The organism is Planococcus circulans (genome assembly GCF_020023385.1).
Taxonomy (GTDB): domain Bacteria; phylum Bacillota; class Bacilli; order Bacillales_A; family Planococcaceae; genus Planococcus.
Genome location: NZ_JAIQCL010000007.1, coordinates 1 through 115,343, shown reverse-complemented (window position 1 = coordinate 115,343; position 115,343 = coordinate 1). Strand labels below are relative to the sequence as shown.

Annotated in this window: 116 protein-coding genes and 2 riboswitches (1 of these 118 running past the window's edge); of the genes, 29 read left to right on the top strand and 87 right to left on the bottom strand. The window is 45.5% G+C overall.

Annotation, left to right across the window (positions count from 1 at the left end):
* Positions 1 to 677: the 5' portion of a metallophosphoesterase gene (locus K8U60_RS12670; protein WP_223639896.1), read on the bottom strand. 412 nt of this gene lie to the left of the window's left edge; 677 of the gene's 1,089 nt are visible here — the first part of the coding sequence; it begins with the start codon at positions 675 to 677; its stop codon lies off the left edge, out of view.
* A gap of 270 nt (positions 678 to 947) precedes the next feature.
* On the opposite strand from K8U60_RS12670, the gene K8U60_RS12665 reads away from it, so the two are divergent.
* The 5 genes from K8U60_RS12665 (at position 948) to K8U60_RS12645 (ending at position 4,363) form a co-directional block, all read left to right on the top strand.
* Entirely contained in the window at positions 948 to 1,295 is a 348-nt protein-coding gene (locus K8U60_RS12665; protein WP_223639878.1) for a lmo0954 family membrane protein, read from the top strand.
* Positions 1,296 to 1,308: 13 nt separating this feature from the next.
* Positions 1,309 to 1,947: a PspA/IM30 family protein gene (locus tag K8U60_RS12660; protein WP_223639875.1), complete on the top strand. Its 639-nt coding sequence runs from the start codon at positions 1,309 to 1,311 to the stop codon at positions 1,945 to 1,947.
* A 64-nt stretch (positions 1,948 to 2,011) separates the two neighbouring features.
* A complete protein-coding gene (liaF, locus tag K8U60_RS12655; protein ID WP_223639872.1) occupies positions 2,012 to 2,710 on the top strand; it encodes a cell wall-active antibiotics response protein LiaF in 699 nt (232 codons plus the stop codon).
* Positions 2,707 to 3,753, top strand: a complete 1,047-nt coding sequence (locus tag K8U60_RS12650; protein WP_223639855.1) for a sensor histidine kinase — start codon at positions 2,707 to 2,709, stop codon at positions 3,751 to 3,753. Before liaF ends, K8U60_RS12650 begins: the two co-directional genes overlap by 4 nt.
* Complete coding sequence (locus tag K8U60_RS12645) at positions 3,728 to 4,363, top strand: response regulator transcription factor (protein WP_223639852.1); 636 nt, start codon at positions 3,728 to 3,730, stop codon at positions 4,361 to 4,363. The genes K8U60_RS12650 and K8U60_RS12645 overlap by 26 nt, the downstream gene beginning before the upstream one ends.
* 202 nt (positions 4,364 to 4,565) lie before the next feature.
* Here K8U60_RS12645 and mbcS read toward each other — a convergent pair whose 3' ends face one another.
* The 6 genes from mbcS to K8U60_RS12615 form a co-directional block, all read right to left on the bottom strand.
* A complete protein-coding gene (mbcS, locus tag K8U60_RS12640; protein WP_223639849.1) occupies positions 4,566 to 6,143 on the bottom strand; it encodes an acyl-CoA synthetase MbcS in 1,578 nt (525 codons plus the stop codon).
* Between the two features lie 25 nt (positions 6,144 to 6,168).
* A complete protein-coding gene (locus K8U60_RS12635) occupies positions 6,169 to 6,735 on the bottom strand; it encodes a Yip1 family protein (protein ID WP_223639831.1) in 567 nt (188 codons plus the stop codon).
* A gap of 3 nt (positions 6,736 to 6,738) precedes the next feature.
* Positions 6,739 to 8,391: a solute symporter family protein gene (locus K8U60_RS12630; RefSeq protein ID WP_223639828.1), complete on the bottom strand. Its 1,653-nt coding sequence runs from the start codon at positions 8,389 to 8,391 to the stop codon at positions 6,739 to 6,741.
* The gene (locus K8U60_RS12625; protein WP_223639825.1) at positions 8,392 to 8,661 is read right to left on the bottom strand and encodes a hypothetical protein; all 270 of its coding nucleotides are present in this window, start codon (positions 8,659 to 8,661) and stop codon (positions 8,392 to 8,394) included.
* Between the two features lie 424 nt (positions 8,662 to 9,085).
* Positions 9,086 to 10,348, bottom strand: coding sequence for a mechanosensitive ion channel (locus tag K8U60_RS12620; protein ID WP_223639822.1), 1,263 nt, complete (start codon positions 10,346 to 10,348; stop codon positions 9,086 to 9,088).
* 94 nt (positions 10,349 to 10,442) lie between these two features.
* Positions 10,443 to 11,330, bottom strand: a complete 888-nt coding sequence (locus tag K8U60_RS12615; RefSeq protein ID WP_223639819.1) for a DMT family transporter — start codon at positions 11,328 to 11,330, stop codon at positions 10,443 to 10,445.
* A 109-nt stretch (positions 11,331 to 11,439) separates the two neighbouring features.
* Between K8U60_RS12615 and K8U60_RS12610 the strand changes: the two genes are divergently transcribed.
* The gene (locus K8U60_RS12610; RefSeq protein ID WP_215098966.1) at positions 11,440 to 11,670 is read left to right on the top strand and encodes a helix-turn-helix domain-containing protein; all 231 of its coding nucleotides are present in this window, start codon (positions 11,440 to 11,442) and stop codon (positions 11,668 to 11,670) included.
* A gap of 57 nt (positions 11,671 to 11,727) precedes the next feature.
* On the opposite strand, the gene metX is transcribed toward K8U60_RS12610, so the two are convergent.
* Positions 11,728 to 12,741: a homoserine O-acetyltransferase MetX gene (gene metX / locus K8U60_RS12605; RefSeq protein WP_223639816.1), complete on the bottom strand. Its 1,014-nt coding sequence runs from the start codon at positions 12,739 to 12,741 to the stop codon at positions 11,728 to 11,730.
* Positions 12,742 to 12,753: 12 nt separating this feature from the next.
* Positions 12,754 to 14,046, bottom strand: coding sequence for an O-acetylhomoserine aminocarboxypropyltransferase/cysteine synthase family protein (locus K8U60_RS12600; RefSeq protein WP_223639813.1), 1,293 nt, complete (start codon positions 14,044 to 14,046; stop codon positions 12,754 to 12,756).
* A 99-nt stretch (positions 14,047 to 14,145) separates the two neighbouring features.
* Positions 14,146 to 14,262: riboswitch (SAM riboswitch) on the bottom strand.
* A 132-nt stretch (positions 14,263 to 14,394) separates the two neighbouring features.
* Between K8U60_RS12600 and K8U60_RS12595 the strand changes: the two genes are divergently transcribed.
* The 6 genes from K8U60_RS12595 (at position 14,395) to pepT (ending at position 20,661) form a co-directional block, all read left to right on the top strand.
* Positions 14,395 to 15,039: a glycerol-3-phosphate acyltransferase gene (locus K8U60_RS12595; protein ID WP_223639811.1), complete on the top strand. Its 645-nt coding sequence runs from the start codon at positions 14,395 to 14,397 to the stop codon at positions 15,037 to 15,039.
* A gap of 121 nt (positions 15,040 to 15,160) precedes the next feature.
* Positions 15,161 to 15,276, top strand: a riboswitch (SAM riboswitch).
* Between the two features lie 138 nt (positions 15,277 to 15,414).
* Positions 15,415 to 16,446 (top strand): methionine ABC transporter ATP-binding protein, encoded by a 1,032-nt coding sequence (locus tag K8U60_RS12590; RefSeq protein WP_223639808.1) that lies wholly within the window; start codon positions 15,415 to 15,417, stop codon positions 16,444 to 16,446.
* Positions 16,436 to 17,086 carry a methionine ABC transporter permease gene (locus K8U60_RS12585; RefSeq protein ID WP_223639805.1) on the top strand — a complete coding sequence of 217 codons (651 nt, stop codon included), beginning with the start codon at positions 16,436 to 16,438 and terminating at the stop codon, positions 17,084 to 17,086. The genes K8U60_RS12590 and K8U60_RS12585 overlap by 11 nt, the downstream gene beginning before the upstream one ends.
* Positions 17,087 to 17,125: 39 nt before the next feature.
* On the top strand, positions 17,126 to 17,959 hold the full coding sequence (locus K8U60_RS12580) for a MetQ/NlpA family ABC transporter substrate-binding protein (protein ID WP_223639802.1): 834 nt from the start codon (positions 17,126 to 17,128) through the stop codon (positions 17,957 to 17,959).
* Between the two features lie 27 nt (positions 17,960 to 17,986).
* Positions 17,987 to 19,192, top strand: coding sequence for a M20 family metallopeptidase (locus K8U60_RS12575; protein ID WP_223639799.1), 1,206 nt, complete (start codon positions 17,987 to 17,989; stop codon positions 19,190 to 19,192).
* Positions 19,193 to 19,443: 251 nt separating this feature from the next.
* Positions 19,444 to 20,661, top strand: a complete 1,218-nt coding sequence (pepT, locus tag K8U60_RS12570) for a peptidase T (RefSeq protein ID WP_223639796.1) — start codon at positions 19,444 to 19,446, stop codon at positions 20,659 to 20,661.
* Between the two features lie 376 nt (positions 20,662 to 21,037).
* On the opposite strand, the gene K8U60_RS12565 is transcribed toward pepT, so the two are convergent.
* On the bottom strand, positions 21,038 to 22,057 hold the full coding sequence (locus tag K8U60_RS12565; protein WP_223639794.1) for an STAS domain-containing protein: 1,020 nt from the start codon (positions 22,055 to 22,057) through the stop codon (positions 21,038 to 21,040).
* 214 nt (positions 22,058 to 22,271) lie between these two features.
* Here K8U60_RS12565 and K8U60_RS12560 point away from each other — a divergent pair, with 214 nt between their 5' ends.
* The 3 genes from K8U60_RS12560 (at position 22,272) to K8U60_RS12550 (ending at position 24,010) form a co-directional block, all read left to right on the top strand.
* Positions 22,272 to 22,502 carry a hypothetical protein gene (locus tag K8U60_RS12560; protein ID WP_223639791.1) on the top strand — a complete coding sequence of 77 codons (231 nt, stop codon included), beginning with the start codon at positions 22,272 to 22,274 and terminating at the stop codon, positions 22,500 to 22,502.
* Positions 22,503 to 22,608: 106 nt separating this feature from the next.
* Positions 22,609 to 23,502: an EamA family transporter gene (locus K8U60_RS12555; RefSeq protein WP_223639788.1), complete on the top strand. Its 894-nt coding sequence runs from the start codon at positions 22,609 to 22,611 to the stop codon at positions 23,500 to 23,502.
* Positions 23,503 to 23,587: 85 nt separating this feature from the next.
* Positions 23,588 to 24,010 carry a pyridoxamine 5'-phosphate oxidase family protein gene (locus tag K8U60_RS12550; protein WP_223639785.1) on the top strand — a complete coding sequence of 141 codons (423 nt, stop codon included), beginning with the start codon at positions 23,588 to 23,590 and terminating at the stop codon, positions 24,008 to 24,010.
* Positions 24,011 to 24,041: 31 nt separating this feature from the next.
* Here K8U60_RS12550 and K8U60_RS12545 read toward each other — a convergent pair whose 3' ends face one another.
* Positions 24,042 to 24,476, bottom strand: a complete 435-nt coding sequence (locus K8U60_RS12545) for an RrF2 family transcriptional regulator (protein WP_223639782.1) — start codon at positions 24,474 to 24,476, stop codon at positions 24,042 to 24,044.
* A gap of 96 nt (positions 24,477 to 24,572) precedes the next feature.
* On the opposite strand from K8U60_RS12545, the gene hmpA (K8U60_RS12540) reads away from it, so the two are divergent.
* The gene (gene hmpA, locus K8U60_RS12540) at positions 24,573 to 25,757 is read left to right on the top strand and encodes an NO-inducible flavohemoprotein (protein WP_223639778.1); all 1,185 of its coding nucleotides are present in this window, start codon (positions 24,573 to 24,575) and stop codon (positions 25,755 to 25,757) included.
* 601 nt (positions 25,758 to 26,358) lie between these two features.
* A complete protein-coding gene (hmpA, locus tag K8U60_RS12535; protein WP_223639775.1) occupies positions 26,359 to 27,540 on the top strand; it encodes an NO-inducible flavohemoprotein in 1,182 nt (393 codons plus the stop codon).
* Between the two features lie 110 nt (positions 27,541 to 27,650).
* Here hmpA (K8U60_RS12535) and K8U60_RS12530 read toward each other — a convergent pair whose 3' ends face one another.
* Together K8U60_RS12530 and K8U60_RS12525 are read right to left on the bottom strand one after the other, a co-directional pair.
* Positions 27,651 to 29,612, bottom strand: a complete 1,962-nt coding sequence (locus K8U60_RS12530; protein ID WP_223639770.1) for an iron ABC transporter permease — start codon at positions 29,610 to 29,612, stop codon at positions 27,651 to 27,653.
* Positions 29,612 to 30,589 carry an ABC transporter substrate-binding protein gene (locus K8U60_RS12525; RefSeq protein WP_223639767.1) on the bottom strand — a complete coding sequence of 326 codons (978 nt, stop codon included), beginning with the start codon at positions 30,587 to 30,589 and terminating at the stop codon, positions 29,612 to 29,614. The genes K8U60_RS12530 and K8U60_RS12525 overlap by 1 nt, the downstream gene beginning before the upstream one ends.
* Before the next feature lie 193 nt (positions 30,590 to 30,782).
* Between K8U60_RS12525 and K8U60_RS12520 the strand changes: the two genes are divergently transcribed.
* Positions 30,783 to 31,613, top strand: coding sequence for an ABC transporter ATP-binding protein (locus K8U60_RS12520; RefSeq protein WP_223639764.1), 831 nt, complete (start codon positions 30,783 to 30,785; stop codon positions 31,611 to 31,613).
* A complete protein-coding gene (locus K8U60_RS12515; RefSeq protein ID WP_223639761.1) occupies positions 31,613 to 32,257 on the top strand; it encodes a hypothetical protein in 645 nt (214 codons plus the stop codon). Before K8U60_RS12520 ends, K8U60_RS12515 begins: the two co-directional genes overlap by 1 nt.
* Positions 32,258 to 32,313: 56 nt before the next feature.
* On the opposite strand, the gene K8U60_RS12510 is transcribed toward K8U60_RS12515, so the two are convergent.
* A complete protein-coding gene (locus K8U60_RS12510; RefSeq protein ID WP_223639758.1) occupies positions 32,314 to 32,676 on the bottom strand; it encodes a VOC family protein in 363 nt (120 codons plus the stop codon).
* Positions 32,677 to 32,819: 143 nt separating this feature from the next.
* Between K8U60_RS12510 and K8U60_RS12505 the strand changes: the two genes are divergently transcribed.
* On the top strand, positions 32,820 to 33,500 hold the full coding sequence (locus K8U60_RS12505; protein ID WP_223639755.1) for a hypothetical protein: 681 nt from the start codon (positions 32,820 to 32,822) through the stop codon (positions 33,498 to 33,500).
* A 34-nt stretch (positions 33,501 to 33,534) separates the two neighbouring features.
* Here the strand turns inward: K8U60_RS12505 and K8U60_RS12500 are convergent, their stop codons facing one another.
* Complete coding sequence (locus K8U60_RS12500) at positions 33,535 to 34,407, bottom strand: VLRF1 family aeRF1-type release factor (protein WP_223639752.1); 873 nt, start codon at positions 34,405 to 34,407, stop codon at positions 33,535 to 33,537.
* Positions 34,408 to 34,566: 159 nt separating this feature from the next.
* Here K8U60_RS12500 and K8U60_RS12495 point away from each other — a divergent pair, with 159 nt between their 5' ends.
* Positions 34,567 to 34,881 (top strand): DUF3243 domain-containing protein, encoded by a 315-nt coding sequence (locus K8U60_RS12495; protein ID WP_223639749.1) that lies wholly within the window; start codon positions 34,567 to 34,569, stop codon positions 34,879 to 34,881.
* Between the two features lie 16 nt (positions 34,882 to 34,897).
* On the opposite strand, the gene K8U60_RS12490 is transcribed toward K8U60_RS12495, so the two are convergent.
* The 18 genes from K8U60_RS12490 to K8U60_RS12405 all read right to left on the bottom strand — a co-directional run bounded on the left by K8U60_RS12490 (position 34,898) and on the right by K8U60_RS12405 (position 52,764).
* Positions 34,898 to 36,166 (bottom strand): MDR family MFS transporter, encoded by a 1,269-nt coding sequence (locus tag K8U60_RS12490; RefSeq protein ID WP_223639746.1) that lies wholly within the window; start codon positions 36,164 to 36,166, stop codon positions 34,898 to 34,900.
* Between the two features lie 50 nt (positions 36,167 to 36,216).
* Positions 36,217 to 38,343, bottom strand: a complete 2,127-nt coding sequence (locus K8U60_RS12485) for an ATP-dependent helicase (protein ID WP_223639743.1) — start codon at positions 38,341 to 38,343, stop codon at positions 36,217 to 36,219.
* A gap of 635 nt (positions 38,344 to 38,978) precedes the next feature.
* Complete coding sequence (locus K8U60_RS12480; RefSeq protein WP_223639740.1) at positions 38,979 to 39,506, bottom strand: YflT domain-containing protein; 528 nt, start codon at positions 39,504 to 39,506, stop codon at positions 38,979 to 38,981.
* Between the two features lie 63 nt (positions 39,507 to 39,569).
* A complete protein-coding gene (locus tag K8U60_RS12475; protein ID WP_223639735.1) occupies positions 39,570 to 39,770 on the bottom strand; it encodes a YwbE family protein in 201 nt (66 codons plus the stop codon).
* A 226-nt stretch (positions 39,771 to 39,996) separates the two neighbouring features.
* The gene (locus K8U60_RS12470; protein ID WP_223639732.1) at positions 39,997 to 41,127 is read right to left on the bottom strand and encodes a DUF2382 domain-containing protein; all 1,131 of its coding nucleotides are present in this window, start codon (positions 41,125 to 41,127) and stop codon (positions 39,997 to 39,999) included.
* 126 nt (positions 41,128 to 41,253) lie between these two features.
* Positions 41,254 to 43,302, bottom strand: a complete 2,049-nt coding sequence (locus K8U60_RS12465) for a catalase (protein WP_223639729.1) — start codon at positions 43,300 to 43,302, stop codon at positions 41,254 to 41,256.
* 123 nt (positions 43,303 to 43,425) lie between these two features.
* Positions 43,426 to 44,397: a glutaminase A gene (gene glsA, locus K8U60_RS12460; RefSeq protein ID WP_223639726.1), complete on the bottom strand. Its 972-nt coding sequence runs from the start codon at positions 44,395 to 44,397 to the stop codon at positions 43,426 to 43,428.
* A gap of 162 nt (positions 44,398 to 44,559) precedes the next feature.
* Positions 44,560 to 45,162, bottom strand: coding sequence for an alpha/beta hydrolase (locus tag K8U60_RS12455; RefSeq protein ID WP_223640354.1), 603 nt, complete (start codon positions 45,160 to 45,162; stop codon positions 44,560 to 44,562).
* 226 nt (positions 45,163 to 45,388) lie between these two features.
* Positions 45,389 to 46,270: an Hsp33 family molecular chaperone HslO gene (hslO, locus tag K8U60_RS12450; RefSeq protein WP_223639707.1), complete on the bottom strand. Its 882-nt coding sequence runs from the start codon at positions 46,268 to 46,270 to the stop codon at positions 45,389 to 45,391.
* A 28-nt stretch (positions 46,271 to 46,298) separates the two neighbouring features.
* Complete coding sequence (locus K8U60_RS12445) at positions 46,299 to 46,523, bottom strand: DUF896 domain-containing protein (protein WP_223639705.1); 225 nt, start codon at positions 46,521 to 46,523, stop codon at positions 46,299 to 46,301.
* A 19-nt stretch (positions 46,524 to 46,542) separates the two neighbouring features.
* Entirely contained in the window at positions 46,543 to 47,025 is a 483-nt protein-coding gene (locus tag K8U60_RS12440; protein WP_223639702.1) for an RrF2 family transcriptional regulator, read from the bottom strand.
* 182 nt (positions 47,026 to 47,207) lie between these two features.
* Positions 47,208 to 47,741, bottom strand: a complete 534-nt coding sequence (locus tag K8U60_RS12435) for a chromate transporter (RefSeq protein ID WP_223639699.1) — start codon at positions 47,739 to 47,741, stop codon at positions 47,208 to 47,210.
* Entirely contained in the window at positions 47,738 to 48,304 is a 567-nt protein-coding gene (locus K8U60_RS12430; protein WP_223640351.1) for a chromate transporter, read from the bottom strand. The genes K8U60_RS12435 and K8U60_RS12430 overlap by 4 nt, the downstream gene beginning before the upstream one ends.
* Positions 48,305 to 48,330: 26 nt before the next feature.
* Complete coding sequence (locus K8U60_RS12425) at positions 48,331 to 49,935, bottom strand: gamma-glutamyltransferase family protein (protein ID WP_223639696.1); 1,605 nt, start codon at positions 49,933 to 49,935, stop codon at positions 48,331 to 48,333.
* A 238-nt stretch (positions 49,936 to 50,173) separates the two neighbouring features.
* A complete protein-coding gene (locus K8U60_RS12420) occupies positions 50,174 to 50,623 on the bottom strand; it encodes an Lrp/AsnC family transcriptional regulator (protein ID WP_223639693.1) in 450 nt (149 codons plus the stop codon).
* Between the two features lie 70 nt (positions 50,624 to 50,693).
* A complete protein-coding gene (locus K8U60_RS12415; protein WP_223639675.1) occupies positions 50,694 to 51,140 on the bottom strand; it encodes a GNAT family N-acetyltransferase in 447 nt (148 codons plus the stop codon).
* A 51-nt stretch (positions 51,141 to 51,191) separates the two neighbouring features.
* On the bottom strand, positions 51,192 to 52,040 hold the full coding sequence (locus tag K8U60_RS12410) for a patatin-like phospholipase family protein (protein ID WP_223639671.1): 849 nt from the start codon (positions 52,038 to 52,040) through the stop codon (positions 51,192 to 51,194).
* Between the two features lie 46 nt (positions 52,041 to 52,086).
* Positions 52,087 to 52,764: an SOS response-associated peptidase gene (locus K8U60_RS12405; RefSeq protein WP_223639656.1), complete on the bottom strand. Its 678-nt coding sequence runs from the start codon at positions 52,762 to 52,764 to the stop codon at positions 52,087 to 52,089.
* Between the two features lie 316 nt (positions 52,765 to 53,080).
* On the opposite strand from K8U60_RS12405, the gene K8U60_RS12400 reads away from it, so the two are divergent.
* Positions 53,081 to 53,512 (top strand): hypothetical protein, encoded by a 432-nt coding sequence (locus K8U60_RS12400; protein ID WP_223639653.1) that lies wholly within the window; start codon positions 53,081 to 53,083, stop codon positions 53,510 to 53,512.
* Between the two features lie 191 nt (positions 53,513 to 53,703).
* Positions 53,704 to 54,903, top strand: coding sequence for an MFS transporter (locus K8U60_RS12395; RefSeq protein ID WP_223639650.1), 1,200 nt, complete (start codon positions 53,704 to 53,706; stop codon positions 54,901 to 54,903).
* Positions 54,904 to 54,929: 26 nt separating this feature from the next.
* Here the strand turns inward: K8U60_RS12395 and K8U60_RS12390 are convergent, their stop codons facing one another.
* Complete coding sequence (locus tag K8U60_RS12390) at positions 54,930 to 56,576, bottom strand: SLC13 family permease (protein WP_223639647.1); 1,647 nt, start codon at positions 56,574 to 56,576, stop codon at positions 54,930 to 54,932.
* A 131-nt stretch (positions 56,577 to 56,707) separates the two neighbouring features.
* Between K8U60_RS12390 and K8U60_RS12385 the strand changes: the two genes are divergently transcribed.
* Complete coding sequence (locus K8U60_RS12385) at positions 56,708 to 56,938, top strand: hypothetical protein (RefSeq protein WP_223639644.1); 231 nt, start codon at positions 56,708 to 56,710, stop codon at positions 56,936 to 56,938.
* Positions 56,939 to 57,193: 255 nt separating this feature from the next.
* Here the strand turns inward: K8U60_RS12385 and K8U60_RS12380 are convergent, their stop codons facing one another.
* Both K8U60_RS12380 and K8U60_RS12375 read right to left on the bottom strand, forming a co-directional pair.
* Positions 57,194 to 57,382, bottom strand: coding sequence for a hypothetical protein (locus tag K8U60_RS12380; RefSeq protein WP_223639641.1), 189 nt, complete (start codon positions 57,380 to 57,382; stop codon positions 57,194 to 57,196).
* Positions 57,383 to 57,444: 62 nt separating this feature from the next.
* On the bottom strand, positions 57,445 to 57,921 hold the full coding sequence (locus tag K8U60_RS12375; RefSeq protein WP_223639638.1) for a metal-dependent hydrolase: 477 nt from the start codon (positions 57,919 to 57,921) through the stop codon (positions 57,445 to 57,447).
* A gap of 251 nt (positions 57,922 to 58,172) precedes the next feature.
* Between K8U60_RS12375 and K8U60_RS12370 the strand changes: the two genes are divergently transcribed.
* The 3 genes from K8U60_RS12370 to K8U60_RS12360 all read left to right on the top strand — a co-directional run bounded on the left by K8U60_RS12370 (position 58,173) and on the right by K8U60_RS12360 (position 61,370).
* Positions 58,173 to 58,802, top strand: coding sequence for a YfbR-like 5'-deoxynucleotidase (locus K8U60_RS12370; RefSeq protein WP_223639635.1), 630 nt, complete (start codon positions 58,173 to 58,175; stop codon positions 58,800 to 58,802).
* Positions 58,803 to 58,890: 88 nt separating this feature from the next.
* Entirely contained in the window at positions 58,891 to 60,198 is a 1,308-nt protein-coding gene (locus K8U60_RS12365) for a hemolysin family protein (RefSeq protein ID WP_223639632.1), read from the top strand.
* A gap of 266 nt (positions 60,199 to 60,464) precedes the next feature.
* Positions 60,465 to 61,370, top strand: coding sequence for a YihY/virulence factor BrkB family protein (locus tag K8U60_RS12360; protein ID WP_223639629.1), 906 nt, complete (start codon positions 60,465 to 60,467; stop codon positions 61,368 to 61,370).
* Between the two features lie 49 nt (positions 61,371 to 61,419).
* Here K8U60_RS12360 and K8U60_RS12355 read toward each other — a convergent pair whose 3' ends face one another.
* The 49 genes from K8U60_RS12355 to K8U60_RS12115 form a co-directional block, all read right to left on the bottom strand.
* Positions 61,420 to 62,199: a class I SAM-dependent methyltransferase gene (locus K8U60_RS12355; RefSeq protein ID WP_223639625.1), complete on the bottom strand. Its 780-nt coding sequence runs from the start codon at positions 62,197 to 62,199 to the stop codon at positions 61,420 to 61,422.
* Positions 62,200 to 62,214: 15 nt separating this feature from the next.
* On the bottom strand, positions 62,215 to 63,168 hold the full coding sequence (locus K8U60_RS12350; RefSeq protein ID WP_223639622.1) for a dipeptidase: 954 nt from the start codon (positions 63,166 to 63,168) through the stop codon (positions 62,215 to 62,217).
* Entirely contained in the window at positions 63,169 to 63,891 is a 723-nt protein-coding gene (locus K8U60_RS12345) for a gamma-glutamyl-gamma-aminobutyrate hydrolase family protein (protein WP_223639609.1), read from the bottom strand.
* Positions 63,892 to 64,031: 140 nt separating this feature from the next.
* On the bottom strand, positions 64,032 to 65,534 hold the full coding sequence (dacB, locus tag K8U60_RS12340) for a D-alanyl-D-alanine carboxypeptidase/D-alanyl-D-alanine endopeptidase (RefSeq protein WP_223639607.1): 1,503 nt from the start codon (positions 65,532 to 65,534) through the stop codon (positions 64,032 to 64,034).
* Positions 65,535 to 65,796: 262 nt separating this feature from the next.
* Entirely contained in the window at positions 65,797 to 66,066 is a 270-nt protein-coding gene (locus tag K8U60_RS12335) for a hypothetical protein (RefSeq protein WP_223639604.1), read from the bottom strand.
* A 122-nt stretch (positions 66,067 to 66,188) separates the two neighbouring features.
* Positions 66,189 to 67,112 (bottom strand): ribose ABC transporter substrate-binding protein RbsB, encoded by a 924-nt coding sequence (gene rbsB / locus K8U60_RS12330; protein ID WP_223639601.1) that lies wholly within the window; start codon positions 67,110 to 67,112, stop codon positions 66,189 to 66,191.
* A gap of 13 nt (positions 67,113 to 67,125) precedes the next feature.
* Entirely contained in the window at positions 67,126 to 68,070 is a 945-nt protein-coding gene (locus tag K8U60_RS12325) for an ABC transporter permease subunit (RefSeq protein ID WP_263298662.1), read from the bottom strand.
* Positions 68,051 to 69,553 carry a sugar ABC transporter ATP-binding protein gene (locus tag K8U60_RS12320; protein ID WP_223639598.1) on the bottom strand — a complete coding sequence of 501 codons (1,503 nt, stop codon included), beginning with the start codon at positions 69,551 to 69,553 and terminating at the stop codon, positions 68,051 to 68,053. The genes K8U60_RS12325 and K8U60_RS12320 overlap by 20 nt, the downstream gene beginning before the upstream one ends.
* Positions 69,554 to 69,571: 18 nt before the next feature.
* Positions 69,572 to 69,958: a D-ribose pyranase gene (rbsD, locus tag K8U60_RS12315; protein WP_223639595.1), complete on the bottom strand. Its 387-nt coding sequence runs from the start codon at positions 69,956 to 69,958 to the stop codon at positions 69,572 to 69,574.
* A complete protein-coding gene (gene rbsK, locus K8U60_RS12310; RefSeq protein ID WP_223639592.1) occupies positions 69,955 to 70,836 on the bottom strand; it encodes a ribokinase in 882 nt (293 codons plus the stop codon). Before rbsK ends, rbsD begins: the two co-directional genes overlap by 4 nt.
* On the bottom strand, positions 70,833 to 71,816 hold the full coding sequence (locus K8U60_RS12305; RefSeq protein ID WP_223639589.1) for a LacI family DNA-binding transcriptional regulator: 984 nt from the start codon (positions 71,814 to 71,816) through the stop codon (positions 70,833 to 70,835). Before K8U60_RS12305 ends, rbsK begins: the two co-directional genes overlap by 4 nt.
* 180 nt (positions 71,817 to 71,996) lie before the next feature.
* Positions 71,997 to 73,241 carry a dicarboxylate/amino acid:cation symporter gene (locus K8U60_RS12300; protein ID WP_223639586.1) on the bottom strand — a complete coding sequence of 415 codons (1,245 nt, stop codon included), beginning with the start codon at positions 73,239 to 73,241 and terminating at the stop codon, positions 71,997 to 71,999.
* 166 nt (positions 73,242 to 73,407) lie between these two features.
* Positions 73,408 to 73,782, bottom strand: coding sequence for a rhodanese-like domain-containing protein (locus tag K8U60_RS12295; protein ID WP_223639583.1), 375 nt, complete (start codon positions 73,780 to 73,782; stop codon positions 73,408 to 73,410).
* Positions 73,783 to 73,867: 85 nt separating this feature from the next.
* A complete protein-coding gene (locus tag K8U60_RS12290) occupies positions 73,868 to 75,271 on the bottom strand; it encodes an MBL fold metallo-hydrolase (protein ID WP_223639580.1) in 1,404 nt (467 codons plus the stop codon).
* 165 nt (positions 75,272 to 75,436) lie between these two features.
* Entirely contained in the window at positions 75,437 to 76,255 is an 819-nt protein-coding gene (locus K8U60_RS12285; protein ID WP_223639578.1) for an enoyl-CoA hydratase-related protein, read from the bottom strand.
* On the bottom strand, positions 76,239 to 77,141 hold the full coding sequence (locus K8U60_RS12280) for an NAD(P)H-dependent flavin oxidoreductase (protein WP_223639575.1): 903 nt from the start codon (positions 77,139 to 77,141) through the stop codon (positions 76,239 to 76,241). Before K8U60_RS12280 ends, K8U60_RS12285 begins: the two co-directional genes overlap by 17 nt.
* Positions 77,134 to 78,315, bottom strand: coding sequence for an acetyl-CoA C-acetyltransferase (locus K8U60_RS12275; RefSeq protein ID WP_223639572.1), 1,182 nt, complete (start codon positions 78,313 to 78,315; stop codon positions 77,134 to 77,136). Before K8U60_RS12275 ends, K8U60_RS12280 begins: the two co-directional genes overlap by 8 nt.
* Positions 78,312 to 78,818, bottom strand: a complete 507-nt coding sequence (locus K8U60_RS12270) for a TRAP transporter small permease (protein ID WP_223639569.1) — start codon at positions 78,816 to 78,818, stop codon at positions 78,312 to 78,314. Before K8U60_RS12270 ends, K8U60_RS12275 begins: the two co-directional genes overlap by 4 nt.
* Positions 78,819 to 78,831: 13 nt before the next feature.
* On the bottom strand, positions 78,832 to 80,139 hold the full coding sequence (locus K8U60_RS12265) for a TRAP transporter large permease (protein ID WP_223639566.1): 1,308 nt from the start codon (positions 80,137 to 80,139) through the stop codon (positions 78,832 to 78,834).
* A gap of 51 nt (positions 80,140 to 80,190) precedes the next feature.
* On the bottom strand, positions 80,191 to 81,321 hold the full coding sequence (locus tag K8U60_RS12260; RefSeq protein WP_223639563.1) for a TRAP transporter substrate-binding protein: 1,131 nt from the start codon (positions 81,319 to 81,321) through the stop codon (positions 80,191 to 80,193).
* A gap of 131 nt (positions 81,322 to 81,452) precedes the next feature.
* On the bottom strand, positions 81,453 to 82,955 hold the full coding sequence (locus tag K8U60_RS12255) for a class I adenylate-forming enzyme family protein (protein WP_223639546.1): 1,503 nt from the start codon (positions 82,953 to 82,955) through the stop codon (positions 81,453 to 81,455).
* 13 nt (positions 82,956 to 82,968) lie between these two features.
* On the bottom strand, positions 82,969 to 83,553 hold the full coding sequence (locus K8U60_RS12250; protein ID WP_223639527.1) for a TetR/AcrR family transcriptional regulator: 585 nt from the start codon (positions 83,551 to 83,553) through the stop codon (positions 82,969 to 82,971).
* Positions 83,554 to 83,567: 14 nt separating this feature from the next.
* Positions 83,568 to 84,716, bottom strand: coding sequence for an acyl-CoA dehydrogenase family protein (locus K8U60_RS12245; protein ID WP_223639525.1), 1,149 nt, complete (start codon positions 84,714 to 84,716; stop codon positions 83,568 to 83,570).
* 221 nt (positions 84,717 to 84,937) lie between these two features.
* On the bottom strand, positions 84,938 to 86,845 hold the full coding sequence (locus K8U60_RS12240; protein WP_223639522.1) for a sigma-54-dependent Fis family transcriptional regulator: 1,908 nt from the start codon (positions 86,843 to 86,845) through the stop codon (positions 84,938 to 84,940).
* 148 nt (positions 86,846 to 86,993) lie between these two features.
* A complete protein-coding gene (locus K8U60_RS12235) occupies positions 86,994 to 87,761 on the bottom strand; it encodes an SDR family NAD(P)-dependent oxidoreductase (protein WP_223639519.1) in 768 nt (255 codons plus the stop codon).
* Between the two features lie 17 nt (positions 87,762 to 87,778).
* On the bottom strand, positions 87,779 to 88,948 hold the full coding sequence (locus K8U60_RS12230; RefSeq protein ID WP_223639516.1) for a dihydrolipoamide acetyltransferase family protein: 1,170 nt from the start codon (positions 88,946 to 88,948) through the stop codon (positions 87,779 to 87,781).
* Between the two features lie 83 nt (positions 88,949 to 89,031).
* A complete protein-coding gene (locus K8U60_RS12225; RefSeq protein ID WP_223639513.1) occupies positions 89,032 to 90,012 on the bottom strand; it encodes an alpha-ketoacid dehydrogenase subunit beta in 981 nt (326 codons plus the stop codon).
* Positions 90,013 to 90,026: 14 nt separating this feature from the next.
* Positions 90,027 to 91,031: a thiamine pyrophosphate-dependent dehydrogenase E1 component subunit alpha gene (locus K8U60_RS12220; protein WP_223639510.1), complete on the bottom strand. Its 1,005-nt coding sequence runs from the start codon at positions 91,029 to 91,031 to the stop codon at positions 90,027 to 90,029.
* 28 nt (positions 91,032 to 91,059) lie between these two features.
* Positions 91,060 to 91,698 (bottom strand): MBL fold metallo-hydrolase, encoded by a 639-nt coding sequence (locus tag K8U60_RS12215; protein ID WP_223639507.1) that lies wholly within the window; start codon positions 91,696 to 91,698, stop codon positions 91,060 to 91,062.
* A 285-nt stretch (positions 91,699 to 91,983) separates the two neighbouring features.
* Complete coding sequence (gene rpoN / locus K8U60_RS12210) at positions 91,984 to 93,288, bottom strand: RNA polymerase factor sigma-54 (protein WP_223639489.1); 1,305 nt, start codon at positions 93,286 to 93,288, stop codon at positions 91,984 to 91,986.
* Between the two features lie 126 nt (positions 93,289 to 93,414).
* Complete coding sequence (locus tag K8U60_RS12205; protein WP_223639486.1) at positions 93,415 to 94,401, bottom strand: quinone oxidoreductase family protein; 987 nt, start codon at positions 94,399 to 94,401, stop codon at positions 93,415 to 93,417.
* A gap of 20 nt (positions 94,402 to 94,421) precedes the next feature.
* On the bottom strand, positions 94,422 to 95,813 hold the full coding sequence (locus K8U60_RS12200; RefSeq protein ID WP_223639483.1) for a short-chain fatty acid transporter: 1,392 nt from the start codon (positions 95,811 to 95,813) through the stop codon (positions 94,422 to 94,424).
* A 12-nt stretch (positions 95,814 to 95,825) separates the two neighbouring features.
* The gene (locus K8U60_RS12195; RefSeq protein ID WP_223639480.1) at positions 95,826 to 97,349 is read right to left on the bottom strand and encodes a class I adenylate-forming enzyme family protein; all 1,524 of its coding nucleotides are present in this window, start codon (positions 97,347 to 97,349) and stop codon (positions 95,826 to 95,828) included.
* A gap of 30 nt (positions 97,350 to 97,379) precedes the next feature.
* Positions 97,380 to 98,153 carry an SDR family NAD(P)-dependent oxidoreductase gene (locus tag K8U60_RS12190; RefSeq protein WP_223639476.1) on the bottom strand — a complete coding sequence of 258 codons (774 nt, stop codon included), beginning with the start codon at positions 98,151 to 98,153 and terminating at the stop codon, positions 97,380 to 97,382.
* 47 nt (positions 98,154 to 98,200) lie between these two features.
* Complete coding sequence (locus K8U60_RS12185; RefSeq protein WP_223639473.1) at positions 98,201 to 98,569, bottom strand: MaoC/PaaZ C-terminal domain-containing protein; 369 nt, start codon at positions 98,567 to 98,569, stop codon at positions 98,201 to 98,203.
* Positions 98,569 to 99,009, bottom strand: coding sequence for an FAS1-like dehydratase domain-containing protein (locus tag K8U60_RS12180; RefSeq protein WP_223639470.1), 441 nt, complete (start codon positions 99,007 to 99,009; stop codon positions 98,569 to 98,571). Before K8U60_RS12180 ends, K8U60_RS12185 begins: the two co-directional genes overlap by 1 nt.
* Positions 99,010 to 99,037: 28 nt before the next feature.
* Entirely contained in the window at positions 99,038 to 100,108 is a 1,071-nt protein-coding gene (locus K8U60_RS12175) for a phosphotransferase family protein (RefSeq protein WP_223639467.1), read from the bottom strand.
* Positions 100,101 to 100,946: a 3-hydroxyacyl-CoA dehydrogenase NAD-binding domain-containing protein gene (locus K8U60_RS12170; RefSeq protein ID WP_223639462.1), complete on the bottom strand. Its 846-nt coding sequence runs from the start codon at positions 100,944 to 100,946 to the stop codon at positions 100,101 to 100,103. Before K8U60_RS12170 ends, K8U60_RS12175 begins: the two co-directional genes overlap by 8 nt.
* A gap of 21 nt (positions 100,947 to 100,967) precedes the next feature.
* Complete coding sequence (locus K8U60_RS12165; protein WP_223639455.1) at positions 100,968 to 101,753, bottom strand: enoyl-CoA hydratase/isomerase family protein; 786 nt, start codon at positions 101,751 to 101,753, stop codon at positions 100,968 to 100,970.
* Between the two features lie 13 nt (positions 101,754 to 101,766).
* Positions 101,767 to 102,513, bottom strand: coding sequence for a 2-phosphosulfolactate phosphatase (locus tag K8U60_RS12160; protein ID WP_223639454.1), 747 nt, complete (start codon positions 102,511 to 102,513; stop codon positions 101,767 to 101,769).
* 97 nt (positions 102,514 to 102,610) lie between these two features.
* Complete coding sequence (locus K8U60_RS12155; RefSeq protein WP_223639449.1) at positions 102,611 to 103,195, bottom strand: TetR/AcrR family transcriptional regulator; 585 nt, start codon at positions 103,193 to 103,195, stop codon at positions 102,611 to 102,613.
* A gap of 27 nt (positions 103,196 to 103,222) precedes the next feature.
* The gene (locus K8U60_RS12150) at positions 103,223 to 103,771 is read right to left on the bottom strand and encodes a TRAP transporter small permease (RefSeq protein ID WP_223639446.1); all 549 of its coding nucleotides are present in this window, start codon (positions 103,769 to 103,771) and stop codon (positions 103,223 to 103,225) included.
* A gap of 23 nt (positions 103,772 to 103,794) precedes the next feature.
* Positions 103,795 to 105,117, bottom strand: a complete 1,323-nt coding sequence (locus K8U60_RS12145) for a TRAP transporter large permease (RefSeq protein WP_223639443.1) — start codon at positions 105,115 to 105,117, stop codon at positions 103,795 to 103,797.
* A gap of 81 nt (positions 105,118 to 105,198) precedes the next feature.
* A complete protein-coding gene (dctP, locus tag K8U60_RS12140; protein WP_223639440.1) occupies positions 105,199 to 106,314 on the bottom strand; it encodes a TRAP transporter substrate-binding protein DctP in 1,116 nt (371 codons plus the stop codon).
* A 65-nt stretch (positions 106,315 to 106,379) separates the two neighbouring features.
* Positions 106,380 to 107,156: an enoyl-CoA hydratase/isomerase family protein gene (locus tag K8U60_RS12135; RefSeq protein ID WP_223639437.1), complete on the bottom strand. Its 777-nt coding sequence runs from the start codon at positions 107,154 to 107,156 to the stop codon at positions 106,380 to 106,382.
* 19 nt (positions 107,157 to 107,175) lie between these two features.
* Positions 107,176 to 108,156 (bottom strand): NADPH:quinone oxidoreductase family protein, encoded by a 981-nt coding sequence (locus K8U60_RS12130; protein ID WP_223639433.1) that lies wholly within the window; start codon positions 108,154 to 108,156, stop codon positions 107,176 to 107,178.
* 12 nt (positions 108,157 to 108,168) lie between these two features.
* Positions 108,169 to 109,395, bottom strand: coding sequence for an acyl-CoA dehydrogenase family protein (locus K8U60_RS12125; protein ID WP_223639430.1), 1,227 nt, complete (start codon positions 109,393 to 109,395; stop codon positions 108,169 to 108,171).
* The gene (locus K8U60_RS12120; RefSeq protein WP_223639414.1) at positions 109,388 to 110,968 is read right to left on the bottom strand and encodes a class I adenylate-forming enzyme family protein; all 1,581 of its coding nucleotides are present in this window, start codon (positions 110,966 to 110,968) and stop codon (positions 109,388 to 109,390) included. The genes K8U60_RS12125 and K8U60_RS12120 overlap by 8 nt, the downstream gene beginning before the upstream one ends.
* Positions 110,969 to 111,177: 209 nt before the next feature.
* Entirely contained in the window at positions 111,178 to 111,897 is a 720-nt protein-coding gene (locus tag K8U60_RS12115) for a YebC/PmpR family DNA-binding transcriptional regulator (RefSeq protein WP_223639411.1), read from the bottom strand.
* A 196-nt stretch (positions 111,898 to 112,093) separates the two neighbouring features.
* On the opposite strand from K8U60_RS12115, the gene K8U60_RS12110 reads away from it, so the two are divergent.
* Positions 112,094 to 112,837: an SDR family NAD(P)-dependent oxidoreductase gene (locus tag K8U60_RS12110; RefSeq protein ID WP_223639408.1), complete on the top strand. Its 744-nt coding sequence runs from the start codon at positions 112,094 to 112,096 to the stop codon at positions 112,835 to 112,837.
* Between the two features lie 86 nt (positions 112,838 to 112,923).
* Here K8U60_RS12110 and K8U60_RS12105 read toward each other — a convergent pair whose 3' ends face one another.
* Together K8U60_RS12105 and K8U60_RS12100 are read right to left on the bottom strand one after the other, a co-directional pair.
* The gene (locus K8U60_RS12105; protein ID WP_223639406.1) at positions 112,924 to 113,139 is read right to left on the bottom strand and encodes a hypothetical protein; all 216 of its coding nucleotides are present in this window, start codon (positions 113,137 to 113,139) and stop codon (positions 112,924 to 112,926) included.
* Positions 113,140 to 113,152: 13 nt separating this feature from the next.
* The gene (locus tag K8U60_RS12100; RefSeq protein WP_317851928.1) at positions 113,153 to 114,256 is read right to left on the bottom strand and encodes a nitric oxide synthase oxygenase; all 1,104 of its coding nucleotides are present in this window, start codon (positions 114,254 to 114,256) and stop codon (positions 113,153 to 113,155) included.
* A gap of 138 nt (positions 114,257 to 114,394) precedes the next feature.
* On the opposite strand from K8U60_RS12100, the gene K8U60_RS12095 reads away from it, so the two are divergent.
* Complete coding sequence (locus tag K8U60_RS12095) at positions 114,395 to 115,180, top strand: HAD family hydrolase (protein ID WP_223639403.1); 786 nt, start codon at positions 114,395 to 114,397, stop codon at positions 115,178 to 115,180.
* The last annotated feature ends 163 nt before the right edge of the window (positions 115,181 to 115,343 follow it).

The following is a 115,343-nucleotide window of genomic DNA, read 5'->3' as shown; positions in this document are numbered from 1 at the left end:
ATCCGCACCAATAACGGGATTTTTTTGCCGTAATACTCATGATTGCCCAAAACGCCATAGACGCCAAGAGATGGGTTCAACTGCTCCATCACTTCTGACATGCCATAACGCGCATACCAAATCGGATCGTCATCCACCAGGTCTCCTGCTAAAAACACAACATCCGGCTCAAGCGAGTTGGTTTTTTCAACAAAACGCCGCAAATGCCTTTTGCCTGATAAAACACCCAGATGGAAATCAGAACCGATAACCATATGCAGCGGCTCTGCCTCTTGCCCTTCCACTGTGAGCTCCAACTTACGGACAACCGGGCTATAGGCCAAATAAGTGCCGACAATGAAGATCGCAAGCAAAATGATGCCCGTTGCCGATCCGATGAAAAACACATCGTCTCTAAAATTTACCATCAGCACGATGAGATTCGCCACGGGTATCAGTAGAATCGCATACTGCAAAAAAGCGAACCAATACGAACCGAGAATCGTAAAGCCAAGCCATTTATGGCCGATCCGCCCGATGACATAACTGTAGGCGAAAATCAGCCAGAGAACCGCAAAGAACCAAGGATTGGCACCATCCACAAAACTGTTCATCCAGCTGTAGACTGCCCAGCCGAGATAAGCAATAAGCCCGGTATAGATTAATAAGGCACCGCCAATGCCCGTCAGTATTTTCATAGAAAAACGCCTCTTTCTTCTTTATAAGATGGACCATATACAAAGTTCATTGTTCTCAATGCATTAGTTAAAAGCCAGTTTCTTCAGTTCAACTTGTATCGTGAAAATTATTATAGCATTCCATCTGCCAATCTTTCGCAGCAGAACTCCTGAAAGTCGGATGTAGATGCTTCTACGCCTCAGGACCTAGTAAAAGATGCAGTCAGAGACCGTATTGGAAAATGCGCCCGCTTAGTATGATTAGGGTAGAAATTGAGAGGAGGAAACAAGATGAACAAATTTTGGTTAACCACCCTCGGCATCATCGCCGGAATCGTCGCACTTTCCAATTTGGGACCCATCATTGGATTGGCCGTATCCCTATTAGTCGTATACGCAGGGGTGCATTATTACTTAAGAAGCATCTCGGCCTTGGCTAAATTCTGGTGGGCTTTCGTCGGCGTACTTGGAGGACTTGCAGCCATCTCGAATGTGCCGGCATTGATCGGCGTTGCTGCAATCGCCGGATTGTGGATGATCTACCGCGCATGGAATGGCCAAAGCGTTTCAGTCGCAGCCGTAAAAGAAAGCGATCCATTCACGAACTTTGAACAGCAATGGAACAAATTGACCAAATAAGGAGGAAACGAATATGACAACTTTATGGGACCGTTTCAAATTTGCCGTCGCAACCGACCTGGATGCCGTCGTCGCTAAGAAAGAGGAAAAAAATCCACTTGCATTATTGAACCGCTATATCACAGAAGCAGAAAACCAGACGGCAGCTACAGGAAAATGGGTGGAGCGCCAGGCACAGCTGAATGGTAAACTGGAGAAGGAATTGGCTGAAGCTTCTGCTATGCTCGACAAGCGCCAAAACCAGCTGGAATTGGCACAGTCTTCAGGCGAAGCCGATCTCGCTGATTTTGCCGCCATGGAAGTCGAGGCTTATGCTGCCCGCGTTTCGGCGCTGCAGAACAACCTGGATGAAAATATTGCTGAACTGACTGGCCTGGAACACCGCTACGAGGAAATGAAGCACAAAGTGAAAGACATGAAAGTGAAGCAGCTGCAATTGATGGGCAAGGAAAATGCAACGCGCGCCCATCATCAGATGGATAAAATACTGAGCCCGGAACTTGTCGCTGAACGCATCGGCTCATTTGACGACATGGCGTCCTATATTACGACGCTTGGCGCTAAAGTCGAAGAACGCCATGAGCATTCAGCAATGGAACGCCGCTTGGAATCTTTAGAAAAAAATAGCGCAAACCAAAAAGAAATTGTTTAAACTGAAATGAGAAGAAGCTTTTCTTCTTCTCATTTTTTCTGATACAAAGAAGGAGGCAAAAGCCATGCAGCATTTTACAACAAACAGACAAGCGTTTTTTCTATTGAGCGCTTTATTATTGATCTTCGTGGAAGCTGCCTTTTTCGGAAACGGCAGTGTGTTTTTGATCCTTCTTGGTATCGGAACCATTTACTATGCGCTACGAAATAACGTAAAATACCGCCGTTCTTATTTTTGGACAGGCGCCTTCCTTATTGGGGTTTCCATTCTGTCGATGTGGAGCCTGCGGCTGATGGTCTTCGGGCTTGCCATCTACCTCCTGATCCGGTTGTGGAAAGGGGAAGAATGGCTGCAGACTGCACCGCTTCACGGCTCTACAGATAAGGGCCTGATCCAAAACAAAGTCATGGCCGCACAGAGCACACCCATTGAATCTTATGAGTGGAAAGACATTCATGTCCAGGGGTTTATCGGTGATATCCTGGTGGATACCACTCAAACCGTGTTGCCGAAAAAGACCTCATTGATTTCCATACGGCAAGGCTTTGGAAAAGTCCAAGTCGTTGTTCCCTATGAAATCCCTGTAAGGGTCTTCTATTCGACTTTGTTGGGAGAAGCCCGTTTTTTCAACGGGACCAACCAACGGATTCTTAACGGCACAGTCCACGCAGAAGATGGCTACCCAGCGGACACCGGCAATAAAGCCGAATTGATTATTTCCCTGACCACTTGGATGGGAGATGTCGAGGTGATCCGCAGATGAGACAGATTTTGCCGCGCAGCCTATTTTTCATTTCCCTTTTCGCCTTGATCGTGTTCAGCATCCTTTTTGCCTTACTCGGCTTGCCGACAGTCAACAGCTGGTCTGTCCTTTGGGAAGATTTCATCGCTGGCCTGCCCCTTGGTATTTGGCTGCTTGTTCTGATGCTTGCTTTGTCTGTCGGCATCTCCTGGTGGACCGAATCCTTGTCCCGTTCAAAGGTACAGGAAATTGAAGAGATTTTCCAGGCACTCTTGCGCAATGAAGACCAGACCGTTGTCCAGGCTGCCCAAATGAAAACCCTGCCGCGTAATTTATCCAGCTCCATCCTGAAATTGCAGAAGCTTCTGGAGTCACAGCGCAAAAGCTTGACCCGCATTGCCAATGAACGTGCGGAAACACAGGACCAAATCATCCAGGAGCGCTTGATCATGGAACGCCAGCGTCTGGCAAGAGAGCTCCACGACTCGGTTTCCCAGCAATTGTTCGCTGCTTCCATGCTGTTGTCTTCCATGACCGAAAGTGGAGACGCGCAGCCAGGACTGCTCCAGACCGAGAAGATGGTCCAGCAGGCCCAACTGGAGATGCGTGCACTGCTGCTGCATTTGCGTCCCGCTGCCCTGCACGATAAGAGCCTGCGTCAGGGATTGTTCGAGTTGGTCAGTGAACTGAAGGAAAAAGTCTATTTTACAATCGAGCATAAGTTGGAAGAGGTGCCATTGCAAAAAGGGGCCGAAGACCATCTGTTCCGCATTGCACAGGAAACATTATCAAATACATTGCGCCACTCCAAAGCGACCGAGGTTCATATCCTGTTTGTTGAGCGTGATAACTTCGCGATCCTGCGCATTCAGGATAATGGCGTCGGCTTTGAAAGCGAACAATCCAAATCGACTTCCTACGGCCTAAAACATATAGAAGAACGCGCCATTGAAATCGGTGCGACCAGCAAAATCGTTTCCGTGCCTTCTGAAGGTACGATTGTGGAAGTAAAAGTTCCGATTGAAAGGAAGAAAACCCATGATTCGAATCTTATTAGTGGATGACCATGAAATGGTGCGCATCGGTGTCTCTGCCTACTTGCAGTCCCAAAAGGATATGGAGGTTGCCGGGGAAGCGGCAAACGGCCAGGAGGCGGTTGAAATGGCATTGGAACTGCGCCCCGATCTGATTTTAATGGACATGGTGATGCCCGTCATGAATGGTGCAGAAGCGACAAAAGCCATCATCGACCAGTGGCCGGAAGCGAAAATCATGATTGTCACCAGTTTTCTGGATGATGACAAAGTCTACCCGGCTCTTCAGGCGGGAGCAGTCAGCTACATATTAAAAACATCAAAAGCGTCACGGATCGCCGACTCTATTCGTGAAACCATGAACGGCACCCCGGTTCTCGAACCCGAAGTCATGACCAAAATGATGAAGCAGATGCGCCACGAACGTGTCCTTCACGACGATTTGACCGAACGCGAAATGGAAATCCTCCTGTTGCTGGCTTGCGGTTTGACCAACCAGGAAATTGCCGATAAATTGTTCATCGCCCTGAAAACCGTCAAGACCCATGTCAGCAACATCCTGGCAAAGCTAGAGGTCCACGACCGGACCCAAGCGGTCATTTATGCCTTCCAGCATAAGCTGATTTCTCCTCCTAAATAAAAACACAAAAAAGCCGGACAGTTTATACGCTGTCCGGCTTTTTCAATTAGCGAAATATAATTTTTCAGCTGTTCTTTCAGTATCTAGACTTCAGCGCCCAACTCTTTGGGGCATAAGCCAACCCAGCGCCGTGGCAAAGAGCGCCACTCTGCTGGTCTGGCTTATGCCCGGCAGAGCTACATGGGCGCTTCCGCTTTTCTTTTTACACATTTAATTTTCGCAGTTCCACGCGGCGGATTTTGCCCGAAGCCGTTTTCGGCAGTTCATCCAAAAACTCGATGACCCGTGGATATTTATAAGGTGCGGTAATTTCCTTGACATGGTCCTGCAGCTGTTTCACTAAAGCTTCTTTATCCTGGAACTCGTCCGGATTGCGAAGCACGACATAGGCTTTAACAATATTGCCGCGAATTTCATCCGGAGCGGCTACGACTGCGCATTCCTGGATAGCTGCATGCTTCATGAGCGCATCTTCAACTTCAAAAGGCCCGATTGTATATCCAGAACTGATGATGATGTCATCACTTCGCCCTTCAAACCAGAAATAGCCATCTTCATCGCGCGTTGCCTGGTCCCCTGTCAGATACCAATCCCCTCTGAACGACGCTTTCGTCCGTTCAGGATCCCGGTAATACTCCCGGAACAATGCCGGACAATCACGGTGCACGGCAATATCCCCCACTTCCCCGACCGCTGTCGGTTGTCCTTCATCATTGATGATATCCACCGGATTTCCTGGAGTCGGTTTGCCCATCGATCCGGCCTTCACTTCCATATCCTGAAGCGTTCCGACAAGCAAGGTGTTTTCTGTCTGTCCATAACCATCACGGACATTGATATTAAATGCCTGTTGGAATGCCTCGATGACCTGCCGGTTCAGAGGTTCTCCAGCAGATACCGCTGACCTTAATGCCGGCAGCTTGTAGGAATTCAAATTCTCCACTTTTGCCATGATGCGGTATTCTGTCGGCGTACAGCATAAGACATTGATATTTTCTTCCTTCAATAGATCCAGGTATTTCAACGCATCGAATGGCCCGTTATAGACGAAAGCCGTTGCTCCGAGTGTAATCGTCGACAGGAATGGACTCCAGATCCACTTTTGCCAGCCTGGAGCTGCAGTTGCCCACACCATGTCCCCGCTTTGTACACCCAACCATTTTGTCGCTGCAGTCCGTACATGTGCATAGCCCCAGCCATGGACATGCACGACGCCTTTTGGATTTCCGGTAGTGCCGGATGTATAAGAAAGGAAAGCCATGTCTTCGCGGTGAGTCGGCACAGCTTCGAATTCCGTTGATTCTTTTTCTGCCAGCTCCTCGAAAGACTGCCAGCCATCTTCTGTCCCACCGATGATCAACTTATTGTTCAGTGCGTCCAAGTCTTCATCAATGGAGTTGGTTTCCGCAGTAGTTTTATAATGTGCAACAATTCCTTTAGCCCCAGAATGGTGCATCCGGTAAGTTAAATCTTTCTTTCGGAGCATTTCCGAACAAGGAATGGCTACAATTCCAGCACGGAGGCAGGCCAAATACGTAATATAAGCTTCCGGAATCCGGGGTAGGATAATCAGCATCCGATCTCCTTTACCAATGCCCAGTTTCAGCAAAGCCTGCGCATATTGATTCATTTTGCCGACCAGCTCTTTATATGAAAGATCTTCCCGGTTGCCTTCACTGTCCAGCCACCGAATCGCCAATCGGTCGCTTTCTTCTTTGTATTTCTCAAGTTCCAAAGTGATATTATACTGTTCTGGAGCAATTAAATCCTTGAATTCCATATGATAGCCTCCAATCGTTTTATCTTCATGCTGGCGGGATAATCAGGTAGTAGACACTCGCTAAAAAAACGAATGCTGCCAACGTCGCCAGGTAAGCTTTCTTAGTTGAGAAATTCTGCGTGGTTTTAATGATTTTAACGCAGACCAAGTACATCCAGATGAGGCCGATCGCCAGCAGCACATAGACCAGCGGATGGCCATTTCCTGCATCCGCAAGGTAGGGCGCTCCCAGAAGACCAGGCAGCAAAGCAACCGGCGCCACGCGATTGATGTCCCGCAGCACCCCTTTCCCGCCAAGACCCTTTGAGCCTGCCCAAAGCAGCAGCGCCAGGCCTATTTTTGTAATGAACGCCATCAGCAGCCCAAAAAGGATGAAAATTGCCGGAACAATGAAGTTTTGCAGCAAAGCCGAATCGAAACTTGCTATGTATGAGGCATTTGACGCGATTGAAATCGCGCCATAGCCCAAACCAACGATGAGCAATAGCAGATTGCTCACCCATTGGGTTTTCGGCAATTCTAAAAATGACCGAAAAGATGAATCATTTAAAGCAACCATTTTTCCGACCATTTTACTCACCCTTTCTTTCATTCCCTACATCCCCCAAGGCATCAAAGCCCAGATTGCAACAGCAGCAGAAACCACTACCGTAATTCCGGCACCTACCGTACTGTTGTAACGATACGATTTGATGTCCTTCCATCCGTGGATGCGTTCGATCAATTCAATATCCGATTGCTTGGTCAATTTACTTTGAAGACCCGGCATACGGTTGGTGATATAAGAAACGACGATCAACAGGATAAAGCTGATCGGTACAGCAAGCATCGCGCCGGATAAGCCCATTCCATCGGTAACGCCGTGCCCCGTCAATACGATGCTCGGGAAAACGAATGGCGACACGATGATGTAGATGGCACCACCAACGACAGAAGCCACTATGGCACCGAATTTATTGGCCTCTTTCCACCAAACCCCAACTATAATTAGTGGTGCATTCGTGACTCCCGCTAAACCGAAAGCCCATAGGATACTGACGACCAGGAAAGCCGGTGGTTGGATCGCCAGCAAGATACTGACCAATCCACCTGCAAAAATGGCGATGAAGCCAATCCGAAGGCTCAGACGCTGAGGGATATTCGGCTTTAAGGTAGCGATGATATCCTGGGAAATTAAGGCACCGATCGCCAATAAATTCCCGCTTAAAGTTGAAAGTCCCGCTGAAATGGCCCCAGCGATAACAAGTGCAGTCACCCATTCCGGGTTATAGACCAAATTGAGGATGATGGTTAATTTATCAGCATCCCCCTCTGAAATCGTCAGCCCTTGAGTAGCTGTCGCATAAACACCGACAAAGCCCATTGCGTAAGTTGCTGAGAACACCAATCCAAGAATAAAGGCGAACCAGACCATTGCCGAGCGTGCACTTTTCAGATTGGATGCCGTATAGACACGCATCGCCAAGTGCGGCAGCCCCAATGCTCCGATTGTCAAAGCCGGAATAATGGAGAAATACCATTTCGGCGAGAACTGGTAATCAAAGAATGTAGGCAAAGACTCCAGCATTGCCGGAACCATGTCCGAATAGAACAACGGTGGGAAATACCATCCGTCTGCTCCTACTGCTTTCATGATGGCGCCAAGCGGGATGATAAACATCAAAGCGATAATGACCATTTGAATCGCAGCGTTGTTTGTCGCTCCCGCCATGCCGCCGATTGTAATATAGCCGACAATAATAATTCCAAAAACAAAGAGTCCTGTTAAATAAGGAATTCCCAGTAATGTTTCAAACGTAATGGCGATTCCAATCATCTGACCCAGCGCATACATGATTGAAACCAAAATCATGAATAGAGCGGCAATGATGGAAGCCGTCACTCCATATCTGTCGCGGATAAAATGCGTAGGAGAGAAAGCGCCCATACGGCGCAGGCTTGTTCCGTAGATGATTGTAATCAATGGAATTGCCAAGATCAATTGGATCCACAACATAATGAATGGGACCTGCAGCTGCAGAATCAATGCCGTGATGCCAAGGAAAGTTGCCAGGCTCATATAAGTTGATGCCATCGCCAACCCATTGGTGAAGGCCCCAACGTTTCCGCCGCCTATGTAAAGGTCTTTTGCCGATGCACTTTTCCGGTTGGAGATGAATCCGACGATATAGAATAATAAAAACGTCGCTCCCACAACCGCTAAACCAAGAATCGGATTGGATAATTGCCAGTTTTGTGCTTCCATCATCTACACATCCTTTACTTCGTCGGAAACTCCGAGCGCGTCGTTTTCACTATCAATTTCATCGTCAATACGATTGCCGATCTTGCCCGCTACAATGGTAAGGAAGAATACACCAAACCACCCCATCAGAATCGGCACAATGTACATGACCGGAAAGCCGAATAACATGGCATCTACCGGAAAGATGGAAAAAATCAATCCTACATTTCCCACTAAAATAAAGGCGACTGTCATCCAGACTGTAAACTGAACTTCTTTTTTGTACGCTTTCATCGTATCCCCCATTTCATCTTAGTTTCTAGCCTGATCCCTCCCAACTGAGCGTTCACTCAGTTGTATAAAATACTCTCCCTTCTAAATATTATATAGTTAATAACTCCTTTGATTGTAACCGTTTGCATAAAATCAAGTCAACTGAATTTTTTAATTATTTAAAATACTATATCGATAGCATATTTTACCTATTTAAAGCACTTTTGTTAAGCTCACTTACTTAAAATATGGGACTGTAATGGATAGATCATACACTTCATTAAATTCACTAAAAATTTTTTTGTATTTTGATATACCTTCATATTCCTTTAATTCAGTTGAAAAAATTCCCTTTTTATCATCGAAACGAATATTTATACAGAAATCTAAAAAAATATAAAATCCCTTTAGGCAAGATCTGCCTAAAGGGATTTCTATGATGGTTTTATAGATTTGGTTTATCGTTCTCTTTTTGCATTTTCTTTTCAAGGTTTTCAAGCTGGCGTTTAGCGAATTCACGTCCACCTATACCGAAGGAGATCGCGAATGCCACTGCAAGTCCAGCGATGATGAATAAGAATGCCAGGTTAACGATATTTGTTGCGAAATTCAATTGGTCAAGCGTCATGAATACGGCAATGATGATGATGGCGTATTTGACGATGGCTCCCAGGAAACGGTTGCCGGAAGCTTGTTTGATGTAGTTTCCAAGCAAGCTGCCTCCGATCAATCCAAGACCCAGAATGATCAATGAGCTGATGAGCAATGGCAGGTATCCGATGATGGCTTCACCGATTCCATTCAACACATCAAGCTGCAATACGTTCATCGCTTCTACTGTAAAGAAGATGATGATGATCGCTTGCACTACCTTGCCGATGATATTCGCGATATCGAAGCTTGGCGATTTGGTTTTGTCAGGGTTCAGGTAAGTCGAGAAACGGTTGATCCCTGTGCCATTCAACAGGCTGATCAACAGATCACCTATGAATTTAGCAATCAGAACCCCTGCCAAAATCAAGATGATTGCGACAAAGATATTCGGAATCATGTTCAGAACCTGGTTGAGCATATTGACAATCGGCTCAGAAATAGACTGGATGTTCAAGGTTTCCAGTGCAATCGTCAGAATTGGGATCAAGACGATGACGAAGACCACATTCGCTAAAACATTCGCTAAGGTCGATTTGTCACCCGCATCCATTCTTTTTGTTCCTGTTGATGTACTGCCCGGTTTGCTGGTGAATTTATTGAACCATTTATCAATATTCACCGCGGTCAAAAGGCTGAATACAAGATTTTTCACAAACTTGGCTACAAAATAGCCAATGACTACAATAATGATGGCCATCAGAAGATTCGGCAGGAATGCCAGCAATTTGTCCATCATATTTGAAATCGGTTGTGCTACTTGGTGCATATTCAATGCCTGCAAGACGCTCGGAATAAACAAAATGAAGATTAAGTAATACAGGATTTTCCCGATGGAATCCAATTTACTGTCTGCGTCTTCTTTTGTTTTTGCCATATGGCCTCTGACCATCGCTCTGTCTGCCCCTGCTTTTTTCAATCCTTTTGTGAAAATCGCCCGTACAATTGTCGCTACAACCCATGCAATCAATAATAATAATAATGCCCCTAAAACGTTTGGAATGTAGTCAATGATTGTATTTCCGACACCTCTAAAAGAATTACCCACTTCGTTCATACACACAACTCCTTTTTGTTTTTTTATATCCTAGTTACTATGCCCTTCCCTTGGCTCAGTTAAACTCCAAAAAGACAATACATGAATCCGAAGATCATTTAAGCCCTTGCGGAGCAGTTAGCCGCTGTCTCTTGCCGATGGTCAATACCAATATGCCGCCGAGGAGAAGCCCTACTCCGCTCCAGGAAAGGCCACTCAGCACTTCTCCAACTACCAGAACACCCAAAATAGCTGCGGTCAGCGGTTCCGCTAACGACAAGGTCACAGCAGAAGAAGATGGAATCTGTTTTAATCCAAAAGAAAAAAGGATATACGATAAGCTTGTCGCTCCAATCCCCAAATAGAGTAGGAGCGATAAGTTTCCGGGTGCGGTTACGTAGGAAAGGTCAAATAACAGCAGAAAAGGCAGCAGACAACAGGCACTCAGTGAAAAAATCACCGCTACAGCGGAGACGGTTTCCATACGCTGGAGTACATTTTTGCTGACAAGGGCATAAACAGCAAAAGAAAAACCAGCCCCTAATGCCATGGCAATACCTACTGGATCCACCAGTTGTTGGCCTCTATTGGCAAATAACAGCACACACCCAATCAAAGCCAGCACGGTGGCAATCACCCAAACTCTATCGGGCTTTTTTTTCAAAGCCACCCATTCAATCATTCCCGTCAACACAGGAGCACTGCCGATGGCTACAACAGTTCCAATTGCAATCCCGGTCAATTGGACAGATGAAAAGAACAAGGGCTGAAACAGCGCCATACTCAGGGCTGAAAGGAGTGCAGCCGGCCAGGGAATCGTCTGGACCGATAACTTTTTTGTAGCAAGAACAAAAACCAACAATGAAAAACCGCCTATCGCTAAGCGGAATGCGCCAATTGACAACGGATGTGCAGGGCCATCAAAAAAAGATTGAGCGGTCCCAGTCGTCCCCCATAAAATAGCAGCCAGCAAAACTAATAGATACGCCATATAATTCAACATCAACACTCCTATTTCCGGACTTTTCCCCTTAACATACCATGACGCGAATGGTTTGAGATAGCTGTCTTCTTCCATTATAATAAAAGAAAAGAATGGAGGAGGAGATCCTATGTATATGACAGTCCAGGAAACTGCCGCATTCTTATCGATGCCTGAAGAACAAGTCAATCGTTATGTATTGGAAGGCCGTATCCGCGCAGTCCATGATGGGGAGCAATACATGATCAACACCTCTCAATTCGGAACGCATTTCCAACAATTGGAGCAGGCTAAGCAAGCGCTGGAGGAATGGCGCGCCATTCCTATACCAGACGATGTGGATATTAAAGACGAAGACTGAAAAAAAGCATCTGAGCGGGGACTGCAGTCCCGCTCAGATGCTTTTTAAATCGAACTTTTAACGTGTGAGCTCAGGCACCAAAAGACGTTTCAGTTTTTCTTCGATAAAACCGCCCCATTTTTCAAACTCCACCAGAAAACCGTCATGGCCAAAATCCGTTTCGATGATTTCCCAGGTCGCATCCTTCTGCTTTTCAAGCCACGGAACCATCAGTTCACTTGGGTAAAGCAGATCATGCGTAAATGATAAGGAATAGACGGGAACTTCCAGGATAGCCTCCTGAATATCATGTGTATTCATTGCTTTCAGCAACAGCACATAGCTGTTGGCATCAAAACGGTCTGCCAGTTTTTTCCCTTGGTAATTCAAATAGGACTGTACGTTGAATTCATCGCCATCATTGATGCGTCCAAAACGCTGGTTAAACATATTGCCGCTGCGGTAAGTGACCATCCCTGCCATTCTGGCTACTTCGAACCCTTTCAGCAGAGACGAATCCTCATAATTACCGCTGTCGAATTCTTTATCATTCTCTATTGCCAAAATACCGATGTGGTTAAAAGCTACGCCATAATCACTGTAATACGGAGTCACGGCCAACGGAAAAACTGCATCGACAAAGTCCGGATACAATTTACCCCATTCCAGAGTTTTCATTCCTCCCAGTGAACCCCCTACCACTCCAACGAGATGGTTGATGCCCAGTTTCTTTAAGGCATGATACTCCGCCCGCACCATATCACGTATCGTCAAGGTTGGGAAATCCGCACGATAAGGAGCTCCAGTTGCCGGATTTATCGATAATGGGCCTGTGGATCCATGGCACCCTCCTAGTACATTGAAGATGATCACTTGAAAAACATTTGTATCCACCGGCTTGCCTGGTCCGATTAATCCTGCCCACCAACCTGGATCTCCGTCTGTGCCAACTGCATATTGATCGCCTGTCAATGCATGGCATACCAGGACAGCAGGAGCTTTTTCATCCCCATGACGTTCGTATGCAAGTTCTACATTGTCTATAGTCTTAGTTGAATCCAGGGTTAACGAGCCAATGGATACTGTCTTCATGAAAATCCCTCCTTATGCCTTTTCCAATACTGCCGCCTTTATCGCCTGCTCCAAATCAGCAATCAAATCTTCAGCGTTCTCCAACCCGACAGATAAACGGATCAACTCTTCCGTTACTCCCGATGCTTTCAACTCTTCATTGTTCAATTGCTGATGCGTGGTGGAAGCCGGGTGGATAATCAATGATTTAGCGTCTCCTACGTTTGCGACATGCGACCAAAGATTGACGCTGTCGATCACTTTACGGCCTGCTTCCCGTCCGCCTTTTATGCCAAAATTGACAATCGAACCATAGCCATCATTCTTCAAATATTTTTTCGCCAATTGATGCGATGGGTGATCTTCAAAACCCAGGAAATTGACCCATTCGATTTGCGGATGCTGTTTTAAGTAATCCGCAATAATTTGAGCATTGGTGCTGTGTTTAGGGATGCGAAGATGCAAAGTCTCAAGACCCTGCAGTAAAGCATGCGCACTATCCGGACTCAGTGAAGGTCCAAAATCCCGCAGCAGCTGCACACGAAGCTTTGTCGCAAATGCTGCATCCGGCACATCAATGCCGTAACGCAAACCATGATACGATTCATCCGGCTCTGTGTAATTCGGGAAGCGCGGATTGTCCCAATTGAATTTCCCGGCATCTACTGCGATGCCACCGATTGTCGTGCCGTGTCCCCCAATCCATTTCGTAGCGGAATGGATGACCACATCTGCACCGAATTCGATCGGATTGCTGCCGTATGGAGAAGCGAATGTATTGTCGATCAATAACGGCAATCCATTCGCATGGGCGATTTCCGCTACCTTCTCAACGTCAAAGACATTCAAGCTTGGATTGCCGATAATTTCGCCAAATAACGCTTTGGTTTTATCTGTAATGGCTGCTTTAAAGTTTTCAGGGTTTGTCGCATCGACAAATATTGTCTTGATGCCATAACGCGGCAATGTGTTGGCAAATAAATTGTACGTACCGCCATAAAGATTGCTGTCCGCTACGATTTCGTCTCCAGCTTCTGCAATATTCAAAACAGAAAATGCAATAGCCGCCATTCCGGAGGATAGTGCAACCGCAGCAGTGCCGCCTTCCAATAATGCCACCCGTTGTTCAAATACATCGACTGTGGGATTCATGATGCGCGAGTAGATATTGCCGGTATCCTTCAAGCCGAACAGATCCTGCGCATGTTGTGTATCTTTAAAGACATAGGAAGTTGTTTTATAAACCGGTACCCCTCTGGATCCGGTTGTCGGATCTGGCTGTTGTCCCCCGTGCAATAATAAAGTTTCTGGTTTCATATTCGTCATTTTCCATTCCCCCTGTTTTTTATTGATCCATAACGGTCAAAGAAAGCAGCAAAAAGCCCCCTTCGCTAAGAAGAGGGCCGTAAATTACGGAGTTTCCTCCTCTCATCTGTCAGAATCAGTCGTTCGATCCTGTAGGAATTAGCACCTTTCCAGACATGTGCGTCTGTTGGTTGCCGGGCATCGCAGGGCCTATCCCTCCGCCACTCTTGATAAGAGTATTTGATTTGGTTTTTCATCTTGTTGAGAAGTATAAAAATTTCAGCGCGATTTGTCAAGTCCATTAGTCAAAAAATTTTGAAACCTCGTTCTGTTTCAAACGTTATCTTTTAAGGTAGAGGAGGAATTGGCATGTTTATCTGGATGTTGCTATTATTTATTATTTGCTATGTAATCGGCTGTTTTCATGGATCTCTTGCAGCTCAGGCTCTATCAGGGGTCAACGTCAAAAAAGAAGGTGTAAAAAATTCCGGGGCTTCCAATGCAGCCATCGTACTGGGATGGAAATATGGTTTGCTTGTCGCTTTCATCGATATTTCCAAAGGCTTTGCTGCTGTTGCAGGCTTACGCCTTTTGCTGGATTCCAGCAGTCTTTCTTCTGAAATGATCTGGACTTTGCTATTCATCGCAGGTGCCGGCGTAATTTTCGGCCATAACTTTCCGTTCTATATGAATTTCAATGGCGGCAAAGGCACGGCTTCTGTAATTGGCGTCATGCTGGCCCTCGATTGGAAACTTGGACTGGTCGGACTGCTCTTGCTCATCGGCGTTTCGCTCGCCACCGATTATTTGGTCATTGGCGTACTAGTGCTTTACGCGGTTTATTTTATGATTGCTTTCGGTCCTGCTGTTGGACCATGGCCATTGCTGACAGCCTTGGCTTTATTCGCAATGGCGGTATGGAAGCATAGCGAAAACATTATTCGAATAAAGAATGGAAGCGAGAGCAAAGTATCCTCCATCTTTAAGAAGAAGCCATCAACCCCTGTAAAGTAAAGGAGTTAAACTAATTATTGCTTTCATGTAAAAGATTGTGAAATAAATATCATAATTCTTCTTGACATTTTTGTTATTTCACCATAAAGTAAGAATCACGAATCGAATAGCATACATCACTTTCTTATCAAGAGAAACCGAGGGACAGGCCCTGAGACGTTTCGGCAGCAGATTTGTTTAACCGCAAAAACTGTGCCAACTCCTGCAAATGCCGTTAACGCATTTGGAAGATGAGAATTAGATGGTTTCAACTGGAGCCTTCTTTTTTCTTATGGATAAGAAAAAAGAAGGCTCTTTTTTGTCCATTATCTCAGGAGAATGTGAGACTCCATCGATTTGATAAGACCCATTACAGCATGAGGAGGTTCAATCACCATGATTCAATTCGAAGGCGTCGCCAAGACCTATCAATCAGGAAAACAGGAAATCCATGCCTTGAACGGCATTGACCTGACCGTCGAAACCGGCGAAATTTTTGGAGTCATCGGCTTTAGCGGAGCCGGAAAAAGTTCTTTGATCCGCACCGTGAATCTGCTCGAACGTCCTTCTGCAGGACGCGTATTGATTCAAGGAAAAGATATATCCACTTTATCCAGCAAAGAGATCCGCACCACCCGAAAAGATATCGGCATGATTTTCCAGCATTTCAACTTGCTGAATTCAAAAACGGTTTACCATAACGTCGCTATGCCGCTCTTGCTTGCTAAGACACCAAAAGCAGATATTGAAAAACAGGTAACCGACCTGCTCGACTTTGTCGGCCTTGCAGACCAGGCACAGAAATACCCCGATCAGCTGTCAGGCGGACAAAAACAACGGATCGGTATTGCCCGGGCGCTCGCCACTAATCCATCTGTTCTGCTATGCGACGAAGCGACTTCGGCACTTGATCCGCAAACGACTAAATCGATTTTGGACTTGCTTCGCAAAATCAATAAAGAATACAACATCACCATTCTGCTCATCACTCACGAAATGGGCGTCATCCGCGAAATCTGCGACAAGGTGGCTGTGCTTGAAGCAGGGAAAGTGATCGAGCAAGGCAGCGTCTTCGATATTTTCTCGAATCCGCAGCAACCAACCACCAAACGGTTTGTCCGCTCCGTCATGAACGACGAACTTCCTGATTCGCTGCTGGCACAAATTCAGGCAGCCGAAAGCGATAATGCCATCTACCGCCTCCAGTTTACCGGCACTTCCGTCGGCAAACCGTTCATGTCCCGAGTATCACGCGATTTCAAAGTTGACTTGAATGTGCTGTTCGGCAATATCACTGAGCTGCAGGGCGTCCCGTATGGCAACCTGATCGTGGAATTTTCCGGCGAGCCCAGTGAAATCGAATTGGCTTTGTCCTCCATCCGAGAAAGCGATATCCACATAGAGGAGGTCAATAATTATGTCAGTTAACTACGAACAAATCATAGAAGCTCTATGGGAAACCATTTACATGACCGGCGCAGCATTCAGCTTTTCCCTTTTGATCGGCTTTCCGCTCGGCATCCTGCTGGTGGTCACCCGCAAAGGCCATTTGCTGGAAAATGAACCGGTCTCCAAAGTGTTGAATATCGTCATCAATATTTTCCGCTCGGTTCCGTTCATCATTTTAATGGTTGCCATCATTCCATTGACCCGCCTGATTGTCGGTACGTCCATCGGAACCGCAGCCGCCATCGTCCCACTGGTCTTTTACGCCGGGCCCTACATTGCACGGCTGATTGAAAACTCCTTATTGGAAGTTGATAAAGGCGTTATTGAAGCGGCTCAGGCGATGGGCGCCACGCCGATGCAGATCATTTTCCGCTTCCTGATTCCCGAGGCTTTAAGCTCTTTGGTTCTCGCATTGACGATAGCAGTGGTCGGCTTGATCGGTGCATCCGCCATGGCAGGCGCCATCGGAGGCGGTGGGCTTGGCGACTTGGCCATCACTTACGGCTATCAGCGTTTCGATACGCTCGTCATGTTCATTACCGTAGCGATTCTTGTCGTGCTGGTGCAGGGTGTTCAATCCCTTGGAAATGTATTGTCAAGAACGGTACGGCGTAACTAAAAAATAAAAACACCATAGAAAAAACTGGAGGAATTACTCATGAAAAAACTTACAGCGACAGCATTACTTTCACTATCTGGCTTACTTTTGGCAGCCTGCGGAGACGACAGCAGTTCCGATGGCAACACGAAAGTGACACTTGGCATCAGCGGTTCCGATACAACCATCTGGGATTATATTGGCGAAAAAGCCGAAAAAGAAGGCATCGACCTCGAAATCCAAACGTTCTCTGATTATGTGGCACCAAACTTGGCGCTTGCCGAAGGCGAACTCGACTTGAATGCTTTTCAGACCATTTCTTATTTCGATGAATTTGTTACAGAGCACGACATCGATATCGTACCGATCGGTTCTACCGTCATTGCACCGATGGGCTTATATTCCGATAAATATGAATCCATCGATGAAATTCCCGAAGGTTCACAAATCGCAATGCCGAATGAAGCGACCAACATGGGGCGTGCCCTTCTATTGCTCGATGAAGCCGGACTGATCACGCTCTCTGAAGATGCCGGACTTACTGGCACAGCAGAAGACATTATCGAGAATCCAAAAAACATTGAAATTATGCCGATGGTATCCGGCCATACGCCGCGCGCTATGCCAGATGTTGCCGGTTCGGTCATCAACAACGGCGTTGCAGTGGATGCTGGCTTGAATCCGACTGATGATCCGATTGCCCGTGAAAGCGAAACAGCGAAACCTTATATCAACTTGATTGCCGCAAACGCTGAAGAGGCAGATAATGAAGCCTACCTGAAAATCGTTGAATTATATCAAGAAGAAGACACTGCTGAATTTATCATCGAACATACAAAAGGTGGTCAAATCCCTACCGTTGTGACAGTTGACGAACTGGTCGATTACCAATAAAACAAATTCAACTTAGGAGGAGTTCCAATGACATTTATCAAGGAAGCAGCCCAGTCCATTTCCCAGTCCATCGATTCCCGGAGCGAAACCTATATTGAAACAAGCCAGGCGATCCACGCAAACCCGGAAATCGGCAACCAAGAGATTTTCGCCAGTTCTTTATTGATCAAACGGCTTGAAGAAGCTGGGTTTCAGGTTGACAAAAGTGTCGCCGGCCATTACACCTCTTTTTTTGCCAGCAAAGAAAGCGCCCGTCCTGGACCGACAATTGCTTATCTTGCCGAGTATGATGCACTTCCCGGAATTGGCCATGCCTGCGGCCACAATATCATTGGAACAACCAGCGTTGCTGCGGCCATCGCATTGGCGGAAACTTTAGACTCAACAGGCGGACGCGTGGTCGTCCTGGGAACTCCTGCAGAAGAAGGAGGGCCGAATGGCAGTGCCAAAGGCAGCTTTGTTAAACATGGGTTGCTTGAAGGCATTGACGCCGCGTTGATGCTTCATCCTTCCGGAAATTCAGCTGTCACCGGACCTTCTCTTGCGGTCGAACCTTTGGAATTTCACTTTTACGGAAAACCAGCGCATGCGGCAGGATCTCCTGAAGAAGGCATCAATGCCTTGGATGCCGTTCTGCAGCTGTTCAACAGCATCAATGCCCTGCGCCAGCAATTGCCATCGGATGCCCGGGTTCATGGAATCATCACTCATGGAGGCGATGCGCCGAATATCATTCCGGAATACGCTTCTGCCCGTTTCTATATCCGCGGAGATTCATGGAAGAAAACATCCGATACTGCCCGCAAAATTCGGGCTATTGCGGAAGGCGCTGCTCTTGCAACTGGCGCGACAGTGAAAATCGAACGCTTTCAGAATGAAGTGCGTGATTTGGTCATCACCCCAGCATTGGATGCCGTTGTCCGCAGCGAACTTGAATCATTGGGTGAAACAGTGGCTGATTCCCGCATCTCCGGCCTCGGCTCTACAGATGCCGGCAATATCAGCTATGAAGTACCCACTGCCCATGGGTATATCAAAATCGGTCCGGAAAGTCTGGTTGCCCATACTGCCGAATTCCGCGAAGCCGCAAAATCAGTGAAAGGCAATGATGCGTTGATTAAAGGCGCCAAAGCCTTGGCCACTACCGGTTACCGCCTGCTGACAGAACCTGAGCTTCTGGAACGAGTAAAAGCCGCACATGCCGATGCGGTTAAAGCAAAACAGCAAAATTGATGAAGCGATGCCCTAACCCGGGCATCGTTTTTTTAAACTGGAATTTTCATCATTTTCCTGCTTCGTGCTAAAATACTACTATATAAGTTGAACTGATGCGTTTCATAGTCCATAGGCCGCAAGTCGATCAGGAAATTAGTGAAAATCTATGAACTTACACCGGGTTAGTTAGATAATCTCTTAGTGCCGGTGCGGCGTATATATGATGCTAAAGTTCAACTTATATAGAACGAATTCAAGGGGGATTACATATGTTAGAGACGTTAATCGAACGGCTTGTCCGTTATGCAAAAATCGATACGCAATCTGATGCAAATAGTGAAAATACACCTTCTACAGCGGGACAATGGGACTTGTTGCGTGAATTGGAACAGGAAATGAAGGCTATCGGCCTGACGGATGTCGGCATGGACGACGCGGGGTATCTATTCGGTACACTGCCAGCCACTACCGAACGGGATATCCCGGTAATCGGTTTCCTGGCGCACGTCGATACCGCAACAGACTTTACCGGTAAGAACGTGAACCCAAAGCGCATCGACAATTATGACGGACAGGATATCCCGTTGAATGACAGCATCACAATGACTGTGTCGGATTTTCCTGCCTTGAAAAATTATGCAGGTCATACCCTGATTACCACAGACGGCACAACACTTCTTGGGGCAGACAATAAAGCCGGTATCGCCGAAATCATGACAGCCATGGAATATTTGAATGCACATCCCGAAATCGAACATGGAAAAATTCGTGTGGCGTTTACACCGGACGAAGAAATCGGCCGCGGCCCCCATAAATTCGATGTTGAACGCTTTGGCGCTGAGTATGCCTATACCATGGACGGCGGCCCTCTTGGCGAATTGCAGTATGAAAGCTTTAACGCAGCCAGCGGCAAACTAACCGTTCAAGGCAAGAGCGTGCATCCAGGCTCAGCAAAAGACAAAATGGTCAATGCCCAAACGGTCGCCATTCAATTCCAGGAGGAAATGCCAAAGGACGAAGTGCCTGAACAGACAGAGGGGTATGAAGGCTTCATCCATTTGAACAACTTTAACGGCAACATTGAAACGGCGGAATTGACCTATATCATCCGTGATTTCGATAAAGCGAAATTCGAAGATAAAAAGCGGCATATGCAGGCGGTTGCCGAGAAACTCCAGCAGCAGTACGGCGAACAGGCTGTCCACTTGGAAATCGAAGACCAATACTATAATATGCGCGAAAAGATTGAACCAGTTATGGAAATCGTCGACACTGCAGAGCGTGCGATGAACACCTTGGGAATAGAACCGAATATCGTTCCCGTGCGCGGCGGTACGGATGGTTCTCAATTATCTTATATGGGATTGCCCACACCGAATATTTTCACAGGCGGTGAAAACTACCACGGAAAATACGAATTCATCTCTGCTGAAAACATGGAAAAAGCCACACAGGTCATTATTGAAATTGTAAAAACCGCCAAGTAAGTTGGCATCTTATAAAAAAGGCGTATTGGACTGGGTCCAATACGCCTTTTGATTTGGAGTTTAAAAATTTCAGTTTCTTCTTTGGATTTTATGCCCGGCAGAGCTACACAGGCGCTTGCGCTTTTCTTCTTTGTCCAGCTTCATCGGCCAACTCCTCGGGACATAAGCCGTTTTGGCTGTGCGGCTGAAGTAACGCCGCTTCGCCAGTGCGTCTTATGCCCGGCAGAGCTACACCGGCGCTTGCGCTTTTCTTCTTTGTCCAGCTTCATCGGCCAACTCCTCGGGACATAAGCCGTGTTGGCTGTGCGGCTGAAGTAACGCCGCGTCGCCAGTGCGTCTTATGCCCGGCAGAGCTACACGGGCGCTTGCGCTTTTCTTACATAATGCTTCTCCCGTTTTGCGCCAGGGCATAATGGATGCCATGCTGCAAAGTTTGGAAGCATTGGAATTTCGATAAGTTGATGGCTGAGTCTGTAATGGTCATACTCATTCCTGCTGAAATTCCCACCAAAATGGTTTGTGTACCAATCAGCGATGCGGTTGAGCCTAATTTCTCGATCAGCATTGCGGCATGCTGTGTAAAGTTCGTGTTTATTCCCGTCAAGTCCAATATTAAGTACTTGGCTTTGTGTTTCGGCATGTTCTGCAATGTTTTCACCAACAGCTCTTCCGCACGGGCCTCGTCATAAGTCCCCAGCAAGGGAACGACGACGATATCTTCAAGAACCGGAATGAGCGGAGAGGAGATTTCTTTGATCATTTCATTCAGTTCTTTTGTTTTTTCATCCACTAATCGTTCAAGCTCATTGATTTTTTCCGCTTCTTTCAAACGGGACAATTGATGGATATTCTTTTCGATAGTCTCTTCTGATGGAAAATACTGAACGACAGTTTCTGGAAAACCATCCAATTGATAATGAACGACTTTATACCAAATATTTTGCTTGAACAGTGATGAAAAAATTCCTGCGTAATGGGCAGGCAAGAAACTTCCGCCCCGCTCCTTCTCTTGCGCCACATTGATTGTGTGTTCCCAGCTGTTTTTCAAGTGCACTTCAAGTGTATGTTCCTCTTCATCTAGCTCTCTAATTGCCGCCAATCCCCATCCTGCTGAGGCGTATGTATTGGTGATCAATTCAGCAGCCTCTGCGACGGAGACACCTTTCATCCCTTGGAAATATTCTCCCACTACAAGCCCCTGGCGAAACCCTGTTGTTTCCAGCACAACATACGCTGCGTCTTTTCCGGCAATCTCTTCTATCGAATCAAAAAACATTTTCATTGCTGATGCTGTCCAAAAAAGAACAGATTCCTGACCTTCAAATAGAAAGCGGCCCTCAGCCAACTTCCATTCGAAATTCAAACCGCCTACTGTTATCGCTGATTTCGTATTCATCTTGCAACTCCTTTCGTTCCCTGATTCCATTTTATCATATTTATTGTACTTCACATGGCGGTAAAGATGATTTTGGCTCCTTGCAACGCTGCTCTAAAAGAAACAAACGGGTTTTCATCAGGCAATTAAACAGGAAGTGCGCATCCACTCTATGTTTTAAAAGGTTTTATAAAAGGAATACAGTGAGTAATACAATCAGGAAGAGGTGCTATACATGTCAGACAAAAGACCATTTAAAGAGGAAGACCGCAACATAAGCGACGGCGGTCCCATGGATAACCCTGAACAGTACAAAACCGATAAAAAGACCCTCACCGAAATGCATGAAGAAGAAATGAATGTGGATTCTATTCCGATGGAAGATTTAAAGCAGGAAAAACGGGAAGAAAAAGATAAGCGCGGAACGAAGAACAGTTCATCCAGCGAAGAAAAATTCCCAGAGTAAACAGCATGAATTTTCGTAAAAGTGAATGCTTTCAAAAAAGACCGCCGAGGCTACCCTCAGCGGTTTTTTTATGCTATGATTCTCGTTTGAACAGGAGTGAAAGAAGATGAAAAACTGGATTTACCCACTAATGGTCGTCATAGCAGCGAGCTGTTACGGAGTTCTCTCGACCATTATCAAAGTGGCCATGAAAAATGGATTTACTGCTGCAGAAGCAGTGACCGCCCAATACTTTATAGGGTTCGCCTTAGCGGCTCTTTTATTTTTTGCAACGCAACGTAAAATGCCTGGGATTAAAGGATGGAAGATTTTGATGCTATCCGGTAGTTTTACTGCTGCCACCGGCATGGTCTATGCACATTCCCTCAACTATCTGCCAGCTTCATTGGCTGTTGTGCTGCTGTTCCAATTCACTTGGATCGGCATGTTCCTGGATTGCATCGTCAACCGCCGATGGCTGAAGCGGACTGAAGTTTTTTCTTTGGTGCTGCTGTTTGCCGGAACTTTATTTGCAGCCGGCATCATCGGCACAGATCTTAGCGGGATTCCTTGGCAAGGCTGGGTTTGGGGAATGGCTGCGGCTTTTTGTTTCTCAGCATTCATGTTCGTCAACGGCAAACAGATTGAAGGCATGGATACTTCAGCCCGTCTATTTTATGTATCACTTTTTGCAGCAATTGTTGTTGGCTTGTTCCAAACACCTGAAATTGTGTGGAACGGACAGCTATTCAATGAAGGCCTATGGGTTTATGGATTATTGCTGGGCTTTTTCGGAATCATTATGCCTATCTACTTCTTTTCTGTTGCAGTGCCGCATGTCGGCTCGGGGCTTGCTTCTATTTTGAGTGCTATGGAATTGCCGGTGGCGGTCATTGCATCAGTCCTGATCCTCAACGAAACCTTATCAACACTTCAAGTCGGCGGAATTTTCATCATCCTGATCGGCATGGTGCTCCCTAGTGCGTTTAACCGGACACCGAAAATAGTTGAACAAGTTTAAAGGCCTGCTGCCCAAGCAGGCCTTTTATGTTTAGTTCGGATTTAAAAAGGAATAGATAAGTACAAACATAAAAGGAGTGGTATGGATGAATCAGGAAGATGTAAAAAAAGCGGCGTTAAAAATTTTAGAAGACAGCTATGTGGGGACTTTAGCGACGATAAAAGGACAAAAACCCCATTCGCGTTATATGACTTTTTTTAACGATGAATTTACACTTTATACTGCTACCAGCAAAAAAACACAAAAAGTTGATGAATTGGAAGCCAATCCGCATGCCCACATTCTTTTGGGCTATGAAGGCGAAGGAGTCGGCGATACATTTTTAGAAATCGAAGGAACCATGTCACTGAATGACGATCGCGAAATGATCGACAAAGTGTGGAACGAGCATCTGGAAGGATGGTTTGAAGGTCCTGATGATCCAAACCTCATCATTCTTGCCATCAAACCCGATCGTGTACGCTTAATGAATACAAAAGGGTTAGAGCCGCACGTGCTGGAACTATAAATAAAAAACGGCTCATTAATTGAGCCGTTTTTTATGTCTGAAGGATTTCGCGAAGCCCTTCCCTGTTGAACATCAGGTCTTCAAGCGTATATTCATCCAATACAGACAGGTAAGCATTGAGAGCCTTGCCTAATACGCCACGCAGACCGCAGATAGGGGAAATCGGACAGCGATTCGTCGCTGAATTAAAGCATTCAACTAAATGGAAATCATCTTCCATTCGCCTGACTACGGTTCCTACATTTATATTTTCAGGAAGGTCAGCAAGACGGATACCACCACCTCGTCCACGGACGGTATGGATAAAACCGGCTTTGCCCAGTTCGAATGTAACTTTCGTTAAGTGGTTTTTGGATATATTATATGCATCAGAAATTTCCTGTATCGTTGCAAGCTTATCTGTTTCTTTGGTGCCCAAGTAAATCAAAACACGTAATGAGAAGTCTGTATACATGGTCAATCTCATTTTTTCACCTCTTCTGCATGTTCATTATAACGGCTTTTCAGAAAGTCCGAAAGTAATTGAACCTCAAGACTTTATTGAGAAAAGGAGTAGATCAGCATGTTATCAGAAGAAACCCGTACAATTGTCAAATCCACTGTCCCGGTTCTGGAGGAACACGGCGTGGCAATCACCACCACGTTCTATAAGAACCTGTTCGTAGCCCATCCCGAATTGCTGAATATCTTCAATCATGCCAATCAGGCACAAGGCCGCCAGCAAACAGCTTTGGCTAAAGCAGTATATGCAGCGGCTGTGCACATCGATAACTTAGAAGAGATCTTGCCAGCTGTTGTCCAAATTGCCCACAAACACGTCTCTCTCGGCGTGTTGCCTGAGCATTATCCAATCGTTGGCGAATATCTGCTGAAAGCGATGAAAGAAGTGTTGGGTGATGCTGCAACAGATGAAATCATTGAAGCATGGGCAGAAGCTTACGGGGTCATTGCCGATGCATTTATCGGTGTTGAAAAAGAGATGTATGAACAAACGGAGGCACAGGACAACGGCTGGATTTTCTTCAAGGATTTCATTGTCTCCCGAAAAGTGAAGGAAAGTGACGTCATCACTTCCTTCTACTTGAAGCCTGCGGATGGATCCAATGTTCCGCCCTACACACCAGGCCAATACATTTCGGTGCGCTTATCGATGCCAGGCGAAGAGTTTCTAGTGATTCGGCAGTACAGTCTTTCCCAGGCGCCAAAACCGGATGAATTCCGCATTTCGGTCAAGCGTGAAAACGACAACGATCCAAATGGCGTTGTCTCCAATTATCTGCACAGCAGCATCAACGAAGGGGATCGACTAGAAGTCAGTGCACCGGCTGGCGTCTTTGTCCTCGATACCACAAAAACTTCACCGGTCGCTTTCATCAGCGGCGGTGTCGGTATCACGCCGATGATGAGTATGTTCGAAACAGTCGCAAACTCTACACCAGAGCGGCCAACTACTTTCCTTCACGGCGCCCGCAATCCTTTGCAGCAGGCTTTTGATGATGATATTCAGGCATATGCCACAATGATGGATGATGCCCGTTACAAAACCGTCTATTCAGATGAACCGAACGGATTTATTACCCGGAAAATACTCGAGGAATATGTTGATCCCGAAAGCGACATCTATGTTTGCGGACCGGCTCCATTTATGGAAATCATGATTCGTGAACTGCACGGTATGGGCATTCCGGAAGAACAGATTCATTACGAGTTCTTCGGTCCTGCGATGGATTTGAATACAGGTAATTAAAACGGATTTTTGAAGCCCGACTCAAGTTGGGCTTTTTAATTTTGGGTTTTCTTGACGCAGGCTTTCTTTCTGAAAGTATTTTAAGTAAATCGGAAATCATATCCAGTTAATGGGAATAAATAGTTCCTCAATGGAATGAAATATAACTAACTTCCCCTTCTTTCTTGCAGTTTACTGAATCTATACAGGTGCTTCCAGCGCCCGGCAGAGCTGAACAGCCACTTTCGCTTTTCTTTTTGTCCAGACTCCAGCGGCCAACTCCTCGGGTCGTAAGCCACTCTGGCTATGCGGCTGAAAACATGCCGCTTCGGCAACCTCCCTTAAGCCTGTCGGTTCTAACCGGGCGCATTCGCTTTTCTTTTTGTCCAGCTCCAGCGGCTAGCTCTTTGGGTCATAAGCCAACCCAGCTGCGCGGCAAAGAACGCCACTTCGCTGGTCCGTCTTATGCCCTGCAGAGCTGAACAGCCACTTCCGCTTTTCCTTGTTGTGACTTTTCTGTGAAGTTAAATGTGTCTAAATTTTAAAGATGTATTTAAAATATATCTTTAAACGAATTGTGGGAGTATAGTCAAAGTATAGAAAACAAAAGGAGAGATTGAGCATGTTATCACAAGAGACAAGAACAATCATCAAATCCACAGTACCGGTATTAGAAGAGCACGGAACAGCCATTACGACTGTATTCTACAAAAATATGTTTGAAGCGCATCCTGAACTTTTTAATATTTTTAATCAAGCCAACCAGAAGAAAGGACGTCAGCAAGCTGCTTTGGCAAACACGGTTTATGCTGCAGCAGTCCACATCGACAATCTGGAGGCTATTCTTCCGGCAGTTGTACAAATTGCCAACAAACACGTAAGTTTAGGAATTAAACCAGAGCATTATCCGATTGTTGGAGAATATCTGTTAAGAGCGATCAAAGAAGTATTGGGCGATGCAGCAACTGATGACATCATCAATGCTTGGGCAGAAGCATATGGCGTAATCGCAGATGCCTTCATCGGCGTTGAAAAAGATATGTATGAAAAAATGGAATCTCAGGAGAATGGCTGGAGCTTCTTTAAAGACTTTACGATTGTCCGCAAAGAGAAAGAAAGCGAAAACATCACTTCCTTCTATCTAAAACCTGCAGATGGAAAAAATGTTCCAGCTTACCAGCCTGGCCAATACATCTCTGTGCGCTTGTCGATACCAGGCGAAGAATATTTATCCAACCGCCAGTACAGCCTATCTCAAGCTGCACAGGAAGATGAGTTCCGCATTTCCGTTAAACGCGATGCTGATAATGATCCGAACGGCCTTGTATCCGTTTATCTTCACGATCATTTGAACGTAGGGGATAGCTTTGAAGTCAGCGCACCAGCAGGTGAATTTGTACTTGATACGGAAAAAGATACACCTGTTGCATTCGTTAGCGGCGGTGTCGGCATCACACCGATGATGAGCATGTTCGAAACTGTTGCTACACTGACTCCAGAACGTCCAACCGCATTCCTTCATGCTGCGCGCAATGAAACTATGCACGCTTTCGATAAAGATATCCAGAAATACATCGCATCTATGGACAATGCAAGCTATAAAACACTTTACTCCGATCAGCCTCAAGGCTATATCACGAGAGCGGTTCTGGAAGAATACATTGATATCACAGGTGATGTCTATGTATGTGGCCCAGTACCTTTCATGGAGGCCATGATTAAAGAATTGCGGGCACTTGGCATGAAAGAAGAACAGATCCACTTTGAATTCTTTGGTCCAGCCATCGCTCTTCAAACTGCATAATTACTAAAAAAGCTGCCCGCTTGCCGGGTAGCTTTTTGTGTATTCATTTTCCCCCCAAAGCAAAAGGACCTGCCAACATGGCAGGTCCTTTTGCTATTTGTTGGTTCTTTTCATTTCATCTTGCGCAGCAAGTAAAGTAAATAGGGTGTGCCAATTAATGCTACAACCAACCCGCTCGGAATGTCTTTTGGCGCGATCAGGATGCGTCCGACAAAATCAGCGGTGACCAGCAGCAATCCGCCAAGCAAGCCAGAAGCCAGCATCAATGGCAAATGGCGGAAACCGACCAGCCGTCGGGCGATATGCGGGGCCACCAGCCCTACAAATCCGATAGTGCCGACAATCGATACGGCCACCGTCGAAATGGCTACACCGATGATTAACGCCCATACACGCGTAGAGCGGATATTCAATCCAAGCCCTGCCGCGACATCATCTCCGAAGGTCAGCGTATCCAAGCTGCGTGTCAGATAGATCGCCGGCCAAATGAATACAGCCAATAGGATCAGCGCAAATTGAACATCGTCCCATCCTTTTCCGTAAGTACTGCCTGACAGCCAGACAAGTGCACTGGCCACTGCCAGCTTCGCCTTGACAATAAAAACCTGCGTCGCTGCCGAACCGAATGCGGAAATGGCAATTCCCATCAACGCAACCAGCATCGGCTGGAAATTATTCTTCCAGGCTGTCACCAGGATGATGCCAAGTGCCAAAGCTGCACCGACCGTTGCCCCCAGTGGCATGAACTCAGGTGGAATAGACGGGAAAAGGACCAGCAACAGCATCGCTCCAGCTCCTGCCATTGAAGTGACACCGAGCACACTGGCATCTGCCAGCGGATTTCTCAGGACTCCTTGAAGAATGACACCGGTAATTGCCAGCATCACACCTACAATAAATGAAGTTAAGACCCGCGGCACCCGGAAATTCCAGACGACTGGTTCCATCCAGGCGAAGGTCCAGGCAGAACCGTTGAAACTCAACGCCATGACTATAATTCCTAAGATAATCGCCACCAGCACTGGTACGATCAATTTTAACCGGATTGGTTTGGTAGTGCCGCCCATTTGGCGCTCTCCGCGCTTCAAGGACTTAGCCGTGCGCCATGCCAGATACAAGAGCCACGGACCGCCGACTAATGCCGTCATGGCACCAACCGGCACTTCCTGGCCGGGCTGGATCAACCTGCCCAGTACATCCGCACCGACCAAAAAGACGCTACCCCAAATAAAGGAATGGATGAAAATTTGGAGATGGCCACGAATCCCCATCATGCGGACAATGTGCGGAGCCATCAGACCAATAAAGCCGATCGGACCAACGACACTTACTGTCGCAGCAGCCAAAACAATGGCGACTCCCCATGCAGCCAGTTTAACTACCCGAACATTTTGCCCCAGTGAAGACGCAATATCTTCTCCCAGCGATAAAATATCCATTGGTTTCGCCAACAGCAGTGCGCAGGTGAACATCAGGAGAATAACAGGCGCCGCAAAAACGACCCCCTCCCAATTCAGCTGCACCAACGTTCCAGAGCCCCATAGAAAGAGACCATTCGTCTGATTTTCAAATAATAACTGTAGCGCTCCGGTAATGGACGCGAACAGCAGTGAAATGATCATTCCCGTCAGCGCTACACGCACAGGCTCCATTTGATTTCCAGCAAGGCCGACGACCAATAGTGAAGAAAGCACGGCGCCCAAAAGAGCTGTAACAAATGGAAAAGCACCAAGCAGTCCTGGAAAAAAGATGGTGGACAGAACCACAAAGAAAAATGCCCCTGCATTGATGCCCAAAGTTCCTGGAGAAGCCAATGGATTATTCGTCAAGGTTTGCAGGACGGCACCTGAAACTGCTAACGCTCCTCCAGCAAGTAAGCCCATCGCAAGACGCGGCAATCGGAAAGAAAGCACAATATCTTGGATACGCCCTTCCGTCCACACTCCTGACAACAGTTCGGATACTGTATAATCCGCCTGACCTTGAATCAGGTGTATGACAGATAGCATAATAAGCAGGAAAAAGCCCGCTGTCAGAGAGACAGTGGACTTGTTCAATAATCTTAGGAGCATTAGTCAGTCACCAATACATCAGTGATTTGGTTCATCAATGTTTCAGCAGACAACGGTCCTCCGTATAACCAGGTATCCGCGCCTAAATCATACGTCCGGCCTTCTTGGACAAACGCAAGATTTTCCCAGACAGGATTTCCTTTTAGCTGGTTTTCATAAATATTATCTTCTTCCGGTACTGTGTAAAGGTAGTTGGCATCTTCGTATTTAACCAATCCTTCTACATTGAATGTACTGGATCCGAAAATTTCAAACTGGTCCGGTTCATGGACATTATTCAAGCCAATGCGCTCTAAGATGATGGAAGCCATCGAGTTTGGCGTAAAGACACGAATTTCCGGAGCCTGCGCCCCGCTGTAGGCAAGTGTTAGAATAACGTCTTTTGTTTTCAAATCAGCCGCTTCAATTTCAGCCGCCTTTTCTTCGTACTGTGCTTCCAAGTCAGTCAAGACCTGTTCGCCTTCTGTCGTCTTCCCAACTGCTTTTGCAATTTCAAGGAACGTCGTTTCCATTTCCTGATACAGATCGATACTCTCATCTTCAGGATACGGATTGAAAATCACTGTAGGAGCAATCGTCTCCAATTGTTCGATCATGCCATCATGGCGGAAGCTCACACCAATGATCAGGTCTGGCTCTAAAGCGGCAATGGCTTCCAAATTCGGCTCCTGGCGGCCGCCGACGTCCACAACCGTTTCATCCAATTGCGGTTCAATGTTCACGTAGTTTCCATAATCCGAAATATCGGCCATTCCCGCCGGCTGTACACCGACTGCCAATAGGTCTTCTGCATACGTCCATTCCAGAACCACCACTTTTTGGGCTGGCGCGTCTAATGTCACTTCGCCATTGGTTCCTTGGATTGTGACCGGTTCCGCTTCTTCAGCTGGCGCCGTCGGCTCTTCTTCTGCTGTTGAACACGCTGCTAGTATAAGTAAAAGGATAGCTGTTAGTACAATTAGTAAGGGCTTCTTCATTTTATTATCCTCCAAGTTGTTTGATAATGATTCTCAATACGTCTTTATTTTAGGTCTATCTGTCACATTTGTAAAGCATTTTCTGAAAATCGTAGTGAAAATTGTTCTCATTTAATAAGAATTTATGCTATAGTAACTGTAACGAAAATCCTATCAAACAGAATTACAGTGAAAGATATGGAGGAATTGCGCAATGTCAATAGCCGTCAAAACCAGCGACTTGTCAATTGGATATACAGATAACCTACTTTTCGAAAACCTGAATTTATCGATTCCGCGCGGCGAAATATCGGTATTTGTGGGCAGCAATGGCTGCGGCAAATCCACCCTTCTTCGCTCGATTGCGCGTTTACTTAAACCTCAAGAAGGCTCTATACTCTTGGAAGGCAAAGAAGTCCATAGCATGTCTTCACGTGAAGTCGCGAAAAAAATGGGCATTCTCCCTCAATCTCCAGTATCACCTGAAGGGCTGACAGTCCACGACCTGGTCAAACAAGGCCGTTATCCACATCAGTCCTGGCTGAAACGCTGGACCGAAGAAGATACAGAAAAAGTGGAAGCCGCTATGAAAGCGACGCGCGTTGATGCATTCCGCGACAAGCCTGTAGACGAATTATCAGGGGGACAGCGGCAGCGTGCCTGGATTGCCATGACACTTGCCCAAGATACCGAGATTATTCTCTTGGATGAACCCACTACTTATTTAGATATGACACATCAAATCGAAATTTTGGATTTGCTGTTTGAGTTAAATGAAACTCAAGGCCGTACAATCATCATGGTTCTTCATGATTTAAATCTGGCTTCCCGCTATGCCCATAACATCATTGCCATTAAAGACGGCGATGTATTCGGACAGGGAACGCCTGAAGATGTCATTAGCTGCGATTTGGTCCGTTCCGTTTTCGGAATGGAATGCCAGGTTTCCAAAGATCCTTTGTTTGGAACTCCCCATTGCGTTCCATTTGGCAGAGGCCGTTGCATCGTCCCTGAAATCCGCCAAGCGTTAAGCAGTGCGCAATAATGGAAAAACTGGATCTTTTCCAAGTACACCTCCAACCGGATGCAAATGGATTTATGACTTTGTCTGAAAGCATGGAAAGCCGTTCTTTTGAATTGATCCAAAAAGTCATCCGTGAATCCGGAGCACCCACTGAAGCCGTAGCCTCGTCTATCTTCATGCGGCGCTTCGGTTTTTTTATAACCGCTCAGCTTTATTTATTGGCACATCAACAAGTGTGGGCTGGCCCACTTAGCGAAATCCACTTGACTGAAGCCGAGTACGGAATTGCTTTTGAAGTTGATGGAAAATGGTTGAGGCCACGACAGGAAGGCGACCTGGAAATGGTCTTGAAGGAATACGCAAGTCCAGTTGTGGAAACGTTCCGGAAAATCGGCCCCATCTCCAAATTGATTCTTTGGGAAAATATTTGGGGATATGCCATCTGGATGTATGGCATGGAACAATCAGTACAGGCTGAACAGGACTTGCAGGCTTTGCTGAATGACACACTCTGGCAGCCCGAAATGCGGAAATCGCATTTCAAGCAATTTCTAGGCGGACACAGTCTGGAGCATTCACAAGAAGAATACAAACGCGTAACCTGCTGTCTCTACAAAGAATTGCCGGAAACGGATAAATGCCCATACTGTCCTTTGCGCAAATAAACGCCCTGCTCATATGCAGGGCGTTTTCGTTTTTTATGATTTCTTTTCAGCAGTGATCATTTCAAAAATTCCAACCGGTTTCCGAAAGGATCGAAGACGAAAAATCGCTCGACACCCGAAATGCTGTCATCTTCTTTCCATACAATACCGGTTGCTAATAAATGAGCCTTCAGCTCACTATACCCCGCTACACGAAATGCGGGATGCGCTTTTTTGGCTGGCGAAAAAGGTTCCTCCACACCTACATGCAATTGCTGTCCACCAAATTCAAACCAAGCTCCGCCTCTTCCTTGCAAAGCTTTCGGCTTTTCGACTTCCTGCATCCCTAAAATACCTGCATAGAACTCTCTCGCCGTCTCTTCTTTTCCAGCCGGTGATGCCATCTGTACATGATCGATCTGTAAAATTGAAAAATCCATTTCCTCACTCCTTTCCCTTCAGTTTATCCAAGTTAGTGGTAAAAGAATATACGCTTGTTTTAGAGCTTTGCCATAAGATTATCCAATCACTTTGCAAACTCCGCTCGTTTGCCGTAGCATGAAAAATAAAGAGGTGATTCCACATGACTTTACCATCACAGGCAAGGTATTCATTGAGCAGCCAATCCGTAGCAGTGGATCGTATTCCGCACCAGCCGCTCAGCCAGGACATTCCCCTGATGATCGAGGAACTGAAAGCCTGGTGCGGGACCGACAATGCCGGTGCAGCAGTATCCTATTTCTTCCGTCAATATGCGCTCTTTGTAACTGCTCAATTCAGTCTGCTTCATCAGCATGGCGGCTATTTCTCTATCCACTGGAAGGACCTCCAATTTGACCGGGTCCACAATTATGGGTTGCCGCTTCTGCAGACCCATGTCGACTCGTCTTCGTTCCAAACTCTTGAGGGAAATGAAAGACATCAGGCTTTCCATGAAATCCTTCATCAGCAAGTAGATGAACTGGTAAAGGAATTTAAAAAATACATAAAAATATCTCCCATCACCTGTTGGGAGAACGTACTGGGATCTGTCCTTTGGTTTTATGCCGGTCTGGAAACACGCGAACCTCGAAAAGTTGCAGAGGACATGGAATGGCTTCTTGATGCAGCTAATTGGAAGCCGGTCAAAACTTCTTATCTCGCTAAACTGCTTGGCGATATCCCCCTGCAGCAGGCTGTTTCAAAGCCGCTTAGAAAAACCTGCTGCCTGTACAAAGAGATGCCGTCTTTTAATACCTGTACATTCTGTCCAACACCAAATTAAAGCACCTCAGCATGTATGCTGAGGTGCTGTATGCTTATACTTCAAATACTTCGTGCAGGATTTTCCCTGGATCGTTATTGATCAGGTTTTTATAGACGCAGCTTGTCGGTTTCTTTTGGAGCGCTTTAGAGAAAGACTTGGCGTGTTCGGCTTCTCCGACCACGTGGATTTCTTCCCATTTGCGCTCTTTTTTCAATTTCTCGATCTTGCTGCCCATGTCTTTATAAAAGCGTTCGAGGTTTTCTTTCAGCCGGTGATCCAATTCATCGACAGGGCTTCCTCCGCCACTGCCGCCAATGACCGGGCTATTTCCTCCAGCAGCACCGCCGCCAACGGATCCTGCACCTGAACCGCCTGCTCTTCCCTGAATGCGTCCTGAACTGCGTACGCCTTTCTGTTCTGTCCAAACTTCCAGCCCGGCATCGAATTCATAAAAGAATTCTTCATTGATAATCCCCATTGATGTATCGATTACACGGATTCCTTTAAAGCTTGGCAAAATGATGCCCGCATACGGATAGGCTTTGTACATATAGCGAAGCTCTTCAAGAGCAGGCTTCGTCTCCCAGTGGAAACTTGTTTTTACCGGGACCTGAACATAGTGGACAGACCACAAATCTTTATGCGGTGATGCAAAAATAACGACACCCTTCTGGAGGTCGTTTTGATTGTCTAAAATTTCTTTTTCAACTTTTTTTCTCAAGGCTTTATATACCTGTATTTCTTTTTCATCATTCGAAGCCTTTAAATATTCGTCTAATCGTTTCAAACCATTTTTCAGATGGATTTTCCACGCCCCGTTTTGGGCGTTTAAGTCAGCTGGATTGGTATTCAGATATACACTTAACACGCAACGGTCTGGACATTCGAAACTCTTCAATTCCTGGATTTCGTCGTATAAAGTCATTCATTCATCATCCTCCTTGTATTCCATCCTTGTTATCTGATTACCCGAAGGCAGTTAATTTAAACGAATCTTCTGAACCATTATTGAAACCACGTTTAAAATTCAGCGACAGTGGTAAATAGAGAGTACGATAAAAATTTTGAAGGAGCGTGTTACAGAATGGAAAACATCAACAAGCAAGTTGAAGATAAACTCAAGAATACAGATGACAAGAAAAAAGAGCAGATTTTAGCGGACTTCTCAGTTTTCATCAATTATTTAGGTGATAAAGTGGAAATCGGAGAAAAAATGGGCTTAAGTGAAGAACGCATCGCGCAGTTAGCCGAAAAAGTTGCAGGATATCTAGCTAAGAAAGAAGATCCAAAAAATAGCGAAGAGTATTTATTGCAGCGCCTATGGCAGGTCGGCGATAAAGAAGAACAGCATATGCTGGCACACATGCTGGTGAAATTAGCCAAAGACCAAGACAAATAATTTGAAAAGGCCTTCCTCAATGGGAAGGCCTTTTTTCGTATAGATGAAACATCAACAGATAGACAATGCCGCTGGCGAGTGCAAGCAGACCCAAAAGGCCGAATGTCCACGCAAAACCGAACCAGGCTGTCATCGGAATGGAAACCGGCGCAATCATCCGGCCGATGGTGTACCGCAAACTGGCCGCTGCAAAATATTGGCCACGCATGTCCTCAGGCGCCAATTTAGAGATGAAGTTCTGCTGCAGTCCAACGACCATCAGCTCCGCAAATGTGAAAACAGCCATTGCGACCACGAATATCCAGAACCATGAAGTCAACGGAAACAGCCACATCGCCAATGCGTAGAAAGCGGCAGATGTGAAGAAAACCCATTTCTCTGGAAATTTGGTCATCCACCGGGTAACCACCACCGTCAGCAACGCGACAAATAATCCGTTTTCAGCCAATAGAATGCCAAAGGAAGTTTCTCCTGTGACAGACCATTCCTGGTCAAACAGAGTGGCTACTGTCTGGCTGTCAATCGTTTCCTTCAAATAGACGGGAATCAGCAGATCCAATTGCATAAACGTCTGGGCACCCAAAACACCGGCAATGATAAATAATAGAAACAAACGATCTTTGAAAATCAGACCGTATTCCTTAAATTGCTTTAAAATTGCGCCGACCCATCCTGTTGCTGTCTGCGACTGCCATTTGTCCACCATAACCTGGGACAAGGTTTCCTTTGTCAGTAGTCTCAGCACCAGACCAAGCAGCATCGAAATCACTGCAACCGCCAGCAATAGCTCGAAACGGTAAGAAAAGAATAGGATCGCGCCAAAAAGCGGTCCCACTACAACCGCAATATTCAAGGTTGTGTAAAAAATCGCAAAGACATCGCTCCGGTATTTTTCCGGTACGACATCCGCAATCATTGCCTGGCTCGCTGGCCAGTATAGGGAACCGCACATTCCAGCAAGAGTGAACGCGACAAAACCAAGTTCCGGCGATTGCAGCCAAGGTGAATTGGCAAAAGCAAATAACAGAAACGTAAAACCCTGCGCAATAGAAGCCACGACCAACATCCGTCTGCGGCCGAAACGGTCCGCGCAATAACCGCCAACCAGGTTGGCTGCAACTGAAAACACCTGTGAAATCACCAGCAGCAAGCCTGCCATTCCTTTGCCGAATTCTTCGGCAAAATAAATCGCTAAAAACGGAAATACCATCCAATAACTCGTATTCATAAAAAACTCGCCTACCAGGCGTACCTTTAAACTTCGATCCCAATCCTTCAATCTCATTCCCGTTTCCCCGCGTTCTTTTATAGGCCACTTCTATTTTTCCAAAAGTGCTACTCGATAATCTCCAACAATCTATAACTTAAGCAAATATCGATCATTAAATCTTTTCGTTCTTTTGCGAATTGGATGGAGATGCGTTCCTTATCCCGCTCAATGATTTCTCCCGCCCCAAATACCCGGTGCCGGACCTGAACGCCTTGACGCAAAGCATCTTCTGAATGGATCGCATTCGGATTATCGGGCACCTTCACTTTGATGGGTGTTTTGGCTGCAGTCCGCTGTGTTGTTGCCAACCTTTTTTCAGGGATGATCAGTTTGCGCACTTCATCTGCAAAACGGGATTCGCTGCCATAGCTGATCAGCTCTAAATGGTTTTTAGCCCTGGTCATCCCGACATAGAACAGGCGCCGTGCTTCTTCCAACGTATCTGGATTCTCCGCATCTTCTTCAGTTGGAATAACACCTTCCACCAAATCAATCATATAAACCCGCTCAAACTCCAGACCTTTGGAGCTATGGAAAGTCGATAAAGTCAGCATGTCGTCGGTTTTTTCCACCTTTGCCTGCTGAGTTACCTGCTCGAGCTGTTTCAACCGTTTGGCAAACGCAGTCATGGACTCAAGCGGTTCCGCAATCTGTTCCAAAGTCGTTAAAATCTGTGTTAAATAAGTCATTTTCATACCGAATTTCTCCGCGCGGCTCGCAAGCATCTGATCGTAGCCCATTTCCCCTCGGATGGTTCGGATGACCTTCAATGGCTTCATGCCATTCAATGCAGCAAACCATTTTTTCTGTTCGGCCAGAATTTTAAGCTGGTATTCCTTTAAGGTGATCGTCAAATTGATGTCGTCAAAAGCATTGTTTCCTGTCGGATTCATCCGGCTCAGCATCTTCAGTTGGCTGCCTGACCAATAGGCATTGGTTTTAGAAGCCACTTTCGAATAGATGTCGATACGTTCCGGCTTCAGGCTGAAACGCATGAAGTTCAGCATATCTTCTACAATCCAATGAGAGAAAAAGCGGTTATCCGAATCCTTCATATAAAAAGGTATGCCCAAGCGTTCAAGTTCGCTCATTAGCAGAGTGGACGAAGAGTTGTTGCGGTACAGAATAGCCACGTTGCCGTAATCGGTCAATTCCTTGAGCTCTTTCATAAGGTATTTGAATTGGGCTTCTTCTGAACCCAAGCGTTTCAAAACAATCGGATCGCCTTCCGGTTGCTTGGTGAACATATTTTTGTCATGGCGCTTTTTATTGGTCTTGATGAATTCATTGGCGGTGTGGACGATATTTTGGGATGAACGGTAATTGCGCTCCATTTTCATGATGTAGGCATCTGGGTAAACCGTTCTGAACTTCAGTAGGTAAGTCGGTTCAGCAGCTCTCCATGTATAAATTGACTGATCATCATCGGCTACCACACAGAGATTTTGATGTCTTGCCACCAGCTTTTCCACAATGGCATGCTGGATCAATGAGGTATCCTGACTTTCATCTGTCATGATGTAATCCCAGCGTCCCTGGTATTTCGCTAATAGGCTCTTGTCTTTTTCAAGCGCTTCATAGGCCAGTGACAGCATGTCATCAAAATCGACCAACCTAACGTCATAGTTTTCTTTGAAGGCTTCATAGGTTTTCAGGATTTCAATAGCACCTGGAAATGGTTCCTTTAACTTCGCCCATTCTGTTCTGGGCAACATTTTGTTTTTCACGAAACTGATAAATGAAATCAATTCTTCCAGTTGGTCCTCTGTAATCGGCTCATCATTTTCAGTTTTGTACATTTCACGAAGCAGCTTTTTTTTGTGAAGGCCATTCGTCTCGTTGCCTTCTATCATGACGTAACGTGAACCTGAAAAATAATCACGGGTGATTTGGAAAGCCAGACTATGGATGGTCGAAAAATCGATGGGTTGCAGGGAAGGAAAAAATCGTTTGTACCGCTCGAGCATATCGTTCGCCGAAGCTTTGCTGAACGTGATCGCTTTGATCCGTTTTGGAGAAACACCCTTTTCTTCAATCAGGTATCCGATGCGCATAATCATCGTGGTTGTTTTTCCAGATCCGGGACATGCCAGCAAAAGCAAAGGACCTTCCGTCCGTTCTACCGCTTTTCGTTGTATTTTATTTAATTGGACTCCAAGTTCCTGTTTTTTTCGTTCAAAGAATTGGCTCATTATGAGGGGCTCCTTCATTTTTCAATATCCCTATATTAACACAAAAACGGACCCGGTTTAATGGGTCCGTTTCTGTTCAAGCAGATAAAGAGAAACTTCAAAGCGGGATAAAGCTTATGCTGTGTTAGGTCTGGAAGAACTATACGGGCGCTTCCGCTTTTCTTATTGTATAGCTGCGGCGCTCAGCTCTTTGGGTCATAAGCCAACTCAGCCACATAGCTGAGTTGGCTTATGCCCGGCAGAGCTACACGGGCGCTTACGCTTTTCTTATTGTCCAGCTCCAGCGCCCAGCCCCTCGAGTCGCTTCAGCCTTACCGACAATGGCAAAGGACGCCATTATCGGTAAGGCTTCCAGCGCTTGTCGGGGCTACACGGGCGCTTACGCTTTTCTCATTGTCTAGCTCCATCAGCCAGATTCTAGGGTCATAAGCCACCCTGGTGTCTAGTTCAGTGCCTAACTCTTCGGGTCATAAGTCAACCCAGCTGTGTAGCAAAAAGCGCCACTTCGCTGGTCTGTCTTATGCCTGTCAGAGTTGAACAGGCACTTCCACTTTTCATGCTGTGCGGCTGAGAACATGCCGCTGCGCCAGGGCGTCTTATGCCCGTCGAATCTACATGGCTGCTTACGCTTTTCTTTAAATAAAGTTCTTTTCATCTGGCTTGCTGATTGGGTCTGCATTGCGCTTGTCTTTTCTGAATGCGGGATCTTCGTAATGCCGCTCATCCAGTTCGACCGCTTTCCCTTCGCGTTCTTCTTCTATGGTCCGCGGACCTTCCGACTCAAGCTTGTCCTGTTGAATTTCCGTCTTTTCGTCTTCGGGCAATTCAAATGCATCGTGTGCATCTTTGTTTACATAAAGCAGTAGCTTGCCTTCTTGTACGTCCCGATAGTAGCGTTCTGACTCATTTTCATCGATGCCCATATTCAGAAAGGCTTGATGAACTTTTTGGTCACCTGTTAAAAAAGTGGCGAATCGATCGGCCCAGCCAGTTTCAGTTGAATGGACTTCTACATCTGATTTCCCTTTTAGTAGGGATAGCTGGTTACTGGACTTGCCCATAATATACATATCTTTTTCCAAATAGCCATCTTTTTTCAGTTCTTCGATTTTCTGCAGAACTTCTTCCTGTGTATGATAGGTTTCGATGAATTGATTCAGCATGCTGATCTCTCCTTAATAGGGGTTACTGTATTTTACCCTTATGCCAGGAGCTCGAAACAACCGTTACTTTTGAGACAAAATCTCACAGACACGTCCAACCTGTCCGTCTTCCAACCGCACTTTGATGCCATGCGGATGAGTTGCTGAGTTTGTCAATAAGTCCTTGACGATGCCGCGGGTTTTCTTTCCTGAACGCTGATCTTGTTTTAAAATCACATTTACTTCAATACCTGGTTTCACGTCACTTCTTTTTTTACCGTCCACGCTTATCCCTCCTTACTTTCTTCTATCATACGCTATTCCTTCCAGCTGAACAAAACATGCTCAAATCAAAACCAAGGAAGGAAAAGTCATCCTTTTCCTTCCTTGGCGCAAAGCTGCCGTTTATGGGTTAATTCTTTTAACTGCCTGAAAGGCTTATTGCTCTAAACTTTACGCAACCATCTAAAAAAGCGGGGATTTCTCCCCGCCTCATCGTTCATTTCATCGATTATAAACGGTCTCGATCCGTGCGGTTTTTGTGGTCTTTACGAGTTAACTCGTCGTCCGTCACATTGGTATCTTCATCGATATCCGCTTCTTCACGACGGACAGTCTCGTTAACAGTTTCAGTGTCCTGTACTTTGCGTTTTCCGACCACAATCTCTTCAGCTACTACGTCTTTTTTTGTAACCTCGACGCGTTCTTCCGATACTGGGATGTGGATGTTTTCGCCTTCTTGATAAGCATCTCCAGTTAAACCGGAATCTTTATCGAAGGAATTTCCAGTTGTTTCTTCGTTTACAGGGCGGCGCTCTACATATACTTCTTCACGCTCTACCGGTACTTCGATTGATTGGTTTTCTTCGACAACGTGTTTCCCGACGTTCACTTCACCGGTTTGTACACGCTCTTTGTCGACATTCAACCGCTCTTCATGCAGACGGAGTTTTTCTTCATCCGTGCCAGTACGATCAAGGTCTCTGTCTTTGGCGTCAAAATTATCCGTGCGATTGACATCATCAACCGTACGATCTGATCCTAAACCGAAACCTGTGCCTGAATCTTTTCCGACGCCGGCTGTTTCCGTAGTATCACGGCTGAACTTATCGTCTTTTTTATTGTAGTAAACGTCATTTTCAGCATTTGTATCCACTGTTAAACCATCTTTGGCTACAGCTTCGTCGTCCATACGGCCTCTGCTGCTTCCTAATCCGGCTCCGGTAGCGCCGGTAGCTCCAGCTGCACCCATCGTTCCTGCTGCGTCACTTCTTGATGTATTGTCATACGGCGCATTACCTTCATAGTTCGCACCATACTCACGATCTACAAACAATAGGATTTTGCCGTTCTGTACTTCTTTGTAATAACGGTCAGCTTCTGCTTCATCTACACCCATTCCAGAGAAAGCTTGGCGTGTAGGTTCATCCCCTGATAGGAATCCCATGAACTTATCCATCCAGTTGCCTTCGGATGATTTGTAATCCACATCTGTCCGTCCCCGGACCATTGAAATCTGATCTTTATCGCGTGCCATTACATACATATCTTCTTCGCGGGAACCTTGTGCTTTCAATTCCTCAATTTTTCTCAATACTTCCGTTTCACTGTCGAACGTTCCCATAAATTTATTGTTGGCCATTTTCTATTCCTCCAATTTTTTATGCGTATTTTGAAAATGCTTGCTTAGTTTAGAAAATACCCCGCACGTCTTTTCTTAAACATTTCAGTGTTTTAAGATTTTAGTTTCGGCTGTTTTTTTTCTTCTTTATTCGACTTGTCTATCCCAGTGGCGATGCGCTGTGATAGCTTCAAGGAACGGCTCTGTAAAATTGGAAGCATCGCTTGCTGCAACGACTCCTGGCTGATCTTCGATGGCGGCTGCCTTCAACCATTGCTGGCCATCATGTGTCGCACCGATCGGTTTGTAATGATCGAATGCTTCTCCAATATAGCGGGCTGCCTCTTTAGCAAACTTCCTGCTGACATCTGGTCCTCCGACAGCATAAATGGCGTCATAGAGAACCGGATCGGTCGTAGTGAATGTGTGGTCGACTTCAAGTTCTTTACCGTTCGAGCCCATCACTGTGCCTTGCATTTCACTGACCACTTCGTATTGAACACCTTTCGCTTGGAGTCCTTCGAGGATTTTCAGCACCTCAGCATCATTAAAGCCTTTATCTGCCAGGACTCCGACTTTACGCGTAGCTGGCGATTTCACAGTATTGTCCAGACTCAGCGCTGGAGAAGCTTTAGTGACATCCGAACCACCGTTTGTTGGAGGGGCGACACCAATATTCTTAGCTACTGCCTGCGCCATTTCCAAGTTGACATTCGTGAACATCTCAACAGCACCTTCACGAATCCATTTCTCCTGGCATTTTCCGAGTTCAAAACTGAAAGCTTCGACAATATGCTTTCGTTCCGGTTCTGTCATACTGTTCCAGAACATGGTCGCTTGTGAGAAATGATCCTTAAAGCTCTCACTGCGGGCACGCACTTTACGCCCTTCCATTTTTTCCTGGTAATGAGAATAGCCGCCTTCAGCTTCACTGACAGGAGCTGGTGTACTGTTTGTGAATGAACTCTTCTGATAAGAAACTCGCCCTTTATTGATCGTTTGGCGTCCGAAACCGTCCCGCTGATTGTTATGGAATGGGCAAACCGGTCGATTGATCGGCAGTTCGTGGAAATTTGGCCCATTCAAGCGGAGCAATTGGGTATCTGTATAGGAAAACAAGCGACCTTGCAGCAAAGGGTCGTTCGAGAAATCGATTCCCGGTACCACATGCCCCGGATGGAAAGCCACCTGTTCTGTTTCCGCAAAAACGTTGTCAACGTTGCGGTTCAAGGTCATTTTCCCGACAATCTGAATCGGAATTTCTTCCTGTGGCCATAGTTTCGTGGCGTCCAATAGATCAAAGTCGAACTTGAACTCGTCTTCCTCCGCGATAATCTGGACGCCCAACTCCCATTCAGGGAAATCTCCCTGTTCAATGGAATCATACAGATCCCGACGATTGAAATCCGGATCTTTACCGGCGATTTTCTGTGCTTCATCCCACACAAGAGAATGGGTCCCAAGCGTCGATTTCCAATTGAATTTAACGAAATGTGATTTTCCTTCAGCATTGACGAAGCGGAATGCATGCACACCAAAACCATCCATCATCCTGAAGCTGCGGGGAATTGCGCGATCAGACATCAGCCACATCATCATATGCGCTGTTTCCTGGTTGTTGATGACAAAATCCCATAAGGTATCATGCGCACTTGCCGCCTGTGGCATTTCATTGTGCGGCTCCGGCTTCACAGCATGGACAAAATCCGGAAACTTGATGGCATCCTGAATAAAGAACACCGGCATGTTATTGCCGACCAAATCATAATTTCCTTCCTCGGTATAAAACTTCGTAGAAAATCCTCGAACATCCCTCACTGTCTCTGCAGATCCTTTTGATCCGGCAACAGTCGAGAACCGCACAAATACAGGGGTCTTCTTACCTTTTTCCGAAAAGAACTTGGCCTTTGTCAAAGACTCCAACGATTCATACGCCTCAAACACTCCATGTGCAGCATATCCTCTGGCATGGACAACGCGTTCCGGAATCCGTTCGTGGTCAAAATGGGTCATTTTTTCACGGAAATGAAAATCCTCCATCAATGTAGGGCCGCGCTCTCCAGCTTTCAATGAAAATTCATCTTCCGCCATTTTCAGCCCTTGATTGGTCGTCAAGCTTTTGCCGGTATCATCCGTCCGGTACTGCTCCAATTGTTCATCCTTGCTGTTTTCATTCACTTCAGGTTCTTTCGCCATTTTGCCACTCCTTTTATTTTTATATTCTTTCTTTTACTACCCTGTCTTGTTTTAATGCACACCTCTATTTTTATTTTATTCAGCAAAAAACTCCGCAGGCTGTTAAAGCCTGCGGAGTTCCTATTAAAAGATGCTTAAATCCCATTCTTTCGAAATTTGCCGCAGCATCATCGTGCCTGCTGCACTGTTTCCTTGTACATCGATTGCAGGGCCATAGACACCAATGCCCGCTCCCGCCCGGAATTCATAAGTTTGTGAGTGGAGTTTCGGTGGAACAGCAGCCATGATACCACCTGAGACACCGCTTTTCGCTGGAATCCCGACATGAGCCGCAAAATTTCCGGAAGAATTGTACATGCCGCATGTCACCATGAGGACTTTCGCCACCTGCGCAATTTCTTCAGAGAAATGCTTTACTTTTGTAATCGGGTTAAACCCGTCATATGCAATGATCAGGCCGATCAATGCCAAATCCTTCGTGCTCACTTTAATCGCGCATTGCCGAATGTAAATATCCAGCGCTTCCTCCACTTCGAGATCCAGGAACTTCGCTTCTTTCAAATAGTAAGCCAATGCCCGGTTCCGATGAGATGATTTCCATTCGGAATCGTATACTTCCTTATCAAGCTCAAGCGGATGGCCCACCAGCTCTTCCAGAAAATGCAGCAGGAATTCATATTTCTTCTGGCTTGTCTGTCCTGGCAGCAACGCTGAAATCGTGATTGCTCCTGCATTGATGAAGGGATTGAACGGCTTGTTCGGACGATGGATTTCAAACGGGATAATTGAATTGAACGCTTCTCCGGTCGGTTCCACATCCACCCGCTCCAACACAAAATCCAACCCGTAATGGCAGCTCAATGCGATGAATGTCAATGCTTTTGAAATGCTCTGCAGAGTGAATTCCTTATCCGTATCTCCTGCGCAATAATAATTCCCTTCATCATCGACCATACAGATTCCGAGTTGGCTCGGATCCTCTTTTCCAAGTGCCGGTATGTACTGCGCGGTGGTTCCCAATATGGCATGGCCCTTATTATCTTTGACCCAAGCCTCTAACTGCTCCTGAATACGCGGATTGGTTTGCACTGCCATCCCTCCTTCTACTTCTTTCCTCCTATCATGAATGAAAGCAGTCGCCTTTGTCAAAAGCTGTTAACCCTACAGGATCAAGAACTTTTGGCATTGTCTGCTTTCTGCATCCATACTCAATGGGCGAAAGAAAAAAACCTTCCCTGCACACAGGGAAGGTTCATCTTATAACTTGTCGTACCAGGCTTTGGCGGCTTCCACTTCCGGCATGGTCAATTGATGGCCGAAATCTTCCCAATGCAACTCCGTGTTTGCACCGGCACTTGTGAGCAGCTTGTCAAGATCTGTCGATTCTTCTGCCGGACAGATGGGATCGTTGGTGCCTGCTGCGATGAATACAGGAACACCTGTTAAATCGGGCAAATCCGCCTCGCGGTTGGGCACCATCGGATGATGAAGAATTGCTCCTTTTAACGAATCCGAATACGTAAACAGCAAATTAGCGGCAATGTTTGCGCCATTTGAATAACCGATTGCGATGACATTGCTGCGGTCAAATCCATGCTCCTCAGCAGCCTCTCCAATAAACTCGTGAAGCTCTTCTGTACGGACTTTCAAATCCTCCATGTCGAAGACACCTTCTGATAACCGTTTAAAAAAACGGGGCATGCCATTTTCCGATACGTTGCCGCGAACGCTCAAGACAGAAGCCTCCGGGTCGATATGGGCAGCGATGGCCAGCAGGTCATTTTCATTTCCACCTGTTCCATGAAGCATCAGAAAAGTTGGTTTAGCAGGATTGCTGCCTTGTTGAAAAATATGTTTCATCATGAATAACCTCCAGTTGTAATCTAGATAAGTTGACGTTGAGAGCTAAAGTTCAGCCCATCGATATGCCGGCAAAGAGTGACTTACCGGACTGAGTCGAGCTGCTTCTACAATTCCCTAATTTCACTAAAAGAAACTTATCTCGAATTCAAGATAATGATATCATAGATTTTCTTTTCCTCCAATAGAAAAGGTCCATCGCATAAATTGCGTGGACCTCTTTTATTTATCGTGTCTGCGGATTCAGCATATCTTCCAGGTTTTCTTTTGAAAACAGGTAGTTTTCATTGCAGAAATGGCATTGCGCTTCCGCTTGTCCGTCTGTAACGATCATGTCCTCGATTTCAGCAGTTCCAAGGCTTTGAATGGCTCTGGAAATGCGGTCTCTCGAACATTGGCATTGAAACTGGACAGGCATTTCATCCAGCACCTTTACGTTTCCGATGCCCAATACCTCATTTAGAATATCTTCCGGCGTCAAGCCCTGGCGAACCATATTGGAAATAGTCGGAATGACTTTTAAGCGTTCTTCAATTTCCAGGATGACTTTTTCTTCAGTTCCCGGCAGCAATTGGATGATGAATCCGCCGGAAGCCTGGATGGTATTATCAGGATTGACGATTACGCCAACACCTACTGAGGATGGAATTTGTTCAGAAGTGACAATATAATGGGTGAAATCGTCACCCAATTCGCCGGACACTAAAGGAACCTGCCCGACAAAAGGCTGGAGCAATCCAATGTCTTTGGAAACCGCTAATGTACCGTCAGTACCTACAGCTCTTTTGACATCCAGTTTGCCCTGCTCGTTCAAATCGAAATGGGTCAAGGGATTCGTCACATAGCCACGGACTTCACCTTTTGCATTTGCATCTACTAAAATCGTACCAATCGGACCTCCGCCGTTAATGCGGATGGTCAGTTTTTCTTCGCCCTTCATCATCGCACCGAGCATGACGCTCGCTGTCATGGAACGGCCAAGCGCTGCAGATGCAGTCGGCCATGTATAATGGCGGCGCTGCGCTTCTCCTACAGTTTTTGTTGTCCGCGCAGCATAAGCACGTACTTGTCCATCGTATGCTAAAGCTTTCACTAAATAATCGTTCATATTGTTCTCCCTTTCTATATCAAGCTTTTCAGCTTTGATCAGCTTGTTTTTTTGCACGTACTTTGTCAGGGGTGATATCGTCACCCAATGGATCGATGACCGTCATATTCGTGACAGTCCATTCGATCTGTCCGCGGATTGACCGCAAATAATCTTCACGCAGTACTTGACGTTCCACTTTCTCCGCGTTTGTCAGTCCTTCTTCACGTGCTTTTTTTGCCAATTGATTGATGCGCGGTAAAATCGCGATCATTGTTCTCCCTCTCTTCTCTTTAACCTACAAGTTTTTGAGACAGCCATTCGGTTAATTTTTTTGTTTTTTCCTGAAATCGCTGCTCCTCCATCTTCTCTGAAAGAACAGCAATTGTTTCCTGTTCCATTCGGAAACGCCATGCATTTTCTGCATCGATCATCAAATCCGTCAACAGACAGCATCGCTCCGGCTCCTCGAGTTCCAGCAGGTCGCCCAACACTCCACTTGAGGTATACAGCGCTTGCTGTCCTTCAATGGCCACATATATATCAAACACATTAATGTCTTCCGGTTTTTTATTGAGCTTGAACCCGCCTTTAACGCCTGGTACAGAAGCGATCAAGCCTGCACTGACCAGTTTTCTCAAGAGCTTTTGAAAATAGGTCGGGGAAGTCCTGAGTTGCTGGCTGATGGCTTCGCCCGGAAGCACGGCCTTGTCCGGCAGCATATTCAATAGAAGAATTGCATACACCGATTGCTCTACACCTGGTTTCATATGCACCCAAATCACCCTCCTTCAATTACGGATAAACTTTATCCTTGTTGTCCACAATAAACTATCTTGAATTAAAAGTAAATAATAGTGCCTGGCTTTCCAAAAACTCAAAAAAGCCATCCGCAATTGGATGGCCTGGTTATCTTCAAATTAGTTGATTGAAATTAATTTGTATTAAATCGCAAAAGCTAAATCATTCCGGACACTGCTCCATAAGCAAGCGCCATTAAAATGACAAAAGCGGGATGCACTTTCCTGATTTCCAGCAGCCAATAGCTGACGATGATCAGAATCACTGTTTGTACAGTTCCTGAAGTATCAACTGAAGTCATAAAAAATTGGAGAGTCATAGCCCCGAGCAATACAGCAATGACTGGACGGACAAGCTTGGTGATGTTTTTGACTTTCGGTGAGTCTTTGTATTTCAAAAGGGTCACCATCAAAAGGACCATCAGTATAAGCGAAGGTGCCACTGAAGCGAACAAAGCGACAATCGACCCCAATATTCCGCCTTCCATATAGCCGATGTACCCTGCCATTTTTGTTGCAATCGGACCGGGAAGCGCATTGCCCAATGCCAGAACTTCTCCGAATTCCTGAGTTGTCATCCAGCCATAGCGGTCCACCACTTCTTTTTCCACAAGCGGAATGGAAGCAGGTCCCCCACCATAACCTAAAACACCGGGAATAAAAAATGCCAAAAAGATGGACCAATAAATCATTTTGACCCGACCCCTTTCTTAAAGGAAGTTAAGGAAAGAATCAAAACACCTAATATGACAATTGCAGGATGAATATTCACTAGTTCCAGCAATACAATGGCGATCCCTGTAAACAGGATGGCCCGGCCGATTCCCAATGCCTTGCCGGATTTCTGAAAGAAATCCCATGTCATCACCGCCAGCATGACGCCAACGACCGGCACCACCGCGGCCGACATGCTGTTGACCCATTCAAGATCTTTGTATTTTTGCAAAATGCCCAGCAGGATGATCATCAGGACCACTGTCGGAACAACGGAAGCAGCCAGTGCTACAAGGCAGCCCATAATCCCATTGACACGATAGCCAATGTAGCCCGCCATTTTCGTGGCAATTGGACCCGGCATCGTATTTCCCAAAGCTAAAGTATCGCCGAACTCGTCTTCTGTCATCCATTTGTAGTTAATGACCGCCTCACGGTGAAAAAGTGGGATAGCAGCGGGTCCACCACCGAATCCAAGTAAACCTACACGAAAAAAAGCGAAGAAAAGGTCTTTATTGATTTTCAGACTGGAAATCCCCAGTTTCTTTTTCTCCGCTTTTTTAGCGCCTACCAAGCAGCCACCGCGCCGTCTGTCCGCGATTCGGTTCCTCCGGCCAGCACACCGGTTTCGGGATTGCGCCAAATGATCTGTCCTCTTCCGAAACTGCCGCCATCTGTCGCGACTTGAATTTGATGGCCTTTACGGGCTAAAGCTTGCGCCAGGTAGTTCGGGAAGCTTGGTTCCACAAGAACGGTTTTCCCTTCCATCCACTGCCATCTTGGTGCATCAAGTGCAGCTTGTGGATTCATTAGGTAATCGATGGTATTGGTGACAACTTGAAAATGTCCCTGCGGCTGCATATATCCACCCATTACACCGAATGGACCCACGGCTTTTCCGCCTTTTGTCAGGAATCCCGGAATGATGGTATGGAAGGTCCGCTTGCCGCCAGCCAGGACATTGGGATGCTCAGAATCCAAAGAGAAGTCTGCTCCGCGGTTCTGCAGCCCAATTCCAGTCCCTGGAATGACGATGCCCGAGCCGAAGCCCATGTAATTGCTTTGGATGTAGGAAATCATATTGCCTTCTTCGTCAGCTGCGGACAAATACACCGTACCGCCTTTCGGCAATTCATAAGGTTCCGGATCTGAAGCGTTTTTGCCGATGGTTTCAGCGCGTGCCGCAGCATAATCTTTTGAAAGAAGATGTTCCGTGCTGACCGGCATATGTTCAGGTTCCGTAATGAAGGCTTTGCCATCTGTAAATGCCAGTTTCATCGCTTCAATTTGTTCATGGTAGGTATCAGCAGACTGCCATTTCGGCTCGGCCAGCTCTTTGAAGATATTCAAAGCCATCAAAGCGACCATCCCCTGCCCATTTGGCGGAATTTCCCACACCTCATAGCCACGGTACTCCGTAGAAACCGGTTCAACCCACTCAGGTTCAAACGATTCCAGATCTTCCTTCGATAAAAATCCTTCGTGCTTTTTCATGAAGTCATCGATTCTGTCCGCAATCGCACCTTCATAGAAAGAACGAGCATCGGTTTGCCCGATTTCAATCAAGGTTCTGGCATGGCCGGGGGATGACCACATTTCACCAATTTCCGGTGCGCGGCCGTTCGGTGCGAAAGTATCGAACCAAGCTTGGTATTCTTCACCTGTAAATGAAGACTTATATTTGGAATAGGCAGCTTTCCAATATTTTCCGAGAATCGGCGTTAATGGATAGCCTTCCTCTGCATAACGGATTGCAGGCTTCAAAGCATCCGCCAGTGACAGTTTCCCAAACTTCTTCGACAATTCTGCCCATGCAGCAGGCACGCCTGGAACCGTTACAGGCACCAAGCCATGTGTCGGCATTTTATCAAAACCAAGCGCTTTGACTGTCTCCGGAGAAATGCTTTTTGGTGCAGGGCCTGAACTGTTTAAGCCATGCAGCTTGTCTTTGACCCAGACCAATGCGAAGGCATCTCCACCAATGCCGTTCGATGTCGGCTCGACAACAGTCAACGCCGCAGCAGTTGCGATGGCTGCATCAATGGCATTTCCCCCATTCTGCATAACTTCAATACCTGCCTGTGCAGCCAGTGGCTGTGAAGTCGCCACCATCCCTTTTTTTGAAAATACGGTATGCCGTTGTGATGCAAACGGATTTTGTAAGTAGTCCACAGCAATACTTCCTTTCTCCGACTAAACTTTTGTATGAAAATAAATCCTATTCTCCACCAATTGTTAACCATTATTGGAATTCACTTACCTATAGTAAAGAGCTAATAGTCTCGATTATAGAGTATTCGTTTACTTATTTCTACCTCAAAAACAAAAATAACAGAATATTCCCACTGAAAAAGAGGGATATACTGCACTTATAAAATAAAATCCTGCAGCTCGCATCGGCTGCAGGATTTTATAGCTTCATCCCGGTACGGCTCTTGAAACGCCGAAGGAGAATATGGCTTTCTACCCTTGTGATTCCTTCGAGGGCATAGAGTTCTTCGTTGATGAATTTTTCCAGGTCGGTAAAATCATCGACCAGCACATGCATGTGAAGCGTGGATGGACCTGTCATTTGGTAACAGCTGGCCACACTGGGGTTATCCGCCAAAGTTTGAGCCACCTCAACCAAAGAAGCCGGTTCACAATCCACTTCAAAAAATCCAGATACTTTTTTACCGACTTTTTCACTGTTGATGACGACTGTAAAACTTTCAATGACACCGGCTTCCGTTAACTGGTGGACTCTTTCACGGATCGCCACCCGCGACAAATTCAATTCTTTCCCAATATCCACATATGAAATCCGGCCGTTTTCAGTCAATAACTCCAATATCTTTCGATCAATAAGATCCAGTCTCATGAATACACCTCAAGCTTTTATTTTGAAAGCGGAATGTCTAATTCCCTCTTGGGCAAAGATATGATCCCTTTTAATTGTCCAAGCTGAATTCCGTACATGTAATGCCCGGAGCTACTTCAGTTAAGCGCTGTTCCTGAAACCCGAGTGCTTTGTATAGAGCGATGGCGGGTTTATTTGCAGTTCCAGTGCTGACCGTGAATCGATAGCCTCTAAAACTTCCCAGCAAGTAGGCCACCAGTTTTCTGCCGACACCTTTTCGGAAATGATCAGGATGCACGACGAGCCGGTGTATATCGACTTCTCCTTCTTCTACTTGATACGATAGGAGTCCCTGCAACTGCTCTTCCTTGTATCCGACAAAGGTTTCGGCACTGTTTTGGATTTGAGAAATCGTTTCATGAAGCTGAGGAATTCCATGGAAACCCATCAATTCCGCTTCTATTCGGTAAGCAGCCTGCTGGATTCCCTGTATTTCTTTTGCAAGCTGTTCATTTTGATGATCTACGATATGAATCATCACCATCACCCCAATCTAACTTTACCACGATGCGATTCTCATTTTCTAAACTTATTTCTGAAGAAATTCCAGCAGTTCCTGGAATCGGTCGGTGGCATCCTGATAGCCTTGGTTGTATAAAGCTTCCAGCCGCTCCCGATCTCGTTCTACACCCCTTATTTTATAAAGGTTCATCGGGCGTATCACCATGGCCAGCCCTTCACGTTCCAATTGCTCGATAAATTCTATTGTTTCATTGTAATAAAGATGCCGGCTTTCCATTTTCTTGGCGATAGCAGGATACTGGCGAACAAATGCCGGCATAATTTTAGCGAGCCGACTTTGTTTTTTCCGGTAGCCTTTTTCTCTTGTCAAAATGATGATCGGTTTGGTCACTCCGTCCGATAACGCTTTACGGATCGGAAGCGGATCTGCAATACTGCCATCCATTAATAATTTACCGGCAAATTCCACCGGCTGCGCCATTAAGGGCAGCGAACTGGAGGCTCTGACAATGGCCAGCACATCTTCCGGCCGACTTTGTTTTTCAAAGTATACTGCTTCGCCGGTTAAACAATCCGTCGTGCCGACCACGAACTCTTCCGTTGCGTCATTAAAGCGTTCATAATCGAAAGGAACCAGGCTGTTCGGGATTTCATTGAAAATCAAATCCATTCCGAAGAGCTCCCGCTTCACCAGTAGATTTTTCACAGAGATGTATTCCGGATGGTTAACATATCCGATGGTCACTTCGCGATTGCGTCCAGCTTGTCTGGAAATGTAAGAAGATGCATGACAGGCTCCTGCCGAAACACCGATGATATAGTCGACAAAAATTTCTTCTTCCAACAGCTTTTCCAGAACACCGCCTGTGTAAACGCCACGCATTCCGCCGCCTTCCAATATCAACCCGCTCTTCATCTAACTCCCCCCTATAATCGCAAAATCAGTAAAGGGTCCAGCTGGTTCAGCCGACTTTTTCAATCAATTCCGGTTTATTGTTCTTTGGAGAGTTGACTTCATCCGAAACCCGATAGGCTTCCATGTCTTCTGCCTTATAGGGCTTCAACAGCCCTTTCAATGTTTCAACATCGTCAACATCGGGATCCAGCCAAATCTTCTCGTCCTCTTTTGATAGAATGACAGGCATCCGGTCATGGATTGACTCCATCAAAGCATTTGGACCTGTCGTCAAGATGGAACAGCTATTGACCGTCTTGCCATCGGGTGCTTTCCACGATTCCCAAAGAGCCGCAAAAGCGAAAGGTTCCCCCGTTTTCAATTTAATGCGCATCGGTATCTTTTCTCCATCTTTGCGTTGCCATTCGTAGAAAGAATCCGCCACCACCAAACAACGTTTCTTTTTGAAGGCATTGCGGAAGCTGGGTTTTTCCGCTGCAGTTTCCGACCGGGCATTAATCATCTTATAACCGATTTTCACATCTTTTGCCCATGGAGGAATCAGCCCCCACTTGAGTTTGCCAAGCCGGTTTTTCTCTCCATCATTTACGATCGCGACCACTTCCTGGGAAGGCGCCACATTATAGCTTGCCGAATACTCGTCTTCATCAATCGCCGCTTCTTCAATATTGAAGCGTTCAATCAATACAGTATAATCAGTGAACAATGAGTATCTTCCACACATCTGTACCACTCCTTCCGTTAAAGGTTCCCTATCTTAAATATACCAGATAATTCTATTACCTTCTTTGCTTCTGCCCTGTATTTTGAAAATATTCAGATAGTATATCCTTTATTATAAAGGTGAAATCAGTCATTTCCCTTGTTCTTCCGTCGGGTTGTCCTGCTAGATTTTGCATATGCCATTATTCCTTTAAATCAATAGCCCTAAGCCTTTACACCCGTTAAGGCTTAAAATCCAGGGAAAATACGTTACAGCCCCTTAAATGGCTAAATAGTGTTATAATAGAAGAACAACGAGTTATATTAGGAGGAATCACATGGCTACTGCACGCGAAATGAGTCTCGTCAACAAGGATTTTCTGGTTGAAGAATTAGGGCTGAAACAACAAGGAAACTCAACTATCTTTATGAATGAAGATTGTTTTGTATTATCCCCATCTGTTCAGCGATATGAAAAAGGTTTTGACGTCAGTGAATTCAATTTGGCAAAGTTCGATCCTGAACGCCAACAAGGCTTTTTGCTCGTACGGTACATGGACACCTTTTTAATGGCGAAGCTTGAAAGCTTTACAAAGAAAATGATGCTTCCAGAACTTCAAATCAAAAAGAAAAATACAAAACCGCATTGGAAGTTTACTGTCGCTGAGAATCCGGCCTATCATATCGTCAATACTCAAAACAAGGAACTGCGTTACCGTTTGCAGGAACCTACAAAAAAACAAATTGTCTCATTCTTCAACAAAATATAAGTTTCCCCGCAGCCTTTGGGCATGCGGGCTTTTTTATACCTCTTTAAAGGCATTGCTTTTTAGATCGATTTGCCATTTGGACTAATTTTTTAATGGTAAAATATATGGAAGTATGGAAGTTTTGGCTCATTGGCAGTTTGCCGGCTTAAAGCTGCCGAGACAAAAAAGCAATCAGTGATTGGAAGTGACCTATGGATGCTCAGCGTTATACCGTAAAAGACCGCCAGTTTTGGAAAATTATACTCAGCCTTCTGTTTGCCTCATTGTTCATATTTGCAAATATGTATGCTGTACAGCCTTTACTGCCTGTTTTTGTAGATGAATTTCAAGTCTCTGTTTCTACAGCCAGTTTATCCTTGTCATTGACCATAGTCGGTTTGATCCTTGGATTGATCGTCCTTGGGTTCTTTTCTGACCGTAATGGCAGAAAATCTTATATCATCTATTCTTTACTCGGATCAGCAATCCCTTTTTTCATCATTCCCATGACGGATTCATTTACCGTACTGCTGATTCTTCGTTTTATCCAGGGATTTGCGCTGGCAGGTGTTCCTGCGGCTGCGCTTGCTTATATCAGCGAAGAAATCGACAGAAAGAATATCGCTTACGCAACTGCTCTTTACATATCAAGCAACGCACTGGGCGGCATGCTCGGGCGGGTTTTAACCGGCTATCTGACCGACCATTTCTCCTGGCAGTTTTCATTTTATGCATTTGCTGTGACAGGACTTCTATTATTCGCAGCTGTTGTCTACCTCCTGCCGCCTTCACAGAATTTCAGCTCCAGCCAACTGAGCTTTGCAAAAGACATTGAGGGATTCCTGTTTCACTTGAAAAATCCGGCACTTCTCGTCGTTTTCGGTTTGGGCGCTATTTTACAAGTTTCTTTTACCGGCATTTGGACGTACCTGCCGTTCTATTTGGAAAGCCCGCCTTACTCCATGTCACTGCAAGCCATTTCGTATTTATTCTTTGCCTATGGCATTGGTGTCATCGGTTCCCCACTCGCGGGACGGGCCGCCGAGACATTCGGATTGCGCAACGTCCGTCTAGCAGGAGTTTTTATCCTGTCAGCCGGCATGTTCATGACACTCAGCCCTCATCTTTGGATGATTGTCGTCGGCCTTTGTGTGACTTGCCTGGGCTTTTTCACTTCCCATTCCTTGACTGCCGCTTCTGTCGGCCAGCAGGCAGCCCATCATAAGGGCAGTGCTTCCAGTTTGTATTTAGTGTCATACTACATTGGTGTTGCAGCGGGAAGTTCCCTGTTGAGTCCTCTATGGACTTCTGTTGGCTGGACCGGACTGGTTCTTTTCACCGCAATCTTGCCGCTTCTTTATATAATGGCTGTCACTCTCTACAGAAAAAAAGCAGGCTCCACCAGAAGGTGAGCCTGCTTTTTGCTGTTTATTTCACTTTATTCGAGAAATTCTGCTGGAATCGACATCAGGTCGAGTCCCCAGACAAGCGGCAAGAAGTAGAACACCGCAAGTGAGACAAAGAAAATACCGAATATATTGAGCGCGAATCCAGCTTTAGCCATGTCTGAGATCTTTAAATATCCGGATCCGAAGACAACCGCATTCGGCGGTGTAGCAACCGGCAGCATAAATGCACACGATGCCGCTACGGCTGCAGTGACCATCAGCGCATATGGATGGATGCTGAGCGCTACTGCAAGAGATGCCATGATCGGGAACATCATGGAAGCAGTCGCTGTATTGGAAGTGATTTCCGTTAGGAACAAGACCAGCGCAGCCACTACCAGAACAATAATCAGGACATTGACTCCCTGCAGTCCGATCAATTGATTTCCGATCCACTCAGACAGACCGGAGTTTGTGAAGCCAGCAGCGATGGCAAGCCCGCCACCAAACAGCAGCAGAATGCCCCAAGGCAGTTTGACTGCTGTTGCCCAGTCCAGCAAATGGTCGCCTTTTCTGTTTTTCGAAGGGATGATGAACAAAATCATCGCAGCAATCAAACCGACCATGGCATCCGTCATTTCCAGATTCGGTGCAAAAGCATCCAAAACAAAAGAGCGGCTGATCCAGGCAAGCGCCACTGCTACGAAAACAACAAAGACTGCTTTTTCTTCATAAGAAGCAGCGCCTAACTCCGCTTTCTGCTGGCGTATCACTTCGCTCCCTCCAGGCAGATGCTTCAATTTCTGTGGGTAAGCGACTTTCACCAAATAAATCCAGGCGATTAAAATGAAAGTCCAGGCCAATGGAACACCGAACAGCATCCATTGTGCAAACGTGATTTCAATGCCGTAGATTTCATTGACCGCACCAGCCAGCAAGGTGTTGGGTGGTGTTCCGATCAATGTTGCAATCCCGCCGAGTGATGCGGAGTAGGCAATCCCGAGCATCAAGGCTTTACCAAAACCAAAATTCTCTTTTGTAGTATTGATCGAAGAGTCATCCTTCAGCGCCTCTGATACCTGATAGATGATCGCCAGTCCGATCGGCACCATCATCATCGCTGTGGCAGTATTGGAGATCCACATCGACAAGAAACCGGTGGCAACCATAAACCCGAGAATGATCCGTTCAGTATTGGTACCGATGATAGAAATAATAGTAAGGGCAATTCGCTTATGTAGATCCCACTTCTCCATTGTTAGGGCAATCATAAAGCCGCCCATAAAAAGAAAGATTGTATCATTGCCATATGCAGATGTTGTTGAGCTGACATCAAGTCCGCCAGTCATCGGAAAAAGAATAATCGGCAGAAGCGATGTTGCGGGAATCGGAATGGCTTCCGTAATCCACCAGGTCGCAATCCAGATTGTACTGGCCAGTATAGCCTTCGCCTCAGGGGACAGCCCATCAGGGTTAAAGAAAACCAGCGTCAAGATGAAAAGCAACGGCCCCAGAAATAGACCGATTAACTGAGGTGTATTGTAGCTGCGGTTCTTTTTGCGTTCATCATAAGATCCGGCATCTTCCGCTCGATCACGGTCGTCGGGCACCCCACCTCCAGGGTTGGTGAAGAATCGAAATGTTTCTTTTGCCTGATCGTGTTTTTCCCACATCCAGTTCCATGTTGCAGAAATCATCTTATCCCTCCATTGTCTTAAAAAAACGAATTTTTCAATAATTTCCTTTCATCATTGTATAGCTTTATGCTCTGGCAGACAAGTCGCCCAAAGACGGGTTTCTTTATACAGAGAAATATGGCGTGTTCCACTTGATGAAGCAAATGAACTGTGATCCAATCGCTCACTTGAATGCATTGCTGCAGCACCGGACCTTGGCCGAAACGACCATCAGCTACCGGGAATTCAGGGGATTCACTGGACACCCTTCCACTACTACCGCCTCCAAGATGTTGAAATCGGCAAATACGCCATTCGTCGGGAGTTATAAAGATCGAATATACTCCATTCCTGAACTTTTTGAAGGCATGGAAAGTATTTAGAGCTTATTAGAAAGTATTCAGCCGTTTACGGAAAGTATTTGCACCTAAACAGAAAGTATTTCACTCATATTAGAAAGTAAGCTCTATTAATGGAATAAAATAATTCTTCTTTTCAAAGAAGATCCAAATCATCACATCCAAAACAAAAACCGCTGAAGAAAAATCATTGATTTTTCTTCAGCGGTTTTATTTCAGGGACTGACGAGTCAGCCGCTTGCTCTAAATTTCTTGATACGCCAGTTCTTTACGGCTCAGCTACTTTTCTTCCGATTCTCCGATCGGATTCCGTTCATCGCCCACTCCTGTATTGCTGTGAGCTCCTTTTTTCTGCATCTTGTCGCCATCTTCTCTCGATTCCTGATCGATGCTTTCGAATTCTTCACGCTGCCGGCGATTGTGGCTGCTTTGTGGATTTGCATCTTTTGAAAAATCATTTTTAGCCATTAAAATCATTCCTCCTATGAGCGTTTGTTCTTCCATTTCCCTTCTGTCATGAAGTAAAACGTTTACAGCGAAAGAAAAACGTCATAACCGAAATAGACGCAAAGAAGCGATAGCAATGCAAAGACCAGGTTTTCTGAAGTTCCGCCAGTCGTAGCGGTCAGCGGAAACCGGACGGTCAATCTTATGGGGAAGAATAGTTTGACTCCCCTTTTTGTTGCCATATCCAAGACGATGTGGCTTGCCATCCCAACGAGCAGCCCTGCTGAAATTGCTTCCATCGGCATCAAGTTATGCAACAAAATCCCAAACAGAACCAAAAACAGCAGGCTGTGCGTGAATGTCCGGTGCCCGAAAAGACCGTTGATCAATTTTGATAAAAGAGGCAAAGCCCGCCCAATCTTACTGCTGCCATGGCAAATATCAGGAATCAGCGACCCGATGACGCCTGCTCCGAGCAATAAGACCGGCTCGTAATTTGTAACTTGTGCAAAAGCAAGAGATGCTGCGATGCCGCCTATGATGTGTGTCTTTCCTGTCATGCTCCTCTTCTCCTTCGTCACGCTTTACCGGTGTCATGTATATTATACTAAAAATCGTGTATGCTGAAGACAAGGAATTTAATTATTAAAGGGTGAGGACATGAAGAATTCGCACGAGGCCGGTGTAAGCCTTCGGCAACTCCCATACCTGTTGCAGCCATGTGCGAAGGCATAGCTGATCTGCAAGTCATTTTCTGCAGACTCGCATCCTTACAACTTACTATTCAACTCAACTAGAAGGAGGCGTCATTATGGGCATTCATCGATTTTTTACATCATTAAATGATTTGGAACGGATTATCCGTGCACCTGGAAGATTTAAATTTGAAGAACATAATGTTGCAGCCCATTCGTGGAAAGTCAGCCAATACGCGATGTTTTTTGCAACAATTGAAGAACGTGCAGGACGTGAAGTTGACTGGAAGGCATTGTATGAAAAAACCATCAATCACGATTTCGCCGAAGTATTCATCGGAGATATCAAGACTCCGGTCAAATATGCTTCTCCCGAATTGAAGGAAATGATCGCAAAAGTGGAAGAAGGCATGATGGAGAAGTTCATCCTGCGCGAGATTCCCGAGGAGTTTCACGATGTCTTTTTCGATCGCATGAAGGAAGGGAAAGATTCCACCGTTGAAGGCCGCCTGCTTGAACTGGCGGATAAGCTCGATCAGTTTTATGAAGCGTTCGCAGAGTTGAAACGCGGCAATACCGACAAAGAATTTGTCGTCATGTACCGGATCGCTTTGACTAAAATATTGGACCTTCCCTTGCCTGCAAGCATCGATTATTTCAAGAACGTCATGCTCGACGATGTCATCAATGAAGACACGGCCATCGACGTGAAGGAGATTACACGACAAATCATTTCTGAGCACTAAGCTTTGCTCTATGTTTCGTGCTCGCATTATGGTAAATTTAACTTCAACAAATACTTTCGGAGGTGAATCCCTTATTTAAGGGAATTTATTGGACCCCATACTTTTAGTGAATTTAGCTTTGCTCGTCTTATTAATCGCGTTAACGGCTGTTTTCGTCGGCTCAGAATTTGCCGTCGTTAAAGTCCGGATGTCGCGCATCGACCAATTGATCGATGAAGGAAACAAAAAAGCTGTGCTGGTCAAAAAAATCACCAGTGACCTTGACTATTATCTGTCAGCGTGTCAGTTGGGAATTACCGTCACCGCCCTCGGACTGGGCTGGTTGGGGGAACCTACCGTTGAACGGCTTTTACATCCTTTGTTTGATATGCTCGGTGTTCCTTCTTCCGCTTCTACCATCATTTCATTTGTATTGGCATTCTCACTGGTGACTTTTCTGCATGTTGTCGTTGGGGAAATGGCACCAAAATCGTTGGCGCTGCAATTTGCAGAACGGATGACGCTTCTTTTGTCGCCTTTCCTGTATTGGTTCGGCAAAATCATGTATCCGTTCATCTTCGTCCTTAATGGTTCAGCTCGCATCCTATTGCGTGTTTTCGGGGTGGAACCTGCGAAAGAAGAGCAGGCCCATTCAGAAGAAGAGCTGAAAATCATTATGGCTCAAAGCTTCCAAAGCGGGGAAATCAACCAAACCGAATTGTCCTACATGCAGAATATCTTTGCTTTTGATGAACGCAGCGCAAAAGATGTCATGATTCCGCGTACGCAAATGATCGCTTTTTCAGATGATTTATCAACTGAAGAACTTCTGGCTGAAATCCGTGAGCACCGCTTTACCCGTTATCCCATCTCAAGAGATGGAGACAAAGACGACCTGATCGGTTTCATCAATGCCAAAGAAGTCCTGACCCATTATGCTGTCAACGGTCAATTTGAGTTATCAGAACTGATACACGATCTTCCTTACTTCCATGAAACCACGCCGCTTCAAAATGCCTTGGTAAAAATGCAGAAAGACCGTACACATATCGCCTTGGTCATCGATGAATATGGTGGAACTTCCGGATTGATTACAATGGAGGATATCTTAGAGGAAATTGTAGGGGAAATCCGCGATGAATTTGATGAAGAAGAAGACGAAGAAATTATTAAGGAAAGCGATACCCGCTATCTTTTGAATGGTCGTGTCCTATTGAAGGATCTGGAAGAACGGTTCGGCTTTACTTTTGAAGACAGCGAAGACATCGATACGATCGCCGGCTGGATTCAGCATCAGCTGATTGAAGCTGAAACTGGGGACCTCTTTATAAAAGGTGGTTGCCAATGGTCCATCGTTGAAATGGAAAATCACCATATTTTAAAAGTGGCCTGTGATCTCTTGCCAAAATCAGCTTAAAATGAACGTCCGCTTGCCGGGCGTTTTTTTCTTTGCAGAAAACAAATTTCAATAATGCTGTATTTTTTCAACTATTGAAAAACACAGCATATCAAGGTTTCAGGCTATTGGCTCTCATCAAATTTTCCCTTTCACTGAATCTGTCACCACTATCGAGGTTTCCAGCTCTTTTTCCTGCAAATCAGCTTTTGTTTCCATTTTAGGGTTAATCCTATGTATAACGGGGCATATAAAGAATAACCAATTTTAAAAATGGAGGTTTTCATATGAGTAAAGCTATGGGGTTTGCCAAAGAACTTGGCAGTGAGTTTAAAAAAGATAAAGCAACGACCCTAGCAGCGGCACAGGCTTATTACTATCTTTTAGCTATCGTTCCTTTATTAATCCTGTTGCTGGCTATTTTGCCTTATCTTCAGATCGACCCACAGCGTGCGGTAGATTTCATCGGCACCATCCTCCCAGGGGAAGTGGCTTCAACATTCGAAGAGACGATTGTCAGTGTCGTCACCACACCATCAGGCGGTTTATTGACATTTGGTATTCTGGGTACGCTTTGGTCTGCTTCGAACGCCTTGACTGCGTTTATCGATGCCACCAATCAAGCCTATGGCATTGAAGAAACCCGTTCATTCATTAAATTGAAAGCGACAGCCATAGTTTTGACGCTTGGTATGCTCGTAGCGGTTATTGTCGCACTCGTCCTGCCAATTTTTGGTGGCACGATTATTGACATGGTTAAATCCTTCTTGAGTCTTCCAGAACAAACAGAAATTATTTTCCAGATTCTGCGTTGGGTCATTTCCATTGCAGTTATGAGTATTGTCTTGGCACTTATGTACAAGTTTGCTCCTGATAAGCATTTCCCATTCAAGGAAGTCATTATCGGAGCAGTAATTGCAACCGTGCTATGGCAAGTCGTATCATTCGGATTCTCAATCTACGTTGCCAATTTCGGCAGTTACTCGGCTACTTACGGCAGTCTTGGAGGACTTATTGTACTCATGTTATGGTTCTTCCTGACCGGTCTGATTCTGGTGATCGGTGCTGAAATCAATGCTATCCTACACAGACGCAAACATGCGAAAGCAGATACTTCATCTGATCCTGTCGCCCAAAGTGAAGCAGGTCAAAAAGAAGCAAAGGATGCAGAATCGTCCATGAACAAATATTAGATTGGAAAGCCCCTTCACCGGTTTGGTGAAAGGGCTTTTTTTGGTTTTCTCAATGGTCTACTTTTTCGTACAGAGCCATCCACTCATCAATTGTGAAGGTTTGAATTTTTCCAGCACTGGTTTCTATTGAAAAGTAGTCAGTGGTTTTTTCATCCGCACTAAGCAAATGCAGGGAAACCTGCTCCACCTGCGCTTCACTTTCAGCAGTTCGAGCTACCCACGACGGATAATCGAATGTTTTCTTCCGGTCCGCTGATTTCAGTTTCACCAAACCATTCTGCTCCAGCAGACTCGCCCATTCTTCTTTTGGCAGGCAGCGTGAATGGCTGGCATCCCGCAATTTTTCAGTAGCGTTCATAAATTCTGCAAGCTCGGGGTCTGCCGGGGCGACATTGTCGATCAGCATAAATTTTCCGCCTTTTTTTAAAACCCGTGCCGCTTCTTTGATAAATCGGGCCGGATGCGGAAAGTGATGCGGTGCAATCCTGCACACTGCTGCATCAAAACTTTCCTTCAAGAATGGCAAAGCCTCAGCATCCGCCACTACATATTGGATGTTATCGAAACTGCCGCGCAGATACTTGGCCGTATTCTCCAGCATTTCTTCTGTCAGATCTGTAGAAAATACCGTCTCTGCATGGGGAGCCAGTGTTTTGGTCACATGGCCACCTCCCGTTGCAATATCCAGCACAGTCCAGCTCTTCTTAGGTTGAAGCCATTCGACAATCAGCGGCAGATCATCTCCTTTAGCATGGCTGTTGCTGGTTACATATTTATCGGCATTTTTCCCAAAAACTTCTTTCACTTTTTGTTTTGGCGTCTTCTCCATCTTTCTCCCCCTCACTTACATCCCAGGACGATGTTCCAGAAAGTTGCGGTATGCAAATCCTTCCACTTCCGCTTCTGTATAATGCTTCTGCAGCTCATTGATCAGGTTAGGGAATTCTGATGCATCCCCGAGTTCTGTAATGTGCGAAGAAATCCCATCAAAATCGGACCCGATGCCTATTTGGTGAATTCCACCCAAGGAACTGAGGTGATCAATGTGGCGAATCAAATCGGATATCGTCGCCTGTTCACTGTCATTATTGATAAACTGTGGAGCAAACACAACATCGATCATGCCATTGTTGGCAAACATCGCCTGAATTTGCTGGTCATCCAAATTGCGTGGGTGATCGCAAAGGGCCCGCGCATTGGAATGGCTGGCGATCGGATATTTCGCCAGCTCCATGACATCCCAAAATCCTTTAACGGACAGATGGGATACATCGGTGAAAACATGGTGGTCATTATTGAGGTGGACCACTTCTTTCCCGAGCACCGTCAAACCAGCGCCTCGCGGATCACCCACACCATCGGCGCAAAGATTGGCATTGTTCCAAGTCAAACCGATCGACAGAACACCTAAACGATAGAGATGGCGAAGTTTCGCTAAATCGTTTCCGAATGCATCCGCTCCCTCCAAAGTCAAAACCGCTCCAATTTCATCGGGCTTTAACAAGTCGATATCCTGCCAGTTTTTGATCTGCCTCATCAGCGGATTTTTCCCAAGAATCTCACTGTAGAACAAATCCACCTGTTCCAGCGCATGCTGCCATTTTTCGTCGGATGGGAATTCCGGATGGATGAAGACAGCAAAAAACTGCACTTTCACCCCTCCAGCCTGCAACCTTCCAAAATTGGTTTCCAGTTCATTTGACTGCCGGTAGTCCAATGCTTCGCCTTTGAACAGGGTATTTCGTTTAGCGATCTGCAGCTTCAACAACGCGTCACAATGCGTATCGAAAATCTTCATCTACTCATCCCCTTCTTCACGGCATGCTTCGATAAAGCCCGCAAAGATGCCAAGTGATGCCGAGTCTTTAGCCCGTGCCATGTTTTCCGGATGCCATTGCACGCCTAATGCGAAATGATGCTGCGTACTTTCGATTGCTTCCACAATCCCATCACTCGATATACCACTGATGATAAAGGGCTTCGGCACGTGCCGATTTGCCTGGTGATGACGGCTGTTCACTTTCATGCGTTGCACTCCTGTTAATCGGTGCAACAACGACCCTTCCGTTACGTCAATAAAATGAGAACCATGGAATCGCGGCGCTTTCTGCTGATGCTGCAGCAGATCGGCTTTTACTTGCGTTGTGATATCCTGATACATGTCACCGCCGACAGCGATATTCAAGATTTGCGCTCCCCGGCACACACCCAAAATCGGTTTTTTCAAAGCCAGTACTTTTTTTGCCAACTCCAATTCAAATGCGTCGCGCGACGGGATGATCACCCCAAGGTTCGGATGCGGCTCTTCATCAAATAAAGTCGGATCGATGTCATAGCCTCCAGCAAGGAACAACCCATCGATATGCTCGGCAATTTCCTCAATATCCGCTTCTTCCATTAAGTGCGGAAGCATGATCGGCAAGCCGCCTGCTGACACTATCGCTTCTGTATCGGCAAGTTCGATGCCGTATTCGTCACGTCCGAGTTCCAAAGACGCAGTAACTCCAATAATGGGTTTCATCTATGTATAGCCTCCTTTTATAAAAACTGAATATAATAAACATACAGAATTTGTTAATAGAATACCAGCTTATCTACGAAGTTTGTCGATTATGAATTCCATAATAAAAACGGGAAGCCTGTAGGCTTCCCGTTCTGGTCTTACCGTTCTTCACCTGATTCCGCAATTGCCGTGGCAATGGCGTCTTCGATTGGTGTGACTGATGCCAGGTCATTATTGATGATGATGGAAAAAATCAATGGCTTGCCGTCTTTGGTTGTGGCATAGCCAGACAAAGCGGATACAGCGGTCAATGTACCTGTTTTCGCTTTGACGTTATTTTGGGCTGCTGTTTCTTTCATCCGATTTCGCAATGTGCCACCGACAAATCGTTCTGCATTTCCCGCAACCGGAAGAGCATTCAGGTAGCTGCCGAACCAGGATTTGTGCTGGACTCCAAACAATAATTGTGATACTTCATTCACAGGAATCAAATTGACATGGGACATCCCAGAACCGTCACGCAGCAGAATTGTATCCGTGTTGACGCCAATTGTACTGGCTACATCCTCCATCACTTTCAACCCTGCTTCCCAGCTGCCTTCTCCTTGGGCGACGCGGCCCATTTCCTTGATCAATACTTCACCATGGCCATTATTGCTGAGCTTCATGAACGGAATTGAAAACTCTGCGAGCGTCATCGACTCATGCTCGAGCAATAGTGTACTGCCTTCGGGAGTTACGCCCATTTCCAGCGTATACTTTCCGGCCCACTCGATGCCTTCAGCAAGCAAAGCATTTTCAAACAAATCCAGGGCATAGCCTGAAGGTTCATCCACAGCAATCCATTCCCGCGTCCGTGAACCTTCCGCAGGGATATTCCCTTCAACTATTATTTCGTTGGTTCCGTGCTCACGGCTGATGGAAACTGTTTTGGGCTGGCCTGCCGGCACAGTTTGCGCCTGGTTCACGATGGTTACGTAATCCGTTTCAGGTGACATGGACACTTTGGGTTCTGCGCCTGCTGAATCGCCCGGATTCACTTCAACGATAAGCGAGCCAGCATCATAATCTTCATTGGGCGATGCAGTCAAAGCGGATACTTGTGCTCCGTAATAATAAACTTCGTCCTGCCAAGTGATATCCTCTGACAGTCGGACATCGTCGTACCAAGTATCATCACCAATCAGATCACCTTTAATTTTTTCGATCCCTTGGCTTTTCAGCTCCTGCGCAAACTGCTCAAAATCTTCCTGCAACAAGGTCGGATCCCCTTTACCCTTTAAATAGAGGTTGCCCTTGAGGAGCTTGCCTTTCAATGTGCCGTCCGTATGTATCTCGGTGGAGAACCGGTGGTCTTCACCCAAGGTTTCAAATGCTGCTGCAGCGGTGAAGAGCTTCATATTTGAAGCCGGTATCAACCGGGTGTCTCCAAAGTGATCGTAGATTTTTTCGCCTGTTTCCGCTTCCCTTATACTGACACCTGCCAAAGCGCCATCCAACCGTTCATCCTGCAGAATCTGGTTGATTTCGCTGACCAGCGGTGCATATTTATCGTCTGCCCCTGCTGTTATTTTTTGATCAGCCAAACGAATCGGCGAAACCGCTAACACTCCTGCCAATAATAAAAATACACTTCCTTTTAGAATTCTTTTGCCACTCATCATTCCATCCCCTATCCCATAATATGTTAAAGAATGTACCATACTCCCCTCTAGAGTTTTCAGTTAATTCATTAAATGAACCTTTAAACATAGAACTTTTTTATACTTATAGGAATATTATCCATTTAAATTTATTTATTTTTTACCAATTAATAAAACCCATAGCCTAATTCACCTACTCTATCTCATAGAAAAAGGTTCAGCGGAAACATCGAGTTTCCGCTGAACCTTTTCTTATATGTGTATTCTTATTGCCAGAGCGTCATCCGCCCCATTGCAAATCTGTTGTATAAAGCAGCCGGTCGCCTACAAAAATCCGACATTCCACTTTGCAGAAACACGATCCAATCGACACTTTGATTTCTTCATACTGGCCATCTTCGTTCTTCACTTTTCCAAACAGGCGGGAAGTTAAATGAAAACCAACCTGTTCATCCTGCAAAACTCCATCCACAAACAGTTTTTCATTGGTCCATGTATTGACGACACGGATTGTGTGCTCACCGTACTTCACTATCCATACATCTTTCATAACTTGACCTCCTGTTTCAGCTTTTGACAACAGTATAACAGAAAAAGACCACAGACCACTCAAGTCAGTCGAGTGTATCTGTGGTCCATTAAATGGTAACCGCATATCTATTCTTTATTCTCTTACTCCACCAATTCCAGCTCGACAGGAATCGATGCTTCAACTTCTTCGCCTTCAAGTGACTGGACTGCCGTTTCAACGGCCATTTCACCGATCATTTCGGGTTTTTGAGCAATGGTACCGTCTAACCGGCCTTCTTCTACAGCTTTAACTGCATCTTCGTTTGCGTCAAATCCGACAACCGCAATATCTTTTCTTGAAGCTTCAATAGCTTCAAGAGCACCTAATGCCATTTCATCGTTATGAGCAAATACTCCTGTAATGTCAGGGTTTGCCTGAAGAATGTTCTCCATGACTGATAAACCTTCAGAACGGTTGAAGTTCGCTGTTTGTTTAGCGACAACCTCAAGGCTGTCACCCGCGACATTGTTAAAACCTTCTCCACGCTCGCGTGCAGCTGAAGATCCTGAAACGCCTTCAAGTTCTGCAACCTGAGCACCTTCACCCACGATTGAAACCAAGTGTTCGCCTGCCATTTCACCGCCAGCGATGTTATCTGAAGCGATATGGGAAACCACTTCGCCGCCCGCAGCACTGCGGTCAACGGTGATGACCAGAATGTTTGCAGCATTTGCTGATTCTACTGCGGCCGCAACCGCTTCAGAGTCTACAGGATTGATCATGATCAGATCCACTTCCTGCTGGATCAAATCCTCTACATCACTTGCCTGCTTTGAAGCATTGTCCTGTGCATCCACTACTGTTAGTGTCGCACCAAGCTCTTCAGCTTTCGCTTCAGCACCTTCATTCAGTGTAACGAAAAATGGATTATTCAATGTCGAAATTGAAAACCCGATTGTGTAATCGCCGCTTGCTTCTCCGCCATCGCCACTTTCCTCTTCAGAACTTGAACCTGGAGCTTCCATTGAACAAGCCGCCAAAATCATCATTGCCATTAAAATGAACCCCAATTGCATTTTTTTCATTTTCCTGCACCCCTTATGCTGTTTTTTTACGGTCCAGAAGAACCGCTAATAATATGACTGCACCCTTCACCACTTGCTGGAAGAAGGACGGAACCCCAATCAAGTTCAAACCGTTATTCAGTACACCAATGATCAAAGCACCAATTAGCGTGCCGACGATCCATCCACGGCCACCGGTCAGGCTTGTGCCGCCTAGAACAACAGCAGCGATGGCATCAAGCTCGAACATTTCACCGGCAGTCGGCTGAGCCGAATTTAACCGCGATGTTAAAATCAGTGAAGCTAATGCTGCCAATAACCCAAGCAACGAATATACATAGATTTTGATGCGGTCTGCATTGATCCCTGATAAGATCGAGGCTTCTTCATTGCCGCCTACTGCATAGACACGGCGCCCGAAGGTCGTCTTTTTCAATATGAAATACAAAATTGCGAAACTGACGATCATGGTTACTACCGGAATAGGAATTCCAAGGAAATAACCTTTTCCAAGCATCTGGAACGTCAGGCTGTCGCCCAATCCTGAAATAGGGCGTCCGTCTGTGTAGACCAATGTCAAACCTCGATAAATGGTCATTGTTGCCAATGTAGCGATAAACGGCGCCACTTTACCTTTTGCAATAATGATTCCGTTAATTGCGCCCAGAACTGCCCCAAGCAAAAGCCCAAGCAACATAGCAAAAATCGGATCTACCCCGCTTGCCATCATTCCAGCCGAAACAGCTCCAGTCAAAGCGAGAGTCGCCCCGACGGATAAGTCGATGCCTCCTGTCAGAATGACGAAAGTCATACCGAAGGCGATCAAAGCGTTGATGGAAACCTGCCGAAGGACGTTCATTAAATTGGATACCGATAAAAACCCTGGATTTAAAATGGTGATAATCACGATAATGAGGATTAATCCGATAAATGGAGCGATTTTTTGTAAAATTGATTGATTATTGGTCTTCAACTGCAAGTTTTCCACCTCCTGTAGCAAAATGCATAATTCGTTCCTGTGTCATTTCGTTTTTCGCTAAATCAGCTGTTATTTTTCCTTCGTGCATCACCAGGACGCGATCAGCCATGCCGATCACTTCCGGCAGTTCTGAAGAAATCATTAGAATCGCCACACCACGCTCAGCCAGTTCGTTGATGATGGAGTAAATCTCCTTTTTCGCACCGACATCAACTCCTCGTGTCGGTTCATCCAAAATCAGCAATTTCGGTTCAATGCCAAGCCATTTTGCAATCACCACTTTTTGCTGATTTCCGCCGCTTAAGGATTTCGCTGCCTGGTCAGGGCCGGATGTACGGATGCCGAGGCGTTTGACCATCGTGTCGTAAAGCTGGCGTTCCCTGTCTTTAGAAATCAAGCCGTTTTTGGATATGGCCGCAAAATTCGTCATGCTGACATTTTCCTCAACTGTAAAGTCGACAACAAGCCCTTCTGATTTCCGATCTTCCGTGACATAGCCGATGCCCATTTCTTTGGCTTTTTTTGGCGTATCAATTCTGACTTGTTTGCCGTCGAACTCGATCGTACCACTGTCCAGCTTCTTGTAGCCGAACAGCGATTGTGCCACTTCTGTACGTCCCGCTCCCATGAGCCCTGCAATGGACAGCACTTCACCTCTTCGGAGTTCAAAAGAAATATCTTCGAAACAATTTTTTCGGCTTAGGCCTTTAACAGCCAGTTTGATTTCACCGATTGTCGATTTCCGTTCCGGGTAACGTTCTCCCAGCTCGCGGCCGACCATCATTTGAACAATTTCATCGAAGGAAGTTTCGCTTATTTTTCGCTCTCCGACAAATTCACCATCGCGTAAAATGGTAATTCGGTCGCAAAGAGAAAAGATCTCTTCCATTCGGTGAGAAATATAGATGAAAGAAACACCGCGCTTCTGGAGGTCCCGGATGGTTTTGAACAAATTATCGATTTCACGGTCTGTCAGCGCTGCCGTGGGCTCATCCATGATGATCACTTCTGCATCCACTGACAATGCTTTGGCAATTTCTAAAATCTGCTGTTTGCCGACTGACAAGGAACTGGCAGGATCAGCAGGATTGATATCAAGACCCAGGTCAAGCAGAATTTGGCGCGTCTTTTTTTCCATCTGCTTGGTTTTCAATATTCCGGTGCGGCCAATGGTTTCTTCCCGCCCGAGAAATAAATTATCCGCAATCGACAGGTGAGGCAGGATGTTCAATTCCTGATGGATGACTGCAATGCCTGCCTTTTCAGCTTGTTTTGGAGAAGTGAAATGGACTTTTTCGCCTTTCACTTCAATCATTCCTGAATCACGTGTGTAAATTCCGGACATCACTTTCATCAAAGTTGATTTGCCGGCGCCGTTTTCACCCATCAAAGCATGGATTTCACCTTTTTCGAGAGCAAAATGGACGTTTTTCAATACTTTATTGCCACTGAACGATTTGGAGATATCGGTCATTCTAATCATTGGATTCACCTGCCTTTTTTAAAAAATAACGCCAGATCGAAGGACAATATTAGCGTATGGTGTCGCTTCCCCTGTACGGATGATCAATTTCGCCTGTTTGGTGAGTTCTTTCAGTTCATCATGTGTTAGATAGTCTGCTGTCATTTTTTCCAGGATCGCTTTTTCAACTTGAGGATTGCTGGCTGTTATTTCCCGGGCAATGAACGCCGCTTCTGCTTCGAAGTCAGCCAGTACAGCTTCCAGGATAGTCAGAAAGGCAGGCTTCCCTATCACATAAGACAAGTCCACACATGGAATGTCTTTTGGAATCGGCAAACCGCAGTCCGCAATCACCAGAAGATCCGTATGTCCAAATGACGCCAAGGCTGACGCTATGTCACGGTTGATGATGCCATGTTTCTTCATGGACGGCCACCTGCTATTCGCTCAGTTACAGCTGTCCGTTCCGGCATGCCTCCCTGGGCGCCGAACTTCTCTACGGACAAGGATGCAGCAGCATTCGCAAAACGCACAGCTTCTTCAAAAGCCTGCCCTTCTGACAGTGCTGAAGCAAGTGCGCCGTTGAAGGTATCACCGGCTCCAGTGGTATCAACTGCTTTTGTAGGAAACCCTCCAACGAGGACATGTTTTTCTCCATCATAGAACTGCGCACCCTTTTGTCCGAGCGTCACTACAAGACGGTTTGGATATTCCTCTAAAGCTGCTTCCCAATCGCCGCCAAAAATTTCTTCTGCTTCCGTTTCATTGGGCGTCAGGTAGGTGCAATAAGGCAGAAGTTCAGCCGTAAATCCACTTGCCGGTGCTGGGTTCAAAATAGTGGGAACGCCTTGTTGATGGCAAATCTCCAGAGTCCGTTGAATAACAGGAATCGGCATTTCCAATTGCATCATCACCAAGTCGCTTGCAGCGAGTTGATCCGTTAACGCGTCGATTTCTTCCGTTGTGACGCTATGGTTTGCTCCTGGCACCACGATTATGCGATTATCGCCTTCGGACAGAAGAATATTGGCGATGCCGCTGGCACCATCAATCTGTTTGACGTGCTCTACTTGAATCCCCTCTTCTTTCAACCCTGCCAACAGCTCACTCCCGAAGGCATCCTGCCCAACAGCTCCGATCATATGGACACCGCTCCCAAGCCTTGCAGCTGCCACCGCCTGATTGGCGCCTTTGCCGCCAGGAACTGTCGTATAAAGGTTCCCTAAAGCTGTTTCTCCTTGTTTTGGAAAACGGTCTGTTTGTACGACCAGATCCATATTGATGCTGCCTACTACTGTTATCATTCCAACACACTCCTTGTTGTTCCACGAATGACCAATTTCACGGGAACTTCATAAAAACTTTGATCGATTTTTTTGTTTTCAATTTGTTTGATCAGGACACGGGTTGCAACTGCGCCCATCTTATAAACATCCTGAGCGACTGTCGTCAATCCGGGCGACAGCATCTCGCCCATTGCCACGCCATCAAAGCCGACAATCTGCAAGTCATCAGGTACGTGTTTTCCAATCGTACTTGCCGCTTTTAAAGCACCAGCCGCTGAAACGTCACTGCTGGCAAAGATGCCATCGATTGTTGGATCCGTCTCTAATGCACGTTCCACAATCTTCTGTGAATCAGCGAAGTGGAAGGGGCTGGTCACTACTCGGTAATGCACATCCGAATTTTGAATTGCTTCCATAAACCCTTCATATCGGTCGTTCGCCGGATTCAATTCTTCAGGTCCTCTGAGGAACAGGATATTTCGGCATCCTCTTTCCAGCAAAGCATTCGTCCCCATGACCGCTCCTTCTCTGTTGTTTGAGGAGACAGTCGGAATTTTCTCGTTGATCGCCCGGTCAAGTGCCACAATCGGCACATTGGCATTGGCATAATGCGGTGCATCAAGCTGATTGGACGTCACGATAAAACCCGCAATGTATTTTTTCTTTAAAGTTTCAATATAGTTCTTTTCTTTTTCGGGATCTTCATCCGAATTGCACAGCACCACTGTGTACCCATAAGTCAAAGCCACATCTTCAACGGCCCGCGCAAGTTCCGGAAAGAAAGGGTTGGTGATGTCCGGCAAAATCAAGCCGATTAAGTTCGATTTCTTCGTATTCAATGAACGCGCGACCGGATTCAACTCATATTGCAGTTCTTCAACTGCGGCGGTTACTGCTTTGGCAGCTTCTGTACTGACGTATCCACTGTCATTTAAAAACCTGGAAACCGTAGCCACGGAGACCCCTGCTTTTTTCGCTACATCTTTAATAGTGGTCATAAAAAACGACTCCGTTCTCTCCCTGATGTGTAACCGGTTACACATAATATATATTGTTAAGGTTTTGTTGTCAATGTGAACATTTTCCAGTTGTTTGAATTTTTTTTGCATGAAAATCCGTGTTTTCTGCTATAGATAGACAAAAAGGATTCCCGCATCGCTGCGAAAATCCTTTTCTCATTAAGCGTTCATATTTTCCATTCGTAATTCTCTATCTTTTTCAGTTTCCGCCACATAAACTGCACATGCCGCATCTCCTGAGATGTTTACTGCCGTACGCGTCATATCCAATAAGCGATCGATTCCGATTACAAGACCAATACCTTCTGGCGGAAGACCCACACTCCCCAATACCATGGCCAGCATAATCAATCCAACGCCTGGCACACCTGCTGTACCAATGCTTGCCAATACGGCGGTGAGAACGACTGTCGCAAGATCTACTGCAGATAATTCAATGCCATAAGCCTGGGCAATAAACATTGTTGCAACCCCTTGCATAATAGCAGTTCCGTCCATGTTGATCGTAGCACCCAGAGGCTGTACAAAAGAACTGACAGACTTAGACACGCCTAATTTTTCTTGCGCCACTTCCATTGAAATCGGCAAAGTCGCTGTACTGCTCGATGTACTAAATCCGACGCTCATTGCAGGAGCAAAGTTTTTAAAAAACCAAATTGGGCTTTTCTTCGCCAGAAATTTAATGGTTCCCCCATAAGTGAAGATTGCATGAACCAAAAGAGCTGCCAGAATAACGAGCATATAAGAACCCATCGCTTTCATTGCTGAGAACCCCTGAGATCCTACAGCCGTTGCGATTAAGCCAAATGTGCCGTAAGGAGCGAATTTCATAACAATGCCCACCAGGTACATCATGACGTCATTGCCCTGTTCAAACAAATGAACTAGACCTTTGGTTTTTTCTCCAAGAGCCGTCAAAGCCAAACCAATGAAGACAGCAAACACGATGATCTGCAGCATATTGCCTTCCCCTAAAGCTGCAATTGGATTTGTTGGAATCATATTCAACAACGTTTCTCCGACAGATGGTGCTTTTTCTGCTTCAAACTCCGCACTTGTCAGATCAAAATCGCCGGCAAGTCCAGGCTGAATAACAGCCGCCAACGACAACCCAATTAAGATTGCAATAGTGGTGGTCACAAGAAAATAACTGACCGTCTTAATGCCAATCCGCCCTAATTTAGCCGGATCGCCCAACCCTGCTGTTCCCAGAATGATCGAAAATAGAACAAGTGGAACAACCAGCATATTAATTAAACTTAAAAATATTTGGCCAAGCGGCACAAATAAATATGTATTCAACGCTTCAAATGAGCCGGACGCAAATAAGTTGATCAATAGTCCAACTACTGCTCCCAACACAAGTCCAGTCAGTACTTTTGCTGTCAATCCAGGTTTTTTCATTCATTTCCCTCTTTCGTTTCTAGACATAAAAACATTTTATAGGAAAGTATATATTGGTGACAAGCTTTAAGTGATTCACCGAATCTACTGTGTTTTCAAAATAAAATCACTATTTTAAAATACAATAAACCTGTGTAAACGGGAATCCGTTTACACAGGTTTAAGGTTAACAGCATGCGGTATGCATTTTGTCTTTACGGTTTTCGTTCATTAAACTATAGCTGGCCACATTGAATCCTTTTTGATGGAGCAGGCGGGCTGCTAAATTTTTTTCCAATTGATTTTCTGCAATCAGGTGAATCGGCTTTTTCGGTATTTCCTGATAGCCTCTGGTAAAATAGGAAATCGGCAGATTAAAGGCCTCAGGAATCGGCTCTTTATCGGATACATTATAGGCGCGGACATCCAGCAATGTGTATAAGTTGCTGTCCACACGATCCAGCTGCTCCGGTTTGACTCCATGAACCGGAACATGTCTTTTATAAGCTCCATAGGCCACCATCGAAACTGGGACCCCAATCAGCATTATACTCGTTATCATTTTATTTCTCCTTCTATAATATATGAGGTGCATATAGTTTTATACCTGGAGATTTTACACAGCCTAGTGTTGAATATCAAAAAAATTAAACCGTCATTTCTTCTTTCCATTTTGAATAGCCACCGGTCAGGTTCACCAAGTTGTCGATCCCATTCGCTTTGAGGATGCTGGCTGCAATTGCAGAACGTGCACCTGCCTCACACTGAACGATTACTGTTTTGTCTGTCTCGACTTCTTCCAGACGGTTCTTCAATGTACCGATCATAATATGGCCGGCTTCTTCAATATGGCCTTCTTCATATTCAGTTTGGCTCCGGACATCCAATACATAGCCTTCTCCATCTTCAATGAGCTCTTTAGCCTGTCCCGGTGTCACGTTTTGGTAGGTATCCAAATGCTCTGCTTCATTGATCGTCTTCGAAACATCGGCATAGCCTGCTGCATGATCGATGCCGATGGAATGCAGAACCTCAAGAACCTGATCCAAGGATTCCGGCTCCAGCAACAGATAAAGCAGCTTTTTATAATCGGTAATCCATCCGGCCCAATTGGCAAAAGATTTGTTGAACGGAATATTGATTGTTCCTGGAATATAGCCATTGCTGAATGAAGGGGCAGAACGCAAATCCAGAACCTGGTGGCCATCAGCAATCAATGCCTCAAGCTCTTTGACTGAACTGATAACTTTCGGCTCCGGGAGATCTTTCACTAGTTCCACACCTGTTTTATTCACAGCTTTCATGACCGCAAAATAATAAGGCGGTTCTGGTTGTCCATCCAACAGTTCTTTTTGGAATGCTTGTGCATCATCATACTGCAATGCCCAGTTGAACAGCTTCTCATAACCGACAGTAGTCGATGGCACAGCGCCGAGTGCTTTCCCGCAGGCACTTCCTGCTCCGTGGGCCGGCCATACTTGAAGATAGTCCGGTAGCTTTTTAAAGCGTTGAAGTGACTCGAACAACTCTTTTGCCCCCGCTTCAGAAGTCCCCTGTATGCCTGCCGCCTTTTCGAGCAGGTCAGGTCTTCCCACATCGCCGACAAATACAAAGTCTCCAGTGAAAATACCCATTGCTTTATCCGCTGAACCGCCACGGTCCGTCAATAAGAATGAAATGCTTTCAGGCGTGTGGCCCGGTGTATGCATCACTTCAAACACCAGATTGCCGATTTTGAACTGGTCGCCGTGCTTCAGTAATTGATGATTCAGGTGATCGATATTCTGATATTTCCAATCCGCATCGCCTTCATCAGACAAATACAAGGTGGCTCCGAAACGATTCGCCAATTCACGCGAACCTGAAACAAAGTCAGCATGGATATGCGTTTCAAGCGCTCCGACAATATTCAGATTTTCTTTTGCTGCGAGCTCTTCGTAGGCTTCAATATTGCGCATCGGATCTATTACCACTGCTTCCCCGGTCGCCTGGCAACCTACTACATATGAAGCGTGCGCTAAATTTTCGTCATAGAAATATCGTAATAACATCTCATCAATTCCCTTCAGCATTTTTTTATTAACCTCAATATACCACCAGGGGTATACAGAGTACACTATTCTGCTTATGGAGAAGCAACTTGCGCTTATTTGCAAAAAAAAGTTGGATCCGAATGCCACTTTCATGACATTTGGATCCAACTCTAGTTTGATTTTTTACTTTTTCTTCTCAAAAAACTCCGGCAATTCACTGGCCTTCATCGGGAATTCTGCTTTGCGCTTGTCGACAAATGACTGGATGCCTTCATCCGCATCCGCATTCTGACCAGCCCAGTGCAGAAATTTGGATTCAACCAAATGGGACTCAAGCGGATGATCCTGCCCCAACATCTTCCACAGCAGCTGACGGGTAAAGCTATTTGAAGTGGCCGCTGTGTTTTCGGCAATTTCCCGAGCAATTTCATAAGCCTTAGCGAGTGGATCTTCTGATTCGTATTGCATCAACCCGGTTTCCACTGCTTCGGCAGTCGGTATGTAACGGCCGGTCAACGTCCATTCGAGCGCTTTGCCGATTCCCACCACTCTTGGCAGGAACCAACCCGAGGCCGCCTCGGGACCAATACCGCGCCGGCCGAAGACAAAACCAATCTTCGTGTCTTTTTTGACAATCCGAATGTCCATCGGCAAAGTCATTGTCATGCCGATTCCGACAGCCGGTCCATTGATCGCTGCAATGATCGGCTTGTTGACTTCGTATACTTGAAGGCTGACCTGGCCGCCGAGGTCCCGGTACTCATCGGAGGATTGCTCAGAGGAGAAAGTCGAGCCCCCTTCCGACAAATCCATACCTGCGCAGAATGCCCGGCCGCTGCCAGTCACCACAATGACACGCACGCTGTCATCGTCATTGACTTCCCGATAGAAATGGAGCAATTCCTCATTCATTTTTTCGGTATAAGCGTTCATGTTATCGGGACGATTCAAGGTTAATGTCAGAATTCCGTCCTGAAGCTCGGTTTTAATCGTTTCGTACAAGCCCAGCCACCCCTTCCTCATATTCAGCAAGCAATTGGTCCACAATTTCCTTCGTCGTCTCCCGTTTAGTGATGGTGGTGACTCCGTGGCCAGCCGACCAGATATCCCGCCAAGCTTTGGCATTCACCAAATGCGACAGATCGATTTCGTCTTTCGGCTTCAAGGTTTTCGGATCGATTCCCTGCTTCACTAAGCTGGGAATCAGCACGTTGACCGGCACTCCGCTGAAAGAATCGGTATAGAGAACATCTTCCACGGACGAGTCGATGACCATCTGCTTGTACTCTTCCGGCGCGCTGCTTTCTTCCGCGGCTAGAAAACGTGTACCCATATAGGCATAATCGGCTCCCATCAACTTAGCTGCAGCCACATCCGCTCCTGTAGATAAAGAGCCGGACAAAATAATCGTTCCGTTATAGAACTTTTTGACTGCTGCAATAAAAGCGAATGGATTTATTGTGCCGCCATGCCCTCCCGCTCCTGCACAAACAAGTATCAGGCCGTCCACTCCGCTGGAAGCTGCTTTTTTCGCGTGGCGGATATTGGCGACATCCGAATAGACCAGCCCCCCATACGCATGCACAATCTCGATGACATCGGTCGGAGAACCAAGAGACGTGATGACAATCGGTGGTTCGAATTGGCGGATCAATTCAAAATCCTCTTCATAGCGTTTATTCGAGCCGCGGTGGCAGATGAAATTGACTGCCCAGGGCTTTTCTCCAAGAGACTCCTTTACTTCTTTCAGCCATTCGGCACAGGTTTCGATCGGACGCGCATTCAATAGCGGAAACGACCCGATCACCCCTGCATTCGATGCTTCAATAACCATTTTAGGTGTTGACACCAAGAACATCGGTGCCACAATGACCGGCAGCTTAAGCATGTTCAATCACCACCGCAATTCCCTGGCCTCCGCCAATGCACAGACTGGCCACTCCATATTTTCCGCCCCGGCGCTTCAGTTCATATGCCAAAGACAATAATACCCGCGCACCGCTCGCACCGACCGGATGGCCCAAGGCAATCGCACCGCCGTTGACATTGACCCTTTCACGGTCCAAACCGAGCTCTTTCTCCACCGCCAAATATTGTGCCGCAAAGGCTTCATTCAGTTCAAACAAGTCAATATCATCAAGCGTCAATTCAGCCCGCTCCAATGCCTGTTTAATGGCCGGCACAGGTCCGATGCCCATGATGGTCGGATCCACTCCAACCACTCCCCAGGATACAATACGTGCCATCGGCTTGAGGCTATGCTTTTTCACCGCTTCTTCGCTAGCCACGATCAAAGATGCCGCTCCGTCGTTTATACCAGAAGCGTTGCCTGCCGTAACCGTCCCATCTTTTTTAAACGATGGCCGAAGTTTCGACAAAGCCTCCTGATTGGCATCCGGCTTGATGTGTTCGTCTTTATCAACCACGACGACGCCTTTCCGCGTTTTCACTTCGACACCGACGATCTGTTCCGCAAATGCACCGGATTCCGTTGCCCGGGCCGCTCTTTGATTTGATTCCACAGCAAAAGCATCCTGCTCCTCGCGTGAAATATCATATTGTTCCGCCAGTTTTTCTGCGGTCATTCCCATCCCGCTGCCCGTATACTGGTCTGTCAATGTTGCCGTCAGCATATCATCAAATTGCAGATTGCCCATTTTTGACTTGCTGAAGCGCTGGTCAAAACTGGAGTACGGGGACATCGACATATTCTCTGCACCTCCCGCCAGCACCAGGTCCGCCTCTCCCAACAAAATATGCTGGGCTGCCGTCACGACAGCCTGAGCGCCTGATCCGCACAAACGGTTCAAAGTCAGAGCTGGCACTTCCTTCGGTATCCCCGCTTTCAAACCGATATGGCGAGCGATATAAGCAGCATTCAAACTGGAGTGAATGACATTTCCGTAAAAAACATGGTTGATGTCCTCCGCTTTGACGTTCGATCGCTTCAAGGCCTCCACTGCTGTAGCCGCTCCAAGTTCAGTAGCATCCGTATTGGCGAATGACCCGCCGAATCCTCCAAAAGCCGTTCTTGCTCCATCTATTAAGTAGACATTATTCATATTCCAACTTCCCCTTCCTCGACTCTAGGTTTTCTGAAGAACCTTAAAATGACTTCTAATAGAACAAATAAAAACCCAATGGGCACTAAGAAATAAATAGGCCAGACCGAGACTAAGCTCCCTCCTAATGGGACAGCCATCTGGCTTTCAAAACCTGACATGGCGAACAGGAATCCATAATAGGTCAATAGAGTAAAAACGCCCAAATCAATAACAAGAATCAATATGTCATTGAACTTCTGAAAAGCTTTTGGCGTTTTTGCAATTATTTCTGACAGCCTCGGCAAAACACCTACCCAGTAGACATAACCCAATGCTGGAAAGATGGCCATGGGCATCAGGAAAAATTGAACGATTTCATAAGTTCCAGAAATCGGGCTTCCAAAAACGTTCCGCATAAAAACATCTGCTACAATAATCAACATCATCAGAAAAATGGAGATACCACTAAAATATTTTCCTGCACTTCGAAAAATACTATTTATCCTTTCCAAAATCACCATGCTTTCACCTTCCTTATCTCATCTGGCTTGGTAACCAAGTCACTAATTCCGGGAATGCAATCAATAACCCGATTACAACTACTGTTGCGACTACTGCAAAAACAGTCGAAGTTTTAAATAGCCGCTCAATAGGAATACCGGACACTCCTCCAACTGCATATACGCTGATTCCAACTGGAGGTGTAATCATTCCAACTGTACAGACAACCGTTAGCATAATCCCAAACCAGAGAGGATCTACAGCAATTGTCTCCAATATAGGCGTAATGATCGGCACAGTCATCAGAATAACCGCCACTCCCTCGATAAACATAAATAGGAAGAAGTAGAAGACCATTATAATAATTATGACTAAAGTTGGCGTTTCAAGAAGAGGCCCCAATAAATCAATGATTTTTCGAGGTACCAGAGACAACGAAATAAATCTTCCGAAAAGTGAGGCACCGATAACAATGAACATAGCCATAACTGTAATTTTTGTTGTTTCAACCAAGGAGGTTCTCAGAAAATCCAAATTCAGTTTCCCCAGTAATGCAGCCATGATTAAGGCTATAAATGCACCTACAGCGCCTGCTTCCGTAGGAGAAAAAATACCAAGGTAAATTCCTCCGAAAATAGAGATGCCCATCAATGAGCCAAGAATCGTTACCACAATATAACGGGAAACCGGCACGTCATCGCTGACAAATGTTTTTGAAGCAGCATTCAGTGCTTCCCGATTCATCCGCAAATAGAAGATTGCAACTACAGAAAAGACCAGCATAAGCAAAAGGCCTGGGATGAGTGCCGCAGTAAACAAAGATCCAATTGATATTTGCGCCACCACTCCATACAGAATCAGAATGACACTCGGAGGAATGATGGCAGAAAGCGAACCGGCTGCGGCTGCAATCGTTCCAGCCAAGTGGTCCGGATACCCTCTTTTTTGAAGCTCCGGCACAGCAATCTGTCCGAGCGCAGCAGAAGTTGCCGTTCCAGATCCGGATACTCCACCCAATAACCCTCCCAGCAGAATGGTCATCACGCCCAAAGGTCCTGGCCTTCCACGTGATATGGTATACATCAAACTGTACAAATCTTTGACAATGCCGGCCTGCATGACAAATTGGGCCATTAAAATGTACAGTGGAATTGTAGTCAATGCATAGCTGGCTGTTCTGGTGAATGGTTCATTCTGCAAAAAACCACTTAAAAGATCCATCCCGCCAATCAGAAAAATCCCTAATATACCGATTGAAAACATTAAGGAGCTGATATATTGGCCAGCGATCAAAAAATAAAGAAAAAGAACAAGCGAGATGATAATTATAATATTTTCCATAGACAAGTTCCCCCTAACTTTAAAAAAAGAGCACAGAGGCTCCTGATTTAACTACTCTAAGTCTAAAATATCTTGAGGAAGAACTGCTCCGGATTCAACAAGCATATCTCTCCATAGAATAGCCATCTCCTTACCGCCCAACCCCTGTGAATCCAAATCTTCAATCCAATCATTCCACGAGTTGACGACGGCTGATTCCAGCAAATCATGCACTTCCGGAGTAACATCGTCAAAATGAGTTATTTCTCCACCCTTTTCTTTATTGGATGCAATATTCTCTTCTGTTTCGCCCATTGTCAAAGCCGCACCTTCATGCACAATCGACTCAGCATTTTCTCGGAATACCTCTTGAGTTTCAGGGGATAATGAGTCCCATGTTTCTTGAGTCATTGCAGTGTGTCCGACAAAGTGGCCTAAGTTGACTCCGGTGATTGTATGTTTGATTAGTTCATCCAATCCGAATGCAATCCAGTCAGGAGCATTATAGATGATTCCATCCAAGGCATTTCGGCTTAACGCATCATAAGCATCAGAAATCGGCATCGATTGCCCTGTTATCCCTAACTCGTTCGCTAAAATTTCATGAACGCGAGAAGCGGTACGAACACGAAGTGCAGCTGTAAAATCAGCCGCAGATTCAAACTTCTGGTTTGTCGTCGAGAGCACGTAAGGCTCTGTTGCCGGATTCGCAAAAGCTACGAGATCTTTATCTTCGAACTCCAATTGGTAGTATGTCTTTCCATCAGCGATTTCGCGGTCACTCTCCATCATTTTGGCCATGGCTTCAGTGGCGATGCCCGCATCAGAAGTTAAAGTTGGAAGCATTACCACTTCGGTATATGGAAACCTTTGCGGATCATAAGGTGGCATCAAGGTCAGTGCAATATCAATCTGCCCGGAGTTAAGCGCGTCCAATTCCCCACCGAGCGTGACCAGTTCTCCAGAAGTGAAAATATCAAATGTTGCTTGTCCACCGGATTCTTCTTCTACAGCAGTTGTTAATGGTTCAAAGAAACCTCGATGCCAGAAATGCTTGTCGGGTACACCAGAAGAGGCACGAAAGTTCTTCGCCTCTCCACCTGCTTCTGCTTCACCTGATGAAGATGAACCAGTTTCTTCACCACAAGCACTTAAAACGAGAGCACTAGCCAAAACAACAGACATCCACTTCATTTTTTCCATAATGAAATCCCCTTTGTATTTATTATTTTTTCTATTTTCCTTTAATACGATAGCTCCGGTGGCAGCAACATGGCTTTTCTGCTTCTGATAAATCTCATTTACAAGAAAACGCTTACACTTCTCCCTCCTCTTCAACCAATTTTTTCTTTAGCCCGTAATGTATGTTTTAATACTTTACCGGAAGCATTTCTTGGCAGTTCTTCCATAAATTCAACTTCGAAAGGCACCTTATATTTGGCAAGCTGCGTTGCACAATAGCTTTTGATCTCTTCTTCAGTTATAGACTGACCATTCTTCAGTACCGCATAAGCCTTCGGAACTTCGCCATAAACTTCATGCGGCACTCCCACTACAGCAGATTCCATGAGCTGTGGAATCTGGTAAAGAACTTCTTCCACTTCGACCGGGTATACATTTTCTCCGCCTCGGATGATCATATCCTTTTTGCGGTCCACGATATACAACAGCCCATCTTCATCAAATTTACCCAAGTCCCCACTATAGAGCCAGCCGTTTTTGATTGCCTGGTGAGTGGCTTCAGGATTTCTCAGATAACCTTTCATGACCTGAGGCCCTTTCACTACTATTTCTCCGACCTGCCCAACAGGAAGAGGCTCGCCAAATTCATCTACTACCTGAACGTCTGTTTGGGGCAGTTTTTCTCCAACTGACCCAATTTTTTCTAAAGCCAGATGATCTTTCAAGGTGGAGGCGGCTGGAGCATTTTCAGTCTGGCCATATAAATTTTGCACGGCTACATTCGGAAACGTTTCTTTCAATGTCTTCACCAGTTCATAAGGCATGGGGGCTGCCCCATAACCAAATAGCCGAAGGTTCGGCAGTTCAACTTTCTTGATATCAGGTAAGTTCAAAATAATACTGAACATGGCCGGTACTCCAAAGAACATTGTCGGACTTTCCTGCTGCAGCATATCAAGCGTTTTATCAGGAGAGAATGCTTCTTCAATGATGATGCTCCCGCCCTTATAAGTGACTGGAACAACAAATACATGGCTTGCTGCACAATGGAAGAGTGGTGTCGAAACAAGCATCCGGTCATTTTCCGTAATCGACATGGCTTCAGACCAGATTTCACCCGCGGCTTTCACATTGTTGTTGGTCAACATTACCCCTTTTGGTTTTCCGGTCGTTCCTGATGTATACATGACAACTGCCGTATTTTCACCCGCTAATTCAGCAGCAGTAAATAGAAGGGATTCATCCTCAAGTATTTTTCCTAACGAATCCTTTTCGCCGCCAATTACGAGTACATCCTCAAATGAATAACTGGTCTGATCAACTGTCTCTTCAATCCGAACATCATAAATCAAGGCTTTGGCTTCAGAATTCGAAAAAATATATTCAACTTCTGGTGCAGCCAGTTTCGTATTGACCGGCATAACAGTAAACCCTCCGAGCTGGACCCCGTAATAGCACACTAGAAAAACATCTGAATTCAATGAATACAAAGCGATGATGTCTTCTTTTTGATACCCCTTTTTCTGAAAATAAGCAGCTACACGCTGAGCTTTTTCGAAGAATTCTCTATAAGTCCATTCTCGTCCGTTGTAGGAAGTGTAGATTTTATCCGGATACTTTTGGACATTTGCTTCTAAATTTTCAGTAATGAACATTCTCCCCGCCCCTTTATTTCAATAATTTAATGATCGAATCCCCAAATGTTTTTTGCAGCTCTTCTTTTGAAAGCCGTCCCCCAGGCCGATACCATTGCTGGATCCAGTTCATCGACCCAAGAATGATCATTCTGGAAATCAGTGGATCATTTACTTCAAATTCACCGAATTCGACTCCCCTACCAATGATCTGATCAAATAAATGAGAATAGAATTTTCGAAGATCCAATACTGCAGTCAACTGTTCTTCCGTAAATATCTGTTCAGGTTTCAAAATCATATTAAACGTTTCTTTTTCTTCGATTGCGTAATCAATATGTGTAACGATCATTGCTCTTAAAACTGCTTCTGCTGTACCGCTTTTTTTGAGATGTTCTTCCTGTTCCTCAATGGCGGCTCCAAGCACCAGATTGTGGCATTGGAACATCAAGTCGCCTTTATTTTTGAAATAGTAATAAAGCGCTCCTTTAGTCATCAGCAGATCAGCAGCAATTTCTTCCATCGTGGCGCCGGAATACCCTCTGCGGTTCACGATAGCCACGGCGGCCATCAATATTTCCTCTTTTTTCTTTAAGGCCCTTTTTTCCGCAAGCTTCATGCTTTCTTCCACCCCTAGGCCAGAATTTTCTTGGCAATGATGTTTTTCATAATTTCTGTTGTGCCCGCATAAATGCTCGTGACAGGGATGTCGCGATAACGCCGGGCAATTTCGTATTCCTCCATATAGCCATATCCACCATGGAGCTGAAGACATTCAGCAGCAACCCTTTTAGCCATTTCACTGATCCACCACTTTGCCATGGATACTTCTTTGACAATTTCTTCGCCTGCGATATGTTTTTCTGTCAGTGTATTGACGTACGTTCTTCCTATATCGATTTCCGTCGCCATTTCGGCGATTTTGAATTGGGTATTCTGGAAATCAGCGATGCGGCTACCAAATGCTTTACGTTCTTTTACATAATCAATCGTCAAACGCAACATTTCTTCCGCCTCTACTTGAACCTGTAATGCGACAACCAGACGTTCCTGCTGCAATTTATCCATTAAGTAGTAGAATCCTTTTCCCTCTTCACCGAGCAAGTTTTCGGCAGGAACTTTAGCATCTTCAAAAATCAGTTCCGCAGTATCCCCCGAATGCATGCCCATCTTGTGGAGTTTTTTACCTGTTCGGAATCCTTCTGTACCTTTTTCAACGATCAATAGGCTGATGCCTCTGTGAGCAGGTTCCGCTTTCAAATCTGTTTTACACACCACCACAATATAATCCGCATTCTGCCCATTGGTGATGAATGTTTTTTCACCATTCAGGATATAATGATCTCCGTTTCGTTGCGCAGTCGTTTTGACGCCCGCTAAATCGGAGCCTGCACCTGGTTCAGTCATCGCAATAGCTGAAACGAATTCACCAGTTACACTCTTTGGAAGCCATTTCTCCTTTTGCTCTTCTGTCCCATATGAAGATATGTAAGGGCTTACAATATCCGAGTGAAGGCAAATACCGCTAGCAAGCCCAACTCCCACGCGTTCTAATTCCTCTGTCAATATAAATGAATATGAAAAATCTAAAGCTAGACCGCCATAATTTTCCTCCACCCACGGCAATAAGAAGCCATTCTCGCCAAGCTTCGTCCAAAACTCTCGTGGAATCGCCTTTTCTTCCTCCCATTTTTCATAAAAAGGATAAGCTTCTTTATCCAACATTTTTCTCAAGGATTTTCTGAACAGTTGATGATCTTCAGTTAAAAAAGATGCTTCCATATGTTTCCTCCTTTAAGCATTTATAATTATCTGAAAATTTGTATTTATTTCATATTACCTGCCTTTTTTTGAATATGCAATAGATTTATTACTAATACTTTAATTTTTAACGCATCGTTTAAATACTATGTGATATTACCTGCTTTCTTGGCTTCCACCAACTTGTTCCATCAGGCAGAAAAATACCTCAAACAAATATCGTTTGAGGTTTTGGGAAAAAACTATTTTTTAAAACTTTCCTTTACCGAGATATTCTGTTCACCCGCCCACCGATAGACGGTGCTGACAGACACGCCTAAAGTTTTCGCAGCCTGTTCTATTTTTTCTGAATTCCGCAAGACTGCTTTCAGCATTTGTGCTTTTGTTTCTTTTTCCATTTTTTTATATAATTCCGGATTTTCTTGTGGCGGGGTTTCTTTTGCTAAATAAGCTGGAAGATATTCCGACGTTAAAATGTCCTCGTCACAGAACACCTCCATTTGCTCTAATACATTTTTTAGCTCTCTGAGATTCCCCGGCCACTCATAAGCCATAAAGGCATTTACTGCTTCAGGTGCCAGTTTTTTTGTTCTTGAAAAATAATCGACCAGAAGTGGCAAGTCACTTTTCCTTTTCCGGAGAGGCGGAATCTCCAAGGTCAGGATATTCAAACGATAAAATAAATCAAGCCTGAATTTCTTTTCTTTTACCAGAGACAATAAGTCTTGATTGGTGGCTGCGATGATTCTGACATCCACCGATTTTGAGCGGTTTGACCCGAGAGGTGTAATCTCTCTTTCTTCCAAAACACGCAATAGGTTCGCTTGGAGGTCCAAGGGCATATCGCCGATTTCATCAAGGAGCAATGTTCCTCCATGAGCCGCTTCGAACTTCCCTTTCTTGCCGCCGCGTGCCGCATTCGTAAAAGCACCATCTACATAGCCAAATAATTCACTGGCAATCAGCTCCTGCGGAATTGAAGCACAGTTGATGGCCAGAAAAGGACCACGCTGCCTTGAACTGTCATTATGGATAGCCTGGGCAAACAGTTCTTTCCCTGTTCCGCTTTCACCGATCAATAAAACATTTTTATCTGTTTTGGCTGCTTTTCTTGCATAGTCCACCGTTTTCCGAAAACTCTCTTCTTCTCCCACAAGAGAAGAGAACTGGTGTATTGCAGTACTGTTCATCAATTCTTTCGATACTTTCCGTTTGAGGATCAGAATATTTCCGATATGCTCCTTTTCGATTCCTATTTTTCGGGAAGTCAGAAAAAATTGGGTTCCGCCTCCACTTTCCACACTAGATTCGCCTTTCAATATCACTTCATGTTCATTGATCGTTTCAGTTAAGTCCGTTGAAAAAGACTTCAGCTTTTCAATCTCGTTTATCTTGAGCTTTTCAAAATTACTTCCTGGAAGATGAAGAAGATGTGCAGCAATTTTGTTCATACGAAGAATTTCACCATGAAGGTTAACGATGACTATTCCATCCGAAACTGATTCCAAGGCAGCATTAAAGTAATGGTTGCTCATATACTTTTCCTGCTCCAGCTCTTTTTGTTCAATCAATTTCATGATTGCTTCGGCAGCCGCCTTCACCAAAGCCAAGGAATGCGGATGAGCGGTATTCAAATAGCCGACCACTGTTATAATACCGATAATTTCAGATGAAAGCGGATCACGGATAGGGGCACTTGAACAATGGGAAGTATGCCATGCTACACAATAATGCTCTGCTCCCACCATTTGGATCGGACCACCGATTGCAATTGCTGTTCCGATGGCATTGCTTCCAGAATGCCTTTCACTCATTTTGGCGCCAACTTTGAAATTAGCACTTGCCGCATTCATAGCAATTTCACTGTCTCCAAACAATTCCAAAATGACACCCTCTTTATCTGAAAATGCAATGATGCTATCGCTTCCACGGACCACAGCGAAAAGATCATCCAATAAAGGACGGATTAGGTTCAAGAGTTCTATGTTTTTCCGGATTTTACTTTCTATTGCTTTTTCAGTGCAGATTACTGGCGCTGCCAAAAGATCGGGATTTACCCCATACTCTTTGGAACGGCTCCAAGACTCCGCTATGACTTCCCGGACTTCACCTTCCGGCGTATTCCATTTAACATGATTTGTCCAAGCCATTTTCAGCTTCCTATTTTTTTCGGGGCGCCTGACAGTTGCGTCGGTGGGTTTATATACATGTATGTCAGCCAAATCCAACCACTCCCGTTTTTAGTATGTATAGAAAAAGGGCGGACTTCCGCCCTTTTCCGATATGAAGCCACCTGCTTTAAACTGTGCTCCATCCGCCATCTACCGGCAGAATGACTCCAGTTATATAACTGGCTTCATCAGATGCCAAAAACAACGCAGCTCCGGCAATTTCTTCCGGTTCTCCCACTCTTCCAAGCGGACCTGTTTCGTAGTTTTTAGCGATTTCCGGAATATCCAGCACTTCGCTGATCATCGGTGTATTGATTGCACCCGGGCAAATGCAATTGACACGGATATTGTGCTTCCCGTAGTCGGCTGCCATCACGCGTGTCAATGCTACAACCCCGCCTTTTGACGCCGTATAGGCGTCTGCTCCAGTGACACCGATTATGCCATTTAAAGAAGAGTTATTGATGACACTCCCTTTCCCTTGCTCGATCATTACAGGAATGACATACTTCGACATCAAAAAAGTGCCATTCAGATTAATACTCATAATGCTGTTCCAGTCATCCAACGGTGTCTCTAGAATAGAGGCCATGGTGTACTTGGAACGGGAAGAAAAACCGATGCCGGCATTATTGAATAAAATATCGATGCTGCCGTATTTGTCTTGAACGACGCTAACCAGTTCTTGGACATTCTCTTCATTTGAAATGTCCGTTTTGAAAAACATTGCTTCATTTCCGGCATCAGTGATTTCTTTTTCCACTTGCTTTCCCGCTTCTTCATTCCATTCGGCAATGACGACTTTTGCTCCCTGTTCAGCGAATAGCAAAGCAGATGCTTTTCCCTGACCGCTTCCTGCTCCAGTAATGATCGCTGTTTTCCCTGCTAACCTCATAATCATCCCCCTATTCTTCAGCTCAATTCTTCCACAGTTACGTTTTCAAATGCTCTCTTTACTTCATTTGTAAAATGGGCACCTGTCACGCCATCGATAAAGCGGTGGTCGTAGCAGATCGACAAAACCATAATCGGGGCAACAGAAATTTCGTCATCCTCCCCTACAATCGGCGTCTTTCGGATTGCGCCGGCAAAGATAATGGTTGATTGTGGGCTATTGACAATCGGGGTTCCCGATTCTATGCCAAGGCTTCCAAGATTGGAAATGGTGATCGTGCCATTTTCATAATCTTCCATTGCCAATTCTTTGTTTTCCGCTTTTTCGGCCAGCTGTTTGATTTCTGCAGAAATCTCCTGAATCGACTTGCTCTCTGCATTTTTCACAACCGGCACCACCAGTCCATGAGAGCTGTTGACGGCTACAGAGATATTCACTTCTTCGTAGACAGTGATTTTATTGTCGTCTTCCAACTTGCTGTTGACGAGCGGATAATTACCCACTGCATTGCTGACCGTTTTTACAATGATGTCATTCAACGAAATATCGCTGAGTTCTTTTTTCACCGTTAATGCATTTGTCATATTCACGGAGACCATTTGAGTGAACTGCGGGATGCTTTGCCAGCTGTTCAGGACATTTTGTGCCATTGCTTTCTTAACACCATTGAGTGAAATCGTCTCTTTCACTTTAATAGTTGAGCTTGAAGCTGGAGCTGATGCATTTCGGATATCTTCTTCAGTGACGATTCCATCTTTTCCAGTTCCGTTTACGGTATCCAAAGAAACCCCAAGTTCTTTTGCGAGTTTCCGCGCTCTTGGTGAAACTCCGCCTTTTCTTGCAGCTGGCTTCGATGGATCCTGAGCAACCGCTTCTTTCACAACTTCTTCTGTTTTTTCAGCAGGTGCTGCTTTGGCGTCATGTGTGTATATCGACAAATCCGCTTCTTCATCCGCCGCACCTAAAATGGCGATGACTGTATTCACCGGAACTTCTACATCCGCAGGAACGATGATTTTTTTCAATACCCCCGATTCCTGGGCTTCTATTTCCAATGTCGATTTTTCGGTTTCCAATTCAAATAAATAATCGCCTTTTTTGACTTCCTCACCTTCTTCAACCAACCATTCGGTAACTGTACCGTTTTGCATCGTCACCCCTAAACGGGGCATTTTCACTTCATACATCTTATGCACTCCCTTCTAAAAGTAATCGTGGAAAATCCAAAAAGGGGCTGGCTTGGAATCATACCTTGTCCAGCCCCTGGCTTCTAATATTCCATCAATTCATTGACCGCTTTGGTGATTTGGTCTTTACTCGGTGTATAAAATTGTTCCAGGTAAATACTCTGCGCAATGGGAACATCCGGGCTGCCGATTCTTCTGATAGGTGCACTGAGATCAAACAAAGCACCTTCTTGGATTTGAGCCGCAATTTCGGCGCCAGAGCCTCCCGTTTTCGGTTCTTCATGGACAATTAAGGCACGCCCTGTTTTTCTGACTGATTCCAAGATCGTTTCCATGTCCAAAGGAGCCAAAGTACGCGGATCAATGACCTCCACTTCCACACCCTGAACCGCCAGCTCATCAGCAGCTGCCAAAGCCGTATGGACCTGCAGAGCCGTGGCGATAATGGTGACATCTGTGCCAGAACGTTTAATGTCCGCTTTGCCGAATGGAATCAAGTATTCCTCTTCCGGAACTTCACCTTTCATATCATAAAGAACTTTATGTTCAAAGAATAATACAGCATTATTATCGCGGATTGCGGTTTTCAACAGCCCTTTAGCATCGTAAGGAGTGGAAGGAATAACGATTTGAAGCCCTGGACCGTGCATGAATAAGGCTTGAGGACTTTGTGAATGCTCTGGCCCTGCTCCGCCCGCAATACCAATAGGCAAGCGCAAAGTTACTGGCATTTCCATCTGCCCGCCATGCATGAACCGCCATTTCCCCATTTTGTTGAAAACTTCATCAAAAGCGATTCCTACAAAATCACCAAACTGCAATTCAGGAATCGGACGGGCATTTCCGGTGATCGCCATTCCCACTGCTGCCGCTACGATTGTCGGTTCAGCAATCGGTGTATCAAATACACGGGTACTTCCGAACTTTTCATACAAGCCTTTTGTTACGGCATTGATGCCGCCAAATTTACCGACGTCTTCCCCAAACAGAACTGTCGTTTCATCCCGCTCCATTTCCTCATTTAAAGCTTCCAGTAAAGCTGCACGCATTGTAATCTTTCTCATCCGTTTCTCCCCCTTTACGCGAATAGTCCTTCGTAGATTCTTTCAGGATTCGGCAGTGGTGCCGCTTCTGCTTTTTGAATAGCTTCCGCTATTTCCACATCAATCTCTTTATTGATTTTTTCAAGGTCTTCTTCTGTCACTACTTTATCGAGCATCAGTTTAGCTGCAAAGTTGGTGATTGGATCTTTCGTGTCTTTCCAGTTCTGCAGAATTTCCACATCCACATAATCGTATGGATCGCCTTCAAAATGTCCGCGATGGCGGAACGTCTGAGCTTCGATGAAAGTTGGGCCTTCTCCGCGTTTTGCCCGCTCTACCGCTTCCTTTACAACTTCGTGCATCAGCAGCACATCATTGCCGTCTACGACACAGTTTGGAATTCCATAACCGTCGGCCCAATCCGCAATATTTTCTTTGACAGAATGCGTTTCAGATACATGGCAGGAAATGGCGTATTCGTTATTTTCACAAATATAGATGATCGGCAACTTATAAAGTCCGGCCCAGTTCAAAGAACCGTGAAGCATTTCACGCGACGCTGCTCCGTCTCCAAAATACACCACTGTCACCTGATCGCTGCCAGTCAACTTCGAAGTATAGGCGGTTCCGACGCTTAATCCCAATTGGGAACCGATTGTTCCTGCCTGTCCGAGTACACCTCGCGATGGATCCGCACTGTGGACGATTCCCGCACCCAAGCCTCTCGTAGTGCCTTCAATCGTCCCGAGGAAATCCCCGTAAATTTTCGACAGCGGTACACCCTTCGCGATCTTCTGGTTACACCCTCTATGGTTGTAGTAGATATAATCCTCATCCCGCAGGTTTTGCCGGATAGAGCCCGCTGACAACCCTTCAGAACCGATGCCGGAATGATAAAATCCGGAAACTTTCCCTTCAGCCATCAACTTGATCAAATTCTCATCAAACTTTCTGATTTTCGCCATTGTCTTGTAAAAATCCACCAGCACTTCTTTCGTGTAGCTTTTTGTTTCGACTTCCTTCACATATGTCTCAGCCATTCTTTTTCACTCCTCTTTTTTTGATGGTTCAAAAAAACGCTTTGATATTCGGAAAGAGATTATCCTTCTTTTCTGCTCCGATCTTTGTTGGTTCCCCATGCCCCGGGTAAACTTCTACATGGTCATTTAATGAATAGAGTTTTTCTTTAATGGAAGCTTTCAAAAGTTCCCGATTTCCTGATGGGAGATTCGTCGGCCCCACTAACCCGGCCAGCAAGGTGTCTCCGGAAAACAAATAGCGGTCATTCAGCAAATAGCAGACACTTCCCGGAGAATGCCCAGGTGTATGGATCACCTTTACCGAAAACTTTCCGCATTGAACCAACTCACCTCCATTCAGCAAAATATCCGGCCATTCACAAACTACTGGCTTTCCGCTTTCCGATGATAGGTTCAACACTGGATCACTCAGATATTCCGCTTCGGCATAATGAATGGCGACTGATGCGTCAGTTCTCTCTTTGAGAGCGGTCACGCCTCCAATATGATCGTAATGGCCATGCGTCAATAGGATGTAATCGACTTTCCTGTCCCCGATATACGTCAATAGTTCCGTGGATTCTTCTCCCGGATCAATCACCACACAAAATGACTCTTCATCCGATACCACATAACTATTGCTCTGGAGCTTCCCTGAGACAAACGGGACGATGCTAAGTGGCTTCATCTCAAGCCTCCTTTCCCGCAAGCTTGACTCCTTCCAAAGAAAGCGTTTTCATAAATTTGTTGATCGCCTCTTTTACAGTCTTGTTCGCTTGCATGTGTTGCCTTCCGCTTTTCAAGAGATTTTTCTCTACCTCCTTTTGTGTCTTTTAAGGCAATGGCGCCTTCATTATTTGTATATGCAAATTCCGTGCCAACTCAAAAATGAGAGACATAAGGAACTGGCCTTGCTTTGCGGCTGCATTTTTCTCATTTCCGAGAATTTCCTATCAGGAATTCCTATTTCTGCTCAGTAGCGCCGCCTGTTCATGGAATTCGCAAATTTCAATTGTTCCCGATACTTAGCTATGGTCCTTCTTGAGATCGGTACACCTTGCTGTTTCAATAAAACCTTTAATTGTTCGTCTGAATAAGGTGCAGATGGATTTTCATTTTCGATCAAAGATGCCAGTTTAGCTTTTATGCTCAACACAGACTCTAAATGGCCAGTAGTCGAATTGGGTAGACTGTGAGTGAAAAAATACTTGAAAGTATATAAGCCATAGGGTGTCTGAATATATTTATTGCTGGTGATCCGGCTGATTGTCGATTCATGAAGCTGCAATTTTTGGGCCAGATCTTTCAAACGCATAGGCTTTATAAATGATTCACCTTTTTGAAAAAATGCCTCTTGATGGTCCATGATCATTGCCGTCACATGGTATAAGGTTTCTTTTCGGCTCTTTAGGCTATTCCTTAAGAATTGGGCATCCTTTAATCGCTGTTGTACATAGCTTTCAACGTCATCTTGTTGTGATGCCAGAAGGTTTTTAATATATTTTTCATTCAATTTAATGGTGGGCAATAAATGATCGGTTACATGGATGATCCATCTTCGATCAATCTTTTCGATCACAACATCGGGCATTACATAGGAAACCGGAGATTGGGAATAGTCCTCTGCTGGATACAGCTTTAGGTTCTTGATGAAATCTGTAATTTCCTGAAGGATTTGTCTGTTGACCTTATACTTAGCCGAAAGAAAATGAAAAGAGCCCGACGCCATTTTCACCAAGTCATTTTCAATCAAAGTTTTTGCAATTTCTTTGTAGTGAAAATTCAGGCTGGAGTCAATTTGAAGCAATAGAAAATCCTTCGAGTTTGCTGTACCTATCCCCATTGGTTCCAGTTGCTGAAGCAAGCCAATCAACCCTTTCGCTTCAGCCTTGGAAATCCCGAGCATCCTCTCAGCTTCAGGGACTCCACCACTTAAAAATCCATGACTATCTAAGTTGGAAATTAAAAACTTCATCATCTTTTCCTGTCTTTTTTCGAGATTCAAAAGAACTAGTTGTTCCAGCAGTTCACTTTCCAGTTTATTTTCTGCTGCTTCAATAAATTGAATAGGATCGAGTGAACTTTTAGCCGTTGAAAAACATCTCTCCCCTTTCACATGATCAGAATGCTGAAGAAGTGGGTTTGCAGAAATCTGCTCATTTAAGAATTCCGCCAATTCCAGTGTCGAATACTGCAGAAGCTTTATCGCCTGAGATAAAGCAGGTGTCATGTGGATTTTTTTCACTTGCTTTTGCTGCAACTGAATACCGCCATACATAGACATCACCTCTGGTTTATTGGGTGTAACGGGGATTGATCTGAAGGGGAAAGGAGAGCAGGTTGGATATTTAACTGCTAAACGATTGCCCCCCTTTTGGAGGGCAACGGCTCAACAGCAAATCCATTAAGGGATCAGTAGAACTTTGCCGATACTCGCCCGGCTTTCAATATGGGCATGCGCTTCCGAGGCATCCGCCATTGCAAAGCTCTTGGAGATGACAATTTTCAATTGTTTTTGCAGCAGGTATTCGGTTATCCTTTCAGCACCTTCTCTCAAGAATTCCGGGCGGTGCTTTCGGTATGTGCCCGTACTGTACCCAATGACTGAGCGACAGTTTGAATGAAGCTGATCTGTTTTTGCGATTCCTGGAACTGATCCATCATTGGCATGCCCGAAAGAGACGATTCGCCCAAATGTAGCCAAGCATTTCAAGCTCCTTTCGAAATTCTCGCCTGCTATTGTATCAAGAATGACATCTGCCCCTTTTCCTCCAGTCAATTCATTGACTTTCTCCACAAAATCCGTTGACCGATAATTGATGACTTCGTCTGCACCAAAAGATTTGGCATGCGCTACTTTTTCATCACTGCCGACAGTCCCGATAATTTTGGAAGCTCCGAAAAACTTGGCCAGCTGAATAGCGGTTGAACCGATTCCCCCTGCCGCCGCATGGATTAAGAGGGTTTCCCCTTTTTCCAGCCTCGCCATTTTTTGGATGACGTTATAGGCAGTGATGCCAACGGTCAAAGAAGCTGCGGCCGTTTCGCTGCTTATTTCATCAGGTACCGGATAAGTTAAATTCTCTGGCGCCACGACATATTCAGCGTAGGAACCGCCTGTCGGAAATGCCATAACACGCTGTCCGGGCTGAAACCGGCTCACTTGATCTCCAATTTCTACAACAACTCCCGCACAATCCAGACCTGGTGTAAAAGCTGCATCTGCTGCGACTCCATGGTACTGTCCTTGGCGAGCCTTAATATCTGCAAAATTAACACTGATTGCTTCAACACGGATCAGGACCTGATGTGCATCAGGCTTTGGTTTATCGATTTCCTGAAGCTTCATCACTCCAGGAGGACCGGTCTCTTCGACGATAATCGCTTTCATGGTACCCTCTCCTTTTCTTTCTAGAAAATCAGCATACAGGCGCCTATCACTAAGCCTCCGTAAATCAAAGCAATCATGGTGTATCCCATGATATCGCGAATCTTAAGACCAGCAATCGCAAGCAATGGAATCGCCCAGAATGGCTGGATCATATTGGTCCAGCTGTCACCCCAAGCAACAGCCATCACCACTTTTGCTGGTTCGACACCCATTTCGAGCGCAGCTGGAATCACCAGTGGTGCCTGAACCGCCCACTGTCCACCACCCGAGGGGATAAAGACATTCAGAATTCCAGCCGATAGGAAAGTCCAAAGCGGCAAGGTCGTATCCGTTGAAATATTAATGAAGAAATTGGATATCAGTACTGCTAAACCGGAAGCACTCAGCATTCCCATAATGCCTGCATAGAATGGATATTGCAGAACAAATTGGCCTACGCTGCTGACGGATTTCAAAAGTCCTTGAGCAAGTTCCCGAACATTCGAAAACAATAGCAAGGCCGCTGTCAGGAAAATCAAGTTGACTGTATTCAAATCCAACGAAAATCCATTGGCAATAAAGTGATTGACCAAATAACTTAAGCCGAGGAATCCACCTATAAGTGGAATCAGACGTGTCTTTTCAATCTTGTCATTCGGATAATTGGTTTCTTCACGAGAGTCTTCTTCGACTACCGGATCCTCTAAACGTGACTGTTCCACAATATAACGGTCTTTGGGGTTTTTCGGATGGACCAAACGCATGACAAAAGGCAGCGTGAAGAACAATATGGCTACAATGGCAATATTGACAGCTGACAGCAAAGTTTCTGAAATAGGGATTAATCCGATTTCCCCTTCAAAGACATGTCCCGCTGTCGCAACGAAAAGCGCTGGAGAAGATGATAAACCACCTTCCCAAATCAGGAAGCCCGAATAGCCTGCTGCTACGAGTACACGATAATCGACGTCATGGACTTTCTTCGCAACCAGTTTCGCGATGATCCCTGCCACTACTAAACCAAAGGCCCAACTGATCAGGGAAGCACCCAGAGCTGTGAATGTCACCATCAAAATGGCCGAGTTCGGCGATTTGGGAATCGCCGCGATTTTTTCAAGGGTGTTAGAAACTGTCTTCGTCAATGCTAAGGCATAACTTAAAACAAAAGTGGTTATGATCTGCGCCGTGAATGTTAACAGACCCCACATTCCATCGCCCCAATAGGTCATCATGTCAAAAGGGCTTGAGTCTGTGAAAATAACTCCTGCAATAAAAGCGATGGTCGTCAGTATAATGGCAAATACGAATGCATCAGGCAACCATCGTTCTGCAATGCGGGCAAACAGCCCCGCTACTTTTGCGAGGGGATTATTTTTATTTGCGTTCAACACTCTTTCCCTTTCCAGCTCTTCTGCACTTTTCACTTTAGTCATTCCTGCTCCCCCTTAAACCCATTTTTTCATTTGCTGTTTCTGTATCTTTCCGACTGAAGTACGCGGAAACTCTTCTGTAAAGTGAATTTCCTGTGGCACCTTGAATTTAGCTAGACGTGCGCGACACCATTCCAAAAGCTCTTCTGAAGTCAACTTCCGGTTCTCCTTTAAAATGACAAAAGCATGTATAGATTCTTCATATACCGGATCTGGTACAGAGATGACCGCACTTTCGAAAACGGCATCATGTTCATTGATTACCGCTTCAACTTCTCCAGCTGCTATATTTTCCCCTGATCGTTTCATCATGTCTTTCTTTCGGTCGACAAAATAGAACAGTCCGGTCTTCGGATCCACTTTTGCCATATCTCCGGTATACAACCAGTTGTCTTGAATTGTTTCCGCAGTTGCTGCCGGATTTTTAAAATACTCTTTCATGATTGTCACACCCGGTTCACCGTAAACCGTAATTTCGCCTTCTTCGCCAGTATTGACTTCATACCCTTCTCCATCTCTTAATACCACAGAATATCCGCAAGCTTCTCCACCGATGCTGATATGGTCCTGCAAGTCTTCCACCGGATTCATCAAAGGGATGGCAATGGTTTCGGTCATTCCATATAATTGGCGGAGTTCAACTCGATACCTAGTGCGAAATTCATCATATTGCTGGTCTGTCAACGCTTGTGCATAGATGACGAGTCTTAATGAATTCTCCGCATCTTCAGGATCATAGTCTTTTTTTAGAATCATTTTAATGGGAGCTGAAAAAAGTGAACCCACTGTGGCTTTCAGCCGTTTAGACTGTTTGACATAATTGGTTGCACTGAAGCTTTCAGTAATGGCGATGCTCGCTCCAGCATAAAGCGCAGGCATTGCCATATAGTATTGGCCATTGCCATGGAACATCGGCAACACGATCAGAACGCGATCCTCTGAGCTATAACCAAGCGTTTCCGCCATCTGCTTTCCGGTATGCAAGTAATTCTGCTGCGTCAGCACTACGCCTTTCGGTTTTGAAGTTGTTCCTGATGTATACAAAATCGCGGCTTCGTCCTGGGGCGAAAGTTTCGGCAACTTCACGACTGGTTCCGCTTTTTCAATTTCAGCCTCTAGCCATATTCCTTTGTGGTCTTCTCCGAGACGAGAGAACAGCAAAGGCAGCCCAAAGCTCGAGAATTTCTGCTCGTACTCTTTTTCAGTGATGATCAGCTTGCTTTCCGAATGGTTCACCAGGTATTTCATTTCTTCTTCAGGGGATAGGATATTTGTCGGCACCATGACAGCACCGATGGACAGAATGGCAAACCACGATTTCATAAAAGCACTGCCGTTCGGCAGATGCAGCAGAATCTTATCCCCTTTCCTGATTCCGTTTTCGCTTAATACCTGTGCCAGCTTTCGGACCTGTTCCTGGAATTCAAGATAGCTCAACCTTTCCACAGAACCGTTTTTATCTTCGATCACTAGAAACTCCTTATCAGGAGCTTCTTTGCACCTTGCTGCCAGCAGCTCCGAAACAGTTGCGTATTCCATTTGTCTCCTCCTTACTTCCGTCACATCTTCTCAATTTGCTGTCCATCCTCCGTCGATATACAGAATTTGCCCAGTCACATAAGTAGAGGCGTCTGACGCAAAAAACAAAGCCGGTCCGATCATTTCATCCGCTCGCCCCATCCTTTTCATCATGGTCCGGCTGATGATTTTCTCCAACCTTTCTTCGTCCTGTAAAAAAGGTTCAGTCATGGGAGTGATTATGTAAGCAGGAGCTAAGGCATTGACGGTTATCCCATGCTCTGCAAGTTCAGATGCCCATACTTTTGTCAGCTGATCGATTCCCCCTTTACTGGCGGCGTAGCTGGTCTGAAGTGGATTGCCGATTTTACCGAGAATCGATGAGATATTGATGATGCGTCCGCCTTTTTGGACAATCATCCGCTTTGCCGCCTGCTGTCCCACTAGGAAAATCCCTTTTAAATTGGTTCCAATCACTCGGTCCCAATCTTCTTCCTCCACTTCAACAAGGGATTTCCGGATATTCATGCCTGCATTGTTGATCAGGATATCGATTTGCCGAAACTCTTGATCGATGTAATCGAAGAGTTTCTCCACTTCTTTCTTCACTGTCACATCAGAAGTTTTCCAGGAAACCCGGTACCCTCGCTTCTTCATTTCATCCACAGCATCTATAAGGGCGGATTCATTTCTACCGGTGATCAGCACTTCCGCTCCTGCATGTGCCAAACCTGCGGCAATCGCCAGCCCAATTCCCTTGCTCCCTCCAGTTACCACCGCTTTTTTTCCAGTCAGATCAAATGTTGGATACATGTAGTTTTGCATTGCATCTATTCTCCTCTTTTACAGAAAGAATATTCCGTCTTTTTACATTAGACAGAACTGTTTTTTACAATAAATGAACCCATCAGTTTCATTGAATCTTGCGGATCTTTTATCAAGATCTCCCCGCTATTTTCAGCTACCATCGTTCCAGTGATGACGAGAATGGTTCCCGGATGGGTGACAGCTTGAAAACGGACACTAAATGACGCCAACTGCCTTTCTGGAAACCATTCTTCTATAGCCGCCGCTGCCCAGCCCATCACGAACATGCCATGTGCGATGATATTAGCAAACCCTTTTTCTTCAGCAATCGCCGGAACAGTATGGATTTCGTTGAAATCACCGGATGCACCCGAATATTTCACGAGATCGATTGGATAAATAGGTTTTTTGATAATGGTCCGCAGTTCATTCATCAGTCCACCTCCGCTATTTCTATAATGGTAGCTCGTCCAACAGCCGTGATTTCATTCCATTGGTTTCTGTAGATTGTCTCCAAGAGAAAGAAATTCTTCCCTTTTTTATGGAACTGCTCTTTGACCCTTACTTGTGCTGCAATGGTATCACCAGCCAGTATAACTTTATGGTATTCATACGACTGCTCACCATGGAGTACGTGATTCGGATTCAACTTCAGAAAATCCGCGAAAAACTGATAAAAGTTGCGGTCATTCCAGAAATCAATGACGGTCATGAATGTCGGAGGTACTGGTATTCCTCGGTACCCAGCTGATTTAGCTGTTTCTTCATCCCTGTATATCGGATTTTCCAGCTGCAGCGCCTTCGCAAATTCCTTTATTTTTCCTGCTTCAATCAGAAACGGGGCATAGTCGAAAACCATCGCTTGTCCACTCATGAATCCACCCGCTTTACAAAAGTTATTGTTATATTAATTGTCCGCTTCTGGTTAGATTGGCCATGTCCACTAAATTAGAAACAGCCTGATTCAAGTCGCTGAAGCGGTCATCATCGATTTCTCCGGTTTTCCAGCGATAATGGATTTGCTGCAAAATAACGGCGAGTTTATAAAAGCCGAATGTCACATAGTAGTCGACATTCGAAACGTCACGTCCGCTTTGTTTTGCATACTCCTCAATAAATTCTTTTCTGCTGAAGAATCCTGGTTGGCTTGTAACGATATTGATGCCCATATCGGGATCATCCGGTTCGCCCCAGTAAGCGACAGTTGAGCCCAAATCACTTAAAGGATCACCGATAGTAGACAATTCCCAATCCAATATACCGACGGCTTTGCCTGGATTCTCTTGGTCAAGCACCATATTATTGAGCTTAAAATCGTTGTGGACGATGGTTGTTTCCGCGTTGACTGGAATATTTGCTGACAGCCAACTTTCCAGCTCATTTAATTTTTCAATTTCCTCAGTTTTTGACTGACTGTAGCGTTTGATCCAGCCCTTCACTTGGCGCTCCATGAACCCTTCCGGCTTGCCCATCTCTTCCATTCCTGCTTCTTTGTAATCGATGGATTGAAGCTGAACCAAGGTATTGATGACATTTTTTGAAATCGCCATCCCTACCTGCTCAGAGCTGCCATAAGACTCAGGAAGCTGGTCATCGATCACGACGCCTTGTTTTTTCTCCATAACATAAAAATGCTTGTCCATGATTTCAGGATCTTCACAGTATATATATGGCTTTGGAGCCAATGGAAAAACTGGATTCACTTTTTCAAGCATCCGATATTCCCTTTCCATATCATGTGCACGCGGCGGCACTTCTCCAAAAGGAGGACGTCTCAGCACACCCTCCCAATTGCCAATCCGTATCAAATAAGTCAAGTTCGAGTAGCCCTCGGAAAATTGCTGAACTTCCATTTCGCCTTCCGGCAAGCCCGGTATCGACTTGCGAAGATGTTTTGCGACTTTGGTCCAGTCAATCGGCTCAATCGTTTTATCTGCTGCACTCATCCTATCCACTCCCTGATCATTAGTCATAAGTAAAGAACCCCTGTCCGGATTTGCGTCCTAAACGACCTGCCCGCACATACTTCTTCAAGAGAGGTGCTGGACGATATTTGGAATCATTGGTTTCGTTATAGAGGGTTTCTGCTACAAACAACATCGTGTCTAAACCGATCAAATCGGTCAATGCCAGCGGACCGATCGGGTGGCTGGCCCCGAGCATCATCCCCTTATCGATATCTTCCGCCGATGCGATGCCTTCCGATAAGACAAAAATCGCTTCATTGATCATCGGTGTTAAAATTCGATTGACTGCAAATAATGGGGCTTCTTTAACCGAGATAGCTGTTTTGTTGAAACGCTCAGCCACTTGATGTGCGATTTTAAATGTTTCATCACTCGTTTGTTCGCCTCTGATGATTTCAACCAATTGCATGACCGGCACCGGATTAAAGAAATGCATGCCAATCACTTTTTCGCTGCGCTTTACAGAGCTGGCCATTTCTGTAATGCTTAACCCGGATGTATTGGAAGCAAAGATTGTGGAGGGCTTACAGATTCCATCAAGTTCTGTCAGCAAACTTTTTTTGGGTTCAATTTGTTCGATAATCGCTTCGATCACCAGATCGACATCTTTCAAGTCTTCGATATTTCCCGTCGGTGTAATTCGCCCGCGGATGCCATCGCTTTGGTTTTGATCAATTTTCTTCTTTTCGACATTCCTGGCTAATGTCTTTTCAATTCTGGATACGCCTTTCGCCAGTCCCTCGGCATTGACATCATACAAGAAAACTTCGTATTCTCCTTCAGCGGCTACCTGGGCAATGCCGTTTCCCATGATTCCCGCACCAACTATCGCAATGCTTTTCATCGCTCCATCTCCCTTCAGACTTTAGTTCCCTTTAAAATCAGCAGTGCGCTTTTCAGTAAAAGCTTTAACACCTTCCTGCATGTCCTGTGTTTCGGCTAATTCTGCAAACAGTTGTGTCTCCAAATTCTGGCCAGCAGCTAAACTCAGCTCCAGTCCTTCATCAATCGCTTTCTTGGCATTCGCTACTGCCAGCGGTGCTTTCGAAGCTATTGCCTGAGCAAGCTTTACAGCATTTTCGAATGCCTGTCCCGAGGGCACCAACCTTTCCACCAAGCCCGCTTCATGTGCTTCCTTACCGGATAAAAACTCACCCGATAAAACCAGCTCTTTTGCCTTTCCTGGACCGACCAAACGCGCTAAGCGCTGTGTCCCGCCATAGCCCGGTAATATACCCAAGCCTGTTTCAGGAAGCCCAACCTTCGTATTTTCTTCAGCAATTCGAATATCACAAGCAAGCACCAATTCCAATCCTGCTCCCAGAGCCAACCCTTGAACTGCACAAATAACCGGTTTTCCTGCAGCCAACTTGTCGAATATCCCTTTTCCTTTTTCTACCAGAGCTATGCCACTTTCTTTTGTCAGGCTTGGAAATTGGCGGATGTCTGCACCTGCAGCAAATGCTTTTTCCCCGGCTGCCCGCAGGACAATTGCCCGAATCCCTTGATCTTTTTCAACTTCGTCTACAGCTTCGTTCAATTGGTTCAGCAACTCATCTGTCAGTACATTCAAAGGGGGATTGTTCAAGGTCAATACTGCAATCATTTCCTGGCGCTCCAGTTTAATCACTGTCCACTGTTCTTTCTGCAATGGCCTTCCTCCTTCAACTTCTTTTAAGAGTTATTTTCTGATGATCATTGACAATTTTCCCATTTCTAAAAAGCGGCACAACATCCACCAATTCATGGTGCCGAAGAACAAATTCCACCGAATCTGTAAAATCGAACCGCTTCAATAAATCTGCGGTTTCGCATTCATGCAAACTTTTGAAAGATGCTGCATGTGCATGAAGATAAGCCTCTCTGGCCAGCTTAGAGGAATCGGATAATTCATAGCTCGCTTTTCTCGATAGATGTTCAACTATCTGTCCCGCTCCAATAAAATCTTCCATTGAAAAACGGTCATCATTTCCTGAGCAGACCAGAACAATGGAGGAATCAGCTTCCTGCAGATGGATCCGTTCTGCAATCAAGTGGCCGTTAACCAATGAAGAAATGAAGAGCACATTAGCTTTGCTCGCTTTTTCAATGGCGATGGTGCCGTTTGTGGAACAGATGATTGCTGCCTGCTTTTCATCATTTAATTTGATTAGGCAAGGGTCAGGATATTGAAATCCTTGAATGGACTCCCCTTTTGTCTCTCCTAATAGAATATGAGGCTCACTGTGTTTTTTGGATAACTCAATTGCCTGATCGCTGTCCTTCACTGCATAAATGGGCTCGAAATTATTTTCGAGCAAAAAAGCAATCGTCGAAGTCGCGAGGAAGACATCGATGACCACTGCTGTACAGCCTTTCAACTTTTCTTCTGCCACCGCTTCTTTTTGCGTAATGACGTGGATTTTCCTCATCACAATCAATTCCTTTGAATTAATTCCACTTTAATAAGCTGATATTACTCAGCGGATATAAAGAAACTTAGTCCGAGTAATGTTCGTGGATTCTAATTTATGCCAGCATCTTCAAAAAATACTCTGCGTATATGTTCTCTATCTTTTCTTTGCTGAACTTGCCTTCAGGCGAATACCAAACCTGTACCCAGTTGGTGGCACCAAGAATGATCATACGTGCCATTTTTTTATCTGAAACGTTAAATTCTCCCCGTTCCACCCCTTCGGCAATAATTCTGTCAAAAATCCCAGCGTATTGATCACGTTTTTGAATGATCGTTTCTATATTTTCTTCTGAAAAAAGCTGTTCCGGCTTCACAATCAGATTAAAAACTTCCTTCTCCTTTATCGCAATGTCCAAATGCGTTTTAATTGCCTTTTCCATCTTTTTCATAGAAGATAATTCTTCTGCATAGATGGATTCCACCTTTTCCATAGCCGCCGATAAAATCAAATCATGGCAACTGTACAACAGCTCTTCTTTACTTTTGAAGTAATAGTAAAGAGCTCCTTTGGTCATCAATAATTCTGCTGCAATGTCTTCCATCGTTGCATTCTGATAGCCGTTCCGTGAAATCACCAGACTCGCAGAACGAAGAATATCTTCTTTTTTCTTGGCTGCTTTTCGTTCTCGAAGACTCATGCCACCACCTCATTCATTTATTCAGTTTCAAAGCAACTCTTCAGGCTTTGCCTCTGTTTCCTTCATCACCATGGACGGCTTGTTGTCCAAAATATTTCGGATCAAAATAAAAATATTTTCAATCACAATCATGGCAAAGGCAATAGGAATTAGGAAGAACAATGGATACAGCGGATACAAGGTGCCGGCAGCAGGAAAGGCGGTCTTGCGTTCGAAGCCGCTCATGGCATATTCCCAACTGAATTGGACAATCAGCACAAGTACGAATAGTTCAAGCAACACCATAAGAAAAATCAAAATCCTTTTTGCAGAGTTATTCAGTTTTTCAAGGATTAAATCCATTTTCGGCAATACACCCGATGCATATACATATGCGAGACCTGGAAACACCACAAGAGGCATCATGTAATTCTGGATGATTTCAAAGCCACCGCGTATCGAACTGGAAAAGAAGGTTCGCATAGCAACGTCGTACACAATCAGCAGCATCATTACCAGTACACTGATTCCACTGATCCATATTCCTGCCAGTTTTATATAATGAAAAATTTTATAGGCCTTCCATACACCTTTCACTCAAGCCCACTCCCTTCAGTCGCTCACATGGAATTCGGCAGCCACGTGGCAAGTCCCGGAAACGCAATCATCAAACCACAGACAATGATCATTGCGACGACGGCAAAAACCATCGAGATGCGGAATATTGATCCTGAACTGATTCCGCTAACCCCGGCAACTGCATACACACTCAATCCGACAGGCGGCGTTATCAATCCAATCGTACAAATAACGGCTACAAATACACCGAACCAGAGGATATCAACCTGCAACTCTTGAATGATGGGAAGAATGACTGGAATTGACATCAAGATTACAGCTGCGCCTTCTATAAACATAAACATGATGAACAAAACAACCGAAATGGCGATCAACACCAATACTGGAGTATCCATAATCGGTTCGATCAATTCAATCAGACGTCTAGGCAGCAGAGATAGGGAAACAAAGCGACCGAATATCTGTGCACCGATCATGATGATCATGACCATCCCTGTCAGTTTGATGGTTTCAACAACAGAAGTTTTGAAAAATTGAAAATTGACCTTTCCTAGAACCAGTGCAGCAAGCAAACCGACGAACGCTCCCACTGCTCCTGCTTCAGTCGGTGTAAAGACGCCTGAATAAATCCCGCCGAAAATCACCAAAACGATGAGTATAGCGATAACGCTCACAATAAGTAAACGGATGGCAGATAACTTTTCTGTTACCGGGGCCTCTTTGATTGCCGGCTCTTCTACTTGTGTCCGTTTTTTTCTTTCCAATCGGAAATACACCAGCATCACCAGGATAAAAATGGCCATGGTCAGTATGCCGGGAATAAACGCCCCGACAAACAAACTGCCCACGGGTGTTTCAGTTGCCACTCCATAAAGGATTAGAATAATGCTCGGCGGGATAATCCCCGATAAAGAGCCTCCTGATGCTGCTATTGCACCAGCGAGTGGTGCACTATAGCCATGTTTCCGCAGCTCCGGAATCGCTACTTGGCCGAGTGAAGCTGAAGTTGCAGTTCCCGAACCGGAAACTGCCCCCAGCATTCCGCCAATAATCAATGTTAAAATTCCAAGTAGACTGTTTTTTCCTTTTGAGACCTTATGAACCATATAAAAAATATCCTGGACCAAGCCTGATTGAAGAATAAACTGCGCCATTAAAACAAAAAGGGGAATGGTTGTTAAGGTATAGCTCGCGACCCGGTTAAAAGGTTCGTTTCCAAGCAGCCCGGGAAGTATCCCGAAACCCTCCAATAAAATTAAACCGATTATGCCGCTTGCAAGGAGTACCGAATGTATATAAAGACCTGCGATCAGCAGGACAATCATCATTACCAGAATAATTCCTATGACCAGTAAGTTATCCACCTCAAGACCTCCTTGCATAAAATTATAGAAAGAAAAGGGAATGACTCACTGGATGATAAGCTATTCCCTTTTCCCAAACGGCTACTCCAGATCCATGATGGCTTCCGGTACCTCGCCGCCTTCTTCAATTAGAAGATCTCTCCACATTTTAACCAATTCATTTCCTGGCATTCCATTATCCTCAAGCAATGTTGCGTAATCTGTCCATGTCTCTTCGATCCCTTGGTTGAAATGGTCCTGGACTGCCGGATCCAAATCAGCAAAGTCAACAAATTTCCCGCCATTCGCTTCATTTTCCGGGATGATTTCTTCTGAGCGGTTGATCCACTCCTGAGCGCCAGGCTCGAAAATTTCTTCGTTTGCTTGCGTCATCGCTTCCTGTACATTTTCGGGCATTTCCTCCCATTTATCCTGACTCATTCCAATAAAGGCGTTGAAATGTCCGAAATTGATACCAGTCAAAGTGTAACGGAACAAATCCTGGAATCCGTATCCTGTCCAGTCGGCAATACTGTAAAACGCTCCTTCAAATGTGCCTCTGCTCAAGGAGTCGTAAATTTCCACAGCAGGCATTGTCACACTGTTGATGCCCGTTTTAGCCGCATACATTTCATGAATCCGTGAAGGCGTGCGAAGTGATGTACCTTCTACATCGCTGACTGCATTGAATTCATGGCCGGTTGTTGAAATTGAATATTCCTGAGTAGTAGAGATTGGGAATACTTTAAAATCACCAAACTGCATCTCAGTATAGGTTTGTCCATCTGCCAGCTCCTCTTCACTTTCAAGAAGATTTTTCCAGGCGTTGGAAGCGATTAGTGTATCCGAATGGTTCAACGGCAGCATTGTCACTTCCGCCATCGGAAATTGATCCGGCTGGTAAATCGGCAGAACGAGGGCAACGTCCACTGTGCCGGTTTCGAGAGCTTCCGCTTCATCGGGAACCGCCACCAACTCGCCTCCGGTGAAGGATTCAAATTGAACCTGTCCTTCCGTCAGTTCCTCGACACGTTCCATCCAAGGCACCATCGATGCTTCCCACCAGGCGTGCTGGGCACTGAGTCCAGTGGCTGCACGTAATGTGATCGTTTCCCCTTCTGAAGAACCACCACCTGTTTCTTCACCGCCTCCACATCCTGACAACAAGAGCACTAATCCTAGACCTGCTACTGAAAAACGAGACTTAAATGATTTCATAATTTTTCCCTCCATCCATTTAATCTAGTGATTGTGTTTTTGTATCCGCTTACAAAACCAAAATACTATTTGCCATTAAATTGAGGAACACGCTTCTCGAAAAAAGCCGAAATGCCTTCTTGATGATCTTTAGTCTGTAGCAGCATCGCCTGAATCATATTTTCCTGCATAAAAGCAGTTTCTTTATGAAGTTCTCCTACATGATTAACCAGATATTTGACGTATTTATTGCTGATGGGCGGTCCGTCCACAATAAATCCTGCAAATTCAGCTGCTGCTTCTACTGCCGAACCTGTGGAAATTTTGTTGATCAAGCCATGCCTGTAGGCTTCTTCAGCTGATAGGGTCTTGGCTGAAGAAATCCACTCCTTGGCAATCGGCGGTGATACACGCTTAGTTAATGCTTTGATCAAGCCCAGATCCGGAATCAAGCCGATATTCGAAAAGCTCAAAGCGAATTTGGCATTTTCATCTGCGACAATGAAATCTGCAGCAAGAGCGATGCTGAAGCCCGCCCCTGCAGCGTAGCCATGCACTGCAGCTATTACGTATTTATCCAGGCTGATTATTTTTTTCGACAGACCCGAAACATACTCGATCCACTCTGCCACTTCGTGGGCATCCGCCAACTCCTTCATGGATGAAATATCACCGCCTGCAGAAAATGCTTTGCCTTCTCCTGACAAAACGATGACCTTGACTTCCTGGTTGCCGGACAATTCATCCAAGGCAACCATGACTTCCTGCACTAATTCACGCGACAAGGCATTCAACTTCTCCGGTCTCTTCAATTTCAAATAACCGACTCCTGCCTGTGTATTGATTTCCACCAATTTAGTCATCCACTTTCCTCCCTTTTCATTACGGTTTCACAACCAACTTTCCATAGGTTTTGCGGTCACCCAATAGATCCAAGGCATCCGGAACCTTTTCAAATGGATATTCTTCATAGATCATCGGACGAATAGCTCCCTTTTCGTATAAATCCATCAATTCGTGATGAGCCTTCATCACTTCTTCCGGATATAAATTGCGGAATAATCCGAAATGAACACCTACAACCGAATAATTTTTAATCAAGGCATGATTGGTTGGTGCATCTGCAATCCTGCCTCCAGCAAAGCCAATAACCAACAAACGGCCTTCAAAGGCGATGCATTTTCTGGAAAGGTCGAAGGTGTCTCCACCGACAGGATCGAAGATGACATTAGCCCCTTTACCACCTGTCGCTTCTTTAACTAGGGAGACGAAATCCTCTGTGCGGTAATTGATGACCTGATCAGCACCAAGCTCCTTGCAGATTGCTGTTTTCTCGTTGCTGCCGGCTGTAGCGATGACAGTAGCTCCTGCTGCTTTTCCAAGCTGGATGGCAGCTGAACCAACACCGCCTGAGCCTGCATGCACCAACAAGGTTTCGCCTTTTTGAAGGCGCGCTGTCCGGTGCAACGCGAAATATGCGGTCTGGTAGGTGATGAATAGAGATGCTGCTTCACTATAGGAAAGCGAATCCGGAATCGGGAATACCCCTTCTTCCTTGACGACTACCCATTCGGCAAGACCGCCAGTGGGCAACTGAGGTGTAGCGAGAACACGCTGGCCGATCTGTATGCCCACCCCATCTCCCACCTTTTCAACAATACCGGCAATTTCAGCGCCCGGTGTAAATGGCAGATCAGGTTTCTCCTGATATTTTCCCTGACACTGGAGGATATCAAAGAAATTCAAGGCGGCTGCCTCCACTTTCACAAGTACTTCGCCCGCTTTTGGTTCAGGATTCGTGAGCTCCGTAAGCTCAAGAGCTTCCTGTGGATCTCCTATTCGGACCACTGTCCAAGCCTTCATCACAATACCCCCTTATTTTACGTTTGAACTTTCCTTCAATTGTTCGCGCAATTCCAGGCGTCCGACATCACGTAGATGGACTTGGTCTGGACCGTCAACCAAACGCAGTGTCCGCGCATTGGCATAATGTGCCGCAAGCGGGAAATCTTCGGTTAAACCGGCTCCGCCGAATACTTGCATAGCGCGATCGATGACATTCAATGAAACGCGAGGTGCTGCAATCTTGATCATGGCAATTTCTTTACGTGCCGCTTTAGCACCTTCCTCATCAATTTTATGGGCAGCATGCAAAGTCAAGAGACGCGCCTGTTCAATTTCGATTCTGCTTTCGGCAATGATTTCTTTGATCACATCTTTTTCGGCCAAAGTAGAACCGAATGCTTCTCTGCTGTCAGCCCGTTTACATAGGAGCTCCAGTGCCCGCTCAGCTGCTCCGATGGCACGCATGCAATGATGGATGCGTCCTGGTCCAAGGCGGCCCTGTGCGATTTCAAAGCCACGTCCTTCACCCAGCAGCATATTGGAAACTGGTACCCGTACATTGGTGTAATGGACTTCAGCATGACCTTGCGGTGCATCGTCGTATCCGAAGACAGTCAGCGGACGGATGATTTCCACTCCCGGTGTATCAAAAGGCACGAGAATCATCGACTGCTGCTGATGTTTCGCCGCATTCGGATCTGTTTTCCCCATGACAATCGCAATTTTGCAGCGGGGATCCATCGCTCCGGTTGTCCACCATTTTTTCGCATTGATGACATATTCATCCCCATCACGGACGATGCTACTCTGGATATTGGTAGCGTCGGAAGAAGCGACAGCTGGTTCCGTCATCGAGAAGCAGGAACGGATTTCCCCACGCAGCAAAGGCTCCAGCCATTGTTTTTTCTGCTCTTCTGTTCCGTATTTGACGAAGACCTCCATATTGCCGGTATCGGGGGCGTTGCAATTGAACAGCTCCGGCGCAATCAAGGAACGGCCCATGATTTCGCAGAGATGCGAGTAATCGTAATTCGACAAGCCAGCTCCGTATTCCGGGTGGTCTAAAAATAAATTCCACAGTCCTTGCTCTTTCGCCTTTTCCTTGAGCTCTTCGATAATCGGTGGAATCGTCCAACGGTCCTCGGCTTCCTGCAGATACTTTTCGACAGTCGCTTCATTGGGATAGACGTAATCATCCATGAACTTCAGTAGTTTCCCTCGTAACTCTTCGGCTTTCGGTGATAATTCTTTAAGCATTTGTTTTTCCTCCAATGTTTTTTAATGTATTTTTTAATATTTTTCCGGATGCATTTCTTGGCAAGCTATCGATCAATTCAAATTCTTCAGGAACCTTGAATTTAGCCAGGGACTTTCTACAATGTTCCTTTAACCCAGTGAAATCTTCCGCATCCAGTTTCGGACCCACCACAAACGCTTTCACTTTTTCCCCGAAAACCGGGTCGGGTTCCCCGATGACAGCAGCCTCTACGACATCGGGGTGGGCTTTCAATACATCCTCGACTTCAATTGAAAATATTTTTTCACCCGCACGGTTGATCATGTCCTTCTTCCTGTCCCGAATATAAATGAAACCGTCTTCATCTTGAATGCCAAGATCTCCTGAATGCCAATAGCCATCCGTAAAACTGGTTTGGTTGGCCGTCGGGTTATCCCAATATTCCTTAATGATCATTGGACCCTTAATGTAAAGCTCTCCTGATTCACCGGTTTCACATTCTTTTCCTTCTTCACCGATGATTTTGATATCCGCCACCTCTACAGGGAGTCCGACTGAAGTCACTTTAGAATCAGAATAGTTTAAGGGCATTAATGTTGCAGGTGAAGTTGTTTCTGTTGCGCCGTAGGCATTGTGCAGCTGTGCATTTGGAAATGCGTTTTTCAGCATCGTAAAGGTCTGCTGATAAATTGGTGAACCCCCAAAAGCCACTTTCTTCACAAAGTCAAACGAGTGTTTTTGAAATTCTTCACTGGTGGACATCATAATGAAAATGGTGGGTACATTAAAAAGAAAATTGATTTTATGCTTCAGTATTCGATTGATATATTCCTCATTTTGATAGCGGCGCATGCTATATACCGTGCCTCCAACATAGAACATATGCAGAAGTTGACCAACCAGCCCGGTTACATGGAACATGGGTACGGCGATCAGCGTATTGAATGTTTCATCGGTTTTGAAAACCAATTTATAATTCATGAGGCTGTGAATGACATTGATATGAGTCAGCACAGCACCTTTGGGACGCCCTGTCGTCCCCGATGTATACAAGATGAAAATACCGTCTTCTTCTGTAACCGGAACTTCGAGAAAAGGCGTATCCGTCTTCACTAGTTGTTCGTATGAATTTTGGCCATCAATGACAAAGATGTTTTCTTCAGGTACTACAGCCGCTTCTTTATTGGCTTTTTGTACTTGTTCCAAAAACTCCTGTTCACTGATGATAATGCTCGGTTTGGAATGTCTGAGGATATAGTGAAGCTCTTCCACCGCCAGTTTAACGTTGATCGGAACCATGATGGCTCCAATTTTTGCACAGGCAATTACCAGCAAAGGAAATTCAGCTCGATTTCCAACGATGACTGCTACACGGTCTCCCTTTGCAATTCCCCGGCTTTGAAGATTCGCCGCAATTGCTGTCGCCAGTTCTTCCAATTGTCGATAACTCAACGATTGATCTTCGGTTACAATGGCAGGCTTTTCACCATAAGTTTTGCTGGTGCTACGAATGATTTCTCCAACAGTTTGTGGACGTTCTTTAAATACTTTGACTCTTTTTCTGCCAAACAAGCTTATTTCCTGTTGTTCCATAAAATGCCCCTTTCTTTTCAAAACCCAATATGAAAGCCCTTACATATCACTCGAAATAAATAGTCAAAATTTTTACACTATTGCTTCAAAGTTAGTATAAATGTTCTGTTTTTGAATTACAAGTCAAATTTCTAATTATCAGAATATTTTTTCCGATAAAAAAAGAGACGCTGTGATTTACACGAAGCGTCTCCTGCTCTATTTCGGTTTTATTCCCCTAAATCAACATTGTGATAAACTTGCTGAACGTCTTCCAGATCTTCGATGGCATCGATCATTTTTTCGAATTGCTCCTGTGCGTCTTCCGGCAGCGGCAATTCATTTTGCGCAAGCATCGTCAATTCAGCAACCGTAAATTCGGTGATGCCAACATTCTTAAACGCTTCCTGTACGAGGTGATATTGATCCGGTTCGGCGTAGACGATGACGCCATCCTCTTCTTCTGTGATGTCACGTACATCGATATCCGCTTCCATCATCAACTCCAGCACTTCGTCAGCAGTTTTGCCTTCAATACCGAATACCGCAGTATGGTCGAACATATAAGCAACAGATCCGCTGACGCCCATGTTGCCGCCGTTTTTGCCGAAAGCCGCGCGAACATCCGAAGCCGTACGGTTGACGTTGTTCGTCAATGTATCGACGATCACCATAGAACCGTTCGGCCCGAATCCTTCATAACGCAATTCATCGTAGCTTTCTTCAGAACCGCCTTTAGCTTTTTCTACTGCACGGTCAATGATCGCTCTTGGAATGCTATAGGTCTTTGCACGTTCTAGAACCACCTTCAAAGCCTGGTTCGATTCCGGATCCGGCTCTCCCTGTTTGGCAGCCACATATATTTCACGTCCAAATTTTGCATAGATCCGGCTTGTGTTGGCATCTTTTGATGCTTTCTTCTCTTTAATATTATTCCATTTGCGTCCCATTGAACTTCCTACTCTCTATAAAGTCTCATTCTGAATGATATTCACTATGTACTATTATAGTACAAATTTTTCGGATGTAACGTATTTTGCCGTCAAAAACCGCAGTTTTTATGCAAGCGGATACTTTGAACGAGAGACAAATAGGGTGTACGGTGAAGTTGTAGAAATAATTTGAATCGATTAGGAGGAGTTCATCATGGCAGAAAACAAAGTACTCATCATCACAGGCGGAGCAAGTGGAATTGGCCGGCATGCTTCGTACCAGTTAGCAAAAGAAGGTTACGCCATTGTTGTAGCTGATTTCAATGAAGACGGTGCAAACGAAACCGTTTCCCACATCGAATCCGAAGGCGGAAAAGCCGCATCATTTAAAGTGGATGTGGCAAAAGCGGAGCAAGTGGAGGCAATGGTTGATTTCGCCGTCGAGAAATTCGGAACCTTGAATGGCATCTTTAATAACGCCGGCATCGGCCTTGTGAAGCCTTTGCTTGAAATGGATCCCGCTTCTTACCACAAAGTAATCGATGTCGATCAGCACAGCGTCTATTACGGAATCTATTACGGCGCGAAGAAAATGGTGGAACTCGGCACAACCGGAACCATCGTCAACACAGCATCTATTTATGGATCGATGGCCGCTAAAGGCAGCTTCAACTACAATGCAGCGAAGGCCGCGGTCGTCATGATGTCAAAATCAGGAGCATTGGAGCTTGCTGAACATGGCATTCGTGTCGTGGGTGTGGCACCAGGATTTATCGACACCCCAATCCTTGGAGACGATCCGGAAATGAAAAAAGCTCTGTCAGCCCTTCATATGCACAACAAACTGATTCAGCCTGAAAAAGTAGCGAATGTCGTCAAGTTTCTATTCTCTGAAGACGCAGCGGCTGTCAACGGCTCCACTGTTGCAGTGGATGACGGGTTCTTGAGTTTCAAATAAATTTATGGGCATTTGGGCGGATTTGCACCCGTTCAACCCAAAATCCTAAAACAGCAACGCCGCCCCAAAAGGCAGCGCTGCTGTTTTTATACTTTATCCGTCCGATGGTATTCCGAAATCTGGATGACCCGGACATCCCGTGTATTCAGCTCATGGTAGATTCCGCGGCTGTCATGAAACGAAATATACTGATCCCGCTCATTTTGTATCAGTTTTTCTGCCTTTTCCTGTGACTCGACGTGAATGAACCGGCGAATATAATGTTCTTGGTCGAAAAAATAGGTCACTTTGAATTCCTTCATCAGTATCCTCTCCTTATGATTGATAGGGAGCTTTTTGATGGAAATAATTTGGCTTAACCAGGTCGTTCTTATAGGGCTTGTGGAAGATATGGGTCGTGGCCGGGGACATCGGCGGGATTAACCAAACCCAGTTTCCGGTGACATCCCGCCCTTCCACTTCTTCTTTTTTTTCGAAATTCTTGAACTGTTTGGCTGCTGTATGGTGATCGACGATGGTCACCCCTGCTTCTTGGAACGATTCCAGCACAGCAATATTCAATTCGACCAAAGCTTTGTCTTTCCATAAGGAACGGTTCGATTGCGTATTCAGCTCCAAGAGTTTCGCTACAGCGGGCAGAAAATCATAACGGTCTTCGTCTGCCAGATTTCTGGCGCCAATTTCAGTCCCCATATACCAGCCATTAAAAGGAGCCATCTTGTATTCAATGCCCCCGATTTCCAGCCTCATATCTGAAATGATGGGAACTCCATACCATTTGATGCCGAGCTGTGAAAACGCGGGAATTTCGGGATGTCCGATGTTGACCTCCATAATCGACTGCTCCGGGATCTCTTTCAGAAAAGGCGCTTCTCCTGGCAGTTGAACCACTAAAGGCAAAACATCGAAAGCTGTTCCCGCTCCCTGCCAACCGATTTTTTGGCAGGTTTTCGTGAACTCCACTGAACTGGGATCACCAATGATGCCTTCTGCGGTTTCGTATCCGGCATAACGAATCAACTGATGGTTCCATAAACGCATGGAGTCTCCATTTTCCTGTTCAGCACGGAATACCGTTATGGCTGGTCGGATTTTCCCGTTATTCGAAGCAAAGTTGATATGCTGGACCAAGGCATCAAAAATCCCTTCCGCAGTGGTTTGATGCCGTTCGTCAAAGACCGTCAGTGTATTCCAGAACAATCTGCCGATGCAGCGGTTATTATTGCGCCATGCCATACGTGCTCCATGCTCCAGCTCTTCAAAGCTGTGGGTATAAGTTCCAGTGTTTTCTATTTCCTCTATAACTTCAAGCAGCCTGTCAGCTTTCTGACACTCGCTCTTCCCTAATTCGTCGCAGCAAATTTCTATATAGTCAGTGGCTTCTTCCAATAAAAGCATCGTCGAATTGCTCATCGTCATTTCATTCACTCCTTGCCCCTATCATATCACCTGCACCTGTTTCTTTTCAGTGACAGAACTCTGAACTACCTATGTTTTTATTCGTTTTTCCAGTACACTAGAGCAAAGTAAAGATATTGTCAGGAGGAGCTCACACCGATGGTCAAAGCGATTTTTTTCGATTTGGATGATACCTTATTATGGGATAAAAAGAGTGTTGAAAAAGCGTTCGAGGAAACCTGCCAGTTGGCTGAAGAATTGACAGGCCAGGACTGTCCGGGTTTGGAAGAGGCAGTAAGAGCTGCAGCGACTGAGCTTTATGCTGGATACAATACATACGAGTTCACCAAGATGATCGGCATCAATCCTTTCGAAGGATTATGGGGGAACTTTGACGATGAAGGAATCGATTTTCAGCAGATGAAAACCATTGTTCCGGCGTATCGCCGCGAATCCTGGACAGCCGGACTGAAAAAAATCGGCATCGACAGCCCTGAAATTGGCGCTCAACTTGCAGAGTACTTCCCTGAAGCGCGCAAAAGAAACCCGATCCTCTACGAAGAAAGCTTAAAAGTGCTGGAAGATTTAAAAGGCCATTATCAATTGCTGTTATTGACCAACGGTTCGCCAAGCCTTCAGCAGATCAAGCTTGAGATCACACCGGAAATTGCTCCTTACTTTGATCACATCGTCATCTCTGGCGCGTTCGGTAAAGGCAAACCAGATCCGGACATCTTCCATCATGCCTTATCGAAATTCGATTTTTCTGCTGATGACGTGCTGATGGTCGGTGATAACCTCATGACGGATATTATTGGTGCTGAAAAAGCAGGGATTCGCTCCGTCTGGGTCAACCGGGAGCAAAAAGCTCCCCATGAATCCATCATCCCAACATATGAAATCCAGCATTTGGAGGAATTGCTTCAACTGCTTGAACAAATTTAAACACAAAAGAATATTGATGTCATTTAAAGAATGAATACACATTTCATCCTGTTTATACCGGATCCTGCGCTCCAGGCGGACGCTTTCCACGGGCTCGCGCCGAAATCCACTCGGGCGCCAGTCCGAGTGGATTTCGGCACTTCGTCGCTTCGCTGCTCCCGCA

Excerpts from the sequence above, each read along its gene's own strand:
- K8U60_RS12455 (WP_223640354.1), bottom strand. The coding sequence starts at position 45,162 with ATGAAACATATTTTTCAACAAGGCAGCAATCCTGCTAAACCAACTTTT.
- K8U60_RS12370 (WP_223639635.1), top strand. The coding sequence starts at position 58,173 with ATGGGCATTCATCGATTTTTTACATCATTAAATGATTTGGAACGGATT.
- K8U60_RS12160 (WP_223639454.1), bottom strand. The coding sequence starts at position 102,513 with ATGAGGAAAATCCACGTCATTACGCAAAAAGAAGCGGTGGCAGAAGAA.
- K8U60_RS12635 (WP_223639831.1), bottom strand. The coding sequence starts at position 6,735 with ATGAAAGAAAGGGTGAGTAAAATGGTCGGAAAAATGGTTGCTTTAAAT.
- K8U60_RS12115 (WP_223639411.1), bottom strand. The coding sequence starts at position 111,897 with ATGGGACGCAAATGGAATAATATTAAAGAGAAGAAAGCATCAAAAGAT.
- K8U60_RS12665 (WP_223639878.1), top strand. The coding sequence starts at position 948 with ATGAACAAATTTTGGTTAACCACCCTCGGCATCATCGCCGGAATCGTC.
- K8U60_RS12575 (WP_223639799.1), top strand. The coding sequence starts at position 17,987 with ATGACATTTATCAAGGAAGCAGCCCAGTCCATTTCCCAGTCCATCGAT.
- K8U60_RS12545 (WP_223639782.1), bottom strand. The coding sequence starts at position 24,476 with ATGAGATTGACCATGTATACAGACTTCTCATTACGTGTTTTGATTTAC.
- K8U60_RS12220 (WP_223639510.1), bottom strand. The coding sequence starts at position 91,031 with ATGGCTGAGACATATGTGAAGGAAGTCGAAACAAAAAGCTACACGAAA.
- K8U60_RS12260 (WP_223639563.1), bottom strand. The coding sequence starts at position 81,321 with ATGGAAAAAATGAAGTGGATGTCTGTTGTTTTGGCTAGTGCTCTCGTT.
- K8U60_RS12130 (WP_223639433.1), bottom strand. The coding sequence starts at position 108,156 with ATGAAGGCTTGGACAGTGGTCCGAATAGGAGATCCACAGGAAGCTCTT.
- K8U60_RS12510 (WP_223639758.1), bottom strand. The coding sequence starts at position 32,676 with ATGGATTTTTCAATTTTACAGATCGATCATGTACAGATGGCATCACCG.
- K8U60_RS12375 (WP_223639638.1), bottom strand. The coding sequence starts at position 57,921 with ATGACAGGAAAGACACACATCATAGGCGGCATCGCAGCATCTCTTGCT.
- K8U60_RS12590 (WP_223639808.1), top strand. The coding sequence starts at position 15,415 with ATGATTCAATTCGAAGGCGTCGCCAAGACCTATCAATCAGGAAAACAG.
- K8U60_RS12435 (WP_223639699.1), bottom strand. The coding sequence starts at position 47,741 with ATGATTTATTGGTCCATCTTTTTGGCATTTTTTATTCCCGGTGTTTTA.
- glsA (WP_223639726.1), bottom strand. The coding sequence starts at position 44,397 with ATGGCAGTGCAAACCAATCCGCGTATTCAGGAGCAGTTAGAGGCTTGG.
- K8U60_RS12350 (WP_223639622.1), bottom strand. The coding sequence starts at position 63,168 with ATGAAGATTTTCGATACGCATTGTGACGCGTTGTTGAAGCTGCAGATC.
- K8U60_RS12175 (WP_223639467.1), bottom strand. The coding sequence starts at position 100,108 with ATGACTAATGATCAGGGAGTGGATAGGATGAGTGCAGCAGATAAAACG.
- K8U60_RS12620 (WP_223639822.1), bottom strand. The coding sequence starts at position 10,348 with ATGAACGAAGTGGGTAATTCTTTTAGAGGTGTCGGAAATACAATCATT.
- rpoN (WP_223639489.1), bottom strand. The coding sequence starts at position 93,288 with ATGTATGGCGGTATTCAGTTGCAGCAAAAGCAAGTGAAAAAAATCCAC.
- K8U60_RS12485 (WP_223639743.1), bottom strand. The coding sequence starts at position 38,343 with ATGAGCCAATTCTTTGAACGAAAAAAACAGGAACTTGGAGTCCAATTA.
- rbsD (WP_223639595.1), bottom strand. The coding sequence starts at position 69,958 with ATGAAGAAACATGGCATCATCAACCGTGACATAGCGTCAGCCTTGGCG.
- K8U60_RS12380 (WP_223639641.1), bottom strand. The coding sequence starts at position 57,382 with ATGGCTAAAAATGATTTTTCAAAAGATGCAAATCCACAAAGCAGCCAC.
- K8U60_RS12415 (WP_223639675.1), bottom strand. The coding sequence starts at position 51,140 with ATGATTCATATCGTAGATCATCAAAATGAACAGCTTGCAAAAGAAATA.
- rbsB (WP_223639601.1), bottom strand. The coding sequence starts at position 67,112 with ATGAAAAAAATGCAATTGGGGTTCATTTTAATGGCAATGATGATTTTG.
- K8U60_RS12255 (WP_223639546.1), bottom strand. The coding sequence starts at position 82,955 with ATGTTCATTACTGAAAATTTAGAAGCAAATGTCCAAAAGTATCCGGAT.
- K8U60_RS12520 (WP_223639764.1), top strand. The coding sequence starts at position 30,783 with ATGTCAATAGCCGTCAAAACCAGCGACTTGTCAATTGGATATACAGAT.
- dacB (WP_223639607.1), bottom strand. The coding sequence starts at position 65,534 with ATGAGTGGCAAAAGAATTCTAAAAGGAAGTGTATTTTTATTATTGGCA.
- K8U60_RS12515 (WP_223639761.1), top strand. The coding sequence starts at position 31,613 with ATGGAAAAACTGGATCTTTTCCAAGTACACCTCCAACCGGATGCAAAT.
- K8U60_RS12170 (WP_223639462.1), bottom strand. The coding sequence starts at position 100,946 with ATGAAAAGCATTGCGATAGTTGGTGCGGGAATCATGGGAAACGGCATT.
- K8U60_RS12245 (WP_223639525.1), bottom strand. The coding sequence starts at position 84,716 with ATGGAAGCATCTTTTTTAACTGAAGATCATCAACTGTTCAGAAAATCC.
- K8U60_RS12625 (WP_223639825.1), bottom strand. The coding sequence starts at position 8,661 with ATGAAAGCGTACAAAAAAGAAGTTCAGTTTACAGTCTGGATGACAGTC.
- K8U60_RS12410 (WP_223639671.1), bottom strand. The coding sequence starts at position 52,040 with ATGAAGAGCGGGTTGATATTGGAAGGCGGCGGAATGCGTGGCGTTTAC.
- metX (WP_223639816.1), bottom strand. The coding sequence starts at position 12,741 with ATGAAGACAGTATCCATTGGCTCGTTAACCCTGGATTCAACTAAGACT.
- K8U60_RS12495 (WP_223639749.1), top strand. The coding sequence starts at position 34,567 with ATGGAAAACATCAACAAGCAAGTTGAAGATAAACTCAAGAATACAGAT.
- K8U60_RS12205 (WP_223639486.1), bottom strand. The coding sequence starts at position 94,401 with ATGAAAGCGATTATCGTCGAAGAGACCGGTCCTCCTGGAGTGATGAAG.
- mbcS (WP_223639849.1), bottom strand. The coding sequence starts at position 6,143 with ATGGAATTCAAGGATTTAATTGCTCCAGAACAGTATAATATCACTTTG.
- K8U60_RS12470 (WP_223639732.1), bottom strand. The coding sequence starts at position 41,127 with ATGGCCAACAATAAATTTATGGGAACGTTCGACAGTGAAACGGAAGTA.
- K8U60_RS12405 (WP_223639656.1), bottom strand. The coding sequence starts at position 52,764 with ATGTGTGGAAGATACTCATTGTTCACTGATTATACTGTATTGATTGAA.
- K8U60_RS12105 (WP_223639406.1), bottom strand. The coding sequence starts at position 113,139 with ATGAAGGAATTCAAAGTGACCTATTTTTTCGACCAAGAACATTATATT.
- K8U60_RS12345 (WP_223639609.1), bottom strand. The coding sequence starts at position 63,891 with ATGAAACCCATTATTGGAGTTACTGCGTCTTTGGAACTCGGACGTGAC.
- hmpA (WP_223639775.1), top strand. The coding sequence starts at position 26,359 with ATGTTATCACAAGAGACAAGAACAATCATCAAATCCACAGTACCGGTA.
- K8U60_RS12610 (WP_215098966.1), top strand. The coding sequence starts at position 11,440 with ATGTATATGACAGTCCAGGAAACTGCCGCATTCTTATCGATGCCTGAA.
- K8U60_RS12155 (WP_223639449.1), bottom strand. The coding sequence starts at position 103,195 with ATGAGTCTTCGAGAACGAAAAGCAGCCAAGAAAAAAGAAGATATTCTT.
- liaF (WP_223639872.1), top strand. The coding sequence starts at position 2,012 with ATGCAGCATTTTACAACAAACAGACAAGCGTTTTTTCTATTGAGCGCT.
- K8U60_RS12650 (WP_223639855.1), top strand. The coding sequence starts at position 2,707 with ATGAGACAGATTTTGCCGCGCAGCCTATTTTTCATTTCCCTTTTCGCC.
- K8U60_RS12300 (WP_223639586.1), bottom strand. The coding sequence starts at position 73,241 with ATGAAAAAACCTGGATTGACAGCAAAAGTACTGACTGGACTTGTGTTG.
- K8U60_RS12660 (WP_223639875.1), top strand. The coding sequence starts at position 1,309 with ATGACAACTTTATGGGACCGTTTCAAATTTGCCGTCGCAACCGACCTG.
- K8U60_RS12120 (WP_223639414.1), bottom strand. The coding sequence starts at position 110,968 with ATGGAACAACAGGAAATAAGCTTGTTTGGCAGAAAAAGAGTCAAAGTA.
- K8U60_RS12490 (WP_223639746.1), bottom strand. The coding sequence starts at position 36,166 with ATGAGATTGAAGGATTGGGATCGAAGTTTAAAGGTACGCCTGGTAGGC.
- pepT (WP_223639796.1), top strand. The coding sequence starts at position 19,444 with ATGTTAGAGACGTTAATCGAACGGCTTGTCCGTTATGCAAAAATCGAT.
- K8U60_RS12400 (WP_223639653.1), top strand. The coding sequence starts at position 53,081 with ATGGCTACTGCACGCGAAATGAGTCTCGTCAACAAGGATTTTCTGGTT.
- K8U60_RS12585 (WP_223639805.1), top strand. The coding sequence starts at position 16,436 with ATGTCAGTTAACTACGAACAAATCATAGAAGCTCTATGGGAAACCATT.
- K8U60_RS12595 (WP_223639811.1), top strand. The coding sequence starts at position 14,395 with ATGTTTATCTGGATGTTGCTATTATTTATTATTTGCTATGTAATCGGC.
- K8U60_RS12195 (WP_223639480.1), bottom strand. The coding sequence starts at position 97,349 with ATGGAATACGCAACTGTTTCGGAGCTGCTGGCAGCAAGGTGCAAAGAA.
- K8U60_RS12215 (WP_223639507.1), bottom strand. The coding sequence starts at position 91,698 with ATGAAGCCACTTAGCATCGTCCCGTTTGTCTCAGGGAAGCTCCAGAGC.
- K8U60_RS12480 (WP_223639740.1), bottom strand. The coding sequence starts at position 39,506 with ATGCTGAATCAATTCATCGAAACCTATCATACACAGGAAGAAGTTCTG.
- K8U60_RS12580 (WP_223639802.1), top strand. The coding sequence starts at position 17,126 with ATGAAAAAACTTACAGCGACAGCATTACTTTCACTATCTGGCTTACTT.
- K8U60_RS12395 (WP_223639650.1), top strand. The coding sequence starts at position 53,704 with ATGGATGCTCAGCGTTATACCGTAAAAGACCGCCAGTTTTGGAAAATT.
- K8U60_RS12645 (WP_223639852.1), top strand. The coding sequence starts at position 3,728 with ATGATTCGAATCTTATTAGTGGATGACCATGAAATGGTGCGCATCGGT.
- K8U60_RS12550 (WP_223639785.1), top strand. The coding sequence starts at position 23,588 with ATGAATCAGGAAGATGTAAAAAAAGCGGCGTTAAAAATTTTAGAAGAC.
- K8U60_RS12305 (WP_223639589.1), bottom strand. The coding sequence starts at position 71,816 with ATGACCACTATTAAAGATGTAGCGAAAAAAGCAGGGGTCTCCGTGGCT.
- K8U60_RS12390 (WP_223639647.1), bottom strand. The coding sequence starts at position 56,576 with ATGATTTCTGCAACATGGAACTGGATGTGGGAAAAACACGATCAGGCA.
- K8U60_RS12190 (WP_223639476.1), bottom strand. The coding sequence starts at position 98,153 with ATGCAAAACTACATGTATCCAACATTTGATCTGACTGGAAAAAAAGCG.
- K8U60_RS12465 (WP_223639729.1), bottom strand. The coding sequence starts at position 43,302 with ATGGCGAAAGAACCTGAAGTGAATGAAAACAGCAAGGATGAACAATTG.
- K8U60_RS12290 (WP_223639580.1), bottom strand. The coding sequence starts at position 75,271 with ATGTTATTACGATATTTCTATGACGAAAATTTAGCGCACGCTTCATAT.
- K8U60_RS12100 (WP_317851928.1), bottom strand. The coding sequence starts at position 114,256 with ATGACGATGAGCAATTCGACGATGCTTTTATTGGAAGAAGCCACTGAC.
- dctP (WP_223639440.1), bottom strand. The coding sequence starts at position 106,314 with ATGAAATCATTTAAGTCTCGTTTTTCAGTAGCAGGTCTAGGATTAGTG.
- K8U60_RS12335 (WP_223639604.1), bottom strand. The coding sequence starts at position 66,066 with ATGAAAGATGTATGGATAGTGAAGTACGGTGAGCACACAATCCGTGTC.
- K8U60_RS12185 (WP_223639473.1), bottom strand. The coding sequence starts at position 98,569 with ATGAATGAACTGCGGACCATTATCAAAAAACCTATTTATCCAATCGAT.
- K8U60_RS12225 (WP_223639513.1), bottom strand. The coding sequence starts at position 90,012 with ATGAGAAAGATTACAATGCGTGCAGCTTTACTGGAAGCTTTAAATGAG.
- K8U60_RS12235 (WP_223639519.1), bottom strand. The coding sequence starts at position 87,761 with ATGAGGTTAGCAGGGAAAACAGCGATCATTACTGGAGCAGGAAGCGGT.
- K8U60_RS12270 (WP_223639569.1), bottom strand. The coding sequence starts at position 78,818 with ATGGTGATTTTGGAAAGGATAAATAGTATTTTTCGAAGTGCAGGAAAA.
- K8U60_RS12110 (WP_223639408.1), top strand. The coding sequence starts at position 112,094 with ATGGCAGAAAACAAAGTACTCATCATCACAGGCGGAGCAAGTGGAATT.
- K8U60_RS12525 (WP_223639767.1), bottom strand. The coding sequence starts at position 30,589 with ATGAAGAAGCCCTTACTAATTGTACTAACAGCTATCCTTTTACTTATA.
- K8U60_RS12530 (WP_223639770.1), bottom strand. The coding sequence starts at position 29,612 with ATGCTCCTAAGATTATTGAACAAGTCCACTGTCTCTCTGACAGCGGGC.
- K8U60_RS12240 (WP_223639522.1), bottom strand. The coding sequence starts at position 86,845 with ATGGCTTGGACAAATCATGTTAAATGGAATACGCCGGAAGGTGAAGTC.
- K8U60_RS12250 (WP_223639527.1), bottom strand. The coding sequence starts at position 83,553 with ATGAAGCTTGCGGAAAAAAGGGCCTTAAAGAAAAAAGAGGAAATATTG.
- K8U60_RS12600 (WP_223639813.1), bottom strand. The coding sequence starts at position 14,046 with ATGACGAATATGAAACCAGAAACTTTATTATTGCACGGGGGACAACAG.
- K8U60_RS12565 (WP_223639794.1), bottom strand. The coding sequence starts at position 22,057 with ATGAATACGAAATCAGCGATAACAGTAGGCGGTTTGAATTTCGAATGG.
- rbsK (WP_223639592.1), bottom strand. The coding sequence starts at position 70,836 with ATGATAACAGTAGTAGGCAGCATCAATATGGATCTGGTCGTACAAACA.
- K8U60_RS12360 (WP_223639629.1), top strand. The coding sequence starts at position 60,465 with ATGAGTAAAGCTATGGGGTTTGCCAAAGAACTTGGCAGTGAGTTTAAA.
- K8U60_RS12500 (WP_223639752.1), bottom strand. The coding sequence starts at position 34,407 with ATGACTTTATACGACGAAATCCAGGAATTGAAGAGTTTCGAATGTCCA.
- K8U60_RS12420 (WP_223639693.1), bottom strand. The coding sequence starts at position 50,623 with ATGAGACTGGATCTTATTGATCGAAAGATATTGGAGTTATTGACTGAA.
- K8U60_RS12275 (WP_223639572.1), bottom strand. The coding sequence starts at position 78,315 with ATGAATAATGTCTACTTAATAGATGGAGCAAGAACGGCTTTTGGAGGA.
- K8U60_RS12555 (WP_223639788.1), top strand. The coding sequence starts at position 22,609 with ATGAAAAACTGGATTTACCCACTAATGGTCGTCATAGCAGCGAGCTGT.
- hslO (WP_223639707.1), bottom strand. The coding sequence starts at position 46,270 with ATGAACGATTATTTAGTGAAAGCTTTAGCATACGATGGACAAGTACGT.
- K8U60_RS12295 (WP_223639583.1), bottom strand. The coding sequence starts at position 73,782 with ATGATAACGAGTATAATGCTGATTGGGGTCCCAGTTTCGATGGTGGCC.
- K8U60_RS12135 (WP_223639437.1), bottom strand. The coding sequence starts at position 107,156 with ATGACTAAATTGGTGGAAATCAATACACAGGCAGGAGTCGGTTATTTG.
- K8U60_RS12180 (WP_223639470.1), bottom strand. The coding sequence starts at position 99,009 with ATGAGTGGACAAGCGATGGTTTTCGACTATGCCCCGTTTCTGATTGAA.
- K8U60_RS12615 (WP_223639819.1), bottom strand. The coding sequence starts at position 11,330 with ATGTTGAATTATATGGCGTATCTATTAGTTTTGCTGGCTGCTATTTTA.
- K8U60_RS12355 (WP_223639625.1), bottom strand. The coding sequence starts at position 62,199 with ATGGAGAAGACGCCAAAACAAAAAGTGAAAGAAGTTTTTGGGAAAAAT.
- K8U60_RS12560 (WP_223639791.1), top strand. The coding sequence starts at position 22,272 with ATGTCAGACAAAAGACCATTTAAAGAGGAAGACCGCAACATAAGCGAC.
- K8U60_RS12095 (WP_223639403.1), top strand. The coding sequence starts at position 114,395 with ATGGTCAAAGCGATTTTTTTCGATTTGGATGATACCTTATTATGGGAT.
- K8U60_RS12230 (WP_223639516.1), bottom strand. The coding sequence starts at position 88,948 with ATGTATGAAGTGAAAATGCCCCGTTTAGGGGTGACGATGCAAAACGGT.
- K8U60_RS12200 (WP_223639483.1), bottom strand. The coding sequence starts at position 95,813 with ATGACTAAAGTGAAAAGTGCAGAAGAGCTGGAAAGGGAAAGAGTGTTG.
- K8U60_RS12505 (WP_223639755.1), top strand. The coding sequence starts at position 32,820 with ATGACTTTACCATCACAGGCAAGGTATTCATTGAGCAGCCAATCCGTA.
- K8U60_RS12280 (WP_223639575.1), bottom strand. The coding sequence starts at position 77,141 with ATGCTTAAGCTGCCGGTCATTGTGGCACCGATGTTCTTGGTGTCAACA.
- hmpA (WP_223639778.1), top strand. The coding sequence starts at position 24,573 with ATGTTATCAGAAGAAACCCGTACAATTGTCAAATCCACTGTCCCGGTT.
- K8U60_RS12125 (WP_223639430.1), bottom strand. The coding sequence starts at position 109,395 with ATGCTTAAAGAATTATCACCGAAAGCCGAAGAGTTACGAGGGAAACTA.
- K8U60_RS12320 (WP_223639598.1), bottom strand. The coding sequence starts at position 69,553 with ATGATTAGAATGACCGATATCTCCAAATCGTTCAGTGGCAATAAAGTA.
- K8U60_RS12630 (WP_223639828.1), bottom strand. The coding sequence starts at position 8,391 with ATGATGGAAGCACAAAACTGGCAATTATCCAATCCGATTCTTGGTTTA.
- K8U60_RS12265 (WP_223639566.1), bottom strand. The coding sequence starts at position 80,139 with ATGGAAAATATTATAATTATCATCTCGCTTGTTCTTTTTCTTTATTTT.
- K8U60_RS12445 (WP_223639705.1), bottom strand. The coding sequence starts at position 46,523 with ATGATCGCGATTTTACCGCGCATCAATCAATTGGCAAAAAAAGCACGT.